This window comes from Gilliamella sp. X-23 (assembly GCF_057063545.1).
The window spans coordinates 1-110,012 of the sequence record NZ_JBXSQG010000008.1 but is presented as its reverse complement, the minus strand read 5'-3'; the positions used below and the strand labels follow the sequence as shown (position 1 = coordinate 110,012).

General features: G+C 36.4%; 94 protein-coding genes and 1 riboswitch. Of the genes, 52 read left to right on the top strand and 42 right to left on the bottom strand.

What is annotated here, in order from left to right; genetic code table 11:
• Positions 1–356, top strand: a 356-nt coding sequence (locus ACYH9I_RS07180) for a four helix bundle protein (protein WP_483558401.1), incomplete at its 5' end; no start/stop codon positions are given.
• Between the two features lie 596 nt (positions 357–952).
• Here ACYH9I_RS07180 and ACYH9I_RS07175 read toward each other — a convergent pair.
• The 5 genes from ACYH9I_RS07175 to orn form a co-directional block, all read right to left on the bottom strand.
• A complete protein-coding gene (locus tag ACYH9I_RS07175; protein WP_483559957.1) occupies positions 953–2,374 on the bottom strand; it encodes a cation:dicarboxylate symporter family transporter in 1,422 nt (473 codons plus the stop codon).
• Between the two features lie 95 nt (positions 2,375–2,469).
• The gene (locus tag ACYH9I_RS07170) at positions 2,470–3,801 is read right to left on the bottom strand and encodes a CoA-disulfide reductase (protein ID WP_483559955.1); all 1,332 of its coding nucleotides are present in this window, start codon (positions 3,799–3,801) and stop codon (positions 2,470–2,472) included.
• Positions 3,802–3,995: 194 nt separating this feature from the next.
• Positions 3,996–4,991, bottom strand: coding sequence for a ferrochelatase (hemH, locus tag ACYH9I_RS07165; RefSeq protein WP_483559953.1), 996 nt, complete (start codon positions 4,989–4,991; stop codon positions 3,996–3,998).
• A 9-nt stretch (positions 4,992–5,000) separates the two neighbouring features.
• Positions 5,001–6,272: a lipid IV(A) 3-deoxy-D-manno-octulosonic acid transferase gene (waaA, locus tag ACYH9I_RS07160; RefSeq protein WP_483559951.1), complete on the bottom strand. Its 1,272-nt coding sequence runs from the start codon at positions 6,270–6,272 to the stop codon at positions 5,001–5,003.
• A 5-nt stretch (positions 6,273–6,277) separates the two neighbouring features.
• On the bottom strand, positions 6,278–6,841 hold the full coding sequence (orn, locus tag ACYH9I_RS07155) for an oligoribonuclease (RefSeq protein WP_085247069.1): 564 nt from the start codon (positions 6,839–6,841) through the stop codon (positions 6,278–6,280).
• 79 nt (positions 6,842–6,920) lie between these two features.
• Between orn and rsgA the strand changes: the two genes are divergently transcribed.
• Positions 6,921–7,949 (top strand): small ribosomal subunit biogenesis GTPase RsgA, encoded by a 1,029-nt coding sequence (gene rsgA / locus ACYH9I_RS07150; RefSeq protein ID WP_483559949.1) that lies wholly within the window; start codon positions 6,921–6,923, stop codon positions 7,947–7,949.
• A gap of 125 nt (positions 7,950–8,074) precedes the next feature.
• On the opposite strand, the gene ACYH9I_RS07145 is transcribed toward rsgA, so the two are convergent.
• Both ACYH9I_RS07145 and dauA read right to left on the bottom strand, forming a co-directional pair.
• Positions 8,075–8,629, bottom strand: coding sequence for an HdeD family acid-resistance protein (locus ACYH9I_RS07145; protein WP_483559947.1), 555 nt, complete (start codon positions 8,627–8,629; stop codon positions 8,075–8,077).
• Between the two features lie 190 nt (positions 8,630–8,819).
• The gene (gene dauA / locus ACYH9I_RS07140) at positions 8,820–10,493 is read right to left on the bottom strand and encodes a C4-dicarboxylic acid transporter DauA (protein ID WP_483559946.1); all 1,674 of its coding nucleotides are present in this window, start codon (positions 10,491–10,493) and stop codon (positions 8,820–8,822) included.
• A 254-nt stretch (positions 10,494–10,747) separates the two neighbouring features.
• Here dauA and ACYH9I_RS07135 point away from each other — a divergent pair, with 254 nt between their 5' ends.
• Positions 10,748–12,097 (top strand): histidine-type phosphatase, encoded by a 1,350-nt coding sequence (locus ACYH9I_RS07135; RefSeq protein ID WP_483559944.1) that lies wholly within the window; start codon positions 10,748–10,750, stop codon positions 12,095–12,097.
• Positions 12,098–12,166: 69 nt separating this feature from the next.
• Here the strand turns inward: ACYH9I_RS07135 and ACYH9I_RS07130 are convergent, their stop codons facing one another.
• The 11 genes from ACYH9I_RS07130 to ACYH9I_RS07080 form a co-directional block, all read right to left on the bottom strand.
• Positions 12,167–12,961, bottom strand: a complete 795-nt coding sequence (locus ACYH9I_RS07130) for an ABC transporter ATP-binding protein (RefSeq protein ID WP_483559942.1) — start codon at positions 12,959–12,961, stop codon at positions 12,167–12,169.
• A 1-nt stretch (position 12,962) separates the two neighbouring features.
• Complete coding sequence (locus ACYH9I_RS07125; RefSeq protein ID WP_483559940.1) at positions 12,963–13,895, bottom strand: ABC transporter permease; 933 nt, start codon at positions 13,893–13,895, stop codon at positions 12,963–12,965.
• A gap of 67 nt (positions 13,896–13,962) precedes the next feature.
• Positions 13,963–14,943, bottom strand: a complete 981-nt coding sequence (locus tag ACYH9I_RS07120; protein WP_483559938.1) for an ABC transporter substrate-binding protein — start codon at positions 14,941–14,943, stop codon at positions 13,963–13,965.
• A 270-nt stretch (positions 14,944–15,213) separates the two neighbouring features.
• Positions 15,214–16,173, bottom strand: coding sequence for an ABC transporter substrate-binding protein (locus tag ACYH9I_RS07115; RefSeq protein WP_483559936.1), 960 nt, complete (start codon positions 16,171–16,173; stop codon positions 15,214–15,216).
• Positions 16,174–16,324: 151 nt separating this feature from the next.
• Positions 16,325–17,233 carry a formate dehydrogenase accessory protein FdhE gene (gene fdhE, locus ACYH9I_RS07110; RefSeq protein WP_483559934.1) on the bottom strand — a complete coding sequence of 303 codons (909 nt, stop codon included), beginning with the start codon at positions 17,231–17,233 and terminating at the stop codon, positions 16,325–16,327.
• 91 nt (positions 17,234–17,324) lie between these two features.
• Positions 17,325–18,041: a formate dehydrogenase subunit gamma gene (locus ACYH9I_RS07105; protein ID WP_483559932.1), complete on the bottom strand. Its 717-nt coding sequence runs from the start codon at positions 18,039–18,041 to the stop codon at positions 17,325–17,327.
• Complete coding sequence (gene fdxH / locus ACYH9I_RS07100; RefSeq protein ID WP_483559931.1) at positions 18,034–19,008, bottom strand: formate dehydrogenase subunit beta; 975 nt, start codon at positions 19,006–19,008, stop codon at positions 18,034–18,036. Before fdxH ends, ACYH9I_RS07105 begins: the two co-directional genes overlap by 8 nt.
• A 14-nt stretch (positions 19,009–19,022) precedes the next feature.
• Positions 19,023–22,091 (bottom strand): formate dehydrogenase-N subunit alpha, encoded by a 3,069-nt coding sequence (gene fdnG / locus ACYH9I_RS07095; protein ID WP_483559929.1) that lies wholly within the window; start codon positions 22,089–22,091, stop codon positions 19,023–19,025.
• Positions 22,092–22,349: 258 nt separating this feature from the next.
• The gene (gene plsB, locus ACYH9I_RS07090; RefSeq protein WP_483559928.1) at positions 22,350–24,785 is read right to left on the bottom strand and encodes a glycerol-3-phosphate 1-O-acyltransferase PlsB; all 2,436 of its coding nucleotides are present in this window, start codon (positions 24,783–24,785) and stop codon (positions 22,350–22,352) included.
• A 256-nt stretch (positions 24,786–25,041) separates the two neighbouring features.
• Positions 25,042–25,815, bottom strand: a complete 774-nt coding sequence (gene aroD / locus ACYH9I_RS07085; protein WP_483559926.1) for a type I 3-dehydroquinate dehydratase — start codon at positions 25,813–25,815, stop codon at positions 25,042–25,044.
• 114 nt (positions 25,816–25,929) lie between these two features.
• A complete protein-coding gene (locus tag ACYH9I_RS07080) occupies positions 25,930–26,802 on the bottom strand; it encodes a shikimate dehydrogenase (protein ID WP_483559924.1) in 873 nt (290 codons plus the stop codon).
• 167 nt (positions 26,803–26,969) lie between these two features.
• Between ACYH9I_RS07080 and ACYH9I_RS07075 the strand changes: the two genes are divergently transcribed.
• The 4 genes from ACYH9I_RS07075 to radA all read left to right on the top strand — a co-directional run bounded on the left by ACYH9I_RS07075 (position 26,970) and on the right by radA (position 32,231).
• Complete coding sequence (locus ACYH9I_RS07075; protein WP_483559923.1) at positions 26,970–28,313, top strand: Na+/H+ antiporter family protein; 1,344 nt, start codon at positions 26,970–26,972, stop codon at positions 28,311–28,313.
• A gap of 29 nt (positions 28,314–28,342) precedes the next feature.
• The gene (gene rsmB, locus ACYH9I_RS07070) at positions 28,343–29,632 is read left to right on the top strand and encodes a 16S rRNA (cytosine(967)-C(5))-methyltransferase RsmB (RefSeq protein ID WP_483559921.1); all 1,290 of its coding nucleotides are present in this window, start codon (positions 28,343–28,345) and stop codon (positions 29,630–29,632) included.
• Between the two features lie 235 nt (positions 29,633–29,867).
• Entirely contained in the window at positions 29,868–30,842 is a 975-nt protein-coding gene (serB, locus tag ACYH9I_RS07065) for a phosphoserine phosphatase (protein WP_483559920.1), read from the top strand.
• Between the two features lie 9 nt (positions 30,843–30,851).
• The gene (gene radA / locus ACYH9I_RS07060) at positions 30,852–32,231 is read left to right on the top strand and encodes a DNA repair protein RadA (RefSeq protein WP_483559919.1); all 1,380 of its coding nucleotides are present in this window, start codon (positions 30,852–30,854) and stop codon (positions 32,229–32,231) included.
• 87 nt (positions 32,232–32,318) lie between these two features.
• Here radA and ppnN read toward each other — a convergent pair whose 3' ends face one another.
• Positions 32,319–33,695 (bottom strand): nucleotide 5'-monophosphate nucleosidase PpnN, encoded by a 1,377-nt coding sequence (ppnN, locus tag ACYH9I_RS07055; RefSeq protein WP_091350515.1) that lies wholly within the window; start codon positions 33,693–33,695, stop codon positions 32,319–32,321.
• Positions 33,696–33,949: 254 nt separating this feature from the next.
• Between ppnN and ACYH9I_RS07050 the strand changes: the two genes are divergently transcribed.
• On the top strand, positions 33,950–34,747 hold the full coding sequence (locus ACYH9I_RS07050) for a hypothetical protein (RefSeq protein WP_091350513.1): 798 nt from the start codon (positions 33,950–33,952) through the stop codon (positions 34,745–34,747).
• Between the two features lie 37 nt (positions 34,748–34,784).
• Positions 34,785–35,771 carry a putative type VI secretion system effector gene (locus ACYH9I_RS07045; RefSeq protein WP_483559917.1) on the top strand — a complete coding sequence of 329 codons (987 nt, stop codon included), beginning with the start codon at positions 34,785–34,787 and terminating at the stop codon, positions 35,769–35,771.
• 77 nt (positions 35,772–35,848) lie between these two features.
• Here ACYH9I_RS07045 and ACYH9I_RS07040 read toward each other — a convergent pair whose 3' ends face one another.
• Positions 35,849–36,172 (bottom strand): hypothetical protein, encoded by a 324-nt coding sequence (locus tag ACYH9I_RS07040; RefSeq protein WP_091350508.1) that lies wholly within the window; start codon positions 36,170–36,172, stop codon positions 35,849–35,851.
• 39 nt (positions 36,173–36,211) lie between these two features.
• The gene (locus ACYH9I_RS07035) at positions 36,212–38,854 is read right to left on the bottom strand and encodes a tetratricopeptide repeat protein (protein ID WP_483559915.1); all 2,643 of its coding nucleotides are present in this window, start codon (positions 38,852–38,854) and stop codon (positions 36,212–36,214) included.
• A 341-nt stretch (positions 38,855–39,195) separates the two neighbouring features.
• On the opposite strand from ACYH9I_RS07035, the gene ACYH9I_RS07030 reads away from it, so the two are divergent.
• The 3 genes from ACYH9I_RS07030 to ACYH9I_RS07020 all read left to right on the top strand — a co-directional run bounded on the left by ACYH9I_RS07030 (position 39,196) and on the right by ACYH9I_RS07020 (position 44,409).
• On the top strand, positions 39,196–40,869 hold the full coding sequence (locus ACYH9I_RS07030; protein ID WP_483559913.1) for a hypothetical protein: 1,674 nt from the start codon (positions 39,196–39,198) through the stop codon (positions 40,867–40,869).
• A 224-nt stretch (positions 40,870–41,093) separates the two neighbouring features.
• Complete coding sequence (locus ACYH9I_RS07025; protein WP_483559911.1) at positions 41,094–41,333, top strand: hypothetical protein; 240 nt, start codon at positions 41,094–41,096, stop codon at positions 41,331–41,333.
• Positions 41,334–43,038: 1,705 nt separating this feature from the next.
• On the top strand, positions 43,039–44,409 hold the full coding sequence (locus ACYH9I_RS07020; protein ID WP_483559910.1) for a hypothetical protein: 1,371 nt from the start codon (positions 43,039–43,041) through the stop codon (positions 44,407–44,409).
• A 198-nt stretch (positions 44,410–44,607) separates the two neighbouring features.
• Here the strand turns inward: ACYH9I_RS07020 and ACYH9I_RS07015 are convergent, their stop codons facing one another.
• The 3 genes from ACYH9I_RS07015 to ACYH9I_RS07005 are packed head-to-tail and all read right to left on the bottom strand — an operon-like array spanning position 44,608 to position 47,965.
• On the bottom strand, positions 44,608–45,243 hold the full coding sequence (locus tag ACYH9I_RS07015; protein ID WP_483559908.1) for a hypothetical protein: 636 nt from the start codon (positions 45,241–45,243) through the stop codon (positions 44,608–44,610).
• Between the two features lie 11 nt (positions 45,244–45,254).
• Positions 45,255–45,884, bottom strand: coding sequence for a hypothetical protein (locus ACYH9I_RS07010; protein ID WP_483559907.1), 630 nt, complete (start codon positions 45,882–45,884; stop codon positions 45,255–45,257).
• A complete protein-coding gene (locus ACYH9I_RS07005; protein WP_483559905.1) occupies positions 45,875–47,965 on the bottom strand; it encodes a hypothetical protein in 2,091 nt (696 codons plus the stop codon). Before ACYH9I_RS07005 ends, ACYH9I_RS07010 begins: the two co-directional genes overlap by 10 nt.
• Before the next feature lie 408 nt (positions 47,966–48,373).
• Positions 48,374–48,499, top strand: a riboswitch (molybdenum cofactor riboswitch).
• On the opposite strand from ACYH9I_RS07005, the gene moaA reads away from it, so the two are divergent.
• Positions 48,493–49,467, top strand: coding sequence for a GTP 3',8-cyclase MoaA (gene moaA / locus ACYH9I_RS07000; RefSeq protein ID WP_483559903.1), 975 nt, complete (start codon positions 48,493–48,495; stop codon positions 49,465–49,467). (Overlaps the previous riboswitch by 7 nt.)
• On the opposite strand, the gene gluQRS is transcribed toward moaA, so the two are convergent.
• From gluQRS to folK, 3 genes are all read right to left on the bottom strand, one after another.
• Positions 49,447–50,334: a tRNA glutamyl-Q(34) synthetase GluQRS gene (gluQRS, locus tag ACYH9I_RS06995; protein ID WP_483559902.1), complete on the bottom strand. Its 888-nt coding sequence runs from the start codon at positions 50,332–50,334 to the stop codon at positions 49,447–49,449. The two genes, moaA and gluQRS, sit on opposite strands and share 21 nt — an antisense overlap.
• 33 nt (positions 50,335–50,367) lie before the next feature.
• Positions 50,368–50,823 (bottom strand): RNA polymerase-binding protein DksA, encoded by a 456-nt coding sequence (gene dksA, locus ACYH9I_RS06990; protein WP_483559900.1) that lies wholly within the window; start codon positions 50,821–50,823, stop codon positions 50,368–50,370.
• Positions 50,824–50,964: 141 nt separating this feature from the next.
• Complete coding sequence (folK, locus tag ACYH9I_RS06985) at positions 50,965–51,447, bottom strand: 2-amino-4-hydroxy-6-hydroxymethyldihydropteridine diphosphokinase (RefSeq protein WP_483559899.1); 483 nt, start codon at positions 51,445–51,447, stop codon at positions 50,965–50,967.
• A 227-nt stretch (positions 51,448–51,674) separates the two neighbouring features.
• On the opposite strand from folK, the gene ACYH9I_RS06980 reads away from it, so the two are divergent.
• Positions 51,675–53,033: an MmgE/PrpD family protein gene (locus tag ACYH9I_RS06980; RefSeq protein WP_483559897.1), complete on the top strand. Its 1,359-nt coding sequence runs from the start codon at positions 51,675–51,677 to the stop codon at positions 53,031–53,033.
• A 41-nt stretch (positions 53,034–53,074) separates the two neighbouring features.
• Here the strand turns inward: ACYH9I_RS06980 and ACYH9I_RS06975 are convergent, their stop codons facing one another.
• The 7 genes from ACYH9I_RS06975 to syd all read right to left on the bottom strand — a co-directional run bounded on the left by ACYH9I_RS06975 (position 53,075) and on the right by syd (position 59,405).
• Positions 53,075–53,827: an amino acid ABC transporter ATP-binding protein gene (locus ACYH9I_RS06975; RefSeq protein WP_483559895.1), complete on the bottom strand. Its 753-nt coding sequence runs from the start codon at positions 53,825–53,827 to the stop codon at positions 53,075–53,077.
• An 11-nt stretch (positions 53,828–53,838) separates the two neighbouring features.
• Entirely contained in the window at positions 53,839–54,510 is a 672-nt protein-coding gene (locus ACYH9I_RS06970) for an amino acid ABC transporter permease (RefSeq protein ID WP_483559894.1), read from the bottom strand.
• Complete coding sequence (locus tag ACYH9I_RS06965; RefSeq protein WP_483559892.1) at positions 54,507–55,289, bottom strand: amino acid ABC transporter substrate-binding protein; 783 nt, start codon at positions 55,287–55,289, stop codon at positions 54,507–54,509. Before ACYH9I_RS06965 ends, ACYH9I_RS06970 begins: the two co-directional genes overlap by 4 nt.
• Entirely contained in the window at positions 55,286–55,810 is a 525-nt protein-coding gene (locus ACYH9I_RS06960) for a GNAT family N-acetyltransferase (RefSeq protein ID WP_483559891.1), read from the bottom strand. Before ACYH9I_RS06960 ends, ACYH9I_RS06965 begins: the two co-directional genes overlap by 4 nt.
• On the bottom strand, positions 55,807–57,168 hold the full coding sequence (purB, locus tag ACYH9I_RS06955) for an adenylosuccinate lyase (protein ID WP_483559959.1): 1,362 nt from the start codon (positions 57,166–57,168) through the stop codon (positions 55,807–55,809). The genes ACYH9I_RS06960 and purB overlap by 4 nt, the downstream gene beginning before the upstream one ends.
• A gap of 399 nt (positions 57,169–57,567) precedes the next feature.
• Positions 57,568–58,743 (bottom strand): amino acid aminotransferase, encoded by a 1,176-nt coding sequence (locus ACYH9I_RS06950; protein ID WP_483559889.1) that lies wholly within the window; start codon positions 58,741–58,743, stop codon positions 57,568–57,570.
• A gap of 128 nt (positions 58,744–58,871) precedes the next feature.
• On the bottom strand, positions 58,872–59,405 hold the full coding sequence (syd, locus tag ACYH9I_RS06945; protein WP_483559888.1) for a SecY-interacting protein: 534 nt from the start codon (positions 59,403–59,405) through the stop codon (positions 58,872–58,874).
• Between the two features lie 744 nt (positions 59,406–60,149).
• Between syd and rne the strand changes: the two genes are divergently transcribed.
• The 6 genes from rne to metA all read left to right on the top strand — a co-directional run bounded on the left by rne (position 60,150) and on the right by metA (position 67,654).
• Positions 60,150–62,834, top strand: a complete 2,685-nt coding sequence (gene rne, locus ACYH9I_RS06940; protein WP_483559886.1) for a ribonuclease E — start codon at positions 60,150–60,152, stop codon at positions 62,832–62,834.
• Between the two features lie 75 nt (positions 62,835–62,909).
• Positions 62,910–63,845: an ABC transporter permease subunit gene (locus ACYH9I_RS06935; protein WP_483559884.1), complete on the top strand. Its 936-nt coding sequence runs from the start codon at positions 62,910–62,912 to the stop codon at positions 63,843–63,845.
• A gap of 13 nt (positions 63,846–63,858) precedes the next feature.
• Positions 63,859–64,698, top strand: coding sequence for an ABC transporter permease subunit (locus tag ACYH9I_RS06930; RefSeq protein ID WP_483559882.1), 840 nt, complete (start codon positions 63,859–63,861; stop codon positions 64,696–64,698).
• Between the two features lie 2 nt (positions 64,699–64,700).
• A complete protein-coding gene (locus ACYH9I_RS06925; RefSeq protein ID WP_483559880.1) occupies positions 64,701–65,690 on the top strand; it encodes a peptide ABC transporter ATP-binding protein in 990 nt (329 codons plus the stop codon).
• Between the two features lie 22 nt (positions 65,691–65,712).
• Complete coding sequence (locus ACYH9I_RS06920; RefSeq protein ID WP_483559879.1) at positions 65,713–66,525, top strand: peptide ABC transporter ATP-binding protein; 813 nt, start codon at positions 65,713–65,715, stop codon at positions 66,523–66,525.
• Positions 66,526–66,721: 196 nt separating this feature from the next.
• Entirely contained in the window at positions 66,722–67,654 is a 933-nt protein-coding gene (gene metA, locus ACYH9I_RS06915; protein WP_483559878.1) for a homoserine O-succinyltransferase MetA, read from the top strand.
• 95 nt (positions 67,655–67,749) lie between these two features.
• On the opposite strand, the gene dtd is transcribed toward metA, so the two are convergent.
• The 4 genes from dtd to rpsT all read right to left on the bottom strand — a co-directional run bounded on the left by dtd (position 67,750) and on the right by rpsT (position 70,063).
• On the bottom strand, positions 67,750–68,184 hold the full coding sequence (dtd, locus tag ACYH9I_RS06910) for a D-aminoacyl-tRNA deacylase (RefSeq protein WP_483559877.1): 435 nt from the start codon (positions 68,182–68,184) through the stop codon (positions 67,750–67,752).
• A gap of 32 nt (positions 68,185–68,216) precedes the next feature.
• The gene (locus tag ACYH9I_RS06905; protein WP_483559875.1) at positions 68,217–69,038 is read right to left on the bottom strand and encodes a virulence factor BrkB family protein; all 822 of its coding nucleotides are present in this window, start codon (positions 69,036–69,038) and stop codon (positions 68,217–68,219) included.
• 8 nt (positions 69,039–69,046) lie between these two features.
• Complete coding sequence (locus ACYH9I_RS06900) at positions 69,047–69,673, bottom strand: SPOR domain-containing protein (RefSeq protein WP_483559873.1); 627 nt, start codon at positions 69,671–69,673, stop codon at positions 69,047–69,049.
• A gap of 126 nt (positions 69,674–69,799) precedes the next feature.
• The gene (gene rpsT, locus ACYH9I_RS06895; protein ID WP_091350046.1) at positions 69,800–70,063 is read right to left on the bottom strand and encodes a 30S ribosomal protein S20; all 264 of its coding nucleotides are present in this window, start codon (positions 70,061–70,063) and stop codon (positions 69,800–69,802) included.
• A 224-nt stretch (positions 70,064–70,287) separates the two neighbouring features.
• On the opposite strand from rpsT, the gene pgk reads away from it, so the two are divergent.
• The 31 genes from pgk (at position 70,288) to ACYH9I_RS06740 (ending at position 105,499) form a co-directional block, all read left to right on the top strand.
• Complete coding sequence (gene pgk / locus ACYH9I_RS06890) at positions 70,288–71,451, top strand: phosphoglycerate kinase (RefSeq protein ID WP_483559872.1); 1,164 nt, start codon at positions 70,288–70,290, stop codon at positions 71,449–71,451.
• A 74-nt stretch (positions 71,452–71,525) separates the two neighbouring features.
• Positions 71,526–72,605, top strand: coding sequence for a class II fructose-bisphosphate aldolase (gene fbaA, locus ACYH9I_RS06885; RefSeq protein ID WP_483559870.1), 1,080 nt, complete (start codon positions 71,526–71,528; stop codon positions 72,603–72,605).
• A 187-nt stretch (positions 72,606–72,792) separates the two neighbouring features.
• On the top strand, positions 72,793–73,221 hold the full coding sequence (gene rplK, locus ACYH9I_RS06880; RefSeq protein ID WP_034884321.1) for a 50S ribosomal protein L11: 429 nt from the start codon (positions 72,793–72,795) through the stop codon (positions 73,219–73,221).
• 3 nt (positions 73,222–73,224) lie between these two features.
• Entirely contained in the window at positions 73,225–73,926 is a 702-nt protein-coding gene (rplA, locus tag ACYH9I_RS06875) for a 50S ribosomal protein L1 (protein ID WP_065638974.1), read from the top strand.
• 231 nt (positions 73,927–74,157) lie between these two features.
• Positions 74,158–74,655 (top strand): 50S ribosomal protein L10, encoded by a 498-nt coding sequence (gene rplJ, locus ACYH9I_RS06870; protein ID WP_065635705.1) that lies wholly within the window; start codon positions 74,158–74,160, stop codon positions 74,653–74,655.
• 59 nt (positions 74,656–74,714) lie between these two features.
• Positions 74,715–75,083 carry a 50S ribosomal protein L7/L12 gene (gene rplL / locus ACYH9I_RS06865; RefSeq protein WP_085247025.1) on the top strand — a complete coding sequence of 123 codons (369 nt, stop codon included), beginning with the start codon at positions 74,715–74,717 and terminating at the stop codon, positions 75,081–75,083.
• Between the two features lie 246 nt (positions 75,084–75,329).
• Positions 75,330–79,358: a DNA-directed RNA polymerase subunit beta gene (gene rpoB, locus ACYH9I_RS06860; RefSeq protein WP_483559868.1), complete on the top strand. Its 4,029-nt coding sequence runs from the start codon at positions 75,330–75,332 to the stop codon at positions 79,356–79,358.
• Positions 79,359–79,448: 90 nt separating this feature from the next.
• Positions 79,449–83,666 (top strand): DNA-directed RNA polymerase subunit beta', encoded by a 4,218-nt coding sequence (rpoC, locus tag ACYH9I_RS06855; protein WP_483559866.1) that lies wholly within the window; start codon positions 79,449–79,451, stop codon positions 83,664–83,666.
• An 83-nt stretch (positions 83,667–83,749) separates the two neighbouring features.
• On the top strand, positions 83,750–84,061 hold the full coding sequence (locus ACYH9I_RS06850; RefSeq protein WP_085247022.1) for an antibiotic biosynthesis monooxygenase family protein: 312 nt from the start codon (positions 83,750–83,752) through the stop codon (positions 84,059–84,061).
• 356 nt (positions 84,062–84,417) lie between these two features.
• Complete coding sequence (locus ACYH9I_RS06845; protein ID WP_085247021.1) at positions 84,418–85,014, top strand: LemA family protein; 597 nt, start codon at positions 84,418–84,420, stop codon at positions 85,012–85,014.
• An 8-nt stretch (positions 85,015–85,022) separates the two neighbouring features.
• Positions 85,023–85,931, top strand: a complete 909-nt coding sequence (locus ACYH9I_RS06840) for a TPM domain-containing protein (protein ID WP_483559864.1) — start codon at positions 85,023–85,025, stop codon at positions 85,929–85,931.
• 378 nt (positions 85,932–86,309) lie between these two features.
• Complete coding sequence (locus ACYH9I_RS06835; protein ID WP_483559862.1) at positions 86,310–86,639, top strand: transcriptional antiterminator; 330 nt, start codon at positions 86,310–86,312, stop codon at positions 86,637–86,639.
• A gap of 47 nt (positions 86,640–86,686) precedes the next feature.
• On the top strand, positions 86,687–87,055 hold the full coding sequence (locus tag ACYH9I_RS06830) for an SFCGS family glycine-rich protein (protein WP_160403972.1): 369 nt from the start codon (positions 86,687–86,689) through the stop codon (positions 87,053–87,055).
• A gap of 13 nt (positions 87,056–87,068) precedes the next feature.
• Positions 87,069–87,362, top strand: a complete 294-nt coding sequence (locus ACYH9I_RS06825; protein ID WP_483559860.1) for a DUF4312 family protein — start codon at positions 87,069–87,071, stop codon at positions 87,360–87,362.
• Between the two features lie 20 nt (positions 87,363–87,382).
• Positions 87,383–88,135 carry a DUF4311 domain-containing protein gene (locus ACYH9I_RS06820; RefSeq protein WP_160403970.1) on the top strand — a complete coding sequence of 251 codons (753 nt, stop codon included), beginning with the start codon at positions 87,383–87,385 and terminating at the stop codon, positions 88,133–88,135.
• A 15-nt stretch (positions 88,136–88,150) separates the two neighbouring features.
• Positions 88,151–88,804, top strand: coding sequence for a DUF4310 family protein (locus tag ACYH9I_RS06815; protein WP_483559858.1), 654 nt, complete (start codon positions 88,151–88,153; stop codon positions 88,802–88,804).
• 51 nt (positions 88,805–88,855) lie between these two features.
• Positions 88,856–90,010, top strand: a complete 1,155-nt coding sequence (locus ACYH9I_RS06810; protein WP_483559856.1) for an amidohydrolase/deacetylase family metallohydrolase — start codon at positions 88,856–88,858, stop codon at positions 90,008–90,010.
• The gene (locus ACYH9I_RS06805; RefSeq protein WP_483559854.1) at positions 89,988–91,127 is read left to right on the top strand and encodes a DgaE family pyridoxal phosphate-dependent ammonia lyase; all 1,140 of its coding nucleotides are present in this window, start codon (positions 89,988–89,990) and stop codon (positions 91,125–91,127) included. The genes ACYH9I_RS06810 and ACYH9I_RS06805 overlap by 23 nt, the downstream gene beginning before the upstream one ends.
• Complete coding sequence (gene dagF, locus ACYH9I_RS06800; protein WP_483559853.1) at positions 91,127–91,867, top strand: 2-dehydro-3-deoxy-phosphogluconate aldolase; 741 nt, start codon at positions 91,127–91,129, stop codon at positions 91,865–91,867. Before ACYH9I_RS06805 ends, dagF begins: the two co-directional genes overlap by 1 nt.
• A 3-nt stretch (positions 91,868–91,870) precedes the next feature.
• On the top strand, positions 91,871–93,790 hold the full coding sequence (locus ACYH9I_RS06795) for a BglG family transcription antiterminator (RefSeq protein ID WP_483559852.1): 1,920 nt from the start codon (positions 91,871–91,873) through the stop codon (positions 93,788–93,790).
• Between the two features lie 221 nt (positions 93,791–94,011).
• Complete coding sequence (yceD, locus tag ACYH9I_RS06790) at positions 94,012–94,521, top strand: 23S rRNA accumulation protein YceD (protein WP_483559850.1); 510 nt, start codon at positions 94,012–94,014, stop codon at positions 94,519–94,521.
• A 4-nt stretch (positions 94,522–94,525) separates the two neighbouring features.
• Positions 94,526–94,693 carry a 50S ribosomal protein L32 gene (rpmF, locus tag ACYH9I_RS06785; RefSeq protein ID WP_025316508.1) on the top strand — a complete coding sequence of 56 codons (168 nt, stop codon included), beginning with the start codon at positions 94,526–94,528 and terminating at the stop codon, positions 94,691–94,693.
• Positions 94,694–94,726: 33 nt separating this feature from the next.
• Positions 94,727–95,773 (top strand): phosphate acyltransferase PlsX, encoded by a 1,047-nt coding sequence (gene plsX / locus ACYH9I_RS06780; RefSeq protein WP_483559848.1) that lies wholly within the window; start codon positions 94,727–94,729, stop codon positions 95,771–95,773.
• Between the two features lie 4 nt (positions 95,774–95,777).
• Positions 95,778–96,731, top strand: coding sequence for a beta-ketoacyl-ACP synthase III (locus ACYH9I_RS06775; protein WP_483559846.1), 954 nt, complete (start codon positions 95,778–95,780; stop codon positions 96,729–96,731).
• Positions 96,732–96,767: 36 nt separating this feature from the next.
• Entirely contained in the window at positions 96,768–97,703 is a 936-nt protein-coding gene (gene fabD / locus ACYH9I_RS06770; protein WP_483559844.1) for an ACP S-malonyltransferase, read from the top strand.
• A gap of 16 nt (positions 97,704–97,719) precedes the next feature.
• Positions 97,720–98,454: a 3-oxoacyl-ACP reductase FabG gene (gene fabG, locus ACYH9I_RS06765; RefSeq protein WP_483559842.1), complete on the top strand. Its 735-nt coding sequence runs from the start codon at positions 97,720–97,722 to the stop codon at positions 98,452–98,454.
• A 150-nt stretch (positions 98,455–98,604) separates the two neighbouring features.
• A complete protein-coding gene (acpP, locus tag ACYH9I_RS06760; protein ID WP_034910452.1) occupies positions 98,605–98,838 on the top strand; it encodes an acyl carrier protein in 234 nt (77 codons plus the stop codon).
• A gap of 160 nt (positions 98,839–98,998) precedes the next feature.
• Entirely contained in the window at positions 98,999–100,243 is a 1,245-nt protein-coding gene (gene fabF, locus ACYH9I_RS06755; protein ID WP_483559839.1) for a beta-ketoacyl-ACP synthase II, read from the top strand.
• 188 nt (positions 100,244–100,431) lie between these two features.
• Positions 100,432–103,911: a DNA polymerase III subunit alpha gene (gene dnaE / locus ACYH9I_RS06750; RefSeq protein WP_483559837.1), complete on the top strand. Its 3,480-nt coding sequence runs from the start codon at positions 100,432–100,434 to the stop codon at positions 103,909–103,911.
• Between the two features lie 238 nt (positions 103,912–104,149).
• Positions 104,150–105,109, top strand: coding sequence for an acetyl-CoA carboxylase carboxyl transferase subunit alpha (gene accA / locus ACYH9I_RS06745; protein WP_483559835.1), 960 nt, complete (start codon positions 104,150–104,152; stop codon positions 105,107–105,109).
• Between the two features lie 21 nt (positions 105,110–105,130).
• Positions 105,131–105,499: a diacylglycerol kinase gene (locus tag ACYH9I_RS06740; RefSeq protein ID WP_483559834.1), complete on the top strand. Its 369-nt coding sequence runs from the start codon at positions 105,131–105,133 to the stop codon at positions 105,497–105,499.
• Between the two features lie 57 nt (positions 105,500–105,556).
• On the opposite strand, the gene ACYH9I_RS06735 is transcribed toward ACYH9I_RS06740, so the two are convergent.
• The 4 genes from ACYH9I_RS06735 to metK all read right to left on the bottom strand — a co-directional run bounded on the left by ACYH9I_RS06735 (position 105,557) and on the right by metK (position 108,663).
• Complete coding sequence (locus ACYH9I_RS06735) at positions 105,557–106,399, bottom strand: 23S rRNA (adenine(2030)-N(6))-methyltransferase RlmJ (RefSeq protein WP_483559832.1); 843 nt, start codon at positions 106,397–106,399, stop codon at positions 105,557–105,559.
• Positions 106,399–106,824, bottom strand: a complete 426-nt coding sequence (locus tag ACYH9I_RS06730; protein ID WP_483559831.1) for a hypothetical protein — start codon at positions 106,822–106,824, stop codon at positions 106,399–106,401. Before ACYH9I_RS06730 ends, ACYH9I_RS06735 begins: the two co-directional genes overlap by 1 nt.
• Positions 106,825–107,024: 200 nt before the next feature.
• Entirely contained in the window at positions 107,025–107,528 is a 504-nt protein-coding gene (locus ACYH9I_RS06725) for a SprT family zinc-dependent metalloprotease (RefSeq protein WP_483559830.1), read from the bottom strand.
• Positions 107,512–108,663, bottom strand: coding sequence for a methionine adenosyltransferase (gene metK / locus ACYH9I_RS06720; RefSeq protein WP_483559828.1), 1,152 nt, complete (start codon positions 108,661–108,663; stop codon positions 107,512–107,514). The genes ACYH9I_RS06725 and metK overlap by 17 nt, the downstream gene beginning before the upstream one ends.
• A 218-nt stretch (positions 108,664–108,881) precedes the next feature.
• Between metK and murI the strand changes: the two genes are divergently transcribed.
• Positions 108,882–109,706, top strand: a complete 825-nt coding sequence (gene murI, locus ACYH9I_RS06715) for a glutamate racemase (protein WP_483559826.1) — start codon at positions 108,882–108,884, stop codon at positions 109,704–109,706.
• Positions 109,707–110,012: the final 306 nt, after the last annotated feature.

Below are 110,012 nucleotides of genomic sequence, written 5' to 3'. Positions count from 1 at the left end.
TAGTGACATTATACCAATGCTATTGGCAAACGCATTGCCACTTACCAAAGTCCTTTAAATTTACCACTGGCGAAGCGATATTGACCGAGCTAACTGAGGCAATTCGTTCTGCAGTATTATCTAATATAGTTGACCGAGATAACATCAAAGAATGCCAATCCGCCATTAAACAGTTACAACATATTCGCGCCTCGTTAGATGTTATTAAAGGGTTATTGTGTGTAGGTTGGAAAATGAAAATGATATCACACGGTGCTTTTGCTTTATTCAACCAATCCATCGACAACATCCAAAAACAGACCACGGGTTGGCAACATTGGTTTATGGCGCAGGTGAATGATGAGGATTTAAGCTAAGGCTAAAACAAAAACAAAAACAAAAACAAAATTAAAAAAGCATATTAATTTAAACGTTTTTATTTCACAAAAAACACCTTATTTACTTACAAAAAGTGGTCAGAAAAGGTATTGATTTTATTGAAGTTTTTTCTGGCTGTTTTTTTAACAAAAATCACCTTATAAAAACACAACAACCCATCCCAAAAACGATAGTTATGCTGTTTGTCCTATTCCGGCGTCAGAATGTGCCGACAACAGAGCGAGGTTAGCACGCCAAACAGGGATGTTTGGCGAGTTTGTGCTGCGTCGGGAACGCATCACAAACGGTGCGTTAAGACCGAGCGACGGCGGAGGGTAGCCGCAGGCCACATTCTGCAGCCAAGCGCGGGATTGCTAAGGGAATTCGCTCTAATTCCCTTAGCTCGGACGTGGTCACGATAGCTATTTTGTCCACCCAAGGTCAAAACGTCCGAAACCACCGCACCTAATTTATTTTATTCACCAACCCAAAAAAGGCCTGATTTTCCTCCCAAAAATCAGTCAGAAAAGTCATTGATTTTATTAAAGTTTTTCAAATCAACACCTACATCAAGTTAGAACCCCCCTCATCACCATCAAACTTCTGACGGCTCATTTTCAAGAGTAATATTAGGATCGTTATACACAGCCATATCCATAAGGCCAATTTCACGATCGGTTGCCACTGCCGCTGTCATAGCGCCAGATACATTGGCTAAAGTTCTTGCCATATCAATAATTGGATCAACAGCTAAAACCATCCCAATTAATGGGAAGTATTCTGCCATCCCCATACCAGATAAAACAACGGTTGCAGCAACGGTTGCTGTGCCGGGAATGCCGGCGATGCCGATTGAGCCAATAACTACCACAATGACAAGCATAATATAAAATTGGATATTCGTTTCAATACCAACCATATGCGCTACCATCACGGCAAGTAAAGCAGGGAAAAAACCAGCACAACCGTTCATTCCCATAGTGCTGCCAAGTGAGCCGACTAAATTTGCTGTGCCGGTATTTACCCCCATTCGAACGGTTAACGTTGAGATAGTCATTGGTAATGAGCCAACTGATGAGCGACTAGTAAAGGCTAATAACCAGGTTCCTAGTGCTTTTTTGATAAACATGGTTGGTGAAATACCATGAATCGAAACAATGGCAATATGCACAATTAGCATAATCAATGTGGCAATATAGATGGCGGCAACAAAGCTAGAAACCTGAATAATGGCCGGTATTCCATTAGAAATAATGGTGCGAGCCAGTAACGCAATGACTGCGTAAGGCATGTATTTTATGATTGTCATTGCAATGGACATCACGATTTTGTAAAGCGCTTCGATAAATGTTTTAAAGAGTGCAATAGGTTGTGGATTTTTCTTTTCCATTCTATTGGCGGCAAGCCCCATTAAAGCCGAGAAAATGACTAATCCAACAATGTTTTCATTTACCATTGAGGCAATAATATTACTTGGGATTAGATTTATAAAGGTATCAATAATATTAGTGTATTGTTTTGCTTGGGCTTGATGTACAGAGCTTGAGCTTATTTCACCTAAAGCAAATAGATTCGCTAGCAAAATACCAACGACGCAGGCAATGGCTGTTGTAAACAGTAACCAAAAAATCCCTCTAAATGCAATTTGAGGTAGATTTTTTTTGCCCGAAAAGTCGATAATCACTTTAACAATCGATACAAAAATAAGTGGTATCACTAACATTCGGATAAAGGCAATAAATGCTCGACCAAATAGCCCATACCATGTTGCGGTTTCTTGCATCCAGAGGGTCGCTGCATCAGGAAAGCCCGCTACAGCTTGAATGCCTAAGCCAAGCACAGCACCAAGGATTAAGCCAACTAACATACGAATTGAAAAATTGACTTTTTTATCTTGTAACGGTTTCATCACCGCAAAAAAACAGATAAGTAGTAGCCCAATACCAATGAGCGTTTGATAATGAGTTATTGATAGGAACTTTTCAAAAAAAGTCCCCTGAAAAATGGCATCTGACATAATTAGCCTCTCTTTTGATAATTTAATTATCTGGTTAACAATCTATGTTTAATAACATGATTTGATGTATAACGATAAATACATATTAATGCTGCTTATTTGGCTATAGAGCCGGCAATATTTAAAATATCCCAAGGTCTGGAAAAAGGTGGCGCATACAGAAAATCCATCATGGCCAATTCATCAATTTTCACATTCGCCCATATAGCGGTTGCTAACGTGTTCACTCTTAATACCGCGCCTTGCCCACCGGCTATTTGTCCACCTAAAATCACGCGCGTATCAGCATGATAAATAAGTTTGGCTGTTACACTTGTTTGCCCAGCAACATAATTACTGTGATTTTTATCTTTAACTATGACAGTTTTATAGGGGATTGCAGCTTTTTTGGCTTCGTTTTCAGTTAAACCAGTGCGCCCGGCTTCGATATCAAAAACTTTTAACGCTGAAGTGCCAATCGTGCCGGGATATTCGCAATGTCCACCTCCTAAATTTTCGCCTACAATTTTACCAAGCTTGTTTGCTCCTGTGGCGAGCGGGATATATACCATTGAATGGCTCACTTTATGGTAAAGCGCGGCGCAATCGCCAGCGGCATAAATATCGGTAATATTGGTTTGCCCTAAGCTGTTAGTGATTATGGCGCCATTTTTAAGTGTGTTGATGCCAAGATCTTTATAGATATCACTATTTGGTTTTACTCCCGTTGCAATAATAACCATATCAGCAGGATATCGTCCTTTATCGGTAATTACATGCGTGACATTGTATGAGCCTTCAAAGCCAAGTACTCGCTCTTGCAAATGTAGGTCGCAATGTTGTTTAATATTTTCTTCAATTAGGTCGGTAATTTGTTCATCAAACGCATCGACAAGGATTCTGTCATCCAATTGGATCAATTTAACCTTTTTTTGTAAGGCGACCAGCGATTCAGCGATTTCAAGCCCAATATAGCCAGCACCGACAACAATAACATTTTGGGTATTTTGGTCTGATAATACGTGTTTGATTGCTAATCCATCGTGCAGATCACGTAATGTAAAAATGTTTTTTAGCTGACCATTTTTAAAAACCGGCATAATAGGACTTGCGCCAACCGCCAGTAATAATTTATCGTAGCTGTCATCAAAGCAATCACCAGTATTGTGATCTTTAATGGTTAATTTTTTTTGATTAACATCAATCGCCATTACTTCATGTAACGTTTTAATTTCAATACCATCTTTTTGAAATTGTTCTGGTGTTCGAGATATCATTTCATTGGCATCAGTAAAGTGGTTACCAATGAAATAGGGTAAACCACAAGCGCCAAACGAGACAATATTCGATTTTTCATAAATACGGATGGTTGCCTCTGGGTTCATTCTTTTGGCTTTTGCGGCAGCACTTGCGCCTGCGGCTTGAGCGCCAATGATGATGATTTTCACTTAATTTTCTCCTCAGTGCTCAGATATTCAATTATTCATAATATCCTATCATACGCCATAAATTATAGGGGAGATAGACAGCTATTTAGCATGAATATTTGTTAATTTAAAATTTGAATCATTTGAACATGAACAATTACCAATCTTGCATAATCTTTTTAAGTCGCATGGCTTATGTAAAAAATGTTAGGAGACTATGTGTTTGAGTATAAGTTTTTAAATGTAAGCGGTTGAGTATGGTTAATTAACTCTATGATTAAACTCATCTGTAAGTCGCTCTCATTTAATGCGGGAATATAATAAAACGTTTTTCCACCTGCATTAAAAAACAGTTCTCGATTTTCTTCATCAATTTCATAAAGGGTTTCAATACAGTCTACCGAGAAACCCGGGCAGATGACGTGCACATTTTTAATGCCACTTTGTGCCAATGCTTGTAGTGTCTCACTAGTACTTGGAGTTACCCATTTACCTTTACCAAATTTGGATTGATACGCCATTTGGATTGGTCGATTGAACCCATTTGCTCGACATTTTTCGATTAATAACTGCGTGGTCATTTCACAACGTTCAATATAATCCTCTTGTCGTTTGTGAATATAACGCTCTGGGATACCATGATAAGAAAGCACGAGCACTTCAGGCTCTCCTTGATCTTCAAAAGCCTGTTTAATTTGTAAATAAAGTGCATTGATATAGCTTGGATGATCAGCATAATCACGAATATAACAAATATTATCAATGATTTGATCAGAGGCGATAATTTGTTTAAGTTTATCAAGTACTGCCAGAGTTGTGGTTGTGGAATACTGTGGAAAGAGTGGTAATACGGTAATTTTTGAGCATGATCGAAGGTTATTCAACGCCGATTGCATATCCGGTTCACCATAAGTCATGGCTAATTCACATTGGATATTCGGTAAATGGTGTTGTAACTTATCACATAATAATTGGCTATAATGTAATAAAGGTGATGCGCCATTTATCCAAATTTTTTGGTAATGGTGAATAATATAAGGTACTCGTTTTGGTATCACAATATACTTTAAAATGGGAGACCAAAACAGCTTAGGTAAATCAACGACATGCCGATCGAGCAAAAACTCGGTTAAATACTGCTTTATTGCATCGGGCGTTGCCGCACTTGGCGTGCCTAAATTAACCAATAATAGACCTTGTTTTTTTTCCACAAGCAATCCTTATTTTGCGCAAAGATAATGGTTGATAATGTTAAGCAACCGATCCAGTGCCCCTTGATTTTGTTTTAATACTTGATATGCCTGTTCGCCAATTTGCTGACTATTACTTTTATTTGCCAAAAGCGTATTAACTGCCGAATAAAGAGCGTCTGCTGAGCTAGTACAAGTGATCATCCCGTTAGCTGAAAGGAGCTGTTCACAAATAACTTTAAAATTGAAAAAGTGCTCGCCACTAATGATTGGAATGTGGTGGAGTGCTGGCTCTAATGGGTTATGCCCACCATGCTTCACTAAACTACCACCAACAAAAGCAATATCGGCCATGCCATAAAGTTCTATTAACTCGCCCATTGTATCGCCCAAAATGACTTGTGTTTGTTTAGTCGGAACTTGGTTGCTACTGCGGTTGATATAATTTAACCCGCGGTCATTAATTAATTTTTCGACGGTTTTAAAGCGTTCAGGGTGACGGGGGACAAGAATTAATAACAAATTAGGGTATGTTTGTAATAATCGTTCAAAGGCAGACAAGATGATTTCATCTTCGCCACTATGTGTACTTGCAGCAATAAAAACAGGGCGGTTTAATTGCCACTGTTGTTTTAGCATTGCAATTTTTTGCTGCTGTTGAGCCGTTAAATCAATATCAAATTTAATACTGCCGGTTATGGCTAAATGATCACTTGGCAAACCCAATGACACAAAACGCTCTCCGTCTTGCTTATTTTGTGCGGCAACGGTGCTAATTTTTGATAGTAAATGGCTAATCGCGCGTCCTAGTTTGCGATATCGGTTAGCTGATCGTTCTGATAATCTGGCGTTGGCAAGAATCAGCGGAATATTTCGTTTGTAACACTGACAAATAAAATTAGGCCAAAGCTCAGTTTCCATAATAATCACTAATTTTGGCTGAGTTGTTTTTAAAAAACGATTTATTGCGCAAGGCAAATCATAAGGTAAATAGACATGATGAACGCTATCACCGAATGACGATTTCACTTGCTCCGAGCCTGTTGGCGTCATAGTGGTCACAGTGATAGGTAAATTAGGATATTGTTGTTGCAATGCTTTGATTAGTGGGATAGCGGCAATCGTTTCCCCCACTGATACGGCATGCAGTAAAATACCGTTAGATTCAACTTTATTTTGGCAAAAACCATAGCGTTCAAGCCAACGCTTGCGATAAGCTGGCGCTTTACAGCTACGCCAAAGTAGTCTTATCCAAACGCAGGGTTGAATCAAATATAATAAAACAGTATATAAAATTTGCATGCTAATTATTCGGTTAGATTAAAAAAGTGCTCGCGATAATAAACCAGTTCGGCAATCGAATCACGAATATCGTCAAGCGCTTGGTGCGAACTCTGTTTACTAATTCCTTTTAGTATTTCCGGTTTCCAACGTTTAGCTAATTCTTTAATTGTGCTGACATCTAAATAACGATAATGGAAATAACGTTCTAAATTAGGCATATAGTTAAATAAAAAACGACGATCTTGCCCAATAGTATTACCACAAATTGGTGAGCAGTTTTCAGGTACCCATTGTTTTAAAAATTCGATGGTTTGTTGTTCGGCTTGTTGTTCGCTAATGGTACTTGTACGAACACGCTCAATGAGTCCTGATTTGCCATGAGTATTTTGATTCCACTCATCCATTAATGCTAATTGCTCATCAGATTGATGAACGGCAATGACCGGTCCTTCAGCAAGGATATTTAAATTAGAATCGGTAACAATTGTTGCAATTTCAATAATGCGATCAGTGGTTGGATTAAGTCCTGTCATTTCAAGATCGATCCAAATAAGATTACTATTGTTAATTTGTGGTTGTTTGCTCATAATTTGCGATAGAAATTTTCTTTTTGATACTGAGTAGTGTAGCATAACTGACAATCTGTTTTAGTAAAAAATGAGTGCTATGGCAAAAAATCAACTCTCCAATAATCAAAAAAGGCGTGTAGCGGCAAAACACCAGCAACGATTAGCTATAAAACAAGATGAAAGTCTATCAAATTTTTCATCCCCTCGTGATGGTGTGGTGATAAGTCGTTTTGGTAAATCGGCTGATGTCGAAGATGATGCAGGCCTTATTTATCGTTGTAGTATTCGGCGTACGTTACCGTCGTTAGTCACTGGCGATAAAGTTTTGTGGCGCGAAAGTTTAGAGCCAAACACCAATGGCATCATTGAAGCGGTTCATCCTCGGCATTCTGAACTTGTTCGACCTGATTTTTATGATGGTGTTAAACCCGTTGCCGCAAATGTTGATCAAATCGTGATTATTTCGGCTGTCTTGCCAGAACTATCACTAAATATTATCGATCGCTATTTAGTGGCTTGTGAAAGTACTGATATACAACCCATTATTGTTTTAAACAAAATTGATTTACTCAATGATCAGCAACGCGCTGATGTTGAAAAACAATTAGCGATTTATACCAAAATTGGTTATCAAGTGTTGTATGTTTCATGCCAGCACCAACAAGGTATTGCGGTATTACAAGATATCTTGCAAGGTAAGATTTCTATTTTAGTTGGGCAGTCAGGCGTGGGTAAATCAAGTATTATTAATTTACTGTTACCTCATCAATCACAATCAGCAATGACTGGCGGTATTTCAGAAATATCTGGTCTTGGTCAACATACAACCACATCTTCTCGGCTTTACCATTTACCAAATGGTGGCGATATTATTGATTCACCAGGTATTCGTGAATTTGGTTTATGGCACTTAGAGCCGGAGCAAGTGATTAGTGGTTTTAAAGAATTTAATAATTATTTAGGTGGTTGCCACTTTCGTGATTGTAATCATCTTGATACACCAGGATGTTTATTACAAAAAGCCGTGCAAGATGGTGAAATTGCTCAATCAAGGTTAGATAACTATCATCGAATTTTGCAGTCAATGCAAGAAGTTAAAGCAAAAACCAATAAAAGCTACAAGTAGTGGCTTTTGGCATATTGTTTGTTGCAATTAAGTTATTATGTTCATGAATGATTGCTCACAATAAGTAGTAACCGTGTGCCAGACTGCTAAAAGTATCGCCACTTGATTGTGAGCAATGGCATGATTTATTTTTCATTTACCGCTTTAATTGCAAATCCAATAGCAACATAAGCCCAACCTTGGAAGATAAGGTCGATACCTAAAAACATGCCTAATACCCAAAGGCTGTCATATGGCCACCCCATGATAATCATAAAGCCTAAAATAAGTGTAATAATGGCAGAGGTTAAAATCCATCCCCAGCGAGGCAAATTGCGATTATTTAGCGCTGCAAATAATTGAGTAAAACCGCCCATCAGTAATAAGAATGAAATGACTAACGTTAAAGCTGATGAAACCGCAACCGGTTGGAAAAACGACATCAAGCCAATCACAATGTATAAAATCCCCATTACTGCCCATAAAGCCGATTGGCCAAAGCTTTTAATATTAAATGAATGTAACGCTTGAGCAATTCCTGCAATTAATATTAATGAACCAATAAAATAGACAGAAAAGACGGTAGCGATAAACTGATAACCTAATGCTAAGCACCCCAATACAATTAAAATAACACCGATTAAAATAAACCAACTTGATTTTTGTTTAAGGCTTTGTAGATTGTTTTCGTTAGATATCATGTTATTTCCCTGTTTTTATAAGTTAATTTTGGGTTTTAAATTAAAATTTTTTAAAACCTATGCGCTTGCTAATAGTGATTAGAAAATAAAAAGAAAGGTCTTGAAGTTTTAATTTATTACACAGTCGTTATTTTTGTTGAAAATTTGACTGTGCAATAAATTAGTAAATATGATAAGACTAAATTTAAAATTAATCTTTATCTTTCAGTGCTTCTTCTAATGTTGAATAGAACATGATTTTGTTAGATGTTGGCACTACTTTGGCTCGAGCAAGAGTTTTTAATGGTTGAAATTGCAACTCGCAAATCGATAAATCGACATGTTCAGGGAGTTCATCAATAAAGTGTATTAAAGCATTGAGCCCACCAGCATCAAGAATAGGCACAGCATCCCATTGTAATACAATGTGTTTATAACCATTTATTTTTTGATATATTTCTGAAAAAGTACGTTCAGCGGCTGCAAAAAAGAGTGGGCCGTTAATTCGTAATGCAAGGGTTTTATCGTTGCTTTGGTTTAGTTCAACTAAGCGGGTCATTCGAGCTATACGGCGCATAAATAGAATTGATGCAAGCACTATTCCAACTGTAATTGCAATCACCATATCAAATAGTACCGTTAGCGACATGCAAATAAACATAATTAAAATATCGTCTTTGGGGGCGCATTTAATGATGTAAATGACGCGTTGAACTGCACTCATGTTCCATGCCACTATAAGTAATAAAGCAGCCATCGCTGATAGTGGAATGAATGATAACACTGGTGCAAAGCAAATAAGTGCAAGTAACACAACCAATGAATGCAAAACAGCAGCAATAGGGGAGGTCGCACCCGCTTTGACATTTGCTGCCGATCTTGCGATGGCTGCTGTTGCTGATATGCCACCAAAAAATGGGGCAATGATATTACCTAAACCTTGGCCAATAAGTTCACTATTTGAGTGGTGTTTGGTGTGTGTCATTTCGTCTAATACTACTGCGCACAATAACGATTCAATTGCACATAACATTGCCATGGTCAGCGAAATAGGTAATAGGGCTGTGAGCATTGACCAATCCCAATTAAATTTGGTATGAAGCCACGGTACAGAAAATTCTGGTAGCACTGATGGAATACCGTGCCCTATGGTATTATCAGCCATTGTGTAGGTAAATCGTGAGCCAATTGTTTCAATTTGGTAACCAAATTGATTAAAAATAAACATGATAATCACACCAGCAATGAGTGCAGGTAGGTGCCCCGGTATTTTTACTTTAAGCTTTGGCCATGCAATTAACACCATCAGTGTGACAAAACCAACAATGGTGTCAGCGATATTGATAGTTGGTAGAGTTTTTGTTAATTCAATGACTTTGCTAATATAACTTTCAGGCATATGTTCGAGCGTTAAGCCAAAAAAATCTTTAATTTGCATGGTGGCAATAGTGATGGCAATGCCTGATGTGAAGCCTAATACAACAGGGAGTGGAATATATTCTATTAATCGACCTAATCGAATCAGCCCCATTAATACAAGAAACATACCAGATAGTAATGTTGCAATGAGTAGTCCAGATAATCCATATTGTAGTGACACAGGGTATAAGATAACCACAAATGCAGCCGTCGGGCCAGAAACACTAAAACGAGATCCCCCCGTTAATGCAATCACCAAACCCGCAATAATGGCTGTGTATAGGCCATGCTGTGGTGGTACACCGCTAGCGATTGCCAATGCCATTGCAAGTGGGATAGCAATAATACCAACGGTTATGCCAGCTATTAAGTCTTTAGTAAAACGGGGGATGCTGTAAGGCGTGTTTATACATGCTGATATTAGTGCACAGCTAATTTTGGTACCAGAAATGCCATATAATTTCATGTGTTTAATTAATTAAAGGGAAGTTGTGTTGAGTATCTAATAAGATAATCTTTTTTACGAAAAATAAAAGAGTGTTATGAAAATAATCATCTTTTTTGTGAAATTTATTTATAGATAGAGTTTAATTGAAGCTATCTTTTTATGTTAATCTACAACGTAGATATTAGTGTTTTGTCTCTTTTTACTGTATTTATTAGCTTATTCTTTGTTTTTAATGGCATATTAGTGTTGTTTATTTGAGTGGGAGAAAACGTATGATTATGGTTCGTTTTCGAAAATTGTTTACTGTTTTTTTATGTGCGTTTTCTTCTATAAGTCTTGCTCAACCAACAATGATTGTTGGTTCTAAAACTGCTTATCAATATGATGCTAGGCAAAAGATTACACCAGCACCAATAGGGTATATGGCTTTTTACATTGATTATGTTGGGCGACATGGTTCTCGTTATATTAGTAAACCAAAATATGAAGATATTGCTTATCAAATTTTGTTAATGGCTGAAAAGCAAGATCAATTGACAGACCTTGGAAAGGATTTATTTAAGCAAATAATTCGCATTGCTGAACTAAATAAAGGTCATTATGGTGAGCTTACTGATCTTGGTCGTAAAGATATTGCCTTGATTAGCCAGCGTATGCAAAAGAATAATCCAACTGTTTTTAAAGGAAAGAGAATTGATGTTGTTTCATCTCGCTCACCAAGAGCAAAAGAAACCGCAGAAATTTTTGTTGAATCTTTCAAATCTAAATATCCAGATATCCAAGTCACTCAGCAACCCGAAGATCAGCAAATTTTATTGCGTTTTTTTGATTATTCTCCTGCTTATGATGAATATAAACACAGTAAAGCAGTTAAAAATGCGGTGAAATCGGTAGAAATGGCTTCTAAAACAGAGCAAATAAGCGAAGGAATAGTAAAAAAAATCTTTACTCATGATTTTATCGAAAAGTTAGATAATGGTATTGAGGTCGTCGATAAATCATCAGTAAAAACACGGGATTTTGTGATTTCTATTTATCAATTATATCAAGAGTTACAGGCATTTTCGTCTCAAGTATTAAAGGATAATAGACTTGACTTTAATCCGTATTTCTCGAGTGATGAAAATGCATGGTTGAATACAGTTGTTTCGGCTAAAAATTATCTGGAAATCGGCCCTGCTTTTGATGCAAATGGTATCCAAATAAAAATTGCAGCACCCTTGTTGTGGAATATGCTAAATACTGCTGATATTGCTATAGCAAATGATAATATTGATGCTAATTTACGTTTTGCTCATGCTGAAACCGTTTCACCTTTAGCTACTTTACTTGAAATTGAAGGTACAGCTACTACTGCTAATTCCATTTTTGATTATTATTCTGTTTGGCAAGCTGATAAAATTATTCCTATGGGTGCCAATATTCAATGGATTTTTTATAAAAGTAAACAAGCAAATCAGCCTATATTAGTGAAAGTATTATTGAACGAACGTGAAGTGCATCTACCTATAAAATCAGCGGATTATCCTTATTATCGTTGGAGTGATATGAAGCAATTTTATATTGATAAGCTCAATAAATTAGGCTTAGGAAATATTCCGCTGCAAGCAACAAAAGATTAAGCTGTAATGGAACGATTACAAGAGTTCAAAAGCAATATTTCTATCAGAAATATTGCTTTTTTATGATCATTAACCTAAAAGTAAAGCATCATCAGTGATTTTTTCACCACGTGTTTGTTCAAACATGGCTAAGAGATCGGTGACGGTTAATTTAGAGCGCTCTTCACCCGATACATCAAGTACCACTTGGCCTTGGTGAAGCATGACCGTTCGGGTACCATATTCTAAGGCTTGTTTCATTGAGTGGGTAACCATCATCGTTGTTAATTTGTTTTGTGAAACGATTTGATCGGTTAAATCTAAAACAAATTGTGCGGTTTTAGGATCCAGCGCGGCTGTGTGTTCATCTAGAAGTAGTATTTTAGATGGTTGTAACGTTGACATTAATAAGCTAACAGCTTGCCTTTGTCCACCAGAAAGCAGCCCCATCATGTCCGTTAATCGATTTTCAAGGCCTAGGTTTAATGTTGCTAGCTTCTCTTTAAATATTGATCGTGCTTTATGGTTAAGTGCTGGGAATAATGTGAATTTATGACCTCGGTTATAAGCAATTGCTAGGTTTTCTTCTATCGTTAGATTTTCACAAGTTCCAACCATCGGGTCTTGGAATACTCGCGCAACCATGCCGGCTCGTTTCCATGCTGGCCAGCGAGTGACGTCTTTATCATTGATCGTAATACGACCAGAATCAGTCAGTAAATCACCACTAATTGCATTGAGTAACGAGCTCTTACCTGCACCGTTGCTGCCTATGATAGTGACAAACTCTCCTTCACTGATATTCAGGTTTAACCCTCGCAATACATGATTTTCAATCGGAGTACCTTGATTAAAGGTTAATTGTAATTGTTCTGCTTTAATCATGTTACTTTCCTCTTTTTTTCGAGAGTTTTTTTAGTTGTTTTGGTAAAACAAGCGCTAATACCATTAATAATGCGGTGATAATATTGAGATCTTCTGTTCCAACACCGATACTTTTTAGGGATTCGTTACTTAATGCAAAAGCAATAAATAAACGGTACAAAATAGAGCCCAAAATGATCGCAAACATAATCGACCAAATACGTTTTGTTGGGAAGATGCTTTCACCAAGTATAATTGATGCAAGACCAATAACGATAGTGCCAACACCGATAGTAATATCGGCACTTCCTTGCGTTTGTACAAATAACGAGCCACCAAGCGCAATTAAACCATTTGAGATCGCCATTCCCAAAATGATAATGCCATCGGTTGGGATCCCTTGGGATTTTGCCATTCGTTGGTTAGTTCCAGTCGCCCTTAAGGCAAGTCCTTTTTGGGTATTTAAAAATAGATTTAGTAATATCCAAAATACAATTACAAACCCTAATATTATCAAATATTGTGCAATAGATTCATCAAAAGGAAGTGATGAGAAAATTGTATCAGAACCCAGTAATGATAGGTTTGGTGTACCTACAATTCTATTCGCTTCGTTCATGACATAGTGCCCAACACCTAAAATTCTTAGGTTTATTGAGTAAAGTCCCATCATCACAATAATACTAGCAAGTAGTTGTAATATATTTAGTTTCACATATAAAAAACCTGTCATGGCGCCAGCAAGGCAACCTGCAAACATGCCAAGGAATGTCGCCATCCAAGGATCAGCGCCGATATAGATAAATACTCCACATACCGCTCCACCTAGAGGGAAACTCCCATCAGCAGTAAGATCAGGAAAATCCAGTAAACGAAATGATATAAATACACCTAAGCTAACTAGTGCATAAATAAGGCCAATTTCGGTTGAGCCTAATAAAAATTCAAAAGACATTAAAAAAATCCATTAAAGTTAACCGCCAATATTGGCGGTTTAATGATAAAAGAGTAAAAACTAAAAATTATTTTTCAACAATTTTTGCGGCTGATTTTAATACATCTTCAGATAAGGTAACACCTTGGCGTTCAGCTGCTTTTTTGTTAATTGTGAGTTGAGTGATATTGCCCACTTGTGGGGGAATATCTCCCGGGTTTTCGCCATTAAGTATGCGGATGACAATTTTACCAGCTTGTCGACCAAGATCATAATAACTCATACCTAAAGCAGCAATGGCCCCACGTTCTGCTGAATCAGGATCCGATGCAATAAGAGGGATTTTACTTTCGTTCGCCACTTTTGCTAAAGCTTCATAAGCTGAAACCACGTTATTATCTGTTGTGGTATAGATTAAATCAACTTTACCTTTTAAACTTCGAGCAGCGGTTGAGATATCTGATGTTCGTGGTGCGGGTACTGCTGTAATTTTTATGTTGCGTTTTTCAAGTGCGGTTTGTAACTCTTTAAGCACAATTGTGGAATTTACTTCACTTGGGCTGTAAATATAACCGATATTTTTAGTATCAGGTTTAATTTTTAGCATCATATCGATTTGAGAATCAAGAGATAAGGCATCAGAAACACCTGTTACATTTGTTTTTGATGCTTCCCAACTCGGGGTTAATTTTGCTGCAACAGGATCGGTTACCGCTGTAAAAACGATAGGAATACGTTTTGTTGTGGCAACTAAAGCTTGTGTACTTGGGGTTGCAATACCGACGATAACATCAGGCTTACTGGCCGCAAATTGTTTGGCAATTTGCGCCGCATTTGCACTAGTTCCTTGCGCGCTAGCAAACTGTAATTTTAAATTTTCTCCATCAATATAACCGTTATCTTTTAATTCATCTTCAACCCCTTTGCGTACATTGTCTAATGCTGGGTGTTCAACGATGGCCGTAATGGCTACAAATTTTTGTTCCGTCTTAGACTCAGCAAAAGAACAAAATGTTACTAATGATAAACTCATTAGTATGCAAAATTTAATAATAGAATTACGCATCATAAAATGCTCCTGTAATATTTTTTTTACATATAAGTTAAATATTGAGTTACTATAAAGCAAAATTAGATAATTTTCTAGAGTAAAAATATTGTGTGTAAATATTTCGTTACAATTATGAATGACTGTTATTATTAAACAAAAGATGTTTTAACGGATTATTTTATTTTTGAATTAAAGTTGGCTATCAGTTGTGTTTGTTGATTAGGAACGGTTGTTTGCATATTGAGAGCCTTGTCCACTTAATTAAACAAGGCTGTTAATTTATTTTATTCAATGATTTCCAATGACTTTATCTGCCGATTTAATGACTTCTGGCGTTAATGTGATGCCTTGTTTTTTAGCTGCATCGGTATTGATGACAAGGCGTAGGTCTTTTCCTAGTTCTGGGGCTATGCTCCCTGGATTTTCACCTTTTAAAATACGTACAACAAGTTTACCTGATTGACGACCTACATCATAATAACTCATGCCGTATGCCGCAACTGCACCCCTTTCAATGGCATCAGGAAATGAGGCTAAAAGGGGAATTTTATTTTCATTGGCAAATTTGACTAAAGATTCGTAGGCTGAAACAACATTATTATCCGTTGTGGTATAGATCAAATCAACTTTACCTTTTAAAGAAGCTGCCGCTGTTGAAATATCTGCTGTTCTTTGAGCGGGTACAGCAAAAAGGGCGATCCCTTGTTCTGTTAATAAAGTTTGAAGGTGTCTTAGCACAACCGTTGAATTAATTTCACTCGGGCTATAAATATAACCGACCGATTTAACATTAGGTACGATTTTTTTCATGAAATCAATTTGTGGACCTATTTCTTGGTAATCAGACACCCCAGTAATGTTGGTACCTGTTGGTTGCCAATCTTTAGTTAATTTAGCCGCTATTGGATCGGTAATACCAGCAAAGACGATAGGAATGTGCTTAGTTGCAGAGGCGGTAGCTTGTGCGCTTGGTGTTGCAATTGCAACAATAACATCGGGCTTTGTTGTAGTAAATTGCCTTGCAATTTGAGCTGCAGTTGCGCTACTTCCTTGTGCACTTTTATATTGTACAGTCAAATTTTCATTTAACTTATAGCCGCTGTTTACTAGTTCATCTTTGACACCATCACGGATTTGATTTAATGATGGGTGTTCAACGATCGCCGTAATGGCAACATTTTTCATTGTATCTGCAAAACTATAAAAAGGCGTAAGTAATACTATTATTAATAAAATAAAGCGTTTCATAAAATACACTCATAAACTAGTACAATAGTTTTATTGTATCCTTATTCATCAGAAAAGTTAAGCTGTATTTTATGAATTAATGGTTATTATTAACAAAATCGTTATACGACCATCGTAAATTATTTCTTAATCATAGTTTTATATATGCTTTTTATTGGGCAAATATAAAAGGGTTTATTCCACTTTTGGCAAAGCCTTCTTCTTCTGTTTTGATGTCTAATATCAACGAGGCAATATCATCAGCAATGAGCTCAATGTGTGGATCTTTATCTTGATCGAGGATTTTTAAATAACTATGGCAAGCATCACAACATTCTGTTTTGATGGCGGATAGTTCTATGTCGAGCGAAAAGTATTGGATGTCTTTCATATTATCACAAGTCGTGCATTTGATTCGAGGTACATACCACTCACTTTCGCACAAACTACAATGCAAATAGCGTAAGCCATTGTTACTACCTAATTGAATGATACTGGCAACGGGCATGCTGTTACATACGGGGCATAAACAGTTTTTATCTGTACTTTCTGCTATTGCTTTACCTTTGATTTGGCTTGCTAGCTGGCTGTAATAAACCGACAAGCTTGACCAAATAAATAAAGCTTCGTTACCATCTACACAATCAAATTTACCATTGAGTAAATGTAGCGCTTTATCTTGTAATTGTTGGGTAGTATTTTGTTTAAGTTGCTCAATAACTAATGCTATTTGTTCGGTTGTTGCAGTTATCGAACTTAATAAGTTATTAAGATATTCTTGCCAAACGTTGGACAAAGGGAGGTTGTTTAAACTTAATGGTGGATATTTATCATTTAGAAGGTGAGATAAATCGACTTCAGCCGAAGGCTGTTTGGCCAAATTAGCTTGTTGTTCGACGATTTGTGCGCAAAAATTTAAATAATCATTAAACGGGTTATTGGTCGCCAATGTTTTTAAACGCTTTGCTCGATGAGCATAAATATTTTGGGGTGATGGAAAAAAAAGTAACGGGATCTGCCTAATCACTGAGTTTGATGCTTGTTGTTCAAGTTGTTTTTGTGGGATTATTTTTATACTCATTGTACATTCTCATTGATTGTGATTTAGCTGATTATTGGCTTTATGTCATTAAGCGGAGTACCGCTGATGGTATGCTCAGCGGTAAAAATGGCTAAATAGGTTTATGTTCAATATCATTCTCGACGTCATGTTTAGCGGTAGCTTTGTTTTGCTCGGATTCAGTTTTAGCATTTAATTCTGCTTGATAACTTTTTTCCATTTCTTCTTCATACCAAGCGGAATGATTTTTTCGTGCCCAAGCACGTGATACGTAACCTGTTATCATCCCTTTAATTGAGCCTTTAACCCAAATTGCCATATAAGCATGACCAATAGCAAGTAGAATTAAACCAATAGCGGCAAGTGAGTGGAAAAATATTGCTATACGGACAATGGTGACAGAAAAATTATCTGAAAAATAACGGCGCCACATGATAAGTCCTGAGATCAATAAGACAAAAATTAAACTCATAATGCACCAAAATAAAAACTTTTGGCCGGCGTTATATTTACCAATTGGGATCCCTCTCTCTTTTCCTACAATGACGGATCTGAAGTTTTTTATCCATATTAAATCATTTTTATCGGGAATATTATGACGAGCTAATTTTAGAAACATAAACATAAGTAATACAAAAACGACACACCCCAAAAATGGATGTAATACTCTTACTAATTGTGGCGTGCCAAGGAATAATCCAAACAGTTTAATAGATGGAAAAAATAGGGATAAGCCCGATAGCGCAGTAAGAATAAATAGACACACCATACACCAATGACAGAAGCGAACAATCAATGGTGTTCTTAATATCATGTTTTTCTTATTCATGATGATTCTCCTGTTTTGATGAATTGGTACTATTTTTACGTTCAAAAATGGGTAAACCTAACCGTTTTCGAGCTTGTTTATCTGCTTCTTTCTCGTCTTCAATATCCTCCTCCTCGACAGCGACTGCACCAACTCCCATATAGTGGAACAGTAAGCCTCCAAAAGTTGCAATAAATGTAGCAGCAGAAAGTGGTTTCCAAATTCCTTTCCAAAATTTAACTATTTCGCTAATTTGTGGATCTTTTGGCAAACCGTGGTAAAGCTCTGGTTGATCAGCATGATGCAACACATACATAACATGCGTACCACCGACACCTTGTGGGTCATAAAGTCCGGCATGTTCAAAACCACGTTTTTTCAAATCTACAATTCGATTTTCAGCATGACGAATCATATCTTGTTTAGTACCAAAGTGAATCGCACCAGTTGGACAGGTTTTAACGCAAGCAGGTTCTTGCCCAACTGCCACACGATCCACACATAAAGTACATTTGTACGAATGATTATCTTCTTTACTAATTCGAGGAATATTGAACGGGCAACCCGCAACACAATAACCGCAACCAATACAATGCTCAGATTGAAAATCAACAATACCATTAGCATATTGAATGATCGCACCTTCTGACGGACAAGCTTTTAAGCAGCCAGGATCAGCACAATGCATGCAGCCATCTTTACGGATAAGCCATTCAAATTTACCGTTAACTTCAACTTCGGAATAGCGCATTACTGTCCATGCTTTTGGCTCTAAATCAGCAGGGTTATCATACACACCAACGTTATTACCGATTTCGGCTCGGAGATCGTTCCATTCGCTACAAGCTACTTGGCAAGCTTTACAGCCGATACATGTTGTTACATCTATTAATTTTGCTACTTCTTGTTGATAATCGCGTGCTCGTGGCGCTGGCGTTAATGCGTTTGTTGCAGAGCGGCGAATAATATCTTGTGTTTGTAATGACATAATTCATTCCCCCCTTATGCCGCGCTGGTCACTTTTTCGATATTAACTAAGAATGATTTGTATTCTGGTGTTTGTGAATTTGCATCACCTAAATGAGGCGTTAATTCGTTCACTAAAAATCCTTTCTTTGTCTGACCTGTGAATCCCCAAACAATAGGAATTCCAATAGTTTCGATTTCTTTACCATCAACAGTTAATGTCGGAAGACGTTTTGTCACGACAGCTTTAGCTTTGATATAGCCTCGGTATGATGTCACTTTGACTGTGTCGCCTAATTTGATGCCTTTTTTATTGGCTAAATTTTCACTCAGTTCAATAAATTGTTCTGGTTGAGTGATAGACGCTAATTTTGCATGTTGTGTCCAAAAATGGAAATGCTCGGTAATGCTGTAAGTGGTGCCAACATAAGGAAATTCGCTGGCATTGCCTAATCGCGCCAAGTCTTCTTTAAATACACGAGCTACTGGGCTACTGATTTGATTTGGATGAAAAGGGTTATTGGTAATTGGTGTTTCAAACGGTTCATAATGTTCAGGGAATGGCCCATCGACTAACCGATTTAAACAAAATAATCCCCCTAAACCATCATTATTCATAATAAATGCACCCGCACCAGCACTTGGTGGTAATGTTGCTGTAAAATCAGGAACATCGTTACCCACCCAACTTGAGCCATTCCATTTGACTAAAACGCGTTTTGGATCCCATGGTTTGCCATTTTCATCTGCTGAGGCACGGTTATAAAGCACTCGTCTATTCATTGGCCATGCCCAAGCCCAACCAGCATGAACGCCTTTTCCTGACGGATCGCTTGGATCGCGTCGAGCCATTTGATTTCCTTGCTCAGTCCAAGAACCGCAGAATATCCAAATACCTGATGAGGTTGTACCGTCTGCTTTTAATTGAGAAAAACCACTTAATAGCTGGCCTTTTTTAAGAATAACATTGCCATTGGCATCGGTTATATCAGCAAGTGCACGGCCATTATAATCTTTGGCTAATTCTTCAGCCGCTGGTCCTTCTGGATCTTCATAATCCCAAACTAAATTATCAATTGGTTCGTGATAAGCACCACCTTCTTCAGCGTATAATTCTTTAATTCTCAAAAAGATACGTGCAATAATTTCGGGATCATATAAAGATTCGCCAGGAGGTCTTGCTGCTGCCCAATGCCACTGTAGCCAACGAGAGGAGTTAACTATTGTTCCGTTTTCCTCGGCAAAACAGTTAGATGGTAATCTAAAGACTTCAGTTTGAATTTTGCTAGAATCTACATCATTCGATTCACCATGATTTTTCCAAAACTCAGCGGTTTCTGTAGGCATAGGATCAATGCTAACTAGGAATTTTAAGTTAGATAGACCTTCACGGACACTATTTTTATCAGGTAACGCAGCAAGTGGGTTAAAGCCCTGACAAATAAATCCATTAGCTTGACCGTCACGCATCATTTTACTGAATCTTAAAACGTCATAGGTTTTATCCCATTTTGGTAACCAGTCAAAACCCCAATCGTTATCTTTAGTCGATTTATCGCCATACATTGACTTCATAAAGCTGACAAAGAATTTTGGATAATTTCCCCAAAAATTCACCTCGCTCGAACCAAGCGGCTTTGGTGTTTTTTCTTCCAAATATTGAGCGAGTGAAACTTGAGACTCTTTGGGCAAATCAAGATAGGCAGGTAAGCGATTTGATAATAAACCGACATCGGTTAAACCTTGAATATTTGAATGGCCACGAAGAGCATTAACACCACCGCCCATTACACCAATATTACCTAAGATAAGCTGGATCATTGCAGCAGTACGGATAATTTGTGAACCATAACTATGCTGAGTCCAACCTAATGCGTATAGAAAAGTAGCAGCCCTATCATTGGTCTTTGTACTAGCCAGAGAGCGACAAACATGTAAAAACCCATCAATTGGGCTACCGGTCACTTTATTTACCATTTCTGGAGTATAGCGACTAACATGTTGTTTTAATAGATTCCAAACACAACGAGGATGGCTGAGCGTTTTATCTCTAAGCGCATAACCATTTTCATCTTTTTGATATGCCCAGCTTGTTTGATCATATTGGCGATTAGTCGCGTCATAACCGCTAAACAACCCACTATCGGCATCAAAATTGAAATCATCACGCACAATAAGGCTTGCATTACTATGCGTGACTAAATACTCAAAGTTAACTTCGTTATGAGTAATTAGATAATTAATAATACCAAGTAAAAATGCAATGTCAGTTCCTGAACGAATTGGCACATAGTGATCAGCAACAGAAGCCGTTCGGTGAAAACGGGGATCGATGGCTATGAGCTCAGCACCATTATTAATTTTTGCTTCGATTGCCCATTTAAAACCAACTGGGTGAGCTTCTGCAGCATTACCTCCCATAACAATGACAACATTGGCGTTTTTGATATCGTTCCAATTATTGGTCATTGCACCACGTCCAAAAGTGGCAGCTAAACTTGATACCGAAGGACCATGACAAACGCGTGCCTGAGTTTCAAGGCTTAACATTCCTAACGCGCGGGCAACTTTAAACGCTAACCAACCAGTTTCATTACTGGCAGCTGATGTGACCAGCCATCCAGTTGTAGTCCAGCGATTAACAGTGTTGCCTTTGTCGTTTTTTTCAACAAAATTTTTGTCTCGATCAGCTTTCATTAAACGAGCAATGCGATCAATGGCATCATCCCAACTTATTCTTTGCCATTTATCTGAACCCGGAGCACGGTATTCTGGATATTTAACACGATTTTCACTTTTTATATAATCAAGAACACCAGCTCCTTTAGGACACAGTGAACCACGACTAACAGGGTGATCTGGATCCCCTTCAATATGAAAAATGGAAGATTCGGCATTTTTAGCCCCATCTCCTCGGCTATAAAGTAGCATTCCACAACCAACTGAACAGTAAGTACAGTTATTACGGGTTTCTTTTGATTTGAGTAATTTAAATTGGCGAGTTTGTGCAAGTGCGACATTCGGCGCTAGTCCGAGTGTGGCTACTGTTGTGCCTGCCATACCACCAGCGCAGATCTTAAAGAACTGTCTACGGTTAAACAGCATATGGACTCCTTAGAAAGCTGACATTACATTTTAATTTATTATATTATATTGGAAGCGATTGACGTCCTTACTAATTGTAATGATAATCTTTAATGAAATGGAAATAAAGGAAAAAACAAACAGGAATCCAGAAAATTTGATATGTGTCAAATTTTATACAAAATAGTTGTTATTTATATCAATCTATTCTCTATTGATTGGTTTATTATTGGCCTAAATTTGCCCATTTTGATAAATGGGCAAACTGCATTAGTGAACTTAGCTATTGGATTGCTTTGTTAAAGGGTTAATTTCGTCAATGGTTTGCATTACCCTTGTGGTAATAAGTGGTTTAAGGATTTCGTTCATTTTTTCAATTTTTGGTATGTTTTCGTCACCTTCATCATCTAGATAACCTTGTTCACGTAGCGATGCAACAAGAGTTGAAAATACGCCCTTATCAAAGAACTCAGGGGAATTAATACCGTGTAATACAGATAATCGCTCGGCAATTAATCGGCCTTCTTTTTCTAGCGTTGCCCTGCTAATTGTTGGATCTTTTTGTAATAAAGAAAACGCAATAGCATAACGTTGCAGTGTATCTCTAGATGATGAAGCAAGTAATTGTAATCCTGAAATTTTTAAATAATTTACTACCAACTTATCTGTCGAATCATTAATTAAATTCAACTCGGTATAAGTTGCAATGATTTGTTGTACATATTCAGTAAGTTGTTCATCATTATGATAAAGGAATAACTCTGATTTGATTAAAGGGAAAAGTCGCTTTACTTGTTCTAAGATTTCGTCAGATGATATGTGGTTATGTTTAAGCACAATTCTGGCTATGATAGCAGGGATAATCAGCAAATGCTGAATATTATTGCGATAATACGTCATTAATACTGCTTGTTCGGTAGTAAGACCGACCATTTCGCCAACTTTGTCGGTGGTAATAATGAATTTCCCCATATCTTTAGCGTGTTCAAATAATTCTTCGGGTGTCTGATCTGGAATAGTAATTAAATTTGAATAAGGGACTTTTTTAAGTAATTTTAAAAGATAATCAATATGTTCAACAAGTCTAACTTTGGTGAGTGCACGTTGGTCTGCAGCCAATAATATTGAGCAACATAAGTTCATCGCGTTAATTGCCGCTGATGAATTGATGTGTTCCATAATTTTCTTAGCAAGTAAGTTAGTTGTTGGGGTCAACCATTGTGGGCGTTGGGTTCCTGTTGGTTCGATAGCATCTCGCCATTCTGGAACGTGTTGGTTTAGAAATTGATTTAATGGAATAGGTTGACCAAAGTTAACATAACCAAATCCTAATTTTTTTAGTTTTAAAAATGCTTTGATAGTACGCCATAAACTCTCTTTTTCTTTTTTAGCTCCACGCAATTCGTTGGCATAGGTTGCGACCTCTAATACATGTTCATAACCAATATAAACAGGAACAATGGCAATCGGTCTTGCATCACCACGTAGTAATGTTTGAATTGTCATCATTAACATACCCGTTTTAGGATCAAGTAACCGACCTGTACGTGAGCGCCCACCTTCAATAAAATACTCAACAGCATAACCACGAATAAATAACTCTGCTAAATATTCTCGAAAAACGGATGTATAGAGTTTATTACCACGGAATGAACGACGAATAAAAAACGCACCTAATCGTCTAAAAATAGGGCCGGCAGGCCAAAAGTTTAAATTAATACCAGCAGCAATATGAGGAGGTACTAACCCTTGTCGATAAAGTACATAAGATAATAATAAGTAATCCATATGACTACGATGACAAGGTACATAGACAATCTCTTGTCCATTTTGTGCTAATTCGCGAACGGGATCTGCATTGGTCACTTTGAGCCCTTGATAAAGCCTATTCCACGCCCAAGTAAGGACAAAATCAGTCACTCTAAGCATATGATAAGAAAAATTAGCGGCAATTTCGTTTAAATTAGCTAATGCATTTTTTTTTGCTTTATCAAGACTGATATTTTTACTTTTGGCTTCTTCTCGTATTGCTTCTGAAAGTGCTTGTTTTTTGAGGAGATTATTCAACATTGCTTGGCGAACAGGCAGTTTAGGACCAATTGAAGCCATGCGTTGTTTTGCAAAATGAATACGTGCAACGCGGGCCAGTTTATGTGCTAACACTGAAAGATCTTGTTTATCAACATGAATATCTTTAAACGAAACAGTATGAGAAAAACGTGTATAACAGTCTCTTCCTGATGTGATTATTTTTAGAAATTTACTAGTTGCACCAAGTACTTGTAGCGATAGCTTTTTTTTACCTTCTTTATCTGGCCGACGTCCAAACATGACCGAAACGGGTAACATTTGAATATCAAGATCATGATTTTGTTGATGTGCAGAAATATAATCTCTTAAAATACTAATAGATTTTTTTCTTTGTTGGTTAGATGCAAAAATACCGGGGCCTTTATCAATATAGATATAAGCAGGAACGGTTTTTCCGTTGATATTGATACCAATTAATGGATCCGGTAAATTATATTGCAAACACAGAGAGCGAATTACCATTAAATCGATTTGAGAATTGTAAGGTAGGACATATAAAATTGGCCTATCAGTATCAAGGTTTAATTCTGCTATTGGGTCAGTAGGAATCGGTTTACTTTTAACAAAAATTTTGATCAAAAGTTGGATAAGAAAAAAATAGACTTTAGTCCACCAAGAAAACATAAAAAAATAAACCTCATACTTTTGCGTTATTCATATACTTAAAAAGCGATGAATTGAGTATATACTTGTTATTACCCAATCGTTAGTAAATTTGCGTAATCTTTAGACAATATGATTAAAACAACCTAAAGTCAAATTATAACGGTTTATTGCTATCAACGCCACGAACCGAATTGGCTTTTATGCTAATGTTGATTATATATTACTATCTATTGATTTATTAAGATAACTAACAGTTTTCTGAAATAATCTACCGTTACTGAGTTAACTTATTGTTTTGGTGTAATACTTCTAAAATATATCGTAATTGATTAACATCCAATTGTCCGGGTGCCGATGCATTTTTTGCAGCACCAAAGGTCATTGCTGAACCAAATGTCGAACCCGCAATACGACTAATAGCGCCTAGCCCCGCCATTGACATAGTAATAATCGGTTTTATAGCATATTTTTCGTTCATTTCGGTGGTGGCAGCCAGTAAGGTTAATACATCATTCGTGGTTTTGGGCATAACGGCAATTTTAGGAATATCAGCCCCTAAATCTTGCATTTTTCGTAATCGATTAACGATATCATTTTTAGGCGGTGTTTTTTCAAAATCATGGTTTGAAGCTATAACAAAGACCTGATTTTTGTGTGCAATATCAATAATATCTTTTACATAATCATCGCCAATAAATACTTCAACATCAATCAGATCGACAAGCCCACTACAGGCCATTTCTTTATTTAATTGAATATAAGAGGATAATGCCCAAGGTTTCGCTCCGCCTTCGTTTACCGTTCTAAAGGTGAATAAAAGTGGTTTATTTGGTAATAAATCTACAATTATTTTAGCGACTTGTTTAACCGCATGAATGTCATCAACTTGGGTAAAATGATCGACTCGCCACTCTAAAACATCAAAATCAATTGATTGCAAAAACTTAACTTCCTCAATTAATTCTGCTTGAGTTTTACCAACAATCGGTACAATAATCTTTGGTGCGCCTACACCGATCTCAAGTTGTTTAATAGTGACTGTTTTCATTTTATTTCCTGTTAATTGTCGACAATTTTATTATAGGGTTTTATTTTATGGATTATATTTAAATAAAACAATAGAATAAGACAAGTTAATATAATGTTATCACATAAAGTTGAACTAATCGTTAAAGCCCATTTTCTCTTTTACGTATTCGATGGGTGCTTCTTCGCCTGTCCATATTTTTATTTGTGCAGCCCCTTGCCATAGCATCATGCCAATTCCATTTAAGGTTTTGCAACCTTGTTGTTCGGCCATTTCTAGTAGTTTTGTTTTACGTGGGCAGTAAATACAGTCTGTCACAATAAGATCTGAGTGTAACATGGTAGGATCGGTAATTAAACTTTGACCTTCTAATGGCTTCATCCCGACGCCTGTTGCATTACAAAGAACAGTACTTGTTGCTATTTCATGGCGTAGCTGCTTGTTGTCGGCAAGATCGATAACACGTACATGGCATTGCGTATTTTGGTTCAATTTTTTTGCAACTGCTTCTATTTTGGTATAGCAATCATCTTTTTGATTAAATATCACGATTTCTTTCACGCCATCAAGAGCAGCTTGCACGGCAATGGCGGTGCCTGCACCACCAGCACCAAGGATGGTAATTTTTTTGCCTATCACATCAATGTTAGCTTCTTTGAGCATACGCATGTAACCCATACCATCAGTGTTATAACCTGTTAAAACACCATTATCATTTGAAATAGTGTTACATGCTCCACTCATCTCAACGGCTGGAGTTAGTTTATCAAGGTATTGGCAGACGAGTTGCTTGTTGGGCATAGATACTGCACTACCGCGTAGACCTAATGCTCGGAGGCCTTTAATTGCATCAGGGAGTTTTTCTTGGTCAACTTCAAACGCCAAATAAACATAAGGCACATTCATTTTAGCATAAAGGGTATTTTGCATTTGTGGGGATAAACTATGGCGAATAGGATATGCCATTAAACCAATCAATAAAAAATTTCCGTCGATATTACTTCTCATTAACCATTCTCCACAACCAGTTTTGCTTTGGTTTTATTTTTAATAATTCTTCAACAATATATTTAGGATTTTGTCTACCAAACAAGAGTGAGTATACACTATCAATTGCACTTTAACCATGTATCGCCTAGAATAATGAACTTTGTTCATTAATTAAAAATATATTTATGAATACAATACTTGAGTTGTTCTCGTCGATAAATGCCGTTGTGATAGCGGTAATTTGTATGTTAATTTTGTCACTTTGTCGTGTTCATGTGGTTATTAGCTTAATTATTGGGGCTTTTATTGGTGGTTTATTTAGTCATTTGTCTCTAAAAGAAACGATTGATGCTTTTAATACAGGCATCAGTAATGGTGCCAACATTGCACTTTCTTACGCTATGCTCGGTGCTTTTGCGGTGGCGATATCAAAATCTGGTTTACCAGAGCTATTGGCTGATAAAGCAATACAACAGCTTACAACAAGTAGTGCTAAAAAGCGTATTAAATGGTTATTAATTATTATTATTGCGCTAGTAAGTGTTTCCTCACAAAATGTCATTCCCATTCATATTGCATTTATACCGCTTTTAATTCCGCCTCTTTTATATGTGATGTCGCGATTACAACTCGATAGACGAATGATTGCCTGTATTATGACATTTGGGCTTATTACTCCGTATATGTTTTTACCTGTTGGTTTTGGTAACATCTTTTTGAATCAAATTTTATTAAAAAATATTACTGCATCGGGAATGGATGTGAGTCATGTCAATGTAATGCATGCCATGGCGATCCCAGCATTAGGAATGTTTGCTGGTTTGTTATGGGCAATTTTTGTCAGCTACCGTAAACCAAGAGAATATAAACTTATCCATGAACAGAAAAACCTTGATATGTTAAATAACGTCAATAAGCGTTCATTGATAGTGTCGTTATTGGCAATTGTTCTTTCATTTGCTATTCAACTTTATACTGGGTCAATGATTTTAGGTGCTTTAATTGGTTTTATCTGTTTTATTGTATCGGGGTCAATAAAGTGGGGTGAAGCCGATGGGGTGTTTACTGATGGTATTAAAATGATGGCAATGATTGGCTTTGTGATGATTTCAGCACAAGGCTTTGCCGAAGTACTTAAGCAGACTCACGAAATTGAACCACTAGTCATGAACAGTGCTGCTTTATTTGCGGGTAACAAAATTGTTGCTGCTTTTGTAATGATGTTAATTGGGTTAGTGATTACATTAGGTATTGGTTCGTCATTTTCGACTGTACCTATTATTGCCGCCGTTTATGTGCCACTGTGTGTTCAACTTGGTTTTTCGCCAATTGCTACTGTCTGTTTAATTGGTGCGTCGGGTGCGATTGGTGATGCGGGTTCGCCTCCATCGGATACCATTTTGGCAACATCGGCTGGGCTGAATAGTGATGGACAACATGATCATATTCGCGATAGTGTTATCCCTACATTTACCCATTTTAATATTCCGCTATTTATTGCGGGTTGGGTTGGATCATTAATCTTATAATCAACATAATTGTTGTCGTTTAGGTCATTATGAATAATAAATTACACCAAAATATTCGTGCAGTTTGTGCGCAAGCTATTTTTAACGTGCTGGAAGAGGGGCAGTCATTAAGTGCGACATTGACAGCTTTAAGTCATCAAATAGCCGATAAAGATAAGGCATTAGTGCAAGAAATCTGTTTTGGTGTGATGCGAGTATTACCAGAACTTAATTTCTATATTCACTCCTTAATGAGTAAAGTGTTAACCGGTAAAAATAGAATTTTGCACTATTTATTGTTAGTGGGGATTTACCAGATTCTTTATACCCGAATCCCAGAACATGCTGCAGTTGGCGAAACAGTCAATGCTGTTAATACACTTAAAAAAACACAACTTAAAGGATTAATAAATGGCGTACTACGCGAATTTTTACGCCAACAAACCTCATTACAACAAACATTTACACAAGATAGTAAGCAACAAAACCAGCAAACATTACACCCAAGCTGGTTGTTAACTCGTCTTAAACAAGCCTATCCACAGCAATGGCAAACCATCGTTAATGCTAATAATCAAAAGCCACCAATGTGGTTACGGGTTAATCTTAATCAATATTCAGTCAGTGAGTACCAACAATTACTTGCTGAGCAACAAATTGAATCCGATAGCTTTCCAGAGTTACCTAGTGCACTGCGATTATTGTCTCCTGTCAATGTGAACAAATTGCCATATTTTAATGAGGGTGCTGTTACTGTACAAGATCTGTCCGCTCAATATGCAGCTTATTTGCTTGCTCCACAAAATGGCGAGCACATTTTGGATATGTGCGCAGCTCCTGGTGGTAAAACCACACATATTTTAGACGTTGCTCCAAAAGCGCAAGTTTTAGCGGTAGATATTGATCCTAACCGAGTAAAACGTATTGTTGAAAACTTAGCTCGCTTAAAACAGCAAGCTGAAGTGAAAGTAGGAGATGGGCTAACGCCCGAAAATTGGTGTAAAGGGCGAAGTTTTGACCGTATTTTACTTGATGCACCTTGCTCGGCAACGGGGGTTATTCGTCGTCATCCTGATATCAAATGGTTACGCCGTGATAGTGATATAGCGCAGTTGACGGAATTACAATACACTATTTTAACTAAAATCTGGGCTTATTTAAAAATTGGTGGCACATTAGTTTATGCTACTTGCTCAATTTTACCTGACGAAAATAAATTACAAATTGAACATTTTTTACAAGAAAATCCCAACGCCAAATTGCAAGGTGAACTTAAACAATTTTTACCTACTGAAAATGGTGGTGATGGTTTCTTTTATGCTGTTTTAAATAAAGTGTAATTAATTTGCTTGTGTCTAACTGCTCACTCCTATTTTTATTTATTATTTGGTTGCTATAACTAGAGTTATTCAAATCATAAAGTGTTAATGCTAGTCTTTATGCTGTTAAAAAGTTTCATTTAATATTTTGTTTAAGTATAAAAATGGGTGAAGGTACAACTAAATCCTAACTTGGACAATCTTTAGTAGTTATGGTAAATTTTGGGCTTATTTTATGTTATGAAGACGTTTTAATATGGCTTATACGCTTACCTATAATGATTTACCTGAAAATATTCAACATTGGCAAGGTTTACCCCTTTCATTAAATGGTTGTGAAGTGGTTCCTTTAGATTATAATGCCGGTAAAACAGGCTGGATTATTTATGGCAAAAAATTAAATAAGACTATCTTGTCAAAATTCCAAAATCAGTTAACTATGCCTATGGTGATTGTTTCATCATGGAAAATCAAAACTTACCAAATTGTTCGTATTGCAGGGGTGATACCTAAAAAAGCCAAATCGATTTCATTAGCATTAGGTATTGATGTTGCCCCAATCGATAATTTACCCACGCTACGCTCCCCGGGGTTACTTGTTATGGACATGGATTCGACAGCGATTGGTATTGAATGTATTGATGAGCTTGCCAAATTGCAAGGGGTTGGTGAACAAGTTGCCGCAGTGACCGAACAAGCAATGCGTGGTGAGCTTGATTTTGCTAGCAGTTTACGCAAACGAGTGGCAACCTTAAAAGGCGCACATCAAGCTATTTTAGATCAAGTCAAAGACAATTTACCGCTGACTTCGGGGCTGACTTATTTAGTAAAAGAACTGCATAAAAAAAACTGGCATGTTGCCATTGCGTCGGGGGGATTTACCTATTTTGCTGATCACTTAAAGCAAAAATTAAAACTAGTTGATAGCTATGCCAATGAATTAGAGATTAAACATGGCAAATTAACCGGTAAAGTCAAAGGGCAAATTGTTGATGCTAAATATAAAGCAAGAACATTACAACAGCTAGCGGCATCATTGGAAATTCCTATTGAGCAAACTGTCGCCATTGGTGATGGTGCCAATGATTTGATGATGATCCGTATTGCTGGTCTTGGAGTCGCTTATCATGGTAAACCTAAAGTGGTTGAAAAGGCTAGGATTAGCATTAACTATGCTGATTTAACGGGGCTATGGTGTATTTTATCCACTAGTTTATTAAGTGAAGGTTAGGAGATTAAATTGGCAAAAGCAGTAAAACGTGCTTATGTTTGTAATGATTGCGGAGCAGATTACCCGCGTTGGCAAGGGCAATGTAGCTCATGTCATGCTTGGAACACTATTACCGAAGTTAGACTTGCTAGCGCATCATCGCGTAATGACCGATTAACGGGGTATGCGGGTAGTGGTGCTGGGCAGGCTAAAATTCAAAAATTATCCGAAATCAGTTTAGAGGCATTACCTCGGTTTTCAACTGGATTTTCAGAATTTGACCGCGTGCTTGGTGGGGGCGTTGTGCCGGGCTGTGCTATTCTTATTGGTGGTAACCCGGGAGCAGGTAAAAGTACATTGTTACTGCAAACCATGAGTAAGCTCTCATCAAAAATGAATACACTTTATGTAACAGGTGAAGAATCCCTTCAACAAGTTGCAATGCGTGCACACCGATTGGGTTTACCTGCTGATAATATCAATATGCTGTCCGAAACCAGCATTGAACAAATATGCTTACTGGCCGATCAGTCACAACCTAAACTAATGGTGATTGACTCAATTCAAGTAATGCACTTGACTGATATCCAATCATCCCCCGGCAGTGTTGCACAAGTACGCGAAACGGCGGCTTATTTAACACGTTTTGCCAAAACCAAAGGGATTGCCATTATTATGGTTGGGCATGTAACCAAAGATGGTTCGCTTGCAGGGCCAAAAGTGCTTGAGCATTGCATTGACTGTTCAATTTTATTGGATGGCGATGCCGATTCACGTTTTAGAACACTGCGAAGCCACAAAAACCGCTTTGGAGCAGTGAATGAACTGGGTGTGTTTGCTATGACCGAACAAGGTTTAAAAGAGGTTAATAATCCATCAGCCATCTTTTTAAGCCGTGGAGATGAAATGCTACCCGGTAGTTCGGTTATGGTACTGTGGGAAGGCACGCGCCCATTACTCGTTGAAATCCAAGCCCTTGTCGATCACTCTATGTATGGTAACCCAAGACGTGTGACTGTTGGTTTAGATCAAAATCGACTTGCGTTATTGCTTGCTGTGTTACACAGGCATGGGGGATTGCAAATGGCCGATCAAGATATTTTTGTTAATGTGGTTGGTGGTGTTAAAGTAACCGAAACCAGTGCCGATTTAGCGTTAATTTCGGCCTTAGTGTCCAGTTTCCGTAATCGGCCTTTACCTCAAGATATTGTGATTTTTGGTGAGATTGGCCTTGGCGGCGAAATTCGTCCCGTACCAAGTGGACAAGAACGTATTTCAGAAGCTGCTAAACATGGTTTTAAAAAAGCAATTGTACCGATTGCCAATATGCCTAAAAAGAAACCAGAAAATATGCAAATTTTTGGGGTAAAGAAAATATCAGAAGTGTTAGATATTTTAAGTAATTTTTAGCTAAAAATACACTTAGTTGCCTTACCACTGAGCGACCTTGGCGGTAAGGCATAAATAGAGTATTAAAATTAGGTTACCAAATAGGCACTAATAACAGAGCTCATAACATGGTTGATAAGCCGTTCCGCCCGGTAACTTCATACGATCTTGCTTAATAAAGCTACGCAATAAATTATCCATTTGTTTCATAATTTCGCTATCGCCTTGTAACTTATAAGGACCTTTTTCTGCAATTTGCTTCATACCAAACTCTTTAACATTGCCAGCGACAATACCTGAAAACGCACGACGCAAATCAGCGGCTAACAGTTCGACTGGTTGATCACGATGAAGATTTAATGACGCCATATTGGCATGTGTTGGCTCAAAAGGATGTTGCAATGATTCATCGATTTTTAATAGCCAATTAAATCCATAAGCATCGCCGGTTTTTAATCGTGAAGATTTAACGTGCTTAACACCCTCTTTCATAATGCGAGCGACCTGTTCCGGTGAATCAATCACAATTTGATAAAGCTTAGTTGCTTCATCGCCTAATGTGCTACGAATAAAGTTATCGATAGAAGCAAAATAGGCTTCACACTCTTTAGGGCCAGTTAAAATCAACGGCAATGTTTGCTGTTTATTGGCTGGATTTAGCAAAATACCCAGAATATAAAGTAGCTCTTCGGCTGTACCTGGTCCACCTGGAAAGATGATAATGCCATGCGCCATTCGCACAAACGCTTCAAGACGTTTTTCGATATCGGGCATAATAATTAGCTCATTGACTAACGCATTAGGGGGCTCTGCGGCGATAATTGACGGTTCAGTCATGCCAATAAAACGGCTCTCTTTATAACGCTGTTGTGCATGACCAACCGCAGCTCCTTTCATTGGTGCTTCCATTACACCGGGGCCACAACCAGTGCAAATGTTCAGCTCACGTAAACCCAGTTGCATTCCCACTTGGCGAGCATAGTAATATTCGTTTTCATTAATGGAATGTCCACCCCAACAAACGATCAAATTAGGCTCTTCGCCTACATGTAGCGCATTGGCATTACGTAAAATCGAAAACACAAGGTTAGAAATATAGAATGAATGATCTTTTTCAAGCTTGATATTTTCTATTAACTCTTTAATGGCAGTAATTTGACTATTTAAAAATAAAATATCGCGTAATACAGCAAACAGATTGGCTTGAATGGAGCGGATGATCTTACCATCAACAAAAGCGCTTTCAGGGGCATTCACTAATTCTAATTTAACACCGCGCTCTTTACTGATCACATTAATTTCAAAAGACTTAAATCTATCTAACAGATCCTTGGTGTTATCGGTTTTGCTGCCGGCATTTAATGTTGCTAATGAGCAATTCCGATATAATTGATAAAGCTCGCTGTTTGCTGACTTTTTTAAAAGATCGACTTCAGCCTGAGCGAGTAAATCCATTGATCCTAATGGGCTAATATGGGTAATCATCACAACCTCTATTTTGACGGTTTTATCAACAAAACGACTATTATATACTCAAACTGATTGAATAGGAAAAGTGGATCAATTTAATCAATTCAACACTTTGTTTTTAATTGATAATTTTGAATAAATGTTCAAAATTAAGTAACTTATTTTGAGTTAAATATTAAATGAATTAATTTTTATTGTGGTTAATAGCTTAATCATGCTATAAAATTATTTGGTATTTTAATTATGAAATTCAACAAGGTATAGAGTTAATGAGGAATGATTTTTACTTATTAAAAGGAACTGTAAGTTGTTTACAAGTAGATAAAAATCCGCAACAAACTGACACTAAGCTGACGATGACGGATCGAATAGAAAAAGATTTTTATGCGGTGTTTTGTTCAATTATAGCATTGATTTGCTTTTTTATTTGTTGTCGTCCGCCTTTAAGGGGGCAACGCTTTTGTTGCCAGATCGGCAATAAAAAAGTAGAGGGAAGGCTTAACAGGATTGGTTTTAATGAGGGCGATTATGTTGAAATGCTTGTTAAGCCGAAAAAAAATGATGTTTACCAGCCTTATGCCGTACGAATTCCGAAACAACATGCGATAATTTTCCCGCAACATATTGGTTTAACAACGTTCCCACTTTTAAAAGTTATTTTTATTTTGATGACGGTATTTGCCGTTGTTTTCCTACTTATTTTGTTAATTATTGAACTAGTTAACGATTGTTCATTAAATTATATTTTTAACATATTTAAATACTGTTTTTTGGGGTGGATCATTGCAATTATTGTTTCTTTTTTGATAGGTGGAGGAGGATACTCTTTTATTTCTAATCAAATTTATGCCTGTTTTGGGTATGAAAAACCGTGGAAATATGATTCTGAAAAAGAAAAGGAACGCTTTAAAAAATTGTATCGAATCAATGATCCTGAAATATTTAACGATCCACAGAGCCCTGACTTTGAAAAATTCAAAGAATTTAAAGCATTAACAAATTACTACTGTAGAACGCCAACTTTACCTAATTGGGTTAAAGTCATTGATGAACGAAACAAAAAATAACAAATAATTCAACAGATAAATATAAGGAATAAAAAATATGGAACAGAATATAGGCGATAGCCATTATTACCAAATTATTACTGGTTATATCACCGATCTGGAGGTCTATGACACGCGAGAAAGTTATCTTAATGCTCGCAAACTAGCTGGACGCCCTGATGTCAATTTACTAACAATAGGGCATTTAGATTTAGTTTCTATGGCTAATAGTATGAAAATAACTTCAGCAAAAATTGAAAACATTGATTACGATACAGCCGATATTGAGCAGTATTTTTGCTGTAAATTAGGTGATAAGGTGATTGAAGGCGCATTTTGTCGAACCTTTTTTAATGAGGGAGACTACGTGGAGGCGGTTGTTGATCCACTAGCTGGTGGAAGCTATTTTGCTTATGCATTACGCCGTCCTGCCGATAAGCTTTTATGGTTACATCCTTATGCAACAGAGGGAACAGAAGCTGGCAATTCAAAACTAAATATACCTATTTTACCGCGTATTTTCCTTATTGGTGCTGGAGGATTGGGGGTATTTACTTTCTTTTATTTTGTAGTAATGGCCTTTTCTAAAAATAATTTTTCGCTACTTCTTATGGCTGTTATGGGATTATTTTTTATTTTACCAACTTATTTATTCTCTTCTGCATTAAAAAAATCAAAATCCGGTTCTGCTATTGCTGATAAGATTTTTGCGACTTTGGGGTATAGTAATCCTAAAACGTTTGATATTGAAAAAGAATATAATGTTTTTGTCGACAAATTATTCGATTTATATAAACAATATTGTGAAAATCACAATGGATATTTAGCGACTGATGAAGATACATATAATGAGTTTATTGATCATTATATACATCAGCAATCAGAAGATGATTCTCAGGACGATATATTACTAAAACAATATTTACGCCAAACCAAAAAAATAGACGGGATTCAATGGGCATTCTTTTATGTTAATACGCCAGCCATCCCTAGCTATATTAACGTTATTCATACCGAAAACCACGATGACAGCCATGGGCAATAATGGTTAGTTGTTGAGTGTTTTATTCAGCTTTGGAAACAAAAACACGGGCAAAATCCCGTGTTTATTGTTATTTGGTTTTATAGTGGTATACAATTTTCAAGAAATTTTTGCTCATTATCATAGCTAGAAATAAAATTATAACTTATTGGGTTATCGCCATATTTGATCGATACAATGCATTTAAATGCCACTGTTTGACCTCTAGAATTATAAAGTTCTTGATTTGTATCATAAATTTTTACCACCTTTTCCTTGATAGGGAAAAATGATTGAATGGAAAGATTATTTTCCTGCCATAAATAATATCCGCCACTTATTGTTAATATTAATAACACTATAGCAAATACCCAAAATTTTGAGCGGGAAGTTGTTTTGCTCGATATAATAATTGAATCATTCATCCCTAATATCCTGTATTAACTCGCTAAACTTAAACATACCTATTCTTGGTTTAATTCCACATGGGTTAAAGGAAGAAAACGATATAAATTACGGTATTGATTAAGTTTATCATTCGTTTTTGTTAATTGTTCTGCTGTTAATTGTGCTTTTAATTCTTGTACTTTATTTAATGCTTGGGTTTGATTATGCTCTACCAATAAACTGTACCAAACATAGGCAAAAATGTTATTTTTTGGAATATCAACACCTTGCTCATGCATATCGGCAAGTTCAAACCACATTTGATAAATATCAGAAGATGAAAGCATGTTATCAGCATAAATATATTTCGGCTCGGTATAAGTCTGTTCAGGCAATGCCGAAACATAATCGGCTAAATCATTTCTTAATAAAATCGCTTTAGTGTGTTGGTAAATGCTATTGGGAATTTGACGATAATCAGAATTTAAATAAGAATCTAAAGTATAATATCTGATAAGTAATTCGGCAGCACTAACATTACCTGACTTAAGCAACATTTTGATTTTTGAAAGGTAATTATCATCTCTTGAATCGTAATATCTCTGAGTATTATTCAATAATTCAATGATCGCATAATGATTTTGATTATCTGCTAAATTATTAAGCTCTTTTTGATATTGCTCATCTGTTTTGGTAAATTTGTAGTATTTCAATTTTAAGAATTGCTTATATTGATCATCCTTATAGATGCTATCAATCCAAGAAAAAATTAAATTTTGCTCTGGTGTACAAAGAAAATAATTCTTATTTAATTGTTTAACTAATTCTCTCTGCGCCAAGGTATTGCCCTGTGTTGCCAACTCAATTGCGGCTTTGCAACCCTCATAAGTTTTTAGACCATTACGATCAGAATTATGTTTTGTAAGATGATAAATCACTTTAGGTGACGGATTATTTGCCTTTTGTACCTTTAGCCAATCCTCACCATCAACCATTACCGTTGGTGAACGGTAAGTTTGCTGATGCTCAATGTATTGTGTAGTTAACCATTCAAATTCAGGGTGTGATTTGTCGATAGTGATCAAAAAATTTTGTGCTGGTACATAATATTGTTTTGCCGCCAAGTCAAGATATCGCCAAGCTTCATGATAATTTTGCTCAATGTTTTTTCCTAAATAATAAATTACCCCTAACCGATAATTTGCCGCTGCATCCCCTAAATCAGCGGCCTGCTTGTAATATGATATTGCTGTGTTGGTATCTTGAAGAATAAAATCATATAACGTACCAAATCGGTATAAAATTATTGGATTATTTGGCTCAATTTTCAATGCAGCTTGGTAAAGCTTGATTAATTCATTGCTTGACTTACCCATAAGGTTTTCAGCATCACGATAAAAACCATAAGCAATTCCACGATGTTGAGCTAATGCCAGCAAAGGAGAAGTATGAGGGAATTCTTCTAAATCGCTATAGGATTGTAGCTCTTTGTCAAGTTGAGCATAAAAAATTTGTTCATCTTTTAAATTATCACCAAAAATCGCTTCTACGGTTTTACTGGCGTTTTCAATATAAAGATTATTGGCATAATCGAGTTTAGCTTGTATTTTTTTAAATTTATCAGGATAAATTGTTTCATAAAAAGAACTATATTCAATTGTTTGGTTATTATCGATATTTTCATAAATAGGTTTAATTACATTAAGTAAAAACTGCTCTTGCAGTGTTTGCTCATTAGACGATTGAATATCGAAATTAACATCAGGATTAATGTTCATCCCTAAATGATAATATGTTGCCGCTTCCTTGGGATCCCTTTCAACGCCTAAACCGTTTAAATAAAGCCAAGCTAGCTGAAAAGCCATTTTTTGCCTAGTCTCATCTTCAAGTGATCGACCTTTTACAAATTCAATTAACCATTTAGCTGCCCATGGGTAATTAGGTTGTTCTGATTTTGAACCATCTATCTGGCCTCCGTCCAAAAAATAGTCGACTATCTCGGTTGCTGCATCCCATTCATCATTATATTTCATATTCCCCAAACTCTGTTCAAGCCAATATAAAGCCATTTTGGGGTTATTAACTTTATTTTTATAGAGTTGATAAAGTTGATATTGCGGTGCATCGTAAGAGCCAAAATCATCACTTTGGCTTGCCATTTCATAGTATTTTATTGCTTTATCATAATCAGCTTTAACCTCTATGCCTTGATGATAAAGTTTACCTAATACATATTGAGCTAGACCTACGCCATTTTTCATTAATTGCTTGTCAAATTTACTGTTTCCTTCAGTTAGACTAAGTTTTGCTTTATCTGAAATGGGTGATGCGGCCTTTTCTAACCAATACAAACCTTTTTTAATATCTTTAGCGACTAATTCTCCCTCAATATAGGCGATGCCCAAGTCTGTTTGGGCAAGGGGGGATGGGGATGAATTTTCGGCTGCTTTAGTTAAAAATTCGATATATTTATCGGCCGATTTATCATAGCATCCTTCCAATTTTTTATTTTTTGACTTGAGATAAAACTGATTTGTTTCACAGTCCAAATCTTTATTTTCAACCAAAGGGTTATAAGCATGAGCAACTGTATATTGAGCAACACTATCGTGCTTATTTATTGCCAAAGACCAAACGTTTTGTGAAATTGTATCGGCAAAGGCATTACTTGAAAAAGCACACACCATTGAAAATAAAGATAATAATTTTAAATTTCGCATTAATTATCGTCCATATTAATCGCAAACAGCCTAAAGGGTAGTGGTATATCATTAAATTAGCAACATCTAAATCATCAATTCACCGCATAACAGCCAATCAAACTCAATAAAATCAACTGATTTAACTTATTGTATTTTATTCAGTTTATTATGTAACCAATTGGCAGGGTTAACAAAACTTTACAAATATTTAACAAAAAAGCTAGCGCATAATTACTCAACCGATTATAATTTAAGCGCTTTAAAAGCAAGGGAAAGCTCGTTAGTCGAGCAGTCAGTTATAAAAAATGTAAATAAAACAAAAAATTACTTGACAGGATAATCGAAATGCGTTACCATGTATGGCACATGGCACATGGCACATGGCCTGCCAAACCTATGCCCTAAATCTTTTTCAATTTCATCGTAGTCTAAATCAGACACAGTTCTTATTTTCATCACCGAAGTCATTTCGCGTAGCGAAATCGGCGCCGTCATCACGGTCTTTACTGGCGATGTTCTCGGCGTGTTCTTCGACAACCTCTTCGGCAAAATTATCGTCGATATCCAAGTGGTTGTTAAAACCACCATTAGTATTCAAACCGCCATTATTGTTTAGACCATCATTGTTATCTAAATCGGCATTATTCTTTGCGGCATTGTTGTTATTGTCCTATACGCAGAGTTCTGTGGCGTTAACGGCACATACATCAAGGGTCATAGAGGGGAGTGCGCCGTATTTAACGTTTGATGGAGGACAGACAAAGGCAACTAATACGGACACTTTTTTGGCAATAGAGTTGCCAGATGGAAGGCGTATCACGTCATCGACAAACACATCGAGTTTGACAAACCCGATAATGGTTCCTGCTGGAATAACATTTAATGATATTCATACGGTATTGCCGTCGGGAACAACATCTATTAGTTTAAATAGTCTAATAACACAAGGGAAGTGGGGAGATGATGATGGAGATGGTCAGGGTACAAATGGTGTTACTGCATCAGGGAGTATATCGTTAGTAATAAAGGATAGAGATGGCAATACCGTTAGTCGTAGTACTTCATTAGATGATATATGTAAAGCTCCTTATAAGGTAAACTTAAGTAGTACAGGGGGAGCTTTAGAGACCCGTTATGGTGTGCCAAAAAGTAGTACATTTATTAGAGGAACAGCGGATTATTATATCACTTTTCCGTCACAGCCAGTTATTTGTTACGCAAGGCCGACTTTGTTTTTAAATATCAGCTCTTTCTATGCAGGTCCAGCTAACATATGGAATCCTAATAGGGGTTTTTTAGTTCAGTCAACAAGTCCATCATCTTACGACCAAAATTTTCCTACAACGGGTGCTGATGGTTTGTATTTTGATTTAGACATGGGTGGATTCGATGCAAGTCAGTTGACGTGGTTTGTTGTCACGAATGGTAGTATAAGAGCAACGGTGAGTTGGAGGCAGCCAAGCGAAGATAGATGGATTCCTGATAAATCTAGTTATGTAACACGGGTAACGTTAAGTGGTCCTAGGGCAAGTAGTAGTCAAATAAGTTCAAATAGTCCTAGTGGGCTTACCGTCCCTTCTTTGCCACAGACCTTTGAGTTGGTGGGCAGAGACGGTCGTGGTAATGAAGTGAGGTATGGATTTGTGTTGAGGCAGTGGTTCGTCCATCGGGGTAATAAACAGGATACACAGTCTAACCAAATATCTTGGTGTGGTCGTTTGGGTTATCGTTTGTCAAAGGTCAAGGATTTAACTAACTCGCTTTGTCCTAGTTATGAACCAGGTTCATCAGGTTGTGACGGCATGATCAGCGCCAGCCCTCATGCACCACTTAATAATTACATGCGTTATATAGGAGCTGGATTTTTCACTGAGTGGGGCTGCATGAACAACTACGTTGATGCGGGCTTCGTCAACGGATACTGGACAAGTGACAGAGCACGTCAAAATAGCAATAGGTTCATTGTCTCCTCGAGGAGCGGCCGCGTCAGCAGCGACCGCTACTCCAATTACGCTGTTTGCACCAGACCTTAGCTTTTATATCTTAGTCCTTAATCCTTGAACCGCGGGGGCGGTTATGGTGCCAATAGTGGATAATTTATCAAAGAATAACGCCCCCGTGTAAGTTGGGGCGCTCTATAGGGGTTGCGCAGTTGCGGCGAAGCCACAATCGCGCCGCCCCCGCCGCCGACGACGCTGAAAGTGTCGATGGCGGTGGCTCAGGGGGTAAATTCAAATAAATAAAGAGGCGTCATGTAATGGAAATAGAACAAAAATTAACATTAAGTGAAAATCCGATACATTTTTTGAAAGAAGGCCTTTTTTTAAAGGCTTATAACCAGTCATTTTATGTCATGAGTCAATTATTAGGTTTTAACCTAAAGCCGATAATCAAGCATATTAAAAAACTTGACCAAATTATTGTATGTGGTGGATTTCCGGCTAATGTTATTAATAAACGTTACCCTAATGTGTTTTTGGGTTGGTGGATAAAATGAATTGAGTGCAGTGGTTTCGGACGTTTTGACCTTGGGTGAACAAAATAGCTACAGTGACCACGTCCGAGTCAGGGAATTAAAGCGAATTCCCTGACAACCCACGCTTTGGCTGCAGAATGTGGCCTTCGGCTGCCCTCCGCCGTCGCTCGGTCTTAACGCACCGTTTGTGGACGCGCTCCAAGCGCACCACAAACTCGCCAAACATCCTTGTTTGGCGTGCTAACCTCACTCTGTTGTCGGCACATTCTGACGCCGGAACAAGACAAACAGCATAATCTTAGGTATTTTTTGGTGAATTGTTTTTTGTTAAAAAGCAATGAAATTATACTCAAAAAGTGGTCAGGAAAGGTATTGATTTTATTGAAGTTTTTATTTTGCTGTTTTCAAGCTAAATCAATCACTTACACAACCTAAGCAAAGCGCCGACATACAACAAATCAACAAAACCACGAATAGCACCCTAATAACAGCAATCTAACCGCTCCAAACCCTTTTTTTAACGAAAATTTAAAATTAAATAAAATCAACAAATTATAAAACACCTCAAAAAAAGGGTTTTCAAAACCAAAATTGTTGTTTATCTTTATACAGCAAGATTTATCAAATCTTGAGCTCTACCTTAACGCCGTGTAGGTGGTTTAGAAAATCACTGCTTGTAACCACATTGAGAACATATTCCTTAACGCCGTGTAGGCGGTTTAGAAAATTTACGAGTTTGTAACTGTCCTTCAACATAGCCTTAACGCCGTGCAGGCGTTTAATTAAAATAAATCATATAATTATAAAAACATAATATCTTCCAAAAAAAGATGGTTATGTTGTTTGTCTTGTTCCGGCGTCAGAATGTGCCGACAACAGAGCGAGGTTAGCACGCCAAACAGGGATGTTTGGCGAGGCTATTCTCCGTCAGGAACGGATAATAGCCGGTGCGTTAAGACCGAGCGCCGGCGTCGGGCAGCCGAAGGCCACATTCTGCAGCCAAGCGCGGGATTGCTAAGGGAATTCGCTCTAATTCCCTTAGCTCGGACGTGGTCACTGTAGCTATTTTATTCACCCAAGGTCAAAACGTCCGAAACCACCGTACCTAATTCATTCTATCCACCAACCCCAAAAGGCCTGATTTTCCGCCCAAAAATCGGTCAGAAAAAGTATTGATTTTATTAAAGTTTTTATTTCGTTGTTTTTAAACGAAAAACACCTCCTCCCCAAAAACACCCAACACTATTTTATTCATCATATTTCCCCATCATCTCATTAACTTAATTAAATCTATTCATCATGAGTAATTGCATATAAACCCTCTTTACTATGAATTATTCGCCTTGCAACCAAAAGAAGTGTTTAATTGTTTTTAATAAGCTATAATCTCAATAGTTTTTGATAAATCAAAAATTATTTTATAGACTAATAATTATAAAAACCAAATAAGGAAAATGCTCTTGATATATAGGATATTACGCAACATAGCTACAACTGCTGAATATGGCGGCATTATTTTTTTTATCTTTTTCAATATTTTTCTGGTCAACTTTTGAAAGTTGACATTATTCCTATCCTAAACCTCTGTAATGTACACACAAAAAATTGTTGTCACTCTTTAGCTATAATTTTTAAAAAGTGGTCATGTTTTGGTTTAAAACCCCGATTGCGATTAACGCGTCATTCACGGTTACATTTATGGTTGACTTTTTTATTGTCACATAAAATGTCTTTAACGTCGTTGATTTTGCTGCCATATTCCGTCAGTTTGCAGGCATTATCAGTCAATACTATCAATACTACCAATGCTATTAATGGTTCGGCGCCATATTTTACGTTTGATGGTGGACGAACCAAAGCCACTACGACTGATAGTTTGTTAGGTATTACTTTATCTGACGGTACAACAATCACTCCTTCAACCAACTTTTCGACGCTCATAAACCCAATAGTATTGCCTAATGTAAACGAAACTTTTACTGATGTGGGGATGTTGATGCCAGTAACAAGAAACTCTATACTGCTAAGCTCGCTTGTTAATGCAAGGTATAACTATTGGGGGGATGATGATGGCGATGGGCAAGGAACTAGAGGTGTAACCGCAACAGGTCGTTTAACTGTTGAGATTCGGGATAAAAATAATCAAACCATTGCTCGTAATGATACCTTAGATATTTGTAATGCACCTTATAAATTAGTATTACGTAACACTAATGGTAGTTTAACTACCCAGTATGGTGTGCCTAACCGTAGCATATTTACTGCTGATACAGTAACTTATTACATCAATCCAACATTATCCGCTAAAGTCTGTTATGCCAAGCCTGGGTTGCAAGAAGGTGTTGGTAGGTTTGCTGGTCCTGCTGATATGTGGGATACAAGGAAAGGATTTATCAGCCAATCTACCTCTTCCGATTCTTATCATCTTAACTTTCCAACTGTGGGGGCTAATGGTTTATACTTTGATTTAGACATAGGAGGAAGTGGGCTGCTGACTTGGGCTCCTGTCACTCAGGGCGGTATAACCGCCAATATAACGCCCAATGCGAGCGGTACTAGTGTGCGTGTCATGTTAACCGGTCCTGCAGCCACTAACGATGAACAGAGTAATGATTTACCTGGCCGACTTCAAGCCGGCATACCTGTTTTACCCCAAATATTCGAATTAGAAGGTAAAGATAGCCGTGGTAGAACCGTTGTAAAATATGGATTTGTTTTACAGAAGTGGTTTGTTAACCGCGGTTTGAGAACTGCGAAAGCGGCTAACATAACCGCTTGGTGTACTAGTTTAGGTTACCGAATGATAAAAGTAAACGATGTCACCAATGCCGTTTGTGGCAATAATAGCTATTGTCAAGGCTCAGTTGGCGCTACACCGCCATCAAGTGGTAGCTATTACCAGCGTCGAATTAATGCTGGTTTGTTCAGCGAGTGGGGGCGTATGTCAAATTATTCTGGTGCGGGTTTTTCTAATTTTGCTTATTGGACAAGTGATGTGACTAGTTCGAGTGTATTTTATGTCTATTCATATAACGGACGAGTTTTCAAAGGTAATCCGGCTACTGGCAACTATCATGGGCTATGTGTCTATCCTTAGGGGGGCGTGTTTTACTTGCTTATTGTTGAGCGGTGAATGGTGTGCTGACTTAATTAAGACGAAGTAAACAAAGAATAGTTGCCTAGCAAAGATGTTTTTTAATATGACAACGGAATATGATAATAATAAATACGCTAACGTGAGTGATAGCACGGTATGCTTTTCTACTTTTTGTCCGTGCTATTTTTTTGTATTTTGTTAATGCTTTAAGGTGATGAGATCTGTTTGTTCAATTCCTGTGTCGTAGGCGTCTTTTGAGTCAAAATACGTTGCTCTTGCATCAAAGAGGATTTCGTTGTTGAGTGAAATTCTTTTATAGTATTGTTCCAGTCGCTTATCCTGTGCCCAAGCGGGAATATTCGTATAATGATAGTAATAATAGACCCATTTCCCTGAGTCGACTTGGTAGTTGGTATATTCTATTTCGACGCTTTGAGTTTTATCGATTTTATCAAGGATTATATTACCAAAGCAGAATGCCCCTTTACTGCCGATAAAGTATTTTTTCCCTTCTTCGGTTAATTGATATCTTAATCCTTCAATTTGGGTGGGGGATCTAGGCAGGGTGGTTATATCTGTATTGGCATCATAATATTGGGCTGTGATGTTTTTGATTTTTAAGAATTTGAGATCGACAAATAGGTCGAGTATTTCAGTTTGTTTATCGAAAAACACATCGTTAGGAAAGATGTTTTGGTTATTTGGCAGGAAATAACATAATGCACGATTATCTTCTCTACTTAAAGTTTCTTGTAGCGATTGCTTATAATCTACATTATTGCAACCAAATAGTAGTAAGCTGAAAGTAGTTATCAGTGGATATTTTAGATTCATGATCATTAATCTCAATAGTTTTTAACAATTAAGCCAATACCACGGCTATAGAGCTTTTTTGTTTGTTCATCATAATAAAACCTTACGGTATCGGTTTTTAATTCATTTTGGGGCATTAATTTGGGGGGTAATGTATCAATAACATATTGATATTCAATTTCAATATCATTGCTATACGGCGTTATTTTGGTTACCGACTTGACAATCACTTTGCCAAAACAAAATCCTGACGAACTCAAGTTAGGCCATTTTCTATAGTATTTTTTGCCTTCTTCGGTAAGGTTATAGATATAAACGATGCGATTTTTATCCATTCCGCTAATTTCAATTTGTTCTGTTAGCAAGTCTGCTTCTGTTAACGTTTGTAATAGGATTAATGTGTCAGAGTCGTATCGTCTGTCAAATATGTAATAAGGCGCAGTCATTACTATTGATATGCATTTTATGGGTTCGCCATTACCGTTTATGGTGTCAAATCGTTGTTGGATTTCGTTTTGCCATTGTTGTTCAGTTAAATTAAAAACCTCGGGTAGTTTTTCGAGTTCGGATTGGCTTTGTTGTGGCGGAGCATCACACGCATTTAGAGTGAGTCCGATTATTGTTACAGCTATTGTGCTGAGAATATATTTTATTAATTCCATAAGGTTTTTCCCTCTTTTATTGGGTATCGGTTTTCCCTGAAGGAAAATAACTCATGGTAACTATTTAATTCAGTTTGCGTAGGATATTTTTCAAAGAGTGTGGTTATCGGTAGTGGAAAGCAAAATTCTTTATCTAAATAACTAAATTTATTGGCAGATAATGCCGAGTCTTTTATTGATAATTTGCTGCAAGGATAAGTCGAGCTGATATCGGCCTTTTCAAAAACCTTAATGCGATTAAGCCAATCAAATTCCATGGGCTTAAAATCGTTATAATCGTCGTAATAATCGTTTTTGAACACAATGATGTGGTCTTTGGCAAATTTTATATATTCGATAATTTGACTGGTTCTGTTTTGATCGCTTTCTGCTATGTGATATCGATAGCCGAATTTTAAACTTTGGTTTTCAAAATCAAATTCAGGGTCGATTAACCATTCAAATTTTTGATAGTCTTTGTATTCTTTATAATCTTCTATTCTTGAAGAAATTTTTGTTTTTAAATTTTCGATGTTGGTTTTGTCATCAAATAACTTTTTGACTTCAAGTAAGTCAATAAATCCGAGTTTATAAACATTTATACATAATCGGTTTTGATTGTCATAAGCTGGCGCGACAAACCTGTCACAATGTTCTGTGTTAGATGGGTTGTATTTTTCACTATATATATATCCTTCAGGTATACTTAGTTCTGCGATACCTTCAATTTTAGTTGTGTTGGGACCTGTAAGATAAATATCACCTTTTTCGAATGTAAATGGATCGGTATTTTTGTTGGATTGAATTTGTGTAAAATAGCGGCTGATTTCGGGAACTTTATCTTTTGGTATTTCAATCGCTTTACTTTCTTGCTCTTTATGTCGATAACTGTTGTCGTTATCGGTTTTTGCTGATTGAATATAACGATCTAAAAGACATTCTCGCTCAAGGTCTGTTGGCCAGACTATTTTGTTTTCTGCATTTTTTAATACTTTTACATCGCGATGACAGTGACTGTTTTGTTCTGAACCAACGATGTCTTCGTAAAGTAAGATGTTGCCATTTACATCAAAGATCGATAATAATATTTGTTTATCATTATCACTATCACTATCTTTATCTTTATTTTTTGGAGTGGTTTTTTGGGCATAGTAGAGTTTTTCTGTGCCAACTTGAAGAAGGGTATAATTATTATATTCACCAATTGTTTTGCCCGTAATATCAATCAAACGTTTTTTAGAATTATCACTATCTTGTACCCAACTTGCTGTACCATATAAAGGCGATACGGCATAGTACTGATTTTGATAATGCATTTTCCCATCATAATCATAAATTTGATAAACATGATAACCATCTTGATAATTGCCTAGCCAAAAATAACCTGCTGAAAGGTTTTTGGGGATGCAATCAAAATTAGTCGTCCACGCTTTGGAACCAACATCGGTTTCTTTGCCTGTTTTGCTATTAACTAGATATTGGCTGTTATTTTTTTTACATAGCTGCATTATTGTATCGGATGTGATTATTTTGCATTGTGGTTTGGTTTGGGATTGCGTTTTTTGTGTCAGTGTTGTTTTAGGGAGTTTTTTAAAAAATTTACCTTGTAGATTTAAATAGCCTTCATCATATTCTGGGGTAGTTACTTCGGCATAACCGTTAATGAAGGGGCCGATTTCGAGATAATAACGCCCTTTGGGTGTAATTAGATTACCATCGGTATCAATGACAACCGATAATTTTGTGTCTTGATAATAATAGGCTATTCGTTCTTCGCCTAGATAAGTTAAGGTGTCAATGGTTTTAAACTTCAATATGTCGCCTTTTTTTTCAAAAGCAAATTTAAAATTATCTATCTTTCTTATATTGCTGTAGAGGAGGCTATCGCGACTATTGGTTAACTGCACAATCCAATAATGATCTTTGTATGTTATTGAGTTAATTTTTTGGCTGTTATCAATAATTACTGTGCCATCACGATCAAATAGTAGGTTGTTATAAGTAATATATTGGCTAGCATTATCAGCTAACGCGAATGTTGAAGATAATAATAAGCTTAAGTTTGTTAGGTATTGGACGAGCTTGATTATTTTTTTATTCATTATGGTAAGTAATTTTCCTTTTCAATTTTATTTTTGATTAAGTTGTTAAATAAACGATGCTCATTTGAAAATAAATGATTTAATTGCACGATTTATTGATAGTTAATCTGTTTTCTATAAACACGCTGTTATTGAAAACATCTACTATGCGACAACTTAAACTCTATTCCTTGGTTTATTACCGGTTGCTGATTATAATCTATAATATAGTCAATGAATTAAATCAAATTTATAAAATAGCATAAATTAGCATAATGTAAATTTATTTATTCATAATAAATAAGATATTAGGTATGTATAAATATTTTTCTTATTAATACCTTGTCTATAAGTAAGTCTTCATTGCCGGATAACTAGGTCGCTTGCAAAGGTCGATTTGTTCATAGTCAAAAAATAAAGTCTATGTTAGACTGAATCAAACTCTGAAGCTCTTTTGCCTAAGTGATATTTCAATTCATATGGTGGATTAGCCGCGGTATAGCACAGAAATGGCTATGCTTCCCGATTTGGATAAGGTGTTTAAATATATGCAATTAGTTGATAATTATCAGCGTCGATTTCAATATCTGCGTTTGTCGATTACCGAGCTGTGTAATTTTCAGTGTCAGTACTGTTTACCCAATGGTTATCGACCTAACAAGGCTCATAAATTTTTGTCGCTCAGTGAGATTAATAATGTTGTTGCAACATTTACTGAACTTGGGGTGCGTAAAATTCGGTTAACAGGTGGCGAGCCCACTTTGCGTCGTGATTTTATGGATATTTTGTCGATGATCTCTGCTTACCCAAGTGTAAAAGAACTCGCCATTACAACCAATGGTTCTCGTTTATTAAAAAATATTCATAATTGGCATCAAGCCGGTTTGAATGCGATCAATATTAGTATTGATAGTCTGTCTCCGCATTTATTTAAATTAATTACCGGTCAAGATAAGCTTAAAGAACTAATGCAATGTGTGGATAGATCATTAGAAGTAGGTATAAAAAAAGTCAAAATTAATACCGTTTTGATGAAAAATATGAATGATAATTTAGATGATTATTTGTCATGGATTAAATGTCATCCAGTCGAATTACGTTTTATTGAGCTGATGGAAACGGGCGAAAGCCTTGATGTGTTTAATCGCTATCACCAGTCCGGTAGTTTGATTGAAACACAGCTAATTGCACAGGGTTGGCAATTGCAATCTAAAAATCCGCTATCAGGTCCAGCTAAAGTTTATGTTCATGACGACTATCAAGGCAAAATTGGGCTGATTATGCCGTATTCAAAAGATTTCTGTAAAAGTTGTAATCGATTGCGCGTATCATCAATAGGTAAGTTGCATTATTGTTTGTTTGGTGATGCCGCCGTTGATTTGCGTGATTTGCTCCAAAGTCCAGCGCAAAAGCAACAATTAATTGCAAGAATCTTTTCTTCGCTAATGATCAAACCAGAAAAACATCTGTTACATGCTCATAATGTCGGTATTACGCCTAATTTATCCTATATTGGTGGATAATTGGGTATTTTGTTTTGGTACATTCATCAGTTGCCAATGCTGTATTGCCCAATCTAAAAGCTGCTGTTGTGTGGCATCTTGCCAATCTTTTGGCACACATTGCCCTAAAAATTGCAGAGCTTGAACGGTTAATGCTTTAAGATTGTTTAAATCAATCGGGTTGGCATGGTTTTGTTTTGATAGCTTATTGCCGTTGTTATCGAGTACTAGCGGTAAATGGCAGTAGCTTGGCACAGGAAAGCCGAACAGTTGATACAGTGAGATTTGTTTAGCGGTAACCGGTAATAAATCTGCACCACGCACAATTTCAGTAATGCCTTGCTGATGATCATCTAATACCACCACTAAATTATAGGCAAATAAGCCATCTTTACGATGAATAATAAAATCTTCTTGTGCGTTAGCTTTTTCAACGGTTTGTAAGCCACGAATTTGATCAGTAAATTGAAAAATAGGATGATTTTGTTTTAAACGAATGGCAACTTGTTTATTATTGATAGATAAATGCCTTTCACGACAAAAATTATCATAGATACCATGGGTCAGACTTTGAATTCGCTGTCTAGTACAATCACAATAATAGGCTTGTTGGTTATCGATTAGCGTTTGTAAAATAGCTTGGTAACGTTTGCTGCACGATGATTGGTATAAAACCTCATCATCCCAATATAAATTTAGTGCTTCAAGAGTTTTTAATATTAGTGATGATGCCCCTTTGACTTCTCGTGGTGGGTCGATATCTTCAATACGAACCAACCATTTACCGAGGCAAGATTTAGCTTGGAGATAACTCCCCAGCGCCGTTACCAACGAACCAAAATGTAATGGTCCTGATGGTGAAGGGGCAAAACGACCGATATAATGCATAGGTCTAGTTGAGAATGATGGATGGAGCTGGTGTTACATGCCCATCTGTTTTTCGCGAAGTTCCGCAAGTGTTTTACAATCGATACATAAATCTGCTGTTGGTCTTGCTTCTAAGCGACGAATGCCAATTTCAACGCCACAAGATTCACAATAACCAAAGTCGTCTGATTCAATTTTCTTTAATGTTTTTTCGATTTTTTTGATCAGTTTTCGTTCTCTATCTCGAGCACGTAATTCTAAACTAAATTCCTCTTCTTGTGTTGCTCGATCGGCTGGATCAGGAAAATTCGCAGCTTCATCTTGCATGTGAGAAACTGTTTTCCCCATTTCATCTTGTAATTGAGTAAGCCATGCTTTTAATATCAATTCAAAATGTTTTAATTGTTTAGGGTTCATGTACTCCTCGCCTTGTTTTTCTTTGTAAGGCTCAAGCCCCGCAATTGAAAGCAGGCTAAGAGAAGATGTATTTAACTTTTGTTCCTTTTTCACAGCAATCCCCTTAAGTACAGATTATTTGCAAGCGGTAAACTATATCAATAAATTAGCTATTGGCAAATTTTTTTTATTATTTTTTATGTACAAAAAACAAGCGAAATAGTGCAACTGTATGTTATTAATTAAGATAAGTAGCTACTCCCACTTTTTTAATCCATTTTTAGGGCATTTAGTTACTAAGTCGTACAGCTTATCGTTATCTGGTAAAATAAGTTCAGGACTGATGTCATACAGTGGGTAGAGGACAAATTCTCTGTTTTTCATGTGGTAATGCGGAATGGTGAGTCTTTCACTTTCTAGTACTAAGTTGTCATACAATAAAATATCAAGATCTAAGGTTCTAGCACCCCATCGATTGTCTTTACGTACACGACCTTGCGCTTTTTCTATGGATTGTAGTTCGTCAAGTAGTTCAATCGGAGATAAATTTGTCGTTAGTTCTATGACGGCATTAAGATAATCATTTTGGTCTTGTGGACCAAGAGGTTTGCTTCGGTAAAAAGGAGAAATAGCCGTAACTGTTGTGTTAGGCAAATTTTTTAATGCCGCAATTGCACGATTGGCTTGTGACAATGGATCTTCAAGATTGCTGCCTAAAGCGATATAACAAGTTGACATAATAAAATGTTAAATTTTTGATTTGATTATTTTTGTAGGAATCATTTTAACATATAAAATAATGACTAAAAATGATTATATCAATGGCGAACACGTTATGATTTTAGGTTATTAGAATATAACTACTTAATCTTTAACCTGCGGCTAATTATACGTTATTTTAGCTATTCCAAAGTAAACCCGTTTCACTAATCACTTATCGACTTTGTTTAGTTTGAGAGTTTTGCATGAATTTAGGTCAACAGTTAAGTTTTTTAATCCAAAATACGCCAATAATCAGTGACCCTCAAGTTATTGATTGTGCTATTAATGGGATAACTGATTATTTTGCTTGCACTTTACAAGCTTGTCATGAAGATGATGTTCATAAATTGCTAGCATGGATAGCAGATGAGGGCGGCAATGCTAGAGCTTGGCTAATTGGCCAAAAAAAGTTGGCTAGCGCAAGGCAAGCCGCACTTTTTAATGGCTTTCAAGCGCATTGTTTAGATTATGATGATGTACATTCAGATGTTCGTGGTCACCCCTCTGCCGTTATTTTATCTGCACTCATTGCCAGTGTTCGATTAGATAATGCTGAGCAAAAGATTGATGGCCGGCGTTTTTTAACCGCTTATGTTATTGGTATCGAAGTGATGGCTTTATTGGGAAAAAGCGTTAATCCACAGCATTATGAAAAAGGCTGGCATGCAACTATTACTTTGGGTGGGATTGCGGCAACAGCGGCTATTTGTTATCTCTATGATGAACCTTTTTTATCACAAGCATTAACGTTAGCTGCGACTCAAGCATCGGGAATGCGTTTGTTGATGGGTACGCCGATTAAGTTTTTGCATGCTGGGCTGGCAGCCCAGCATGCCATACAAGCGGTTGAGTGGTTAAGAGCGGGTATACATGCCGATCAGGATTTTTTAGATGATAAATTAGGTTTTTTGGCTATTTATGGGCAAGGTAATACGCGTTTTGATTTAAGTCATTGGGGTAAGACTTGGAAGATTGTTGATCCCGGATTATGGTTTAAAAATTATTCTTATTGTTCGGCTGCAGCTTATATTGCTGATGCGGGGCAATTGCTTTATCGGAATGCTAACTTTAGTGTTGATAAGATCGAGAGTATTACTATCTTTTTTTCTCCACCACGAAGTGATGCCGCGTTAATTTATCAAATGCCTTTGCTTGCTGAACAAGGGCGTTTTTCGGCTGAGTATGTTTTAGCATTAACCCTTTTAGGGTTGCCACTTAGTTTTGAACAGTTTTCTGCAAAACCTATTTCAAATGGCATAAAAAATTTGATGCAGAAGATGAAACGAAGCTATCAAATACAACTTACACCCGATCCACAGGCGTATAATCGACGTTATGTTGTTGTTGAGGTTGTCAATAGTACAGGGGAAAAGTTGATCCAACGAATTGATTTTCCAAAAGGTTCGCCAAAAAATCCATATAGTCAGCGCGAATTATCATTGAAGATGGTCAAAGCCGTAGGCGATCAAAAGACAGCGGATAACTTATTGAAAGATATTCGTGCGCTTGCAATCGGTTTAGATCTGCATACATTTTTATTGTCACATCTTTTAACGCTTTAACGATTAAAAACTCATTTTATGGTTAAGTCAGTTTTTAATCGTTAAATTTCAAAATCAATTTCATCGGTCAATTGGCGCAAAAAGCGTTGTGTTATTTCATTTTGTGGATTATCAATTATTGATTTTGCTGGTCCTTGTTCAACAATTACGCCATCTGCCATAAAAATAACTCGGTCTGCAACATACTTAGCAAACTCCATTTCGTGGGTTACGATAATCATTGTGATATGTTCTTTAGCTAGCTGTAGCATCACTTGCAGTACTTCGTGTACACGCTCGGGATCGAGTGCGGATGTTGGTTCATCAAATAATAATACTTTGGGTCTGACTGCAAGTGCTCTTGCGATAGCAACACGCTGTTGCTGACCACCAGATAAGGTGATGGGATATTGTGTGGCGTAAGGTAACATACCAACGCGTTCTAATAGTGCTAGGCCAAGTTGTTCGGCCTCTTTTTTATCTTTCTTTTGTCCAACAATTAATGGATAGGTGATATTTTCTAATGCGGTTTTATTTTTAAATAAATTGTAGTGTTGAAAGACCATTGCAGATTGCTTGCGTAAATGGGTTTCTTCTTTATGACTATAATGTTTAGCATCTAGCATTGCTGTGCCAATTTGAATGGTGCCGGTGTTTGGTTTTTCTAATAAATTTAAGCAACGTAATAAGGTTGATTTGCCCGATCCTGAAGGTCCAATAATTGCAACCACTTCGCCTTGTTCGATGTTTAAGTTGATCTCTTTTAAGACTTCATTATTAGCAAAGCGTTTAGATAAATGTGATACCGTAATCATAACCCGTCTCCTTAACGATGATAGGGGGCTGTGAGTTTCTGTTCTAACTGTTTTTGTATCCAAGAATAGATAACAACAGTTAACCAGTAAACAATGCCTACAGCTAAATAGGTTTCAAAGTAGAGGAATGAGTTAGCAGTTAACATTTTTCCTGCTGCTAATAGTTCTTGCACGCCAACAAAAAAGGCGACAGATGAATCTTTAAGTAATGAGATAAACATGTTACCGGTGTTGGGTAAGGCATTGACCATGGCTTGGGGCAGTATAATACCGCGATAAACTTGTATTTTACTTAAACCCACTGTTAGTCCCGCTTCTTTCTGCCCGTGATCAACCGATTCTAAACTTGCTCGGAAAATTTCGGCTAAATAGGATGAATATTTTAAACTAAAGCAGATAATGGCTGCCGTTGTTGCGCCCATTTGTTTTAAAACAGGAAAAATCTGCGGTAACCCATAATAAATAATAAACAGTAAAACAACGGAGGGTATTCCTCGAAACAGAGATATAAACAGTGCAAAAAGAGTATCGATAATGATTATTTTATTGCTACGCAATAATGCAATCGCTAGCCCTAATATAATGGCAAACATAATCGATACGATGGTAATAAAAAGGGTAACCGGCAGATAAGGTAATATCTGCGGAAACACATTTAAAAAATAGTTTACATTAAAATTCATAAGGTAATATCTTCGCCAAAATATTTAATTGCCAGATTTTTCAATGTGCCATTAGTGCGTAACTTTTCGATGGCTTGATTGAATTTTTCACGCAGTGCTTGTCCTTTTTCATCTTTACTAAATGGAAAAGCAACTTGCTCAATAGTAATGGGTTCACCAACTAATTTGAAAGGTAGATTTTTACGCTTAATTTCAGCTAGTAATATCGGTTTTGAATTGACATAGCCATCAACTCGTTGATACTCCGTGTCATACATTGCACCATCTCGTGTTTCATAGGTTTTGATAGTGATTTCATTGTTAGGAAAGGCTTTTTTTAGATTGTTTATATGATTTGAACCTAGCACACCAGCAATAGTTTTACCTTTAAAATCAGATAATTGATTGATGTCGTTGTTATCTTTGTGAGTTACAATTTGGCTACCATAAAAGCTATAGGTGTTGGAAAAATCATATTTGGCTTGACGAGCAGGTGTAATTGCAACCGCATTGGCAATAGTATCTAACCTCCCAGAATCAAATTGCCCCATCAAGCCACCAAATTCGGCAATGTTCCATTCTACTTTATAGCCTAATTCTTTGGCAATCGCCTCGGTAACTTCAACATCAAATCCGACTAATTTGCCATCTTGTTTATAACCGTTTGGGTAGCTTTGTCCTGTAGAACCTACTTTAATAATATTTTGCTCTGTGACTTGATGGCTGGATTGATTATCACAACCCATTAAAGTTAGGCTAGTTAATAAAAGAGCGGATAGTAACGAGGTTATTTTTTTCATTGTTTATTACTCCTTTTTTTCCATTCGGTGTAGCTTTTATGATTTAAGATTTTTTCAAAATAGAGCGTGGTATGATCAGGCGTTAAATCTGCTTGCCCTATTTTTTTATAGCCTTTATTTATATATATTTGGGCAAGCCATGGATGATTTGCGGCAGTGCCTAACGTGACGGCAGGTAACTTTAGTTGGTTAATTAAAATTTGCTGTTCAACAAAATCCCATAATGCATTACCATAGCCTTGACCTTTATAACGTGGATCGGTTGCAAACCAACCTAAATGGGGTAACCCATAAGGTCCTGGGTTATTGCCCCACGGAAAGCGAATGCTTAAGGTTGATAGTAGCTCACCATCTTTTTCAAATAGGTATACGGCATTGGACTCAATATGGTCAGTAATCTGCGATTGCTCGACTGATGCAGCGGCAAAATGAATGCCTAATTGAGTTGTGGCTTGATAAGCACTATGCAATAGGGCTTGATAAGCTGGAATATCTTTATCAGTCATTAAGCGAAAACTCATGCTAATACTCCACACTGTTGAGCATATTGAATGACTTGTGTTACTTTTTCAGGAGCAGATCCAAGATAGTTAATTGGATCTAACCAAGTATCAAGCTCGGATTCGGTAAATTCTTTGTTTAAACTTGGATCTTCTAATAATATCTCTTTAAATGGTCGATTTTGTTCAAACGCTTTCATAGCGCTTTGATAAACTAGCTGATGAGCAGTTTGTTTGCCTAATCGCTTACCAATTTCGAACATGACTTTTTCTGATAACAGCAAGCCATTTTGTAGTGATAAATTAGCTAACATCCGATCAGCATTGACTTTTAGATCTTTAAGTACCGCTAATGCTGTTTGTAGTTGCGCTGAAATGTAAAGGTTAATTTCGGGTAGTGCGATCCATTCGGCACGCCAGCTCATGGCATCGCGTTCATGTTCAACTTTCATTGATTCGTGAATTAACGCGACGCTTTTTAAAAGTGGAGCAGTCAAACTGGCTAGACCTTCTAATGCTGCTGGGTTGCGTTTATGTGGCATGGTGGTTGAGCCAATTTTTCCTGTCGAGAAGGGTTCTTCAACTTCGTTAATTTCTGTACGCATCAAGTTGTAAAATTCATTGCCTATTTTGCCTAATGTGCCACTGATTAGCGCGATGACTGATGCATATTCAGAAAAACGGTCACGAGCTGCTTGCCAACCAATATTAGGGGTATTTAGTCCGAGTAACGTTAATGCTCGCGATTCTACTTGTGGGCCTAATTTGCCTATTGATGCATACGTACAAATTGCGCCACTAATATTACCAACTAGTACCCGTTGTTTAATTTCACTTAAACGTTGTAAGTGCCGAATAAATTCATCTAACCATACCGCAAGTTTAAAACCAAAGGTTGTGGGGAGTGCTTGCATGCCATGTGTACGGCCAACCATGGGTAAATATTGATACTGTTTGGCCAAACGTTTTAGCTCAAGTGCCACTAGTTTACTATCGCGTTCAATAACTATAAATGATTGTTTTAATTGTAAAACAGTTGCAGTATCGACAATATCTTGTGTAGTTGCTCCGTAATGAATATATTGACCCGCATCACCGACTTGTTTTTGTAGTGCGTTAATGGTCGACATTAACGAGTGTTTGGCTTTTGCGGCTTCTTCGGCAATGTGTTCAATTGATAGTTTAGATGCATCGGCTTTGGCTATGATTGCATTGGCTGCTTCGGTTGGAATAACGCCTAGCTCGCCTTCCGCTTTAGCTAAAGCGACTTCGACGTCTACTTGTTTTTGCAAGCGATTTTGTTCTGACCAGATCGCCCTCATTTCGTTTGTACCAAAGTTATTGCCTAAAATTAAAAAATCTAAAATATGTGACGCCACCCAACTACCCTCAATCATGGTTATTATCCTGTTAAATAATTATTAGTAATTATTGAGAGATCGTCTAATAATCTGTTTGTCTATGGATATAACTAATTGGAATAAAAGATTAATAAAAATGGGTGATTTTTGAGATTAAGTTGTAATCAGGATACTTTTTGAGTCGTGAGGAGGAGAATACTAAACAAGTTAATATTTTGAAAAAAAAACGTTCGGGAAAGTTATTGATTTTATTATGTTTTTTATTTTTTTGTTTGCTTGATATTGTTAGCTATCGTCTTAATAATAATTAAAAATTAAATAAAATAAACAAGTTCTAACAAACCAAGAGAAAATAACCAAAACAAAAATTTTGTTTTGGTTATTTTAGTGTTTTTCTTGTGACTTAAACAACAATTTTTATAGGACTTGAACAATTGATTCGCAAAGTCTAGACATGTTATCTAACGTCATACCTGCGACATTGATACGTCCGGAATTAACAATATAGATGCCGTAATCGCTACGTAATTTTAGAACTTGCTCTTCACTTAAGCCGCTAAACGAGAACATGCCATTTTGTTTGACAATAAAACTAAAATCTTGATTAGCACCTTTATCTTGTAAGGTTTTTACAAATAGTTGGCGCATGCGGTGGATGCGTTGGCGCATATTGGTTAATTCATCAATCCATTCTTCTTTTAATTCATCGTTGTTTAAAATATACGAGACTATCTTAGCACCATGGGCTGGTGGGTTAGAATAATTCGCTCGAATGATGGTTTTTACCTGACTAAAAGCGCGATCGGCAATTTCAGCATTGGCAGCAATTAAGGTCAATGCGCCAGCGCGTTCATTATATAGTCCAAAATTTTTAGAATATGAGCTAGCAATAAGGAGTTCTGGATGGTTGTCCGCAAATAATCGTAGCCCATAGACGTCTTCTTCTAAACCCTGTCCAAAGCCTTGGTAAGCTAAGTCAAAGAGTGGTAACCAGCCATTTTTTAAGGCTAAGTCTGAGATGGCTTGCCATTGTTCTGGGGTTGGATCAATACCCGTTGGGTTATGACAGCAACCATGGAATAACACTGCTTCACCTGAGGCAACAAGGCTTAAGTTATTCATCATTGCATCAAAATTAAGGCTGTGAGTCTGAGGATCGTAATACTGGTATTCACGAACTTCAAGCCCTGCCATTTGAAATACACTACGATGATTTGGCCAAGATGGATTGCTGATCCAAACCCGTTTTACTTTTGTTCTGCGAGCTAAAAAATCGGCCATGATGCGTAAGGCGCCAGTTCCCCCTGGTGCTTGGGCTGTTTTTGCTCGTTCATTTTCATGACCAAAAAGTAGTCGTTGGGTTGCTGTATTAAAGGTGTTGTCGCCGTCAATTGCTAAGTAGCTTTTTGAGGTTTCATTAGTTAATAAGAAGTGTTCTGCTTTTTTTACACTTTCTAGAATAGGCGTTTTGGTGGTTTCATCTTTGTAGACACCAACACTGAGATTGATTTTATTAGTGCGTTCGTCTTTGTTGTAAAGATCGGCTAGCCCTAAAATGGGATCGGCTGGAGCTGCTGTTAAATATTCAAACATAATTCACCTATCAGATCTAATGACTTTTAACGCATTATATACACATTATTTTGTAAGTTACAATTTCGACAGTGGTATTCTATAAGTATGTTTTTGTAAACATTTCTTTAGTTTTTGCTTTTTTATATTTAGTGAAAAACAGTAATTTGGTTAAAAAATGAAATCAAATCATTAGTTAAGGTTGTTAATTCACCTGTAATTAAATCTTCTTTTACTACTTCACCGGTTAAGTTGTTAATTGAAATAATTTTAGTGCTGTCATCTGTTGAGGCAATAAAAATAGTCGGTATGCGTTTTAATCTTTTTTGTTGAGATAAATGGGCAATTAAATTTTGTTCTAAGTTTGAAAAATCATCATCATTCCAAGCTTGGAGCAAAACTAAATTAGTGTCATTAAACTTAGCTGTCATATTGCCCGCGTATTGTGTTCCGTAAAAAATATGCGTACTTGGGTGTAATTTAATACCAATAACTTGTTCAATAATGGTTAAGTTTCTAGGCGGTTCCAATAAGAAAGGTTGCCAATATACTGTTAGTTTTTCCGTTTTTAAAATGCAAGGTGAAGGTATTGCATGGAGGTCTTCACTTTGTGGGGCGTATTTGAATTGCTCAATCCAGCGAGTTGTAAAATTAAGTAAAGCCGTTTTATCAGTAAAATCCATAAACAAATATATCTCATATTTAGATTATTATGTTATTTAATCATAATTATACTGGTTAAATTCTGCTATACATAATTCTATTAATGTTTTTTTAATTAATTGGGTAATTAGTGAGAGAAAATTTTGTAAAAATGATTCAGATTAGTAGTCGTTTTAATATAAAATTTTAAGCAACTTAAAATAAGTTATTTATAATTTGGTAAAGGTTAATTAGAAATAGGAAAAGATGGATACTTACATTGTTTATAAAATAGCGAGTTTAATTTTCTTGCTATCCTTTGCCTAAACGTTAATAATAGAGAGGGATAACTTTATCCTTGTAATGCAGCAATGGCGTTAGACATTACAGTTTGTCAAAATAAAATAGTGTAAGTAGAATCATTATAATTAGATAATATGTTTATTTTAAACAGTTGCATAAAGATTTAGTTTATTTGCCAAACCAGTAAAGTATAGCGGTTTGCAAATTAACGATAATAACAATGTCAATAAATTATACAATCAGTTTTTTTGCAAAGTATTTAGTGCTTTTTAATTTAATATTTTGCTTGGGTATTATATTGATGTTGATTAAGTAGTATCGGGTTCACATAAAATAATAACAAAAATAACATAAATAAAATAATGAATACCGTGTATAAAATATTTAGTTAAGTACCATTATTCATCATTGTTAAAATAATCACTTATCAATAATAAGATTCTACCTATAAGTTAATTAAGATTAATGAAGAGTGTAGAATAATGAAAAGAATGCTAATCAACGCAACCCAGCAAGAAGAGCTGCGCGTTGCACTTGTTGATGGCCAACGCTTATATGATTTAGATATCGAAAGCCTTGGACATGAGCAAAAAAAAGCGAATATTTATAAAGGTAAAATCACTAAAATCAATCCAAGTTTAGAAGCGGCTTTTGTTTCTTACGGTGGGGAACGTGATGGTTTTTTACCTTTAAAGGAGATTGCAGAAAGTTATTTCCCATCTAATATTTCTGGTCGTCGTAGTATTAAGCATCTACAAGAAGGTCAAGAAGTTCTTGTCCAAATTGAAAAAGAGATTCGAGGTAAAAAAGGTGCGGCTTTAACCACTTATATTAGTTTAGCGGGTAGCTATTTAGTGTTAATGCCTAATGATCCACGTGCTGGTGGTGTTTCGCGTCGTATAGAAGGCGAAGAAAGAGCGGATCTTAAACGTATTATTGATGCTATCGAAAAACCTAAAGGTATGGGTGTTATTGCTCGAACTGCAGGTGTAGGTAAAAGCCAAGAAGAGTTGCAACAAGATTTAGATGCATTAGTTAATTATTGGATAGCAATCCAAAATGAGGCTAAAAAACACCCAGCCCCAAGTTTAATTCATAAAGAAAGCGATATTATTACTCGCGCATTTCGTGATTATTTGCGTGATGATGTTGGTGATATTTTAATTGATAACTCGAAAGTGCTTGAGATAGCAAAAAAACGGTTAGCTGATTTAGGTCGCGTTGAATACGTTAATCGCCTTAAATTTTATGATGGTGATGTACCTTTATTTAATCATTTCCAAATTGAAGGGCAGATTGAGTCGGCATTTCAGCGTGAAGTACGTTTACCTTCCGGCGGTTCAATTGTTATTGATACTACTGAAGCACTTACTGCAATTGATATTAACTCAGCTAAGTCGATTCGTGGTAGCGATATTGAAGAAACTGCCTTTAATACTAATCTTGAAGCAGCAGAAGAAATTGCGCGCCAGTTACGTTTACGCGACTTAGGTGGTTTGATTGTTATCGATTTTATTGATATGACACCAATTCGCAATCAGCGTGAAGTAGAAAATCGCCTTAAAGAAGCGATGAAGACTGACCGTGCACGTATCCAAACGACCCGTATTTCTCGTTTTGGTTTGCTCGAAATGTCTCGCCAACGTTTAAGCCCGTCATTACGAGAAGCAACTCATCATATTTGCCCGCGTTGTCAAGGAACGGGTACGGTTCGTGATAATAATTCATTGTCTTTATCGATTCTTCGATTAATTCAAGAAGAAGCGATGAAAGATAATACTGTACAAATCGATGTCATCGTTCCTGTACCAATAGCAAGCTATTTACTCAACGAAAAACGTCGCGCTATCACTAATATTGAAAGCATGCATCCTGATGTCAAAATTGTGATTGCCGGCGATGAAGAGATGGAAACACCGCTTTATAAAGTGATTCGTAAGCGTAGAGGCGAAGAAACGGATGTACTGAGTTATAATCTTCCAAAACTGATTCGTGAACTTGAAGAAGAGGAAGATGAACAACAAGCTGTTGAAGTTATTGTTGAACAAGCCGTATTGTCTGGCCCTAAAGTTGAAGCCTCTGTTGCACCAAGAGAAGATGCAACACCAAAAACTAAAAAATCAGAAGGTTTATTTAGTGGGCTATTTGGTAAGCTACGTAAATTGTTTGTTATAGAAAAAGCAGAACCTGAGCCAGAAGTTAAACCTAAAACAGCCAAAAGACGAGATAATCAACGTTCAAACAATCGACGTCAACGTAATAACCGAAACAATAGTGCGGCTAGCAATGCTAATATTGTTACAGCAGGTACTCTTGACGAGGTGAAAGAGACAAGTAGAAATAATAATCGTAGAGCTAAATCAAATACGAATTTGTCAAACTCAACAAATAATCTTAAGGTAGATAAAGTTGTTGACGAAGCAGTGCAACCAAAACAGCGTGAAGCAAAGCCAAGACGTCAACAACGTGCATTAGCTAAAAGTGTTCGTGTAAAAAATACTGATATAACGGTACAATTTCAGCAAGAAAAAGTAATCATTCCTTCTTTGTTGTTGCCTGTCATTGTCACTAAAGCAACTGAAGACCATATTGCATCAGAAACTCAATCAAAGCGTCAGCGTCGCACATCTAGGCATTTGCGAATGAATGGTCAACGTAATAAACGTCGTGTTCGTAATGTGGAATTAAAGCAGTCTCCAATGCCGTTACCATTTGCTGCTGCATCATTAGAATTAGCATTGGGTCGAGTTGTTGTCGATTACAGCCAAATAGTAAATGATGAACCAAATAGTGTTGTGCCTGTTATTCCTTCGCTTTTAGTTCCTGTTATTGTTAAAAATGACGAAGATGTAACTAGTCATAGTGTTGATACTGTCATAATTGATGAACAGTCAAAAAGTTCTTTATCTACAAATGTTCAAGAAGATTTTGAAGATAGCAAAAAAATTAGTGATGGAACTGATCTGATAACTCATGATTTACAATTAACAGGTTATTCTTCTTCAGCAATGGCTAAAGCGCCAGCACCAGAGTATGAAACTTCTGATGTTGGAATAAAATTACGTGAAGAGTCAGATTATCACTTTGAAGGTAAAGGTAATGCTGGTGGCTTAAGTGCACAAGATCATGCGTATGCCGCAGCAAGTAAACCGGTGATGCCGGATTAATCAATAGATAAATTAAAACACGGTGAGCGTTTGTCACCGTGTTTTGTTTATTTATAATAGTGATAAAGATAAATAATGATTATCTATATTTTTAAGAGAATAGTAACGTTTTTATTTATTATCTGCGTGCTGGCTCAGATTAGCTTCTGTTTAGTTTATTTTACTCCTTATTCAATGTCTAACTTTCATAATCTAAGTTTTATTGATGCCTATAGTGCTTTTTTTAAGCAGTTGCTGCAAGGTGAATTTAGGTTGTTAACGGGGGAAACAGTACTTTTTTTTCAGACGTTATTGGCTACATTTGAACTTTGTATCCTTGCTTTATTCGTTGCTCTACTTGTTGGATTACCTTTAGGAATTTTTCTTGGACTGAGTAATATTAACTGGTTAAATAATATGATTCGCTTAGGGTCTTTATTATTATATTCTTGTCCTATCGTTATGTTAGTTATTGTTGTTATGTATTGTCTGTCGCCAACTTGGACTATATCGATGAATTTTGATATATCACCATCAGTTACTGGGACTTCTTTACTGGAGATTTTGGCTTCAACAAAAGCATCTAAATGGAAAGAGTTGTTTGAGCAATTTCATTATTTAATTTTACCAATCATTCTTTTAGCTATTCAGCCAAGCATTATGACCATTCAATTAATCGGTCAAAATGTAAAAAACACATCAAGACAAAATTTTATAAAAATGGCGATTATTCGTGAGCGTTCACCGTTTAAAATTTTACGTCGACATTTGTTACCCAATTCAATCCCAGCCACTATTCCACAGTTGACTTATAATACAACAACGCTGTTATTTTCAACGATGGTTATTGAAATTTTATTTAATCGAGCAGGACTTGGGCAGTGGGTAATGATTGCTTATCATCATCATAATTATTTTATTATTTCTATTGCTATTTTAGCTTGTGGAACGGTTATTAGTTTATTAACGTTATTAGGCGAAATTTCGGCGATTGCAATTTATCCTTTGCGCCATAAGGAATATTATGTTTAGGCCAGCTAGTTTAATGAAAAACATTAAGTCATGCTTTAGTCGGCTACATGGTAATCTCTATTTAATTGTTGGTTTTTATGGCATATTGGCGATTACTTTTGTCGCATTATCAACTAAATGGTTTTTTCATGCTCATTTAAATCCTATATATCCTGCATTATTACCCCCCGCTTGGTGGCTTAATGGTGATATCAATCATATATTAGGTACGAATGCGAAAGGACAAGATATTTTTGATTATTTGCTAATTGGATATCGCTCAACTATTTCAATGACATTAAAAGTGGTATTTTATGTGGTTGTCATTGGTGGATTAATTAATTATTTAATGTTTTTTATATCGTTGATACGTCCTTTTGTATTATTCATTTTTAAATTTTGTATGGTAGTACCACCATTACTTGGTGTGATTGTGATTAGCTTATTGTTAGAAGATGATATTACTAATATGTTATTGGTGGTTGGATTATCTTATACTCCACGCTTTATTTACAATATTCATCAACGCGTTATTAATGAATGGAATAAGACGTATATTATAGCTTATAGATTGGATGGCTTATCTGCATTTTCAATTTTAAATCGTTTTATTTTACCTAATATTTTACCTATCTATTTGACCGAGATTGTTTCGTTATTTGGTTCAATCATTTTATCTCTTACCACTATAACTTTTTTAGGTTTTGCTAATGATGTTTCTCGGCCTGATTTGGGAATGATGATGTTTCAAATGAAAGATATTATTGCCACTAATTATTTAGCCTTTCTATCTCCCGGAATTGCTGTGTCTGCTACAATAATTTTTGTTTATTTGTTTAACTTTGGATTATATGGTCGGCGAGCAGGAACTTAATTATGGCATTATTAGACATTCGAAATTTAACCATTGAGTTTATTACGCCAGATGGTCTTTTGCGTGCAATTGATCGCGTTAATTTGAAGTTGTCTGAAGGCGAAATTCGCGGCTTAGTTGGTGAGTCAGGTTCAGGAAAAAGTCTTATCGCTAAAGCTATTTTAGGGGTAACTAATCATAATTGGAAAATTTCTGCTGATCGATTTTATTTTGATAATATTGATTTACTAAAGTTAACACCTAAACAACGTCGAAAAGTCATTAGTGATAATATCTCGATGATATTCCAAGAGCCGCAATCTTGTTTAGATCCTTCAATGAAAATTGGTCAACAATTGATTGACGCTATACCAAAACGAACCTTTAAAGGGCATTGGTGGCAGCGGTTATTTTGGCGTAAAAATCGTGCTATTGAACTGTTGCACCGAGTTGGTATTAAACATCATAAAGAGATATTAAAATCTTATCCATTTGAATTGACCGAAGGTGAGTGTCAAAAAGTGATGATTGCAATTGCATTGGCTAATCAACCCAAGCTATTGATTGCAGATGAGCCAACAAATGCGATGGAAGCAACAACCGAAGCGCAAATTTTTAGGTTGCTGGCTAGTATGAATCAAAATATGGGTACCACTATTTTGCTTATTAATCATGACTTGCAGATGGTAACTCGATGGACAGATCGTATTAATGTGCTGTATTGTGGGCAAACAGTTGAAGTTGCCGATAGTGAAGATTTAATTAGATCTCCTTATCATCCCTATACTCAGGCTTTAATTTATGCGATTCCTGATTTTGGCAAAGCGATGCCACATAAAAGTCCGTTAAATACCTTACCTGGTGTTATTCCGTCACTTGAACATTTACCGATCGGATGTCGATTAGGACCAAGATGTCCTTATGCCCAAAAAAAATGTATTTTAGCACCAGAATTAATACCGATAAAAGACCATTTTTTCGCCTGCCATTTTCCGTTAAATACTGATGAGTAACTGTAAATAATAGGAATACTCGATGAATCCAATATTAAAAGTACGTAACTTATCTAAGCAATTTAAAATCCATAAAGGTTTGTTTGGGCATTTACGTATTGATGCGGTGAAAGCATTATCGTTTTCTCTTAATGAAGGTAAAACCCTTGCAATTATTGGACAAAATGGTTCAGGAAAATCGACATTGGCAAAAATGTTAGTAGGGATGATAAAACCTGATAGCGGTGATATCTGGATTGATGGTAATAAAGTTCAATACGGCGATTATAGTCACCGTTGTCAACTGATTAGAATGATTTTTCAGCATGTTGAAAGTTCATTCGATCCTAGATTGCGTATTGGACAATTATTAGAGATCCCACTTAAGCATAATACCCATTATGATGCCCATGAGCGTGAAAAACTAATTAGTAGTGTATTAAAACAAGTTGGATTATTGCCCGAACATGCTTCTTACTATCCTTCAGTGATGGCGGCAGGACAAAAGCAACGTGTGGCATTAGCAAGAGCTTTAATTTTAAAGCCCAAAGTAATTATTCTTGATGAGGCTTTAGCAGCGTTAGATATTTCGATGCGCTCACAGATTGTTAATTTGATGTTGTCATTACAAGTTCAACAAAATATTTCTTATGTTTATGTAACACAAGATATTGGTATGATGAAACATATTAGCGACGAAATTTTAGTTATGCATAATGGCGATCTTGTTGAGTATGGTAATACTGCTGAAGTATTAGCTTCACCTTTAAGTGATATTACCCAAAAATTGATAAATAGCTATTTTGGTGAAGCACTGACTGCTGATACTTGGCGTACTGATACAAGGTCTTTTTAAGAAAGATCTCTTTTATCACCTATAATCATCAATAATATATGTATCTACTATTATGATTTAGTTTTAAATTTCATCTCTAATATTGTCAATAAAAATCTCGACAAATAATCTAAAACGCACTATATTTAGCTATATGGATTTCTAGACGTCTATTTTAGAGGTTTAAAATAACTTATCGTTTTTAGGAGCTTTTGTTATGCCTATTTGTATTCCTGATTCATTACCGGCTGTTGATGTATTACGTAATGAAAATGTATTTGTTATGACTTCATCACGCGCTAATACTCAAGAAATTCGTCCTCTTAAGCTTCTTTTTTTAAACTTAATGCCTAAAAAAATCGAGACTGAAAACCAGTTTTTAAGATTACTTTCTAACTCATCTTTACAAGTTAATATTCAGTTATTGCGTATTGACCAACGCGAATCAAAAAATACACCTGTCGAGCATTTAAATAGTTTTTATTGTGATTTTGATGATATTCGCGAACAGAATTTTGATGGACTAATTATAACGGGAGCACCACTAGGTAAGGTCCCTTTTTCTGATGTTGTGTATTGGCCTAAATTAACTGAAATTATAACATGGGCAAAAGAGCATGTTACTTCAACCATGTTTGTTTGTTGGGCTGTGCAGGCTGCTTTGAATGTATTATATGATTTACCAAAATTTACTCGTACCGAAAAATTATCCGGTGTTTATCAGCATCAAAATAATCAACCCAATGCTATTTTAACACGTGGTTTTGACGATACTTTTTTAGCTCCCCATTCACGATATGCTGATTTTCCTATTGATGAAATAAAAAAACATACTGACTTAACCATTTTAGCTGAATCTGATATTACTGGTCCTTATTTGATGGCAACTACAGATAAGCGGATGGTATTTGTGACTGGTCATCCTGAATATGACTCTGCAACACTGGCAAATGAATACTATCGAGACTTAAATGCAGGCATTCAACCTGATATGCCGTTTAATTATTTCCCTAATAATAATCCTCATTTAGCACCAAAAGCTACATGGCGTAGCCATGCCTATTTATTATTTAGTAATTGGCTTAATTATTATGTTTATCAGTTAACACCATTTGATTTAACTACCCGAAATTTAACAATTGATGATTGATAAATATAAGAAATGTTGAAAGGTTATCAGTTATGGCCCTTAAATATTTCAATAAGTTGTCGAATATTACACTAAATGTGGCTTTAGTTATGTGATTAAACTTGTAGCCAAAATGTCACAGGACCATCATTAATTAATGATACTTGCATATCAGCAGCAAATTGTCCTGTTTGGGTCGTTATTTGTTGTTTACATTGTTCGACAAAAAGTTGATAAAGCCTATCAGCTTCATCTGGCTTGGCACCTTTAGTAAAACTCGGACGCATTCCTTTTTTAGTGTCTGCCGCTAGGGTAAATTGAGAAACTACTAATACTTCACCATTAGCTTGTTTAACGTTTAAATTCATTTTTCCTTCGCTATCACTAAAAATGCGATAGCCTAATACTTTTTCACATAAACGAATTGCTTTTTGCTCGTCATCACTTTGCTCAACACCGAGTAAAATCAGCAACCCCTGATTAATTTGTCCAATAATGTTATTGTTTGTTGTGACGCTAGCTTGCTTTACTCGTTGGATTAAGGCAATCATAAATTAATTACTCTGTTGTTAAAGGTTGATTCTTAAAGGCGTGTTTTTTTTTGTCGGTTATAGTCAGTTAAAGTTGCAGCAAACTCGGCACCGAACAAAATAATACACCATGAACAGTAGATCCAAACTAACATGATGGGGATAGATGATACTACTCCGTAAATGAGTTGGTATGTTGGAAATGAAGTAACATAAAGTGCAAACGCTCGTTTGCCTAATTCAAATAATATTGCAGCTACAAATGCTCCAATCATCGATTCTTTAAAAGGCACAGATTCGGTCGGAATAATGCTATAAAGCAACCAAAATCCGAATACAGAAATAATAAAGGGAAGGGTACTAAGTAAAATAGTGTTTGTTGTGGCTGTCGAAAACCAATTTAGTGAGAATATGTAAGAGCTCACAGCCACACTTGAACCAACTAAGATCGGACCTAAAGTTAAAATTGTCCAGTATATGGTTAGGTTATACATGAAAGAGCGTTTTCGTTTGGTTTTCCAAATATGATTAAGTGTTGTATTAATTGAGTTAATTAGTAATAGTGATGTAACAATTAAACCAATTACCCCTAAAAAAGTCATTTTTTTAGTATTGGATATGAATTGTTCCAGATAATTTTGAATAGAATCACTAGCAGTGGGAACAAGATTTTTATAAATCAATTGTTTTAATGAAAGACTAGCTTCGTTAAAAATCGGAAAAGCTGACAATAAGGAGAAAATAACAGTAATAAGTGGTACTAGTGCAAGTATCGTAGTATAAGCGAGCTCAGCAGAAGAGGTTGTTAGACGATCGTGGTTAATACGATTCCATAACATTTTCATAAAGAGCTGTATTTGCTTAAGTGATTTCATTATTTTTTCTAGTTAGAAATGGCACAATCATTAATCCCATTACTATTTAATGAGTTTAATACCTTATCTGCATCTTTTTTGTTGGTATATGGCCCTATTGTGACTCGATATAACTGGCCTGGAGAAATATTAGCACTAATACCGGTCATTGCAAGCTTAGCCCTTAGTGTATCAGCATTAGACTTATCCTTAAATGCACCACATTGTAGTAGCCATTTATTGGTAACAGTTTGTGTTGGCGATGATGTTATATTTATTGTTTGATTTTGTGTCGCTGAGTTTTCTTTCGAGGAAGACACTGTAGTTTGAGTATTATTAATAAAACTATCCAAGATTTGTTGTCTTTCACTTGCAACTGAATTTGATGTTGAAGCGTAGTTTGCATTAGGGGTTTCTAACTCTTTAAGATATGTCCAACGCTCTTGAGGTTGCTCCGGTAGAGTTATTGTCGGAGCCTGAGTTTTTACTTTTGGCGCTTCAACGGTTTTTTTAGGCGTATTATTCGCAACAAAATAGAGAATAGCAGAAAATAGAATAATGACAATAATGGCCAAAAATATCATTAAATTAGGCGTATTTCGTGACTTATTTTTTTTTGACTGGCTCTTTTTTCTAACATAATCACGCTGAACCACAATAGACTCTCTTCTATTTTATTAACATTACATAAATAATTAGTATACAAATAAAAAAAGTGGTTTACACCACTTTTTGTCATTTTTTCTTTAACTATGATAGTTAACAATTAACAAATAAAGCTATCAACCCAATGCTTTAATTTGCTTAATTAAATTTGCTTTATGGCGCGCAGCTTTATTTTTGTGGATTAAGCCACGAGCCGCTTGACGGTCAACAACTGCTTGCATGTCTTTGAATGCTACTTCAGCTGTTTGTTTATCACCAGCTGCAACAGCTGCGTAAACTTTTTTAATATAAGTACGCATCATTGAACGGTTACTAGCATTATGTTTACGACGTTTTTCGGATTGAACCGCACGTTTCTTAGCTGATTTGATATTAGCCAAAGTCAACTCCCAAGTTTATATAAAAATTACATATTAATAAGGTGGCAAAATATGCCTGATTTTCTCTCTTTTGTCAATGCTGTTGCATAAAAAATATGATCGGTAATTTTTATCTTTATAATAAATGTTTACTATTCGACCAATAAAGCCTATAACCTAAAAAGAAATTTTATGTTAGAATATCGAAAGTTTTATTTTTATTCTATTTTATAAGAGGAAGTATCATGTCTATTATTAGAATGCAAGATCTTGATCTAAAAGGAAAACGTTTATTCATTCGCTCGGATCTTAATGTGCCGGTCAAAAATGGTAAGGTCACTTCCGATGCGCGTATTAAAGCATCATTACCTACTATTGAAGATGCCATCAAAAAAGGTGCTAAGGTAATGGTTACCTCTCATATCGGTCGACCAACAGAAGGAGAATATAACCCAGAATTCTCTTTACAACCTGTTGTTGATTATTTAAAAGAACATGTGTCATTCCCTGTTCGTTTAGTAAAAGATTACCTAGATGGTGTTGATGTTAAAGAAGGTGAATTAGTTGTTCTTGAAAACGTCCGTTTTAATGTTGGAGAAGGCAAAGATGATGAAACTCTATCTAAAAAATATGCCGCTCTTTGTGATATTTATGTGATGGATGCGTTTGGTACTGCTCACCGTGCTCAAGCATCTACTCATGGTGCTGGTAAATTTGCGCCAGTTGCTTGTGCAGGTCCATTATTAGCAGCTGAACTTGATGCATTAGGTAAAGCTTTAGATAATCCAGCAAGACCAATGGTTGCCATTGTTGCTGGTTCAAAAGTATCAACTAAATTAACTGTGCTTGATTCTTTATCAAAAATTGCTGACCAAATTATTGTTGGTGGTGGTATTGCTAATACTTTCATCGCTGCTGAAGGCTATAATGTAGGTAAATCACTTTACGAAGCAGATCTCATTCCTGAAGCTAAAAAATTGATGGCTAACTGTGAAATTCCTGTTCCAACTGATGTACGTGTTGCAACTGAATTTAGTGAAACAGCTACTGCAACTGAAAAATCGGTTAAAGATGTTAAGGAGAATGAGCAAATTCTTGATTTAGGCGATAAATCAGCTGAGGTATTAGCAGATATCATTAAAAATGCTAAAACCATTTTATGGAATGGTCCTGTGGGGGTTTTTGAGTTTCCTAATTTCCGCCGAGGTACTGAAATTGTTGCGAAAGCAATTGCTGATAGCCAAGGATTCTCAATCGCGGGTGGTGGTGATACCTTAGCGGCAATTGATTTATTTGGTATTGAAGATAAAATCTCTTATATTTCAACTGGTGGCGGTGCTTTCCTTGAATTCGTTGAAGGTAAAAAACTACCTGCTGTAGCTATGTTAGAGGCTAGAGCAAAAGCGTAATACTGGTTCAATAGGAAGGATGGGGAAAATACTCATCCTTTATTTTTATGATAGATAAATTTATAGGTAACAAAATGACTACAAAGATTTCTGATGTCGTTAAACCTGGTGTAGTAACTGGTGATGATGTTCAAAAAGTATTTCAAATCGCTCGCGAAAATAATTTTGCATTGCCCGCAGTTAACTGTGTAGACACTAACACAATCAATGCTGTTATTGAAACAGCAGCAAAAGTAGGTTCTCCTGTTATTGTCCAATTCTCAAACGGAGGGGCCCAATTTATTGCCGGTAAGGGCTTGAAATTAGAAGGGCAAGAATGTGCTATTCTAGGGGCAATTTCTGGTGCAAAACACGTCCACCTTATGGCTGAAAAATACGGTGTTCCGGTTATTGTTCATACCGATCACTGTGCTAAAAAATTACTTCCATGGATTGATGGTTTGCTTGAAGCTGGTGAAACGCATTTTGCTAAAACAGGTAAACCTTTGTTTTCTTCTCATATGATTGATCTCTCAGAAGAAACATTAAAAGATAATATTGACATTTGTTGTCAGTATCTTGCTCGTATGTCTGCAATGAAAATGACATTAGAGTTAGAATTGGGGTGTACTGGTGGTGAGGAAGATGGTGTTGATAACAGCCATATGGATAGTTCGGCACTTTATACTCAACCAGAAGATGTTGCATACGCTTATGAACGTTTAAGTGCTATTAGTCCTCGTTTCACTATTGCAGCATCATTTGGTAATGTTCATGGTGTTTATAAACCAGGTAATGTTAAGTTAACGCCTAAAATTCTAGATAATTCACAAAAATATGTATCTGAGAAGTTTAGTTTACCTGCAAAATCATTGAACTTTGTTTTCCATGGTGGTTCTGGTTCTACACCTGAAGAAATTGCTGAAGCAGTAAGCTACGGTGTTATTAAAATGAATATTGACACTGATACACAATGGGCAAATTGGTCTGGTATTTTAGATTACTACAAAGCAAATGAAGCTTACTTACAAGGACAATTAGGTAATCCAGAAGGTATCGATGCTCCAAACAAAAAATACTATGATCCGCGTGTGTGGTTACGTAAAGGACAAGATTCTTTAATTGCACGTTTAGAGCTAGCATTTAAAGAACTTAACGCAGTAAACGTTCTTTAATTTTTGTGTTTATTTAAACTAAAACAGGGCTATCGCCCTGCTTTTCGTTTATTCTATTTTAAATTAAGTCTTGCATTTTTATTTGAGTTATAGGATAATCTTGCCCTCATTTAACTTAGGGGAGCTGTCTATTTATTAATAGCTATTATTAATAGAGGCGTTTGCACCCGAGCAAAGGAAACTAAAAATGGCAAAAAAAGTACAAGCTTACATCAAGTTGCAAGTTGCAGCTGGTGCAGCAAATCCTAGTCCACCAGTTGGTCCAGCTCTTGGTCAACACGGTGTTAATATCATGGAGTTCTGTAAAGCGTTTAATGCAAAAACAGAAAGCATGGAAAAAGGATTACCAATTCCTGTTGTAATTACAGTATATTCAGACCGTTCATTTACATTCGTAACTAAAACGCCTCCAGCTGCAGTTTTATTAAAGAAAGCTGCTAAAATCAAGTCTGGTTCTGGCGAACCTAACAAGAAAAAGGTAGGTAAAGTAACGAGTGCGCAAATTCGCGAAATCGCTGAATTAAAAGCTGCAGATATGAATGGTGCTACCATTGAAACGATGATGCGTTCTATTGAAGGAACAGCTCGTTCAATGGGCTTGGAAGTGGAGGGTTAATCAATGGCTAAATTATCTAAGAAAGCTAAACTTATCCGCGAAAAAGTGAATGCGACTAAGCAATATGAAATTAATGAAGCTATCGCTTTATTAAAAGAACTCGCTACCGCTAAATTTACAGAAAGTGTTGACGTTGCCGTTAATTTAGGTATCGATTCACGTAAATCAGACCAAAATGTTCGCGGTGCAATTGTACTTCCACATGGTACTGGACGTAGTGTACGCGTTGCTGTCTTTACTCAAGGGGCAAATGCAGAAGCAGCTAAAGAAGCAGGTGCTGAATTAGTAGGTATGGACGATCTTGCTGATCAAATCAAAAAAGGCGAAATGGATTTTGATGTTGTTATCGCATCACCTGACGCTATGCGTGTTGTTGGTCAATTAGGTCAAATTTTAGGACCACGTGGCTTAATGCCAAACCCTAAAGTTGGGACTGTTACCCCTAACGTTGCTGAAGCTGTAAAAAATGCTAAAGCAGGTCAGATTCGTTACCGTAATGATAAAAATGGTATTATCCATACAACTATCGGTAAAGCTGATTTTGATGCAGATAAGCTTAAAGAAAATTTAGAAGCATTACTTGTTGCGTTAAAACGTGCAAAACCAGCATCTTCTAAAGGTGTATTTGTTAAGAAAGTGAGTCTTTCTACTACAATGGGTGCTGGTGTTGCTATTGATCAAGCAACATTGAATGCAACGGTTTAATGATTTTTATCGTTAAACAAAGAAATCGGTTGGTGTCTGGCCTTAACCAGACCCCGTCCAAGACCGTAGGTGTAGTTGAAGTTTGACTACTTAATTTTCCTACGTAGACGGTGACAGAACCTGATAAGATATATATAGAAGGATTCTGCTCATCGTGGTTGTGCTAGTTACATTTGTAGCTAGTGAAAATTAGTCTAGGCTTTTGCCTAGTATAATCCAGGAGCAATACCAATGGCACTAAATCTTCAAAATAAACAAGAAATTGTTGCTGAAGTTAATGAAATCGCCAAAGGTGCGCTATCTGCAGTTGTTGCTGATTCTCGTGGCGTAACTGTAGAAAAAATGACTGCATTACGTAAATCTGCTCGTGAAGCGGGTGTTTATATGCGTGTTGTTCGCAATACGCTATTACGCCGTGTTGTTGAGGGTACTCAATACGAGTGTTTAAAAGATACGTTTGTTGGTCCTACTCTAATTGCATTTTCAAATGAGCACCCAGGTGCTGCAGCGCGTCTCTTTAAGGCGTTTGCGAAAGAAAATGACAAATTTGAGATTAAAGCCGCAGCCTTTGAAGGTGAGTTAATTACTGCAGCGAACATTGATCGCCTAGCAACATTACCTACTTATGAAGAAGCATTAGCTCGCTTGATGTCAACCATGAAAGAAGCCGCAGCTGGCAAATTGGTTCGTACTCTTGCAGCGGTTCGCGATCAAAAAGAAGCTGCTTAATTGGCAGTTTGATTGTGAATTTTATCAATTAAAAAAATGTAAATTTGGGAAACTATATTATGTCTATCACTAAAGAACAAATTTTAGATGCAGTTGCTGAAATGTCTGTTATGGATGTTGTTGAACTTGTATCAATGATGGAAGAAAAATTTGGCGTTTCTGCAGCCGCAGCAGTTGCAGTTGCAGCAGCAGGTCCAGCTGAAGCAGCAGAAGAAAAAACTGAATTTGATGTAATCTTAAAAGATGTTGGCGCTAATAAAGTCGCTGTTATCAAAGCAGTTCGTGGTGCAACAGGTTTAGGCTTAAAAGAAGCTAAAGATCTTGTTGAATCAGCTCCAGCAACAGTTAAAGAAGGCGTTAGCAAAGCTGATGCTGAAGAACTTAAAAAAGCGCTTGAAGAATCAGGTGCAGTTGTTGAACTTAAATAAGTTTATCAACAACGCGGCAAATGGCTGGGGGTTTTATACCTCCAGCCTTTTTGCGCTATAACAAGTTAAAGAATTTTATTTGAAGATTATCAATAAAAGTAATAAAGAGATAGTATATTTATTAAGCCTAATCAATTGATATTTATAGATATTTTCGATGAGGTGTCAGGTGTTATCAATTAGTGGTAGTATTCCTGATGAATATTTAATCATGCTAAAATAGCAGATAAGCAAGTTGAGGAACTAATGGTTTACTCTTATACCGAGAAAAAACGAATTCGTAAGAATTTTGGTAAGCGTCCACAAGTCTTGGATATACCGTATCTTCTTTCTATTCAACTTGATTCGTTCCAGAAATTTATTGAGCAAGATCCAGAAGGACAATATGGCTTAGAAGCTGCATTCCGTTCAATATTTCCGATAAAAAGTTATAGTGGTAACGCTGAGTTACAATATGTGAGCTTTAAGATGGGCGAACCTGTGTTTGATGTTAAAGAATGTCAAATCAGAGGGATCACTTACTCAGCACCGTTGCGCGTAAAATTACGTTTAGTTATTTATGATAAAGATGCGCCAGAAGGAACAGTTAAAGATATTAAAGAGCAAGATGTCTACATGGGCGAAATCCCTTTAATGACGGACAATGGTACATTTGTGATTAATGGCACAGAGCGTGTAATCGTATCACAATTACATCGTAGTCCTGGTGTGTTCTTTGATAGTGATAAAGGTAAAACACACTCTTCTGGTAAAGTTTTATATAATGCTCGAATTATTCCTTATCGTGGCTCTTGGCTTGATTTTGAATTTGATCCAAAAGATAATCTTTTTGCTCGTATAGACCGTCGTCGTAAACTTCCAGCAACAATTATTTTGCGTGCGTTAGGTTATGAAACAGAAGAAATTTTAGATATCTTCTTTGAAAAAACTGTTTTTGAAGTTAGCAAATCTAAGTTAAAGATGGATCTTGTTCCAGAGCGTTTACGTGGTGATACAGCACTATTTGATATTGAATCAAAAGGTAAAATTTATGCTGAAAAAGGCCGACGTATTACCGCTCGTCACATTCGTGAATTAGAAAAAGATAAAGTTAGCAAAATTGATGTACCAGTTGAATATATCGTTAATAAAGTTCTGGCTAAAAATTATATTGACGAAGAAACAGGAGAGGTAATTGCTTTTGCCAATACACCGATCTCATTAGAGCTATTACTTCAATTAACCAATGCTGGATATAAAAAAATAGAAACTTTATTCACTAATGATTTAGATCATGGTGCATTTATTTCTGAAACATTAAATGTCGATTCAACTCGTGATCGACTAGGTGCGTTAGTTGAAATTTATCGCATGATGCGTCCGGGCGAACCACCAACAAAAGAAGCCGCTGAAGGACTATTTGATAATTTATTCTTCTCTGACGAACGTTATGATTTATCCGCTGTTGGGCGTATGAAGTTTAACCGTTCTTTAGGGCGTGATGATATTGAAGGCGAAAGCGTTTTAACGAAAGATGATATTGTTGACGTAATGAAGAAATTAATCGCTATTCGTAACGGTCACGGTGAAGTTGATGATATCGACCATTTAGGTAATCGTCGTATTCGTAGTGTTGGCGAAATGGCAGAAAACCAATTCCGTATTGGTTTAGTTCGTGTTGAACGAGCTGTGAAAGAGCGCTTATCTTTAGGTGATCTTGATTCACTAATGCCACAAGATATGATTAATGCTAAACCAATTTCAGCAGCGATTCGTGAATTTTTTGGTTCAAGTCAGCTATCTCAATTTATGGATCAAAACAACCCATTATCTGAAATTACCCATAAACGTCGTATTTCAGCATTAGGTCCAGGTGGTTTAACGCGTGAACGAGCAGGGTTCGAAGTACGTGACGTACATCCAACGCATTATGGTCGTGTATGTCCAATCGAAACGCCTGAAGGCCCAAATATCGGTTTAATTAACTCATTAGCGGTTTATGCTCGTACCAATGAGTATGGATTTTTAGAAACACCATACCGTCGAGTGATTGATGGTGTCGTAACTGACGAAATTAATTATTTATCAGCAATTGATGAAAGTGAATTTGTGATTGCTCAGGCAAACTCAAACCTTGATGAAGATGGTCGTTTTAAAGAAGACTTAGTGACTTGTCGCTTAAACGGTGAGTCCGGCTTATATAGTCCAGAACAAGTTCATTATATGGACGTATCAACCCAACAAATCGTATCAGTTGGTGCATCATTAATTCCATTCCTTGAACATGATGATGCGAACCGTGCCTTAATGGGTGCGAACATGCAACGTCAGGCAGTACCAACGTTGAAAGCGGAAAAACCGTTTGTTGGAACCGGGATGGAGCGTGCTGTTGCGGTTGACTCAGGTGTAACAGCTGTTGCTCGCCGTGGTGGTACAGTTCAATATGTTGATGCATCACGTATAGTGGTTAATGTTAACGCTGATGAAATATATGCTGGTGAAACTGGTATTGATATTTATAACTTAACTAAATATACCCGTTCTAACCAAAACACTTGTATCAATCAAATTCCATGTGTGGAATTAGGCGAAAAAGTTGAACGTGGCGATGTTCTTGCCGATGGTCCATCAACTGACTTAGGTGAATTGGCATTAGGTCAAAATATGCGAGTGGCTTTCATGCCATGGAATGGTTACAACTTTGAGGATTCTATTTTAGTTTCTGAAAAAGTGGTACAAGATGACCGTTTTACATCAATTCATATTCAAGAATTATCTTGTATTTCTCGTGATACGAAGTTAGGTGCAGAAGAGATTACGGCGGATATTCCAAATGTTGGTGAAGCTGCATTATCTAAACTTGATGAATCAGGTATTGTTTATATCGGTGCTGAAGTTCAAGGTGGCGATATTCTGGTCGGTAAAGTAACTCCTAAAGGTGAAACACAATTAACGCCAGAAGAAAAATTGCTGCGTGCAATTTTTGGTGAAAAAGCATCTGATGTTAAAGATACTTCATTGCGCGTACCGAATGGTGTTTCAGGTACAGTTATTGATGTTCAAGTGTTTACTCGTGATGGTGTACAAAAAGATAAACGTGCGCTTGAAATCGAAGAGATGCAACTTAAACAGGCAAGAAAAGATTTAACTGAAGAACTTAAAATCTTAGAAGCTGCATTGTTTGCTCGTATCCGTGATGTACTAATTTCGGGTGGAATCAAAGCTGATAAATTAGATGCTTTACCACGTGAAAAATGGTTAACAATCGGTATTGCAAATGAAGATAAACAAGCTCAATTAGAACAGCTTGCTGAACAGCACGAAGAAATCAAAGCTGAATTTAATAAAAAACTTGAAGCTAAACGCATGAAGATCACACAAGGTGATGATTTACAACCGGGTGTGCTCAAAATTGTTAAAGTTTACTTAGCGGTCAAACGTCAAATTCAGCCAGGTGATAAGATGGCTGGTCGTCATGGTAACAAAGGGGTTATCTCTAAAATTAACCCAATTGAAGATATGCCATATGATGACAAAGGTCGTCCTGTTGATATCGTATTAAATCCACTAGGTGTTCCGTCTCGTATGAATATTGGACAGATCCTAGAAACTCACTTGGGTATGGCTGCTAAGGGTATTGGTCAGAAGATTGATGCGATGTTAAAAGAACAGCAGGAGTTAGCTAAATTACGTGAGTTTATTCAAAAAGCTTATGATCTTGGTTTAGGCGCTGCACAAAAAGTTAATGTAGCAGAATTCACCGACCAAGAAGTCATGAATTTGGCGCAAAACTTGCGTAATGGTATGCCACTAGCAACACCTGTGTTTGATGGTGCTAAAGAGCAAGAAATTAAAGCCTTACTAGAGCTGGGTGATTTACCAACTTCAGGTCAAATTACGTTGTATGATGGTCGTACAGGTGAACAATTTGAACGTCCAGTTACTGTAGGTTATATGTATATGCTTAAATTGAATCACTTAGTTGATGATAAAATGCATGCTCGCTCTACTGGTTCATACAGTCTGGTTACTCAACAACCATTGGGCGGTAAAGCTCAATTTGGTGGTCAACGTTTTGGTGAGATGGAAGTATGGGCACTTGAAGCATATGGTGCAGCTTATACCTTACAAGAAATGTTAACCGTTAAATCAGATGACGTAAACGGCCGTACTAAGATGTATAAAAATATTGTAGATGGTGATCATCGTATGGAGCCTGCGATCCCAGAATCATTTAATGTACTATTAAAAGAGATCCGTTCGTTAGGTATTAATATCGAGTTAGATGAAGAATAATTTTTGCTAACTTAAATGATTTCTATTTATAGGGATAACTTATTAGCAATAATAAGTTATCTAATTGGTTTAACTCCATAGGAGTCAATTGTGAAAGACTTACTAAAGTTTCTAAAAGCACAAACAAAAACAGAAGATTTTGATGCTATCAAGATAGGCCTTGCTTCTCCTGATATGATTCGTTCATGGTCTTTTGGTGAAGTTAAAAAACCTGAAACAATTAATTATCGTACGTTCAAACCTGAGCGCGATGGATTGTTTTGTGCGCGTATTTTTGGACCAGTAAAAGATTATGAATGTTTATGTGGAAAATATAAACGTTTAAAACACCGCGGTGTAATTTGTGAAAAATGTGGAGTTGAAGTAACTCAAGCTAAAGTACGTCGTGAACGTATGGGACACATTGAACTAGCATCACCAACTGCCCATATTTGGTTTTTAAAATCATTACCATCTCGTATCGGTTTATTACTTGATATGCCTCTTCGCGATATTGAACGAGTGCTTTACTTTGAATCATTTATGGTTCTTGATGGTGGTATGACGAACCTTGAACGTGGTCAGATTTTAACTGAAGAACAATATTTAGATGCGTTAGAAGAGTTTGGTGACGAATTTGATGCTCGCATGGGGGCAGAAGCTATCCAAGAGTTATTACGTAATATTGATGTGCAAGCAGAATGTGAAGCACTACGTGATGAACTCGCTACCACTAATTCTGAAACTAAGCGTAAAAAGCTGACCAAACGTATTAAGATTATTGAAGCATTTATTCAATCAGAAAATAAACCTGAATGGATGATTCTGAACGTATTACCTGTGTTGCCACCAGATTTACGCCCATTGGTTCCACTTGATGGCGGACGTTTTGCAACATCAGATCTTAATGATCTTTATCGCCGAGTTATTAATCGTAATAACCGTTTAAAACGTTTATTAGACTTGGCTGCACCAGATATCATTGTACGTAATGAAAAACGTATGTTACAAGAATCTGTCGATGCGTTATTAGATAATGGTCGTCGTGGTCGTGCGATTACTGGTTCAAACAAACGTCCATTGAAGTCACTTGCTGATATGATTAAAGGTAAGCAAGGTCGTTTCCGTCAAAACTTATTAGGTAAACGTGTTGACTATTCTGGTCGTTCTGTAATTACTGTAGGTCCATACTTACATTTGCATCAGTGTGGTTTACCGAAGAAGATGGCTCTTGAATTATTCAAACCATTTATTTACGGTAAATTAGAGCGTCGCGGTTATGCAACAACCATTAAAGCAGCGAAGAAAATGGTTGAGCGTGAAGATGCAATTGTATGGGATATCTTAGATGAAGTTATCCGCGAACATCCAGTATTACTAAACCGTGCACCAACATTGCATAGATTAGGTATTCAAGCATTTGAACCGATTCTAATTGAAGGTAAAGCCATTCAATTACACCCATTAGTTTGTGCGGCGTTTAATGCTGACTTCGATGGTGACCAGATGGCGGTTCACGTTCCATTAACGTTAGAAGCACAATTAGAAGCTCGTGCGTTAATGATGTCAACCAACAATATTCTTTCACCGGCAAGTGGTGAGCCTATCATCGTTCCTTCACAGGACGTGGTTTTAGGTCTTTACTATATGACTCGTGATAAAGTCAATGCCAAAGGTGAAGGCATGATATTAACCGGTCCTAAAGAAGCTGAAAAGCTATATCGTTTAGGTCTAGTTGAATTACATGCTAAGGTTAAAGTCCGTATTACTGAAAGCCAACGTAATAGTGTAGGTGAGTGGGAAGATACCACCTCGGTGGTTGATACAACAGTTGGTCGTGCAATTTTATGGTTAATTATGCCAAAAGGGATGAGCTTCTCTGTTATCAATCAACCTTTGGGTAAAAAAGCGATCTCTAAAATTTTAAATATCTGTTATCGCCAATTAGGCATGAAAGATACGGTTATTTTAGCTGACCAAATCATGTACACTGGTTTTGCTTATGCGGCGCGTTCAGGTGTATCAGTTGGTATTGATGATATGGAAATTCCAGCGAAGAAATCACAAATCATCAACGAAGCTGAAATTGAAGTCGCTGAAATTCAAGAGCAATTCCAATCTGGTTTAGTAACTGCAGGTGAACGTTATAACAAAGTTATCGATATTTGGGCTGCCGCTAACGAACGCGTTGCTAAAGCGATGATGGATAACTTATCAACTGAAAAAGTAATTAACCGCGAAGGCGAAGAAGAAGTTCAATCTTCTTTCAATAGCATTTACATGATGGCCGACTCAGGTGCGCGTGGTTCTGCAGCACAGATTCGTCAGCTGGCTGGTATGCGTGGCTTGATGGCAAAACCAGATGGTTCGATTATCGAAACACCTATCACTGCGAACTTCCGTGAAGGATTAAACGTACTTCAATACTTTATCTCTACGCATGGTGCGCGTAAAGGTCTTGCGGATACTGCATTAAAAACAGCGAACTCAGGTTATTTAACTCGACGTTTAGTTGATGTGGCACAAGATTTAGTGGTGATTGAAGATGACTGTGGCACCTTAGAAGGCGTGGTGATGACACCTGTTATTGAAGGCGGTGATGTTAAAGAGCCACTTCGTGAACGAGTATTAGGTCGAGTCACAGCTGAAGATGTATTAAAACCTGGTAGTGCAGATATCTTAATTCCACGTAACACATTGCTTGATGAAAGTAAATGTGACTTACTTGAAGCAGAATCTGTTGATAGTGTTAAAGTGCGTTCAGTGGTTTCTTGTGATACTGATTTTGGTGTGTGTGCAAAATGTTATGGTCGTGACTTAGCACGCGGTCACTTGGTCAATAAAGGTGAAGCAATCGGTGTTATTGCGGCGCAATCAATTGGTGAGCCAGGTACACAGTTAACCATGCGTACGTTCCACATTGGTGGTGCGGCATCGCGAGCGGCTGCTGAATCAAGTGTTCAAGTTAAAAACAAAGGTAGCATTAAATTAACTAATGCTAAATTTGTAACTAACCCAGACAAGAAACTGGTAATTACCTCACGTAATGCTGAATTAACCATTATTGATGACTTAGGTCGAATGAAAGAAACCTACAAAGTGCCTTATGGTTCGATTTTAAGTAAAGGTAATGGTGTTTCGGTTGATGCCGGTGAAACAGTGGCTAACTGGGATCCACATACTATGCCAGTTATCTCTGAAACTAAAGGTTTTGTTCGTTTTGTGGATATGGTTGATGGTCAAACTATTACTCGTCAAACTGATGAATTAACTGGTTTATCATCTATTGCAATATTAGATGTAGCAGAACGTACTGGTGTAGGTAAAGATTTACGTCCAGCTATCAAAATTGTTGATGCTAAAGGTGATGATATCTATCTTGCTGGTACAGAAATGCTTGCGCAATACTTTTTACCTGGTAAAGCACTAGTACAGTTAGAAGATGGCGCTGAAATCAATATTGGTGATACACTTGCTCGTATTCCACAAGCATCTGTTGGTACCAAAGATATCACCGGTGGTTTACCTCGGGTTGCTGATTTATTTGAAGCACGTAAGCCAAAAGAACCGGCTATCTTGGCTGAAATTGACGGTATCATTTCATTCGGTAAAGAGACAAAAGGTAAACGTCGCTTAATTATCACGCCATTAGATGGTAGTGAACCATATGAAGAGATGATTCCAAAATGGCGTCAACTTAACGTATTTGAAGGCGAACAAGTTGGCCGTGGTGATGTGATTTCTGATGGTCCTGAATCTGCGCATGATATTTTACGTCTACGTGGCGTTAATGCGGTAACTCGATATATTGTTAACGAAGTTCAAGAAGTTTATCGTCTACAAGGTGTAAAAATTAACGATAAACACATTGAAGTTATCGTACGCCAAATGTTACGTAAAGCAACGGTTATTCATCCGGGTGGCTCTCGTCTACTTGAAGGTGAACAACTTGAAGTTTCACGCTTGAAGATTATCAACCGTGAACTTGAAGCGCAAAATAAAGAACCAATTGTTTACTTACACGATTTACTTGGTATTACTAAAGCATCATTAACGACTGAATCGTTTATTTCTGCCGCTTCGTTCCAAGAAACAACGCGCGTCTTAACTGAAGCAGCAGTAGCAGGCAAAAATGACGAATTACGTGGCTTAAAAGAAAACGTAATTGTTGGTCGATTAATTCCAGCTGGTACGGGTTATGCTTACCATAAAGAACGTTTACGTAAACGTGCAATGCCATCAACTGATGAGATTCAAACAACAATTTCAGCGGAAGAAGCAACCGCTAATTTAGCTGAATTGTTAAATTCTGCTGAAGAGAATCAATAGTCTCATTCGGTTTAATATACAAATAGCACGCATGGCGTGCTATTTTTTTATGTCATGTTATAAAACTATAAAAGGAGATCGGTATGTATATTGTAATGAACCGTTTTAAAATTAAACGGGGTAGCGAAGATACATTTATTGAAATATGGCGAAATCGTGATAGCCATCTGAAAGAAATGAAAGGGTTTAACCGTTTTTACTTTTTACAAGGAAAAACAGAAGAAAATTATACACTATTTTCTTCATTTACTGAGTGGCAATCTAAAGCTGATTTTGAAGCTTGGGTTAATTCTGAACACTTTAAACATACCCACCGTAATACGAATAACCGACCAAATAACAGTGATATTTATTTTGAGTCGGCACAATTAGAGTGTTTTGACGTTATATTATAATAAATTCAGATCTCAAGTTTGACATAAATGCAAAAAAGATAATTTAGCTATTTATCATTTATTCAGTCAGTCCAACAAAGTTTTGTGAGCAATAATAAATTGATTTGGACGCCGATATGACAATAACAAAGGTACCTAAAATCTAGCAGTAAACGTCGGATTTATTATATAACTAGTTGATTTTATTTAAAGTGCAAAAAATAAAAACTTCAATAAAATCAATACCTTTCCTGACTGATTTTTAGTTAATAAAATATAGCCAAGCACAAGTGTGTAAAGGTTTTTATATTCCTTGACAGGAACATTCCCCTTTTCTTAAACTGTTCGTAAAATAAACAACAATTTCAGGCGTACGGATGAAAATCAAATCGTTATTAATCATTGTAGTGTTAGTTGTTATTGGGGCGTTTATCTATTTTACAAGTTACAATGGCATCCAAACAAAGGACGAAAAGGTGGTGGCCGCATGGTCTGAAGTACTCAATCAATACAAGCGTAGAGCTGATTTAGTCCCTAATTTAGTCAATACCGTAAAAGGTTATACCACACATGAAAAAGAAGTTTTAATCCAAGTAACTGAAGCTAGAGCAAAAGTCGGATCGATTCAGATTAATGCTGATCAGCTAACTAACCCTGCTACATTCTCAAAATTCCAACAAGCACAATCAGAATTGAGTTCAGCATTAAGTCGCTTAATCGCAGTAAGTGAAAACTATCCAGAACTGAAAGCCAACACCCTTTATCAAGATTTAATGAGTCAGCTTGAAGGTACTGAAAATCGCATTACTGTTGCGCGCGGGCGATATATCGAAGCGGTGCAAACATTTAATATCTATATCCGTAAGTTACCGACTAAATGGATTGCTGATAGCTTAGGAAAACAACCAAAACAGCAATTTACGGTTGATGATGAAAAGCAAATGTCTAATCCTCCCGCAGTGAATTTTGGATAATTATTATCGTGAAAAAATATTTTCTATGTAGCATATTGTTCATAATTAGTTGGCTCAGTTATGGGCTAACTGATATTCCCGCATTCAAACATCGAGTGATTGACACGACTAATACATTAACATCGTCACAATTAAGCACACTTGAAGCAAATTTGAGTGATTATGAAAAATCACAGACAGACGGGAAACAAATAGCGGTTTTAATGATCGCTAAGCTTGATAATGAAACCATAGAACAATATGCAGATAGAGTCTTTATTCAATGGAAAATCGGTGAAAAAGGACAAGATAATGGTATCTTATTACTAATAGTAAAAGATGACAAACGTATGCGCATTGAAGTTGGTTATGGATTTGAAGGAACCATTACCGATTTAGTTGCTAGCCATATTATTCGCGAACAATTAGCTCCACAGTTTCAGAAAAATAACTATTATCAAGGTATTGACAATGCATTGTTGGTACTGAAACAAAAAATTGATAATTCTAACCCAAAAGATGATGATACTCAGGGCCAAAATCTCAATACTTTATTGGCGGGGGACTTTGGTTCCAAACTAATTAACTATGGACTAGTATCATTTTTTATCTGTTTCTTACTAACCAGTCTATTTATCACCAAAGTCAGTGCCAAACGAAGTTTAGGAACAGGTTTACTCAACGGACTGTCTATTGGTGGATTTACTTTATGGCAAGGTTACCCAGTACATATCGCATTACCTCTGTTATTTTTAGCTTTCGTTGTCAGCACCATGATAAGCGGCATTTTAACTGCTAGAGGTGGCGGTGGTGGCAGTAACCGCCGTGGTGGGGGCGGTTTTGGTGGGTCTGGTGGTGGCTTCGGTGGAGGATCTGGTGGCTTTAGCGGTGGCGGAGGCGGCCGCAGCGGAGGTGGGGGGGCATCCGGTAGTTGGTAATACAATTAATCCTATCACAACATCTAGTTAAATATTAACGACTAAAAAACACTCAGAAAAGTTATTGATTTTATTTGAATTTTTGTTGATTTTTAGAGCTTTTAATTAAAGGATAAATAGATTTTCCCAGTCAATCTTAGGCTAGGCGTGCTTTTAAGTGGAAAGCTAACTTTAGCTTATTTTATGATCTAAATCACAAAATTGAACATAAATTAAATTTGTAAATTATTAATTTAAGAATAACAAAGCCTGTCTATTACTGCACTTTCCTATCTTTATAACAAATTTCCTGTTGTTGATGGAAAAAGTCTCTATCCAAATTGATTCTCATTTCATTTAGGCTTAAATCATCCTAAAACAATAATATGTACATAGATTATGAACCAAATAAAATTCCGAATGATCGAAGATAATCTTGATCCAGAATTAGTTACAAATCAAACTATTGAAATAATTAATGATTGGTTATCTGAATGTCAAATTTTTCAAAATGATATCCAAAAGGCGATGTTGTATTCCCACGTTAAAGCTATGGTGGAAAGAGCAAAAAACTTAGAAAGGCTTCCCGAAGTCGATCCAACACTTTTTGGTGAGCTTTCAGAAGAATCATTATCGTTAGCACGTAGAACGGTACAATTATTCAATAAATTACCAATGGAAGAGGCTTATTTATTAGCGGTGCATTATGAAGTCGCTAAGGCAAACTAAAACAAATACTAGACATTCTAAAATGAAAATTAAATAGGAGAAATATTATGGCTGAAGTAGTCATTGTTATTGGCGATAGAATGGGAAAAGGGCAAAAAATTGCAGAAGGTATTAATTCTGTAGAGGGGTGTCGTGCAATTGTCATTCCCGGTATGGCTGCAGATATGAAATTAGGCGATGTAATGAACAGCGAAAAGGCTGATTTAGGACTTTCTTTTTGCGGTAGTGGTGGAGCAGGTGCTATTACGGCACAAAATAAATATGGCTACCTACAACGCCATGGTATGCGATCAATTGAAGAGGGCGAAACAGCTATCAATGAAGGATGTAAAGTTCTCGGTTTTGGCTTTATGGACACAAAAGAGCTAGGACAACGTATCGCAAAAGCATTTTTGAAAAAATATCCACGTTCATAAGCGGAAAATCAGCATGAAAAAAGAGCAGATACTTGTCAGAGTAAAAGGTCATGGTAATGCTAAGCAACAAGCATTTGCTATCGCTTTAAGTCAGGTTCAAAAACAAGTATTGAAAAATACCAATAATATTATGTTGCGCATTGAACCGATTGATGTTCAAGTTGTATCAGCAGTAGAAAAGACAACCATAGAGCGTTTTTTGTTTGTTTTTTTACCAAGAAAAAAGACTTTTTATGAAATCACGCTTGATGTATCTGTTAATGTAACTTTTGTTGATTTAAGTGACATTGAATTTACCACTAAATAACATAACGTAAAAGGGAAGTTATGGAAATTTTAATTATTGCATTCAAGTCTATTATTATCGGTGGACTTTGTGGTTTTAGCGTTGGTGCTGGGGCGGCTCGAATGTTTCACGCGCCAACGTATCAAGGTATGGGAGCATTTCGCACATTAGGTGAGCTTAATTCTTGCGAAGGGGATCCTGCTGCACATTTTTCTTTTGGCCTCGGATTTTTCTTTAATGCTTGGGCTTCATCTGTTGCCGCTGGCTCTTTTACTCAAGATGTTGATCATCGTATCATTCCAAATTGGGGGGCAGCGTTACTGATGGTAAAAAATCGTAATATTACCGAAACGTTACATGATCCGAAAAAAATGGCATTTGTGTGCACAATTATTGGTGTACTTGTTGTGCTATTTTTAAATACCACAACTTCAGCAATCCCCGATTCGTTGAAGATTACAGCAACTAAAGTACTTGTTCCTGCTGCCAATTTACTTGTAGCAACTGTCATGCCGGTTATCTTTTGGTTAGCTGCGTTAGACGCTGGGCGAAGAAGTGGTTTTTGGGGAACACTATTTGGCGGGCTTGCACAGTTAATTATGGGGAATGCTGTACCAGGACTTGTATTAGGTATTTTGATAGGTAAAGGTGTGGATGATAGTGGTTGGAATCGTGTGATGAAGATCATGTTGGTTGCCGTTATTATCTTATTTGTCATGAGCGGATATTTCCGTGGCTTTGATATGAAGATGATTAACTCTTTTAGAGATGGTCTATCTTATTGGTTTAAATAGTATAGGGAACATGTTATGAATACAGAAACAACCATTAATAAGAGCTTTTGGTATGCCGATTGGTCATTCCCTATTATCTGCAGATTATTATCTGCTGGGATTTTTGCTGGGACGCATACTTTTTATGTTTATGGTATTGGTGCATTTAATGAAATCGCTTTTGTCGCCATGCTTAAATCAGGAATGACAACAGGCGATTATGGTGCAGTGGCTGCTTTTGGGGCGAGCTTTTTATTTGCTCGAGTCATTGAAGGGTCGTTAGTCGGTATATTAGATATTGGTGGTGCCTTACAAACTGGTATTGGTTTAGGCGTTCCTGCATTGCTTTTAGCGGGCGGTTACACATTACCTGTTGAAAACTTTTTTGCTGCGTTGGTAACCGGTCTTGTTTTAGGTGTATTGATTGGGTTTATTATCATTATTATTCGTAAATTTACGATAAATAGTGGCGGTGGCTCAACATTTGGGGCTGATGTCATGATGGGGGCGGGTAATGCATCGGGAAGATTTTTAGGGCCAATGATTATTTTATCGGCGATGGTTGCCTCAATTCCAATTGGTATTGGCTCATTACTTGGTGCGCTTATCTTTTATGTATGGAAAAAGCCTATCACTGGTGGTGCAATTTTAGGTGCAATGATTTTTGGTGGGATCTTCCCAATTGCGTGATTTTAATACTCCTTTGTCATTGCCTAAATTACAGAGGATTTGGATGTAATTATGTATGATTTAGTGATAAAGAAAGCAAAATTAATTGACGAATCGATCGTTGATATTGCAGTTCATTTAGGCAAGATTGTTGAGATTAGTAAGAACATTACAGAACAATCACAACAGATTTTAAATTTATATGCTAAACACTACATTAGTGCTGGATGGATTGATTCTCACACTCATTGCTTTGCTCGTTCACCTATTTATTACGATGAACCTGATTTGATCGGCACTAAGGCTGGTGTCACCTCGGTAGTTGATGCCGGTAGCGTTGGTGCGCTTGATGTTGATGAATTTTATCAATTAGCGCAACAAGCCAACACTCATGTTTATTCCTTTTTAAATATCTCGAAAATAGGGCTGATACGACAAAGCGAACTTGCCGATATGCGTGATATTGATGTGCCTTTATTCGACACAATGTTAGCCAAATATTCTCATTTTATTATTGGAATAAAAGTGAGAATGAGTCGTAGTGTGGTTGGTGAAAATGGAATATTACCGTTGGTCAAAGCCAAAGATATGCAAAAAAAGAGTGGATTACCTTTAATGATTCATGTGGGAAATAATCCGCCAGAGCTTGATGATATTGCCGATCTGTTAACAAAAGGAGACATCATCACTCATTGTTTTAATGGTAAGCCGAATCGAATTTTTGATAAAGAAAATAATCTTCGCGATTCAATAAGTCGGGCTATTAAGCGAGGCGTAATTTTAGATATTGGTCATGGTGGTGAGAGTTTTAGTTTTGCTGTTGCTGAGAGGGCTAAATGCCTTGATATTTACCCAAATACGATTAGTTCTGATATTTATTCTAAGAATCGTATTCAAGGGCCAGTATTTAGTTTGGCTAATGTTATGACTAAGTTTATTTGTTTAGGTTATAGCAGGAAGAGAATTATTGATAGTGTTACAAAGAATGCAGCACAAATTTTACATCTTGAAAATAAAGGAGAATTATCCATAGGCTATGATGCTGATCTCACTATTTTTGACATCAAACAGGAAATAGTTTCGTTATCGGATTCAGAAGGTGAAGTTCGTCAAAGTCATGAACAGTTTGTTCCTTTGGCATGTGTTGTAGCTGGGAGTACAGAACATACTGTGCGTATTGAAATAACAGAAGAAGGTAGTAAAAATGGACTTAAAATCTCAAACTGAAACAGATATATATAGTAAATATCACTTAAAAAAAGTGATTAATGCTTCAGGTCGTATGACTATTTTAGGTGTATCGACACCAAGACCGGAAGTGGCAGAGACTGTATTGCATGGTTTAAATGAGTATTTTGAAATTAAAGACTTAGTCGATAAAACGGGACAATATATCGCTAAATTACTCAATGTAGAAAACGCGGTTGTTGTATCATGTGCTTCAGCGGGCATTGCTCAAGCTGTTGCAGGAATAATTATCAAGGATGACTATGATCTGCTATTTAACTTACATTCATCAGATAAATATGTTCCTCGAGAAATTATTATTCCTAAAGGTCATAACGTTAATTTTGGTGCACCGATTAGTACGATGGTTTCATTAGGTGGCGGTATTGTGGTTGAAGCGGGTTATGCTAATGAATGTAAACCAGAACATATTGAGTCTTTAATTAATCCAGACACAGCAGCCATTTTATATGTTAAGTCTCATCATTGTGTGCAAAAAAGTATGCTATCAATTGCGCAAGCTGTTTGTATTGCTCAAAAACACAAAATTCCATTAATTGTCGATGCTGCAGCTGAAGAAGATTTACAAACATATTATCAACAAGGTGCCGATTTAGTTATTTATAGCGGAGCAAAGGCGATTGAAGGGCCTACCAGCGGTTTAGTTGTTGGTCGTCAACAAGCTGTCGAATGGGTAAAACTTCAGTCACAAGGTATTGGACGACCAATGAAAGTTGGTAAAGAAGGTATTTTAGGGTTAACCAAAGCAATTGAACTTTATATTACCAAACCAATACATGAAACAGGACAACAAATGGTAACTAAAATGACCCCATTTATTGATAATTTAAATGCTCTTGATGGAATATCGGCCAACGTCGTTTGGGATGGCGCAGGGCGTGATATCGCACGCGCAGAAATAGCGTTTGATGCCAGCGTGATAGGTAAAACTGCAATCGAAATGGTGGATCTCATGAAACAAGGCGAAATTGCAGTTTACTTCAGAGAATATAAAGCCAATGAAGGCAAAGTTGATGTCGATGTGCGTAGTGTAACATCAGCTCAACTCGATATTATTTACAACAAAATTAAAAATATTATTCAAGGAATAAAATAATGCAACTGATTCCCAATTACTATAATGATCGTGTTTGTTTAAACGTATTGGCCAATTCTATTGATAATGCCAGAGCTATTTATGAAGCAGCAAAAACACATGTTGTTGTCGGTGTTTTGTCTAAAAATTATCCAGATAATGCCTCAGCTATTGCCGATATGAAAAAATATGCTTTAGCGATCGATAATGCAATTTCAGTCGGACTTGGTGCAGGTGATCCAAATCAGTCAATAATGGTTTCTGAAATTTCTGCTGTACTTCAGCCGCAACATGTTAATCAAGTTTTTACTGGTGTGGCAACAAGTAGAGCTTTGTTGGGGCAAAATAAAACAGTAGTTAATGGATTAGTTTCACCAACAGGGAAAGTTGGTTTAGTTAATATTGCAACAGGACCGCTAAGCTCTAAATCTTCAGATGCGATTGTGCCTGTAGAAACGGCAATTGCTTTATTAAAAGATATGGGCGGAAGCTCAATAAAATATTTTCCTATGGAGGGGTTAAAGCATCAAGATGAATTTGAGTATGTCGCAAAATGTTGCGCAGAAAATAATTTTTACCTAGAGCCTACAGGTGGTATCGATTTAGATAACTATGAGTCGATCTTAAAAATTGCTTTAGATTCGGGAGTGAAAAAGATCATTCCACATATCTATAGTTCTATCATTGATAAAGTGACAGGCGAAACTCGAATCAGTGATGTCAAACAATTGTTATCAATTACCCAAAAATTAGTAGGATAAGAGATGTCATCTAAAGTGTTGTTTCCTTATCAGCGATTAGCGTATCTTTTTGATACGATAAAAAATGAGATACTACCTCAGCAAGAGCTAGCAAATCGTTTTTCTGTGTCTACACGAACAATTCGGACTGATATTTCAGCACTTAATGATATTTTAAGTAATTATGGTGCTCAAGTAGAATATACCAAAAATATAGGTTACCAGCTTGTGGTATCTGATCCTAATTGTTATGCGACATTACCAATTACACAAACAATAGAGCAGGTTCCACGAACAAGTAAAGAGCGAGTTTCTGCCCTATTGATTGCTTTTTTAACTCAATCAAACTCTGTTAAATTAGATGATATTGCTGGAGAATGGTTTTTAAGTCGTAGTACTTTACAGAATGATGTTATTGAAGTTAAGCAGTACTTAGATAAATATAATTTATCTCTTGAAAATCGACCTTATTATGGGATGCGATTGATTGGTGAAGAATCATCTATTCGAGCATGTTTAACCGATATTCTATGGCGATGTCATATGGTCGAAGATACTATAACGGTAGATAGACTTAGACAAACTATTTTGAATGATATTGATCTAAATTATCTGGAGAGAATTTTACAAAACCAATTTGAACGTTTTGAATTAAAGTTAAACGCCGAAGGGCAAGGGTATTTACTTTATAGTTGTGCAGTTTCTATAACTAGAATTACTCAAGGGTATGAACTCCTTGAATATCAAGTCGATAAAATAAATACGACTGTTATTAGTGCTGCTCGTGAAATTTCTGAAGGGTTTTCTTACTTTCTAAGCAGTGTGTTTTCAGATGCCGAATTTAACTATTTATGCGTGCAAATTGCTTCCAGAACGATTATGGATTCTCCTAATCAAACAAAAAGCTTGGCATTGGTTAATCATATTTTATCTTATATAAATGATTCTTATCACTATAATTTATGGGATGATAAAAAATTATACCAGGACATGCTAATCCATATTTCTTCAATGTTATCAAGGATTAAATATCAAATTAGAACAACTAATCCTTTATTGTATGAAATTAAACAATATTATCCTTTTGCGTACGATATTACGTTGTCTGCACTTACTAATACAGAAAAGTACACTGAATTTAAAATGACGGAAGATGAAATTAGCTATTTAGCAATTCATATTGGTGTGGCATTAGAGCGTAATTACAGTGCTGGTCATGAAAGATATGCTCAAATTTTATTAGTTAGTGAACTGGGTAATTCTACTCTAAGAATGATTGAGTCAAAAATTAAGCGAGATTTTCCACATGTTCAGATTAATCGTGTTCTTTCTTATAGAGAGTATGAACAGCTTTTAGATATTGAAGAAGATTTTGTCGTATCAACAGTTCGTTTAACAGAAAAAAATAAACAAATAGTTAAAATTGCACCATTTCCTACACTTTATCAACTTGAACAGTTAGGAAGGCTTGCAATGATCGATCGAACTATGCCTTATATTATTGAGCGATTTTTTGATGAAAATTTTTTTCTGATTATCGATAAACCTATTACACAAAAAAGCCTTTTAAAAAAGGCTTGCCAACGACTTGAACAATCAGATTATGTCGATGAGAATTTTTATCCTTCTGTAATTGAACGTGAAGCAATTGTTTCAACATTATTAGGCGAAAACATCGCTATTCCTCATACCGTTGGTCTATTGGCAAAAAAAACAATGGTAACAACGATTTTGGTACCGCGAGGTATTGCATGGAATAAAAATGAAATTGCACATGTTATTTTTTTGTTAGCAATTAGTAAAGATGAGTATGAAGATGCTATGCGAATCTATAATTTATTTGTTAATTTTGTTAATGAAAGAGCAACTAAGCGTTTATTAAATAGTAAAAATTTTGATGACTTCAGGGCTATTGTTAAAGATAGTTTTAGTCGATTATCATAATATGTTTATAGACCATGAAAATGTATGATTTAGATGAAACTGTTTTACAATAATAAAATTACATAAATTTAAAAAATATTAAGGTTAATGTCCAATATTTAAATCAAATTATATTATGATCTAGCATTGACGAAAACCTTATTTAAAGGTAATATGCGCGCCTTATATATTGTGTTCTTTTAAGAGACATAAGAATAACTTTAAGGTAGAATGCATATTCTATGCAAAATAAATTGCCATTAACAATTGACCCGATTAAAGCGGCACAAAAAAAACTTGATTATGTTGGATATTATCCAATGCAAAGTGTGACAAGGGTTGAACGTCCAAAAAGCGATATTGAGTGCAGCTTATCTTTTTATTATGATGAGCAAAAGCTTTGTGTTATTGCAATTGATGCAAAAATTACGTTAGAGCAGATCTGCCAACGTTGTTTTAAACCTTTTATCACAGAAGTTTATGTGATAAATAAATTTAGTCCTGTTAAGAGCGATGCTCAAGCAGAGGCACTACCGGAACATTATGAGCCCGTTCTGATGAACGAGTTTGGCGAAGTAGATATATTAGCGTTACTTGAGGACGAAATCATTCTCTCGTTACCAATTGCGCCGGTACATGATAGTAAACACTGCGAAGTGTCAGAGGCTGATATGGTATTTGGTGACATTCCAAGTGAGAATGAAAAACCGAATCCATTTGCAATTTTAGTTAGTTTAAAGAATAAGGGGTAAATCCATGGCTGTTCAACAGAATCGTAAAACTCGTGCAAAACGTGGTATGCGTCGTTCTCATGATGCATTAACTGTTGCTAATATCTCAGTTGATGAATCAGGTAAAACACATTTACGTCATCATGTAACCGCAGATGGTTATTATCGTGGTCGTAAAGTGATTTCTAAATAATTATTACCTAATTAGAAATCCTCAGGTGACATTTTGGATAATCTAACCATTGCGTTAGATGCTATGAGCGGGGACTTCGGTCCTCGTGTTGTTGTTCCTGCTGCAATACAAGCACTAAATTGTTATCCAAACCTTTCTGTTTTTCTGGTGGGAGAACCAACAGAAATTGGTCTTTTTTTGTCAAAAGAAAATTCGAAACTTGTTTCTCGATATCAAGAAGAAGGCCGGTTGATATTGACCGAATCAAAGACCGTTATTACTAATGATATGCAGCCTTCTTATGCGATTCGTCATAGTCAAGGATCGTCAATGAGGATAGCTCTTGAGCTGGTTAAAGATAACAATGTTCAAGCTTGCGTGAGTGCGGGTAATACTGGTGCTCTGATGGGGCTATCTAAACTCTTATTGCACTCTTTAACGGGTATTGATCGCCCTGCTTTAGTTGCTACTATTCCAGCTTTAAATCATCAAAGTACAGTTGTACTAGATTTAGGGGCTAATGCTGAATGCGATAGTGATATGCTTGTGCAATTTGCAATAATGGGGCAAATTTTAGCTAAGACTGTGCTTAAAATTGAACATCCTCGGGTTGCATTACTCAACATTGGTGAAGAAGACATTAAAGGGTTGGATAAAATACGTGCGGCTGCTTCTATTTTAAAATCAAACAATCAAATTAATTACATCGGCTATTTAGAAGGTAATGAACTTCTTACAGGTAAAACTGATGTGTTAGTCTGTGATGGTTTTGTTGGTAATGTGACGTTAAAAACAGTAGAAGGCTTAGTTAAAATTTTTATGTCTTCATTTAAGTCGTCTCTTGGCCATAATTCATTATTAATGAAGCTATTAAGTAAATGGTTACAAAGGAAGATATCAAAAAACTTTGGTTATTTAGATCCTGGACGATATAATGGTGCTTGTTTGCTTGGGCTGAAAAGTATTGTGATTAAAAGTCATGGTAGTGCCAACCAAAAATCATTTTTTGCAGCAATTGAACAAGCTATTTTGGCTATACAAACAAATATACCTGAGAAGATTGCGACGAGCCTTTCTTCCGCACTACCCAAGAGCGAATAATTAGATGTATACAAAGATATTAGGAACAGGGAGTTATCTTCCAAAACAGATAAGAACTAATGCAGATCTTGAAAAAATGGTCGATACCAGTGATGAATGGATCACAACACGTACTGGTATTAAAGAAAGAAGGATTGCAGAGCCAAATGAAACAGTAACAAGTATGGCTTATGACGCTGCTATAAATGCAATTGAAATGGCCAATATCGATAAAGAAGAAATCGGTATGATCATTGTTGCAACGGCGACTTCGGTCAATGCATTTCCAAGTTCAGCTACAGAATTACAAGCCAAATTAGGTATTGGTGATGTTGTTGCGTTTGATGTATCCGCCGCTTGCTCGGGATTTGTGTATGCGCTTGATATTGCCGATAAATATATTAAAAGTGGCGTAATTAAATATGCCTTAGTTGTTGGTTCAGACATGTTAACTCGTGGCGTAGATCCAAGTGATCGAGGTACCATTATCATTTTTGGAGATGGTGCTGGAGCGGTTGTTGTTGGGGCATCAGAAGAGCCGGGTATTATTGCTTCACACCTTCATGCTGATGGTCGTTATGGTGATTTATTAAAATATCCGTATGTTGATCGTCGAGATATGCATGATCCTGTTTATATGACTATGCATGGTAATGAAGTATTTAAGATTGCAGTTAAAGAGCTTTCCAATTTGGTTGATGAGCTTTTAACTGAACATGCGTTTAACAAAGCAGATCTAGATTGGCTTGTACCACATCAAGCTAATTTAAGAATTATTTCCGCAACTGCTAAACGTTTAGATATGGATATGAGTAAAGTGATTGTCACATTAGATAAGCAGGGGAATACTTCTGCCGCTTCTGTGCCTTGTGCTTTAGATACTGGTGTGCGAGATGGGCGAATTCAACGAGGTCATCTAATTTTATTAGAGGCCTTTGGTGGTGGGTTTGTTTGGGGATCTGCGCTAGTTAGATTTTAGTTTACGATGTATTTTTAATGATCAAGGATTTAAATAATGACCAAATTTGCAATGGTATTTCCAGGACAAGGCTCACAAGTAGTCGGTATGTTAAAAGATCTTGCTGGTGATTTTCCGATTGTGAAATCAACATTTGATGAAGCTTCTGGAGTACTTGGTTACAATTTGTGGGATTTAGTACAAGAAGGTCCTACAGAAGAATTAAATAAAACTTGGCAAACACAACCTGCATTGCTTGCTTCATCTGTTGCAATATTTAGAGTGTGGCAAAGTGTTAATGGTGCTCAACCTGATTTTATGGCCGGGCATAGTTTAGGTGAGTATTCTGCGTTAGTTTGTGCTGGTGTGATTGATTTTAAAGATGCTATTAAATTAGTTGAGTTACGTGGTAAATTAATGCAAGAAGCAGTACCAAGCGGTACTGGAGCTATGTATGCAATAATTGGACTTGATAATGATTCAATTCGCAATGCATGTGAGCAAGCTGCTCAAGGTCAAGTTGTTGCACCAGTGAATTTTAATTCGCCTGGACAAGTCGTTATTGCAGGTAATAAAGACGCAGTTGAACGTGCAGGTGTATTATGTAAAGAAGCTGGCGCAAAGCGAGCATTACCTCTTGCTGTTAGTGTACCTTCCCATTGTGCATTAATGAAACCTGCTGCAGATAAATTAGCCATTGCATTAAATAATATTGAATTTAGTGCACCAAAGTTTGCGGTTATCAATAATGTTGATGTAAAAGTTGAAACATCTGCAGAAAAAATTAAATCGGCATTAATTGCTCAACTTTATAGCCCGGTACGTTGGACTGAAACTGTAGAAAATATGGCAAAACAAGATGTAAAACTTTTAGTTGAAATAGGGCCTGGTAAAGTATTAACAGGATTAACTAAACGTATTGTTGATACACTTTCTGGTATTGCGGTTAATGATAAAGCATCATTAGAAGCGGCATTAGAAAATACAAAGTAAAAATAAAGAGGTAGTTATGAATCTATCAGGAAAAATTGCTTTAGTTACAGGTGCAAGTCGTGGTATCGGTAAAGCTATTGCTGAAAAGCTTGTTTCTTGTGGTGCAACTGTTATTGGTACCGCAACAACAGAAAAAGGCGCTGAGGCTATTAGCCACTATTTAGGCTCAAATGGTAAAGGTTTAGCCTTAAATGTGACCAATGAAGAATCAATCGAATCTGTGATTAATACAATTAAAATGGAATTTGGTGATATTGATATTCTTGTTAATAATGCAGGTATTACCCGAGATAATTTGCTAATGCGAATGAAAGAAGATGAGTGGCAAGATATTTTAGATACTAATCTAACGTCTGTTTTCCGTTTATCTAAAGCATTAATGCGCACAATGATGAAAAAACGCTATGGCAGAATTGTTACTATTGGCTCAGTAGTTGGTACAATGGGGAATGCCGGCCAAGCTAACTATGCGGCTGCGAAAGCAGGATTAATTGGTTTTAGTAAATCGTTAGCTCGCGAAGTTGCATCTCGTGGTATTACGGTTAATGTTGTTGCACCTGGTTTTATTGCAACTGATATGACTGATGCATTAACCGAGGAACAAAAAGCCTTAACATTGGCACAAGTTCCTGCAGGACGTTTAGGAGAGCCTGCAGAAATTGCCAATGCAGTTGCCTTTTTGGTTTCTGATGAAGCATCTTACATTACTGGTGAAACTTTACATGTCAATGGCGGCATGTATATGGTGTAATTGAGTAGAATAGTGTAAAATAAAGCAACGTTTTAATGATTTGAACAAAAAATAAGCAGTTGGGTTGGAAAATGATTGGCATCTTTTTCAACATTTTATAAACTTACATTCACCGCCACTTTCGGCGATTTTTATAGGAAAAAAAAGAGTATGAGCACTATTGAAGAGCGAGTTAAGAAAATTATTGTTGAGCAACTTGGTGTAAAAGAGGAAGAAGTTAAAAACGAATCTTCTTTCATTGAAGATCTTGGCGCTGACTCTCTTGATACAGTTGAATTAGTTATGGCTTTAGAAGAAGAATTTGATACTGAAATTCCTGATGAAGAAGCTGAAAAAATCACAACTGTTCAATCAGCAATTGATTATATTACTGCGAATCAATAAGGTTAGCAGAGTTTTCACCATAGGCGGTCAAATGATCGCCTAGTTTGTATCAGTATCTTTAATTCTTTAATTAGAGAAAATTTGGTATAAATTGGTAGAAAATTTAAAATAAAATTTTCAATGATTCAAATTTCATTTCAATCCTTTTCTGGAGGACAATGTGTCTAAACGCAGAGTTGTTGTCACCGGAATGGGCATGATATCTCCAGTAGGTAATACAGTTGAGTCCACTTGGCAAGCACTTTTAGCAGGTCAAAGTGGTGTCGAGCTCATAGAACACTTTGATACTGCCCCTTTCGCAACGCGCTTCGCCGCAATGGTTAAAAACTTTAATGGCGAAGATTATAATATTTCACGTAAAGATGCGCGTAAAATGGATTATTTTATCCAATACGGTATTGCTGCAGGTATGCAAGCAATGCAAGATGCTGGCATTGAGATCACCGAAGAAAACGCAGAACGAATTGGTTGTGCGATAGGTTCAGGTATTGGTGGACTTGGGTTGATTGAAGAAAACCATAGTGCATTAGTCAATGGTGGACCGCGTAAAATCAGTCCTTTTTTTGTACCATCAACAATTGTTAATATGATTGCTGGTCATCTATCCATTATTTATGGATTAAAAGGTCCAAGCATTACTATCGCAACAGCATGTTCTTCTGGTGTGCACAATATTGGTCATGCTGCACGTATGATTGCATATGGTGATGCAGATGCAATGTTAGCTGGTGGAGGGGAAAAAGCAAGTACTCCACTTGGCATTGGTGGTTTTGGTGCTGCTCGTGCATTATCGACCAATAATGATAATCCTAAAGGTGCCAGTCGTCCATGGGACAGAGATCGTGATGGTTTTGTGCTTGGTGATGGTGCTGGAATTATGTTCTTGGAAGAGTATGAGCATGCAAAAAAACGCGGTGCTAAAATTTACGCTGAACTGGTTGGGTTTGGTATGAGTGGCGATGCTTATCATATGACTTCTCCACCTGAAAACGGTAGTGGTGCCGCATTAGCAATGAAATGTGCAATTCGCGATGCAGGAATTATGCCTGAGCAAGTGGGTTATATCAATGCCCATGGTACATCGACACCTGCTGGCGATAAAGCTGAAACTGAAGCAGTAAAAAGTATTTTCAAAGAAAATGCCAACAAAGTTATGGTTAGTTCAACTAAATCAATGATTGGACATTTACTAGGTGCTGCTGGAGCGGTTGAATCTATTTTCACTGTACTTGCGCTGCGTGATCAAGCTGTGCCACCAACAATTAACCTTGATAATCCTGATGAGGGTTGTGATCTTGATTATATTCCGCATACAGCACGTCAAGTTAAAAATTTAGAATATGCACTTTGTAATTCTTTTGGTTTCGGTGGAACCAATGGTTCAGTGTTATTTAAGAAAATCTAATTTCTCATTATCCGCCGATAATATCTATTGGCGGAATATCTTTAATAAATGGTTTTTCACTTATAAATCTTATAATGAAAATGACCTTTATTTTTTTCAGTTCGAACCAACAATTAAAGAGAATAAGAATATTCATCTTGCTTGTGTTATAATCTCACAATAACTCTATAGCTTCATTTCTGGTAATTATGGCGGAACCTAAATTTATTCATCTTCATTTGCATAGTGATTTCTCAATGGTTGATGGAATTGCGAAAGTTGGTACACTAGTAAATGAAGTGAGCAAGTTACAGATGCCTGCTTTTGCGATCACTGATTTTACTAATCTTTGTGGATTGGTTAAGTTTTATGGTTCAGCAATGTCAAAAGGTATTAAACCGATCATTGGTGCAGATCTTGCTATCAAAAGTTCTCAAATGCCTGATGATATTTATCGTTTAACTATTTTAGCGGCTAACAATCAAGGATATCAGAATCTTACTTTATTGATTTCTAAAGCTTATCAGCGAGGATATATCGGTGATTTGCCTGTTGTTGATGATGACTGGCTAATTGAACATCGAACCGGATTAATTGTATTAGCAGGTCGAGAAAGTGATATTGGGATCGGTATTGTTCGTAATAATCAAATTATCGTTGATAATGCTATTAATTTTTATCTTGAAAATTTTAGTGAGCATTTTTATTTTGAATTAGTACGTACTAAACGAGCCAATGAAGAACTATTTATTCATCGAGCTGTGAATTTGGCTGAACAATATTCGTTACCCGTTGTTGCAACTAATGATGTTCGATTTTTGAAATCTTCTGATTTTGATGCTCACGAGATTCGTGTCGCTATTCATGATGGCAATACGCTAGAAGATCCTTCCAGACCTAAAAATTATTCGGCAGAGCAATATCTACGCTCAGAACAGGAAATGTGCGAACTATTTTCTGATATTCCAGAAGCGTTGGAAAATAGTGTTGAAATAGCTAAACGCTGTAATGTTTCGATCCGATTAGGCGAATATTTTTTACCTAAATTTCCAACTGGCGATATGTCTACTGAAGACTTTTTAGTACATAAATCACGTGAAGGATTAGAAGAAAGGCTAGCGTTTTTATTTCCTGATCCAGCAATTAGAAAGCAAAGACGACCAGAATATGACGAGCGCTTAGAAACCGAATTAACAGTAATTAACCAAATGGGTTTTCCTGGTTACTTTCTGATTGTTATGGAGTTTATACAATGGTCAAAAGATAATGATATTCCAGTCGGACCTGGGCGAGGATCTGGTGCTGGCTCGCTAGTTGCGTATGCTTTGAAAATTACCGATTTGGATCCACTTGAGTTTGATTTACTTTTTGAACGTTTTTTAAATCCAGAACGTGTTTCAATGCCAGACTTTGATGTTGATTTCTGTATGGAAAAACGCGATCTGGTTATTGATCATGTCTCTGATATGTATGGACGAGATGCGGTTTCTCAAATTATAACCTTTGGTACCATGGCAGCTAAAGCGGTAATCCGAGATGTTGGAAGAGTACTTGGGCATCCTTATGGGTTTGTCGATCGTATTTCAAAATTGATACCTTTAGATCCAGGTATGACACTAGCCAAGGCTTTTGAAATTGAACCTCAGTTACAAGAGCTATATGATAATAATGAAGAAGTTAAGTCATTAATTGACATCGCTCGGCAATTGGAAGGCGTAACCCGAAATGCCGGTAAACATGCCGGTGGTGTTGTGATCTCACCAACTAAGATTACTGATTTTTCCCCAATTTATTGTGATCCAGAAGGCCATCATCCGGTTACTCAATTTGATAAAAATGATGTTGAATATGCAGGCCTTGTGAAATTTGACTTTCTAGGCTTACGGACATTAACTATTATTGATTGGGCAATCAAAATGATTAATGAACGTCAGCTGCGAGAGGGTAAAGAAAAAGTCGATATTACTCGAATTCCTTTAGATGATGAAAAATCTTTCGAATTATTATTAAAAGCTGAAACTACAGCGGTGTTCCAACTTGAATCCCGTGGCATGAAAGATTTAATAAGACGTTTAAAGCCCGACTGTTTTGAGGATATGATCGCTTTAGTTGCATTATTTCGTCCAGGTCCCCTACAATCAGGCATGGTCGACAACTTTATTGACCGAAAACATGGACGAGAAGAGGTTTCTTATCCTGATATTAAGTATCAACACGAATCATTAAAACCTATTTTAGAACCAACGTATGGTATTATTTTATATCAAGAACAAGTTATGCAAATCGCACAGACTCTTTCGGGTTATACATTGGGCGGCGCTGATTTATTGCGCCGAGCCATGGGTAAGAAAAAACCCGAAGAAATGGCAAAGCAACGTTCTATTTTTAAAGAAGGTGCTGAAAAACAGGGCATTGATGGTGAGCTGTCGATGCGAATATTTGATTTGGTTGAAAAATTTGCTGGATATGGTTTTAATAAATCTCACTCGGCAGCTTATGCGCTTGTTTCTTACCAAACTTTATGGTTAAAAACTCACTATCCTGCCGAATTTATGGCTGCGGTTATGACTGCCGATATGGATAATACCGATAAAATTGTTGGTTTGGTTGATGAATGTTTGCGGATGGGGTTAAAAGTCAATCCTCCTGATATCAATAGTGGCCTGTATCACTTTCATGTAAATGATAAAGGTGAGATTGTTTACGGTATTGGGGCTATAAAAGGTGTCGGTGAAGGGCCTATTGAGGCAATTGTTGAAGCACGTAACAGTGGGGGATATTTCAAAAATATTTTCGAACTCTGTGCTCGAACAGATATGAAGAAGATCAATCGCCGAGTACTTGAAAAACTCACTATGGCAGGAGCTTTTGATAAATTAGGACCTCATCGAGCGGCTATATTGCATAGCATTAATGATGCAATGCAAGCGGCAGATCAATATGCTAAAGCGCAAGATATTGGTCAAGAAGATATGTTTGGTGTTTTGGCGGAAGAACCTGAACAAGTTGAGCATGCTTATGCTGCAGTTCCTGAATTACCTGATCAAGTTTTGCTTGATGGAGAACGTGAAGCGTTAGGACTTTATTTAACGGGGCATCCAGTAACACAATATTTGAAAGAATTAAATCGTTATACAGGTGGGCTGAGAATTAGTGAAGCTTCTCCAACAGGTTGGGGTAAGACGGTGACTTTTGCTGGTATTGTTACTGATGCTCGGGTTCGCATTACTAAAAAAGGTAAAAAAATCGGTTTGTTCACCTTGGATGATCGTTCTGGTCGTATTGACGGTATGCTTTTTGCGGAGTCTTTAGACAATTTCGGGCATTTACTTGTAAAAGATAAGATTTTAATTGTTACAGGTCAAGTTAGTAATGATGATTTTAATGGTGGTTTTAAAATCTCAGTGCGTGATATTGTTGATCTAAAAGATGCTCGAGCTAAATATGTAAAAGGATTGTCGATTACTTTAACTGAAAGCGAAACAAATCAAGCAATATTGCAGCATTTACAACAATTATTTGAACCTTATCGGCATGGCAGTGTGCCAGTTAACTTATATTATCATCGTGATGATTTAGTTGTAAGGATTCAATTTGGCACAACATGGAGGATAATTCCTGAAGATGCTTTGATTGTTGAATTAAAGACATTACTTGGTATTGACCGTATTGAATTTGATTTTGAATAATTTAAATCAACTTATGAATAGCAGTTTAATTATTAACGTTGGTGAATAAAAACTGCTTCTATTAGGTTTATGTAGCTAAATTTTGGAAAAGTTGAAGCCTATTAATATAAATATAGGTGACTTCAATGCGTATTACATAGTAGAATTGATTTAATTTTATCTTCAGAATTAGTCAGTATACTATTGAATAGTGTATTTTTTAAAGTACCGAATGAATTAAGAGGCAATTACAAACGTTATGAACAATTTTTTGGAATTTGAAAAGCCGATCGCGGAATTAGAAGCAAAAATTAATTCCTTAAAGAATATTGATTCACAACAAGTTGAATTAGATATTAATTTAGATAAAGAGATTAAGCAATTACATAAAAAAAGTCGTGAATTAACAAAAAAAATATTTGCTAATTTAACCCCTTGGGAAATTGCACAACTAGCTAGACATCCAAATCGTCCTTATACATTGAATTATATAAAAGAAATTTTTACTGATTTTGATGAATTAGCCGGTGATAGGGCTTATGCTGATGATAAAGCAATTGTTGGTGGCATTGCACGTATTGATGGGCGGACAGTGGTAGTTATTGGTCATCAAAAAGGTCGTGAAACTAAACAGAAGATTTATCGAAACTTTGGTATGCCAGCCCCAGAGGGTTATCGTAAAGCTTTACGATTAATGCAATTAGCCGAACGTTTTAAATTACCAATTATCACTTTTATTGATACTCCTGGGGCGTATCCTGGTATTGGTGCTGAAGAACGGGGTCAAGCAGAAGCTATTGCACGTAACTTAAGAGAAATGTCACGCCTTAAAGTGCCTACCATTTGTACAGTTATTGGTGAAGGTGGATCTGGGGGAGCACTAGCGATTGGCGTAGCAGATAAAGTAAACATGCTTCAATATAGTACTTATTCAGTCATCTCACCAGAAGGTTGTGCTTCTATTTTGTGGAAAAGTGCTGACAAAGCCCCTGTTGCTGCTGAAGCCATGAATATGACAGCAGATAATTTATTAAAGTTAAATCTGATTGATTCAATCGTGCCAGAGCCACTTGGTGGAGCTCACAGAGATTATACGGCTATATCTGTTTCACTCAAAACCCAGCTACTTAGTGATCTTGATGAACTTGAAAGTATGGATTTATCTGTATTACTAGAAAGACGATTTCAACGTTTGATGAACTATGGTTATGTAAGGTAGTTTTAAATCTGGAACATTATAATGAAAAAATCGACAGGATTACTTCGTATCTTTAATGCGACAAAATACTCTTTAAAAGGCTTAAAATCAGCGATCAAACATGAAGCTGCATTTCGTCAAGAGTTAATTGTATTGGTTGTGGCATATATCATTGTAATGCTGGTTGATTTTTCCATTTATGAGCGTATTTTATTACTTGGTTCGATCGGTGTTGTAATGATTACCGAGTTAATTAATAGTGCAATTGAGTGTGTTGTTGATCGTATCGGCCATGAAAGACATGAGCTATCTGGCCGAGCGAAGGATTATGGTTCAGCTGCTGTATTTTTGTCTTTATTATTGACTGTTACCTTGTGGATCTATCTATTTTCTTGTCACTTTTTCTCATGATTTTTAATTAAACTTAGACGTTTTTGAAAATTTTTGACAATAGATAACCAATAAAAATTATTCAGAAACGAGTTCTTTAATAATAAAATTTCCAGTTTTTTCACTATCTAACGTTGTTTTTAACCATGGCATAACTATACTCATTTGTTCATGTAATTTCCATGGTGGGTTAATTACTATCATTCCTGATGCGGTCATGCCTTTTTGATTATTATCTGGTTTTATTGCTAGTTCGAACTGTGAAATTCGTTTAATACCTAAATTCACAATGCCATCAATCATTTTTTGTGTTTGGCTGCGAGACACAACAGGATACCAAATTAAATAGACACCAGTTGCAAAACGCTTATAGGCTTCAAACAGTGCTGTAGGAATTGTTTGATAATCGTCCTTTATTTCATAGGAAGGATCGATCAATATTATCCCACGGCGTGAATCTGGCGGTAACTTCGATTTTAATTGAGAAAAACCATCTTCACGTAATACTCTTGTTCGTTTATCTTTATTAAATTCTTGCCTTAATAAAGGATAATCGGTTGAATGTAATTCGGTAAGATTGAGCTTGTCTTGCTCACGTAATAATTGCTTAGCAATTAATGGTGAGCCCGGATAATATTTTAATTCATCAAAAGAATTATATCGTCTTAGTACCGATATATAGGTATTTAGCAATTCAGGGATATTTGATTGTTGCCAAATCAAATTAATTCCTGATAAATATTCACCTGTTTTTGCAGCATGTTCACTTTTTAATAGGTATCGACCTGCGCCTGAGTGTGTATCTAAATATAAAAAAGGTTTTTCTTTTTCTTTTAATGATTCAATACAGAATGTTAAAACAATATGTTTTAATACATCCGCATGATTACCAGCATGATAACTATGACGATAGCTTAACATTATAAATTCTCCTTCTTTTGTTCATTTTTTTGCATATAAAAGGTCGTTAAGGCTAAACAAAGAAGGCAGGGGATTTCCATTAATTCTTCTATTAAATCTTTTCGATCCCTTGTTATAACTAATAATTCATGGCCAATGCGGCGGTGTTCTGCAATATCAGCTATACCCAAGAATAAAAAAGCTAAAAATATATGCCAAACTGGAATTTTTTCAAATTTATAGCGACGAACAATTTCTTGGCGAATTATAGGTAAAAATATACTGAGTATTGGAAGTGCTATTAAAAAACTAGCAATAATTTTGTAATAAAAACGCGGTACTTCAGGAAAAAAGTCTCGCCCCCAACTAATTCCTCGACCAAAAAGCATCAACCACCAAAATATTGTCCAAATCCAAAATTTATATAAATTTGAATGTTCAGCCATTTTTTTTGCATAGCAGTAAGTATAGCAGCACATAAATAACAAAAAGAGTGATTGGACATGTTCAATAAGTGTGACAGTAAGTCCATTATATAAAGGTATAAAAAAATTACCTATAATATAAAGAGTAATACCAAGAATAATAATCGATAAGGAACTTTTGTAAAAATGAAAATCTAATTTACACATACAATATCTTAATATTAATTAGCGCGTTTAAGTTTGAGTATAGTACCGCATTTACGACATAAATAACTAGTTTTATTATTTTGAATTTTATTATGTCTTATCGATGTTAGGTGATGTTGTTGACACTTGCAGTAGTATAAATAAGTATTGCGTTGTACTGTAAAACGATGAGTGGTCGTTGGAATTTTGCCTAATATTTCTGACATAATATATTGCCATTGTTTACCATGTGGCTTTACTTTTCCAAATTCTTTAAAAACAATTAGATGTGCTAATTCATGAGGTACCACTTCCTCAATAAAATGCATACCATTTTCTAGTAACATAATTGAATTAAGTTGAATTTCCCAACGTATTAAAAAGGCACTACCTGCAATGCTACCTTTGGGCTTATAGACAATTTTAGGTTCTTGATATTGAGTATGGAGAAGCTGATTGGCTTGTATTAAGTGGGTTCTTAAACAAGCCATTACCTGATTATGTAAATAAATTGGTATGCGTTTATAGTCCTGCTGCATCGCGAAGTAGTGCTGCTTTATCGGTTTTTTCCCAAGGGAAGATATCTCGCCCAAAATGACCGTAACTTGCAGTTTGTTGGTAAATTGGCTGAATAAGGTCAAGCATCTGAATCAATCCATAAGGTCTTAAATCAAAAAATTCTTTGATAAGTGCAACAATTTTATGGTGATCGATTTTTTCAGTGCCAAAAGTATTAACATAAATTGATGTAGGATTGGCAATACCAATTGCATAAGATATCTGTAATTCACATCTGTCAGCAAGTCCAGCTGCGACAATATTTTTAGCTACATAGCGTGCAGCATAAGCTGCTGAACGGTCAACTTTTGATGGATCTTTTCCTGAAAAAGCTCCACCTCCATGACGCGCGGCTCCGCCATAAGTATCTACAATAATTTTGCGGCCAGTTAACCCACAATCTCCCATAGGACCACCAATAACAAAGCGTCCAGTTGGATTAATAAAGTATTTAGTTCTTGACGTTAACCATTCGGTTGGTAATGTAGGTTTAATGATTTCTTCCATAACAGCTTCATGTAATGCTTTTTGGTCAATAGCTTCTGAATGCTGAGTAGATAAAACGATAGTATCAACCCCTTTTATTTGACCGTCTTGGTAAATTAATGTGACTTGGCTTTTTGCATCGGGTCTTAACCAAGGAAGTGTACCATTTTTTCTGACTTCTGCTTGGCGACGCATTAAATCATGCGCATAACTTATGGCTGCAGGCATAAAGTTTGGCATTTCATTGGTCGCATAACCAAACATTATACCTTGATCGCCCGCACCTTGTTCTAGTGGATCTTTTCGATCGACACCTTGATTAATGTCAGGAGATTGCTTACCAATAGCATTAAGCACCGCACATGAATTTGCATCAAATCCCATTTCTGAACTGGTATAACCAATATCATTAATGGTTTTTCTTGTTAATTCCTCAATATCTACCCAAGCTGAAGTTGTGATTTCACCACCAACTAAAGCCATACCTGTTTTTACATAAGTTTCACATGCGACTCGTGCTTTTGGATCTTGTTTTAAAATAGCATCAAGCACAGCATCAGATATTTGATCGGCGATTTTATCTGGGTGACCTTCAGAAACAGATTCTGAAGTAAATAGAAATTCTGACATGTAATACCTTCTTAATTTAATTCTTGTATTATGCTTGAAATATAATATTCAGTTTTAATATATGTATTCATTTTAGCAGTTTTACCATCTAGACGTCTAGCCTATAATTTATCGAACAAAATGCAATATTCGCTTGGGTAAAATTACTTGCTTTAATTTTTAATCAATTTACGATATTGCGCATTCCTAATTTATTATTTAATAACCTATAGCTAAAAATGAGCATCGTAAAACAATCTCCTTCAGTGTTAGTATTTGATTCAGGTATCGGTGGTTTATCTGTTTATAATGAAATCTATAATAAAATACCTAATCTACACTATATTTATGCATTCGATAATGAAATGTTTCCTTATGGGGATAAATCTTCAGAATTTTTAATTAATAGAGTAGATTCGGTTATTGATGCTGTTACTCAATTTTACTCAATTGATTTAGCGGTTATTGCCTGTAATACTGCTAGTACCATCTGTTTGCCTAGCTTGCGTTCTAAATTTTCTTTTCCTATTATTGGTGTTGTGCCTGCGATTAAACCAGCGAGTTTGCTTACTAAAAATAAATGTATAGGGTTATTAGCAACCAAAGCTACAATAGAAAGAACTTATATAACAGATTTAATCCAGCAGTTTGCCGAACACTGCATTGTTAAGCTGTTAGGTCTTTCAGAATTAGCACTTATAGCAGAAAATAAATTACAAGGTATTAGTGTAGATATGCAACAGCTAAAAGAATTAATGCAACCTTGGCTTAGATTACCGCTCATCCCCGATACAATAGTGCTTGGTTGTACGCATTATCCTTTTATTAAAAAAGAATTACAGATGGTTTTTCCCCAAGCTACCCTTATAGATTCAGGTTATGCGATTGCAACAAGGGTTTATAATTTGTTAAATGATAAATACGATCTGAATCAAAAACATTTATATGTATCTGAAAATATTGTACTGAGTACTAACTATAATCAGTCTGTAGAAAAGTTGATTAAAAAATTATCTGATTATAATCTTAATAAATATCATGCTATTAAAGTTTGTAGTGTTTGAATATTATGCTAACGAATAATTATTTAATCTTTTTTGCTTGCTAAAAAAAAAGAAGTCCCTATAATGCGCATCCACTGACTCGCAGTCAGCGAGAAGCAGACGGTGAGTGAGTTAAAAATAAGATCGAAAAATTGAAAAAAGATCTTGACGAATAAAAAAGTGTAGCGTAGTATACGCAGCCCTTGAGACAGCAAACTAAAGCGGTAAAATGTTTGGTTAATATAAAAGCTGTCAGCTCTTTAAAAAGAAGAAACAGACAATCTGTGTGGGCACTTGCGAGACGAAGAATGAAAAGTCTACGGACTT

Bases quoted from the DNA above. Each gene is read 5' to 3' on its own strand.
- ACYH9I_RS06965 (WP_483559892.1), bottom strand. From the start codon at position 55,289: ATGAAAAAAATAACCTCGTTACTATCCGCTCTTTTATTAACTAGCCTA.
- orn (WP_085247069.1), bottom strand. From the start codon at position 6,841: ATGAGCAAACAACCACAAATTAACAATAGTAATCTTATTTGGATCGAT.
- aroD (WP_483559926.1), bottom strand. From the start codon at position 25,815: ATGAAAACAGTCACTATTAAACAACTTGAGATCGGTGTAGGCGCACCA.
- fabG (WP_483559842.1), top strand. From the start codon at position 97,720: ATGAATCTATCAGGAAAAATTGCTTTAGTTACAGGTGCAAGTCGTGGT.
- accA (WP_483559835.1), top strand. From the start codon at position 104,150: ATGAACAATTTTTTGGAATTTGAAAAGCCGATCGCGGAATTAGAAGCA.
- ACYH9I_RS06805 (WP_483559854.1), top strand. From the start codon at position 89,988: ATGGACTTAAAATCTCAAACTGAAACAGATATATATAGTAAATATCAC.
- rne (WP_483559886.1), top strand. From the start codon at position 60,150: ATGAAAAGAATGCTAATCAACGCAACCCAGCAAGAAGAGCTGCGCGTT.
- metA (WP_483559878.1), top strand. From the start codon at position 66,722: ATGCCTATTTGTATTCCTGATTCATTACCGGCTGTTGATGTATTACGT.
- ACYH9I_RS06905 (WP_483559875.1), bottom strand. From the start codon at position 69,038: ATGAAATCACTTAAGCAAATACAGCTCTTTATGAAAATGTTATGGAAT.
- rpoB (WP_483559868.1), top strand. From the start codon at position 75,330: ATGGTTTACTCTTATACCGAGAAAAAACGAATTCGTAAGAATTTTGGT.
- ACYH9I_RS06845 (WP_085247021.1), top strand. From the start codon at position 84,418: ATGAAAATCAAATCGTTATTAATCATTGTAGTGTTAGTTGTTATTGGG.
- ACYH9I_RS06950 (WP_483559889.1), bottom strand. From the start codon at position 58,743: ATGTTTGAATATTTAACAGCAGCTCCAGCCGATCCCATTTTAGGGCTA.
- dauA (WP_483559946.1), bottom strand. From the start codon at position 10,493: ATGAAATTATATGGCATTTCTGGTACCAAAATTAGCTGTGCACTAATA.
- dnaE (WP_483559837.1), top strand. From the start codon at position 100,432: ATGGCGGAACCTAAATTTATTCATCTTCATTTGCATAGTGATTTCTCA.
- ACYH9I_RS07080 (WP_483559924.1), bottom strand. From the start codon at position 26,802: ATGAGAAGTAATATCGACGGAAATTTTTTATTGATTGGTTTAATGGCA.
- ACYH9I_RS07175 (WP_483559957.1), bottom strand. From the start codon at position 2,374: ATGTCAGATGCCATTTTTCAGGGGACTTTTTTTGAAAAGTTCCTATCA.
- ACYH9I_RS07115 (WP_483559936.1), bottom strand. From the start codon at position 16,173: ATGAAACGCTTTATTTTATTAATAATAGTATTACTTACGCCTTTTTAT.
- ACYH9I_RS07050 (WP_091350513.1), top strand. From the start codon at position 33,950: ATGAGGAATGATTTTTACTTATTAAAAGGAACTGTAAGTTGTTTACAA.
- ppnN (WP_091350515.1), bottom strand. From the start codon at position 33,695: ATGATTACCCATATTAGCCCATTAGGATCAATGGATTTACTCGCTCAG.
- folK (WP_483559899.1), bottom strand. From the start codon at position 51,447: ATGTCAACTTGTTATATCGCTTTAGGCAGCAATCTTGAAGATCCATTG.
- ACYH9I_RS06835 (WP_483559862.1), top strand. From the start codon at position 86,310: ATGAACCAAATAAAATTCCGAATGATCGAAGATAATCTTGATCCAGAA.
- waaA (WP_483559951.1), bottom strand. From the start codon at position 6,272: ATGCAAATTTTATATACTGTTTTATTATATTTGATTCAACCCTGCGTT.
- ACYH9I_RS06960 (WP_483559891.1), bottom strand. From the start codon at position 55,810: ATGAGTTTTCGCTTAATGACTGATAAAGATATTCCAGCTTATCAAGCC.
- rpmF (WP_025316508.1), top strand. From the start codon at position 94,526: ATGGCTGTTCAACAGAATCGTAAAACTCGTGCAAAACGTGGTATGCGT.
- rplA (WP_065638974.1), top strand. From the start codon at position 73,225: ATGGCTAAATTATCTAAGAAAGCTAAACTTATCCGCGAAAAAGTGAAT.
- fdnG (WP_483559929.1), bottom strand. From the start codon at position 22,091: ATGCTGTTTAACCGTAGACAGTTCTTTAAGATCTGCGCTGGTGGTATG.
- serB (WP_483559920.1), top strand. From the start codon at position 29,868: ATGGCTTATACGCTTACCTATAATGATTTACCTGAAAATATTCAACAT.
- moaA (WP_483559903.1), top strand. From the start codon at position 48,493: ATGCAATTAGTTGATAATTATCAGCGTCGATTTCAATATCTGCGTTTG.
- murI (WP_483559826.1), top strand. From the start codon at position 108,882: ATGAGCATCGTAAAACAATCTCCTTCAGTGTTAGTATTTGATTCAGGT.
- ACYH9I_RS07130 (WP_483559942.1), bottom strand. From the start codon at position 12,961: ATGATTAAAGCAGAACAATTACAATTAACCTTTAATCAAGGTACTCCG.
- ACYH9I_RS06795 (WP_483559852.1), top strand. From the start codon at position 91,871: ATGTCATCTAAAGTGTTGTTTCCTTATCAGCGATTAGCGTATCTTTTT.
- ACYH9I_RS06735 (WP_483559832.1), bottom strand. From the start codon at position 106,399: ATGTTAAGCTATCGTCATAGTTATCATGCTGGTAATCATGCGGATGTA.
- fdxH (WP_483559931.1), bottom strand. From the start codon at position 19,008: ATGTCATTACAAACACAAGATATTATTCGCCGCTCTGCAACAAACGCA.
- ACYH9I_RS07030 (WP_483559913.1), top strand. From the start codon at position 39,196: ATGGCACATGGCACATGGCACATGGCCTGCCAAACCTATGCCCTAAAT.
- ACYH9I_RS06725 (WP_483559830.1), bottom strand. From the start codon at position 107,528: ATGCAGCAGGACTATAAACGCATACCAATTTATTTACATAATCAGGTA.
- ACYH9I_RS06975 (WP_483559895.1), bottom strand. From the start codon at position 53,827: ATGATTACGGTATCACATTTATCTAAACGCTTTGCTAATAATGAAGTC.
- ACYH9I_RS06810 (WP_483559856.1), top strand. From the start codon at position 88,856: ATGTATGATTTAGTGATAAAGAAAGCAAAATTAATTGACGAATCGATC.
- ACYH9I_RS06935 (WP_483559884.1), top strand. From the start codon at position 62,910: ATGATTATCTATATTTTTAAGAGAATAGTAACGTTTTTATTTATTATC.
- rplJ (WP_065635705.1), top strand. From the start codon at position 74,158: ATGGCACTAAATCTTCAAAATAAACAAGAAATTGTTGCTGAAGTTAAT.
- ACYH9I_RS07005 (WP_483559905.1), bottom strand. From the start codon at position 47,965: ATGAATAAAAAAATAATCAAGCTCGTCCAATACCTAACAAACTTAAGC.
- yceD (WP_483559850.1), top strand. From the start codon at position 94,012: ATGCAAAATAAATTGCCATTAACAATTGACCCGATTAAAGCGGCACAA.
- rsgA (WP_483559949.1), top strand. From the start codon at position 6,921: ATGGCAAAAAATCAACTCTCCAATAATCAAAAAAGGCGTGTAGCGGCA.
- dtd (WP_483559877.1), bottom strand. From the start codon at position 68,184: ATGATTGCCTTAATCCAACGAGTAAAGCAAGCTAGCGTCACAACAAAC.
- plsB (WP_483559928.1), bottom strand. From the start codon at position 24,785: ATGTTTTCTTGGTGGACTAAAGTCTATTTTTTTCTTATCCAACTTTTG.
- ACYH9I_RS06830 (WP_160403972.1), top strand. From the start codon at position 86,687: ATGGCTGAAGTAGTCATTGTTATTGGCGATAGAATGGGAAAAGGGCAA.
- ACYH9I_RS07035 (WP_483559915.1), bottom strand. From the start codon at position 38,854: ATGCGAAATTTAAAATTATTATCTTTATTTTCAATGGTGTGTGCTTTT.
- metK (WP_483559828.1), bottom strand. From the start codon at position 108,663: ATGTCAGAATTTCTATTTACTTCAGAATCTGTTTCTGAAGGTCACCCA.
- ACYH9I_RS06970 (WP_483559894.1), bottom strand. From the start codon at position 54,510: ATGAATTTTAATGTAAACTATTTTTTAAATGTGTTTCCGCAGATATTA.
- ACYH9I_RS06850 (WP_085247022.1), top strand. From the start codon at position 83,750: ATGTATATTGTAATGAACCGTTTTAAAATTAAACGGGGTAGCGAAGAT.
- ACYH9I_RS06815 (WP_483559858.1), top strand. From the start codon at position 88,151: ATGAATACAGAAACAACCATTAATAAGAGCTTTTGGTATGCCGATTGG.
- rplK (WP_034884321.1), top strand. From the start codon at position 72,793: ATGGCAAAAAAAGTACAAGCTTACATCAAGTTGCAAGTTGCAGCTGGT.
- ACYH9I_RS07125 (WP_483559940.1), bottom strand. From the start codon at position 13,895: ATGTCTTTTGAATTTTTATTAGGCTCAACCGAAATTGGCCTTATTTAT.
- ACYH9I_RS07045 (WP_483559917.1), top strand. From the start codon at position 34,785: ATGGAACAGAATATAGGCGATAGCCATTATTACCAAATTATTACTGGT.
- ACYH9I_RS07015 (WP_483559908.1), bottom strand. From the start codon at position 45,243: ATGAATCTAAAATATCCACTGATAACTACTTTCAGCTTACTACTATTT.
- fbaA (WP_483559870.1), top strand. From the start codon at position 71,526: ATGACTACAAAGATTTCTGATGTCGTTAAACCTGGTGTAGTAACTGGT.
- ACYH9I_RS06925 (WP_483559880.1), top strand. From the start codon at position 64,701: ATGGCATTATTAGACATTCGAAATTTAACCATTGAGTTTATTACGCCA.
- pgk (WP_483559872.1), top strand. From the start codon at position 70,288: ATGTCTATTATTAGAATGCAAGATCTTGATCTAAAAGGAAAACGTTTA.
- syd (WP_483559888.1), bottom strand. From the start codon at position 59,405: ATGGATTTTACTGATAAAACGGCTTTACTTAATTTTACAACTCGCTGG.
- ACYH9I_RS07135 (WP_483559944.1), top strand. From the start codon at position 10,748: ATGATTATGGTTCGTTTTCGAAAATTGTTTACTGTTTTTTTATGTGCG.
- ACYH9I_RS06825 (WP_483559860.1), top strand. From the start codon at position 87,069: ATGAAAAAAGAGCAGATACTTGTCAGAGTAAAAGGTCATGGTAATGCT.
- ACYH9I_RS06820 (WP_160403970.1), top strand. From the start codon at position 87,383: ATGGAAATTTTAATTATTGCATTCAAGTCTATTATTATCGGTGGACTT.
- ACYH9I_RS07145 (WP_483559947.1), bottom strand. From the start codon at position 8,629: ATGATATCTAACGAAAACAATCTACAAAGCCTTAAACAAAAATCAAGT.
- ACYH9I_RS07025 (WP_483559911.1), top strand. From the start codon at position 41,094: ATGGAAATAGAACAAAAATTAACATTAAGTGAAAATCCGATACATTTT.
- ACYH9I_RS07120 (WP_483559938.1), bottom strand. From the start codon at position 14,943: ATGATGCGTAATTCTATTATTAAATTTTGCATACTAATGAGTTTATCA.
- rplL (WP_085247025.1), top strand. From the start codon at position 74,715: ATGTCTATCACTAAAGAACAAATTTTAGATGCAGTTGCTGAAATGTCT.
- ACYH9I_RS06740 (WP_483559834.1), top strand. From the start codon at position 105,131: ATGAAAAAATCGACAGGATTACTTCGTATCTTTAATGCGACAAAATAC.
- ACYH9I_RS07010 (WP_483559907.1), bottom strand. From the start codon at position 45,884: ATGGAATTAATAAAATATATTCTCAGCACAATAGCTGTAACAATAATC.
- acpP (WP_034910452.1), top strand. From the start codon at position 98,605: ATGAGCACTATTGAAGAGCGAGTTAAGAAAATTATTGTTGAGCAACTT.
- dagF (WP_483559853.1), top strand. From the start codon at position 91,127: ATGCAACTGATTCCCAATTACTATAATGATCGTGTTTGTTTAAACGTA.
- ACYH9I_RS07105 (WP_483559932.1), bottom strand. From the start codon at position 18,041: ATGAATAAGAAAAACATGATATTAAGAACACCATTGATTGTTCGCTTC.
- rsmB (WP_483559921.1), top strand. From the start codon at position 28,343: ATGAATAATAAATTACACCAAAATATTCGTGCAGTTTGTGCGCAAGCT.
- ACYH9I_RS06920 (WP_483559879.1), top strand. From the start codon at position 65,713: ATGAATCCAATATTAAAAGTACGTAACTTATCTAAGCAATTTAAAATC.
- fabD (WP_483559844.1), top strand. From the start codon at position 96,768: ATGACCAAATTTGCAATGGTATTTCCAGGACAAGGCTCACAAGTAGTC.
- ACYH9I_RS06730 (WP_483559831.1), bottom strand. From the start codon at position 106,824: ATGGCTGAACATTCAAATTTATATAAATTTTGGATTTGGACAATATTT.
- fdhE (WP_483559934.1), bottom strand. From the start codon at position 17,233: ATGAGTATAAAAATAATCCCACAAAAACAACTTGAACAACAAGCATCA.
- ACYH9I_RS07075 (WP_483559923.1), top strand. From the start codon at position 26,970: ATGAATACAATACTTGAGTTGTTCTCGTCGATAAATGCCGTTGTGATA.
- ACYH9I_RS07040 (WP_091350508.1), bottom strand. From the start codon at position 36,172: ATGAATGATTCAATTATTATATCGAGCAAAACAACTTCCCGCTCAAAA.
- ACYH9I_RS06980 (WP_483559897.1), top strand. From the start codon at position 51,675: ATGAATTTAGGTCAACAGTTAAGTTTTTTAATCCAAAATACGCCAATA.
- ACYH9I_RS06775 (WP_483559846.1), top strand. From the start codon at position 95,778: ATGTATACAAAGATATTAGGAACAGGGAGTTATCTTCCAAAACAGATA.
- ACYH9I_RS07020 (WP_483559910.1), top strand. From the start codon at position 43,039: ATGTCTTTAACGTCGTTGATTTTGCTGCCATATTCCGTCAGTTTGCAG.
- ACYH9I_RS06930 (WP_483559882.1), top strand. From the start codon at position 63,859: ATGAAAAACATTAAGTCATGCTTTAGTCGGCTACATGGTAATCTCTAT.
- gluQRS (WP_483559902.1), bottom strand. From the start codon at position 50,334: ATGCATTATATCGGTCGTTTTGCCCCTTCACCATCAGGACCATTACAT.